This is a genomic window from Shewanella sp. GD04112 (genome assembly GCF_029835735.1).
Classification (GTDB): Bacteria; Pseudomonadota; Gammaproteobacteria; order Enterobacterales; family Shewanellaceae; genus Shewanella.
The window spans coordinates 978,234-1,093,576 of sequence record NZ_JAOEAL010000001.1 but is presented as its reverse complement, the minus strand read 5'-3'; the positions used below and the strand labels follow the sequence as shown (position 1 = coordinate 1,093,576).

Annotated in this window: 91 protein-coding genes, 1 pseudogene and 1 riboswitch (2 of these 93 cut by a window edge); of the genes and pseudogenes, 37 read left to right on the top strand and 55 right to left on the bottom strand. The window is 47.7% G+C overall.

Annotated elements, in window-relative coordinates; all coding sequences use genetic code 11:
* From N7386_RS04785 to N7386_RS04750, 8 genes are all read right to left on the bottom strand, one after another.
* Positions 1–527 carry the 5' portion of a Na(+)-translocating NADH-quinone reductase subunit C gene (locus N7386_RS04785; RefSeq protein WP_086904332.1) on the bottom strand. 262 nt of this gene lie to the left of the window's left edge, so the window shows 527 of its 789 coding nt (coding positions 1–527); its start codon is at positions 525–527; the stop codon falls past the left edge of the window.
* The gene (locus tag N7386_RS04780; RefSeq protein ID WP_011716068.1) at positions 520–1,719 is read right to left on the bottom strand and encodes an NADH:ubiquinone reductase (Na(+)-transporting) subunit B; all 1,200 of its coding nucleotides are present in this window, start codon (positions 1,717–1,719) and stop codon (positions 520–522) included. The genes N7386_RS04785 and N7386_RS04780 overlap by 8 nt, the downstream gene beginning before the upstream one ends.
* Positions 1,719–3,053, bottom strand: a complete 1,335-nt coding sequence (locus N7386_RS04775) for a Na(+)-translocating NADH-quinone reductase subunit A (RefSeq protein ID WP_055647166.1) — start codon at positions 3,051–3,053, stop codon at positions 1,719–1,721. The genes N7386_RS04780 and N7386_RS04775 overlap by 1 nt, the downstream gene beginning before the upstream one ends.
* 403 nt (positions 3,054–3,456) lie before the next feature.
* Complete coding sequence (locus tag N7386_RS04770; protein WP_279767207.1) at positions 3,457–5,508, bottom strand: TonB-dependent receptor; 2,052 nt, start codon at positions 5,506–5,508, stop codon at positions 3,457–3,459.
* 154 nt (positions 5,509–5,662) lie between these two features.
* Positions 5,663–6,172, bottom strand: a complete 510-nt coding sequence (luxS, locus tag N7386_RS04765) for an S-ribosylhomocysteine lyase (protein ID WP_220057469.1) — start codon at positions 6,170–6,172, stop codon at positions 5,663–5,665.
* A 155-nt stretch (positions 6,173–6,327) separates the two neighbouring features.
* Positions 6,328–7,440 carry a TRAP transporter substrate-binding protein gene (locus tag N7386_RS04760; RefSeq protein WP_279767206.1) on the bottom strand — a complete coding sequence of 371 codons (1,113 nt, stop codon included), beginning with the start codon at positions 7,438–7,440 and terminating at the stop codon, positions 6,328–6,330.
* Positions 7,441–7,700: 260 nt separating this feature from the next.
* Complete coding sequence (locus N7386_RS04755) at positions 7,701–8,021, bottom strand: BolA family protein (protein ID WP_248966515.1); 321 nt, start codon at positions 8,019–8,021, stop codon at positions 7,701–7,703.
* A gap of 134 nt (positions 8,022–8,155) precedes the next feature.
* On the bottom strand, positions 8,156–8,815 hold the full coding sequence (locus tag N7386_RS04750; RefSeq protein WP_279767204.1) for an alpha-ketoglutarate-dependent dioxygenase AlkB: 660 nt from the start codon (positions 8,813–8,815) through the stop codon (positions 8,156–8,158).
* A gap of 189 nt (positions 8,816–9,004) precedes the next feature.
* Here N7386_RS04750 and N7386_RS04745 point away from each other — a divergent pair, with 189 nt between their 5' ends.
* Positions 9,005–10,138: a methyltransferase gene (locus tag N7386_RS04745; protein WP_279767203.1), complete on the top strand. Its 1,134-nt coding sequence runs from the start codon at positions 9,005–9,007 to the stop codon at positions 10,136–10,138.
* A gap of 207 nt (positions 10,139–10,345) precedes the next feature.
* Positions 10,346–13,492 (top strand): DUF2339 domain-containing protein, encoded by a 3,147-nt coding sequence (locus tag N7386_RS04740; protein ID WP_279767202.1) that lies wholly within the window; start codon positions 10,346–10,348, stop codon positions 13,490–13,492.
* 72 nt (positions 13,493–13,564) lie between these two features.
* On the opposite strand, the gene N7386_RS04735 is transcribed toward N7386_RS04740, so the two are convergent.
* Both N7386_RS04735 and N7386_RS04730 read right to left on the bottom strand, forming a co-directional pair.
* The gene (locus tag N7386_RS04735) at positions 13,565–14,857 is read right to left on the bottom strand and encodes an aminotransferase class I/II-fold pyridoxal phosphate-dependent enzyme (protein WP_279767201.1); all 1,293 of its coding nucleotides are present in this window, start codon (positions 14,855–14,857) and stop codon (positions 13,565–13,567) included.
* Positions 14,858–15,075: 218 nt separating this feature from the next.
* Entirely contained in the window at positions 15,076–16,488 is a 1,413-nt protein-coding gene (locus N7386_RS04730; protein WP_279767200.1) for a PLP-dependent aminotransferase family protein, read from the bottom strand.
* 145 nt (positions 16,489–16,633) lie between these two features.
* On the opposite strand from N7386_RS04730, the gene N7386_RS04725 reads away from it, so the two are divergent.
* The 4 genes from N7386_RS04725 to N7386_RS04710 all read left to right on the top strand — a co-directional run bounded on the left by N7386_RS04725 (position 16,634) and on the right by N7386_RS04710 (position 20,081).
* Complete coding sequence (locus tag N7386_RS04725; protein ID WP_279767199.1) at positions 16,634–17,974, top strand: cytochrome ubiquinol oxidase subunit I; 1,341 nt, start codon at positions 16,634–16,636, stop codon at positions 17,972–17,974.
* 55 nt (positions 17,975–18,029) lie between these two features.
* Positions 18,030–19,037, top strand: a complete 1,008-nt coding sequence (gene cydB / locus N7386_RS04720) for a cytochrome d ubiquinol oxidase subunit II (RefSeq protein WP_208661864.1) — start codon at positions 18,030–18,032, stop codon at positions 19,035–19,037.
* Between the two features lie 61 nt (positions 19,038–19,098).
* Positions 19,099–19,233 (top strand): DUF2474 family protein, encoded by a 135-nt coding sequence (locus tag N7386_RS04715; protein WP_084294915.1) that lies wholly within the window; start codon positions 19,099–19,101, stop codon positions 19,231–19,233.
* A 461-nt stretch (positions 19,234–19,694) separates the two neighbouring features.
* A complete protein-coding gene (locus N7386_RS04710) occupies positions 19,695–20,081 on the top strand; it encodes a GreA/GreB family elongation factor (protein WP_279767198.1) in 387 nt (128 codons plus the stop codon).
* Positions 20,082–20,645: 564 nt separating this feature from the next.
* On the opposite strand, the gene N7386_RS04705 is transcribed toward N7386_RS04710, so the two are convergent.
* Positions 20,646–21,425, bottom strand: a complete 780-nt coding sequence (locus N7386_RS04705) for a helix-turn-helix transcriptional regulator (RefSeq protein WP_279767197.1) — start codon at positions 21,423–21,425, stop codon at positions 20,646–20,648.
* Between the two features lie 192 nt (positions 21,426–21,617).
* Here N7386_RS04705 and N7386_RS04700 point away from each other — a divergent pair, with 192 nt between their 5' ends.
* Both N7386_RS04700 and N7386_RS04695 read left to right on the top strand, forming a co-directional pair.
* Positions 21,618–22,508 carry a DMT family transporter gene (locus N7386_RS04700; protein ID WP_279767196.1) on the top strand — a complete coding sequence of 297 codons (891 nt, stop codon included), beginning with the start codon at positions 21,618–21,620 and terminating at the stop codon, positions 22,506–22,508.
* Between the two features lie 143 nt (positions 22,509–22,651).
* Positions 22,652–24,283 carry a methyl-accepting chemotaxis protein gene (locus N7386_RS04695; protein ID WP_279767195.1) on the top strand — a complete coding sequence of 544 codons (1,632 nt, stop codon included), beginning with the start codon at positions 22,652–22,654 and terminating at the stop codon, positions 24,281–24,283.
* Between the two features lie 82 nt (positions 24,284–24,365).
* On the opposite strand, the gene N7386_RS04690 is transcribed toward N7386_RS04695, so the two are convergent.
* From N7386_RS04690 to N7386_RS04675, 4 genes are all read right to left on the bottom strand, one after another.
* A complete protein-coding gene (locus N7386_RS04690) occupies positions 24,366–24,833 on the bottom strand; it encodes a hypothetical protein (RefSeq protein WP_086904340.1) in 468 nt (155 codons plus the stop codon).
* A 53-nt stretch (positions 24,834–24,886) separates the two neighbouring features.
* Positions 24,887–25,735, bottom strand: coding sequence for an FAD:protein FMN transferase (locus tag N7386_RS04685; RefSeq protein ID WP_086904341.1), 849 nt, complete (start codon positions 25,733–25,735; stop codon positions 24,887–24,889).
* Positions 25,735–26,286, bottom strand: coding sequence for an FMN-binding protein (locus N7386_RS04680; protein ID WP_126512544.1), 552 nt, complete (start codon positions 26,284–26,286; stop codon positions 25,735–25,737). Before N7386_RS04680 ends, N7386_RS04685 begins: the two co-directional genes overlap by 1 nt.
* A gap of 79 nt (positions 26,287–26,365) precedes the next feature.
* Positions 26,366–27,274, bottom strand: coding sequence for a DUF6662 family protein (locus N7386_RS04675; protein ID WP_011621714.1), 909 nt, complete (start codon positions 27,272–27,274; stop codon positions 26,366–26,368).
* Positions 27,275–27,823: 549 nt separating this feature from the next.
* Here N7386_RS04675 and N7386_RS04670 point away from each other — a divergent pair.
* From N7386_RS04670 to N7386_RS04660, 3 genes are all read left to right on the top strand, one after another.
* Positions 27,824–29,161, top strand: coding sequence for a Na+/H+ antiporter NhaC family protein (locus N7386_RS04670; RefSeq protein ID WP_011625394.1), 1,338 nt, complete (start codon positions 27,824–27,826; stop codon positions 29,159–29,161).
* A 185-nt stretch (positions 29,162–29,346) separates the two neighbouring features.
* On the top strand, positions 29,347–30,039 hold the full coding sequence (locus tag N7386_RS04665; RefSeq protein ID WP_086904342.1) for a hypothetical protein: 693 nt from the start codon (positions 29,347–29,349) through the stop codon (positions 30,037–30,039).
* An 11-nt stretch (positions 30,040–30,050) separates the two neighbouring features.
* On the top strand, positions 30,051–30,761 hold the full coding sequence (locus tag N7386_RS04660) for a 23S rRNA pseudouridine(2604) synthase RluF (RefSeq protein ID WP_086904343.1): 711 nt from the start codon (positions 30,051–30,053) through the stop codon (positions 30,759–30,761).
* 162 nt (positions 30,762–30,923) lie between these two features.
* Here N7386_RS04660 and N7386_RS04655 read toward each other — a convergent pair whose 3' ends face one another.
* Positions 30,924–32,381: an OmpA family protein gene (locus tag N7386_RS04655; protein WP_086904344.1), complete on the bottom strand. Its 1,458-nt coding sequence runs from the start codon at positions 32,379–32,381 to the stop codon at positions 30,924–30,926.
* A 915-nt stretch (positions 32,382–33,296) separates the two neighbouring features.
* On the opposite strand from N7386_RS04655, the gene N7386_RS04650 reads away from it, so the two are divergent.
* The gene (locus N7386_RS04650) at positions 33,297–34,130 is read left to right on the top strand and encodes a hypothetical protein (protein ID WP_086902125.1); all 834 of its coding nucleotides are present in this window, start codon (positions 33,297–33,299) and stop codon (positions 34,128–34,130) included.
* 436 nt (positions 34,131–34,566) lie between these two features.
* Here N7386_RS04650 and N7386_RS04645 read toward each other — a convergent pair whose 3' ends face one another.
* The 3 genes from N7386_RS04645 to gbpA form a co-directional block, all read right to left on the bottom strand.
* Positions 34,567–36,723 carry a S46 family peptidase gene (locus N7386_RS04645; RefSeq protein ID WP_011623769.1) on the bottom strand — a complete coding sequence of 719 codons (2,157 nt, stop codon included), beginning with the start codon at positions 36,721–36,723 and terminating at the stop codon, positions 34,567–34,569.
* Between the two features lie 238 nt (positions 36,724–36,961).
* Positions 36,962–38,137 (bottom strand): aromatic amino acid transport family protein, encoded by a 1,176-nt coding sequence (locus tag N7386_RS04640; protein WP_279770959.1) that lies wholly within the window; start codon positions 38,135–38,137, stop codon positions 36,962–36,964.
* Positions 38,138–38,694: 557 nt separating this feature from the next.
* Positions 38,695–40,170 carry an N-acetylglucosamine-binding protein GbpA gene (gbpA, locus tag N7386_RS04635; RefSeq protein WP_279767193.1) on the bottom strand — a complete coding sequence of 492 codons (1,476 nt, stop codon included), beginning with the start codon at positions 40,168–40,170 and terminating at the stop codon, positions 38,695–38,697.
* Positions 40,171–40,295: 125 nt separating this feature from the next.
* A riboswitch (cyclic di-GMP riboswitch) is annotated at positions 40,296–40,391 on the bottom strand.
* A 402-nt stretch (positions 40,392–40,793) separates the two neighbouring features.
* Between gbpA and N7386_RS04630 the strand changes: the two genes are divergently transcribed.
* On the top strand, positions 40,794–41,351 hold the full coding sequence (locus N7386_RS04630) for a TMEM165/GDT1 family protein (protein ID WP_041408851.1): 558 nt from the start codon (positions 40,794–40,796) through the stop codon (positions 41,349–41,351).
* 70 nt (positions 41,352–41,421) lie between these two features.
* On the opposite strand, the gene katB is transcribed toward N7386_RS04630, so the two are convergent.
* From katB to fkpA, 6 genes are all read right to left on the bottom strand, one after another.
* Positions 41,422–42,882, bottom strand: a complete 1,461-nt coding sequence (gene katB, locus N7386_RS04625) for a catalase KatB (protein WP_011623773.1) — start codon at positions 42,880–42,882, stop codon at positions 41,422–41,424.
* 346 nt (positions 42,883–43,228) lie between these two features.
* Positions 43,229–43,474 carry a YgjV family protein gene (locus tag N7386_RS04620; protein ID WP_086902120.1) on the bottom strand — a complete coding sequence of 82 codons (246 nt, stop codon included), beginning with the start codon at positions 43,472–43,474 and terminating at the stop codon, positions 43,229–43,231.
* Positions 43,475–43,527: 53 nt separating this feature from the next.
* Positions 43,528–43,965 (bottom strand): hotdog fold thioesterase, encoded by a 438-nt coding sequence (locus N7386_RS04615; protein WP_011716039.1) that lies wholly within the window; start codon positions 43,963–43,965, stop codon positions 43,528–43,530.
* A gap of 110 nt (positions 43,966–44,075) precedes the next feature.
* Entirely contained in the window at positions 44,076–44,531 is a 456-nt protein-coding gene (locus N7386_RS04610; protein WP_279767192.1) for a hypothetical protein, read from the bottom strand.
* Between the two features lie 128 nt (positions 44,532–44,659).
* Complete coding sequence (gene exeM / locus N7386_RS04605) at positions 44,660–47,272, bottom strand: extracellular exonuclease ExeM (protein ID WP_279767190.1); 2,613 nt, start codon at positions 47,270–47,272, stop codon at positions 44,660–44,662.
* 625 nt (positions 47,273–47,897) lie between these two features.
* Entirely contained in the window at positions 47,898–48,668 is a 771-nt protein-coding gene (fkpA, locus tag N7386_RS04600; protein ID WP_011716036.1) for an FKBP-type peptidyl-prolyl cis-trans isomerase, read from the bottom strand.
* Between the two features lie 154 nt (positions 48,669–48,822).
* Here fkpA and N7386_RS04595 point away from each other — a divergent pair, with 154 nt between their 5' ends.
* From N7386_RS04595 to pepN, 6 genes are all read left to right on the top strand, one after another.
* Positions 48,823–49,773 carry a hypothetical protein gene (locus tag N7386_RS04595; RefSeq protein WP_279767189.1) on the top strand — a complete coding sequence of 317 codons (951 nt, stop codon included), beginning with the start codon at positions 48,823–48,825 and terminating at the stop codon, positions 49,771–49,773.
* Positions 49,774–49,782: 9 nt separating this feature from the next.
* Entirely contained in the window at positions 49,783–49,995 is a 213-nt protein-coding gene (locus N7386_RS04590) for a SlyX family protein (RefSeq protein ID WP_011625380.1), read from the top strand.
* Between the two features lie 62 nt (positions 49,996–50,057).
* Entirely contained in the window at positions 50,058–50,603 is a 546-nt protein-coding gene (def, locus tag N7386_RS04585; protein WP_279767188.1) for a peptide deformylase, read from the top strand.
* Entirely contained in the window at positions 50,600–52,000 is a 1,401-nt protein-coding gene (locus tag N7386_RS04580; protein WP_279767187.1) for a hypothetical protein, read from the top strand. The genes def and N7386_RS04580 overlap by 4 nt, the downstream gene beginning before the upstream one ends.
* A gap of 67 nt (positions 52,001–52,067) precedes the next feature.
* Complete coding sequence (lpoB, locus tag N7386_RS04575) at positions 52,068–52,661, top strand: penicillin-binding protein activator LpoB (protein ID WP_007645693.1); 594 nt, start codon at positions 52,068–52,070, stop codon at positions 52,659–52,661.
* Between the two features lie 242 nt (positions 52,662–52,903).
* Positions 52,904–55,537, top strand: coding sequence for an aminopeptidase N (gene pepN, locus N7386_RS04570; protein ID WP_086902115.1), 2,634 nt, complete (start codon positions 52,904–52,906; stop codon positions 55,535–55,537).
* A gap of 46 nt (positions 55,538–55,583) precedes the next feature.
* Here the strand turns inward: pepN and N7386_RS04565 are convergent, their stop codons facing one another.
* On the bottom strand, positions 55,584–57,116 hold the full coding sequence (locus N7386_RS04565; RefSeq protein WP_256657218.1) for an EAL domain-containing protein: 1,533 nt from the start codon (positions 57,114–57,116) through the stop codon (positions 55,584–55,586).
* 287 nt (positions 57,117–57,403) lie between these two features.
* On the opposite strand from N7386_RS04565, the gene N7386_RS04560 reads away from it, so the two are divergent.
* Positions 57,404–59,296, top strand: coding sequence for a methyl-accepting chemotaxis protein (locus N7386_RS04560; protein ID WP_279767185.1), 1,893 nt, complete (start codon positions 57,404–57,406; stop codon positions 59,294–59,296).
* A 93-nt stretch (positions 59,297–59,389) separates the two neighbouring features.
* On the opposite strand, the gene N7386_RS04555 is transcribed toward N7386_RS04560, so the two are convergent.
* On the bottom strand, positions 59,390–60,850 hold the full coding sequence (locus N7386_RS04555) for a sensor domain-containing diguanylate cyclase (protein WP_086902112.1): 1,461 nt from the start codon (positions 60,848–60,850) through the stop codon (positions 59,390–59,392).
* A 345-nt stretch (positions 60,851–61,195) separates the two neighbouring features.
* Here N7386_RS04555 and N7386_RS04550 point away from each other — a divergent pair, with 345 nt between their 5' ends.
* Entirely contained in the window at positions 61,196–62,089 is an 894-nt protein-coding gene (locus N7386_RS04550) for a DUF72 domain-containing protein (RefSeq protein ID WP_086902111.1), read from the top strand.
* 12 nt (positions 62,090–62,101) lie between these two features.
* Here the strand turns inward: N7386_RS04550 and N7386_RS04545 are convergent, their stop codons facing one another.
* From N7386_RS04545 to N7386_RS04520, 6 genes are all read right to left on the bottom strand, one after another.
* Positions 62,102–63,571 carry an inorganic phosphate transporter gene (locus tag N7386_RS04545; protein ID WP_086902110.1) on the bottom strand — a complete coding sequence of 490 codons (1,470 nt, stop codon included), beginning with the start codon at positions 63,569–63,571 and terminating at the stop codon, positions 62,102–62,104.
* 194 nt (positions 63,572–63,765) lie between these two features.
* Positions 63,766–65,442, bottom strand: a complete 1,677-nt coding sequence (locus N7386_RS04540) for a glucan biosynthesis protein D (RefSeq protein ID WP_164717923.1) — start codon at positions 65,440–65,442, stop codon at positions 63,766–63,768.
* 256 nt (positions 65,443–65,698) lie between these two features.
* The gene (locus N7386_RS04535) at positions 65,699–67,174 is read right to left on the bottom strand and encodes a carbon starvation CstA family protein (protein WP_279767184.1); all 1,476 of its coding nucleotides are present in this window, start codon (positions 67,172–67,174) and stop codon (positions 65,699–65,701) included.
* Between the two features lie 224 nt (positions 67,175–67,398).
* A complete protein-coding gene (locus N7386_RS04530; protein ID WP_279767183.1) occupies positions 67,399–67,875 on the bottom strand; it encodes a GNAT family N-acetyltransferase in 477 nt (158 codons plus the stop codon).
* 185 nt (positions 67,876–68,060) lie between these two features.
* A complete protein-coding gene (locus N7386_RS04525) occupies positions 68,061–68,795 on the bottom strand; it encodes an LrgB family protein (protein WP_011716021.1) in 735 nt (244 codons plus the stop codon).
* On the bottom strand, positions 68,795–69,229 hold the full coding sequence (locus N7386_RS04520) for a CidA/LrgA family protein (RefSeq protein ID WP_023268403.1): 435 nt from the start codon (positions 69,227–69,229) through the stop codon (positions 68,795–68,797). Before N7386_RS04520 ends, N7386_RS04525 begins: the two co-directional genes overlap by 1 nt.
* Positions 69,230–69,349: 120 nt before the next feature.
* On the opposite strand from N7386_RS04520, the gene N7386_RS04515 reads away from it, so the two are divergent.
* Positions 69,350–70,240, top strand: a complete 891-nt coding sequence (locus N7386_RS04515) for a LysR family transcriptional regulator (RefSeq protein WP_220057434.1) — start codon at positions 69,350–69,352, stop codon at positions 70,238–70,240.
* 2 nt (positions 70,241–70,242) lie between these two features.
* On the opposite strand, the gene N7386_RS04510 is transcribed toward N7386_RS04515, so the two are convergent.
* The gene (locus tag N7386_RS04510) at positions 70,243–71,067 is read right to left on the bottom strand and encodes a hypothetical protein (protein WP_279767182.1); all 825 of its coding nucleotides are present in this window, start codon (positions 71,065–71,067) and stop codon (positions 70,243–70,245) included.
* Positions 71,068–71,441: 374 nt separating this feature from the next.
* Between N7386_RS04510 and N7386_RS04505 the strand changes: the two genes are divergently transcribed.
* The 3 genes from N7386_RS04505 to N7386_RS04495 are packed head-to-tail and all read left to right on the top strand — an operon-like array spanning position 71,442 to position 73,580.
* Positions 71,442–72,176 (top strand): basic amino acid ABC transporter substrate-binding protein, encoded by a 735-nt coding sequence (locus N7386_RS04505; protein ID WP_279767181.1) that lies wholly within the window; start codon positions 71,442–71,444, stop codon positions 72,174–72,176.
* Positions 72,177–72,181: 5 nt separating this feature from the next.
* The gene (locus N7386_RS04500; RefSeq protein ID WP_011625362.1) at positions 72,182–72,862 is read left to right on the top strand and encodes an amino acid ABC transporter permease; all 681 of its coding nucleotides are present in this window, start codon (positions 72,182–72,184) and stop codon (positions 72,860–72,862) included.
* Positions 72,855–73,580 (top strand): amino acid ABC transporter ATP-binding protein, encoded by a 726-nt coding sequence (locus tag N7386_RS04495; protein WP_011625361.1) that lies wholly within the window; start codon positions 72,855–72,857, stop codon positions 73,578–73,580. The genes N7386_RS04500 and N7386_RS04495 overlap by 8 nt, the downstream gene beginning before the upstream one ends.
* A 371-nt stretch (positions 73,581–73,951) precedes the next feature.
* On the opposite strand, the gene N7386_RS04490 is transcribed toward N7386_RS04495, so the two are convergent.
* The 4 genes from N7386_RS04490 to N7386_RS04475 all read right to left on the bottom strand — a co-directional run bounded on the left by N7386_RS04490 (position 73,952) and on the right by N7386_RS04475 (position 77,897).
* Positions 73,952–74,260, bottom strand: a complete 309-nt coding sequence (locus N7386_RS04490; protein WP_249554120.1) for a hypothetical protein — start codon at positions 74,258–74,260, stop codon at positions 73,952–73,954.
* A 332-nt stretch (positions 74,261–74,592) separates the two neighbouring features.
* The gene (locus tag N7386_RS04485; protein WP_220057429.1) at positions 74,593–75,168 is read right to left on the bottom strand and encodes a hypothetical protein; all 576 of its coding nucleotides are present in this window, start codon (positions 75,166–75,168) and stop codon (positions 74,593–74,595) included.
* A 508-nt stretch (positions 75,169–75,676) separates the two neighbouring features.
* Entirely contained in the window at positions 75,677–75,985 is a 309-nt protein-coding gene (locus N7386_RS04480; protein WP_279767180.1) for a hypothetical protein, read from the bottom strand.
* Positions 75,986–76,886: 901 nt separating this feature from the next.
* On the bottom strand, positions 76,887–77,897 hold the full coding sequence (locus N7386_RS04475; RefSeq protein WP_279767179.1) for a sugar-binding protein: 1,011 nt from the start codon (positions 77,895–77,897) through the stop codon (positions 76,887–76,889).
* A 355-nt stretch (positions 77,898–78,252) separates the two neighbouring features.
* On the opposite strand from N7386_RS04475, the pseudogene nfsB reads away from it, so the two are divergent.
* The 3 genes and pseudogenes from nfsB (at position 78,253) to N7386_RS04460 (ending at position 80,864) form a co-directional block, all read left to right on the top strand.
* Positions 78,253–78,905 (top strand): annotated as a pseudogene (gene nfsB, locus N7386_RS04470) (oxygen-insensitive NAD(P)H nitroreductase).
* A 308-nt stretch (positions 78,906–79,213) separates the two neighbouring features.
* Positions 79,214–79,858: a DNA-J related domain-containing protein gene (locus tag N7386_RS04465; RefSeq protein WP_011623806.1), complete on the top strand. Its 645-nt coding sequence runs from the start codon at positions 79,214–79,216 to the stop codon at positions 79,856–79,858.
* 253 nt (positions 79,859–80,111) lie between these two features.
* Positions 80,112–80,864, top strand: a complete 753-nt coding sequence (locus N7386_RS04460) for a thiol:disulfide interchange protein DsbA/DsbL (protein WP_279767177.1) — start codon at positions 80,112–80,114, stop codon at positions 80,862–80,864.
* A gap of 124 nt (positions 80,865–80,988) precedes the next feature.
* Here the strand turns inward: N7386_RS04460 and N7386_RS04455 are convergent, their stop codons facing one another.
* From N7386_RS04455 to hemG, 3 genes are all read right to left on the bottom strand, one after another.
* Positions 80,989–81,996, bottom strand: a complete 1,008-nt coding sequence (locus N7386_RS04455; protein ID WP_249554102.1) for a DUF4382 domain-containing protein — start codon at positions 81,994–81,996, stop codon at positions 80,989–80,991.
* Positions 81,997–82,258: 262 nt separating this feature from the next.
* Positions 82,259–82,786, bottom strand: coding sequence for a cytochrome b/b6 domain-containing protein (locus N7386_RS04450; RefSeq protein ID WP_279767176.1), 528 nt, complete (start codon positions 82,784–82,786; stop codon positions 82,259–82,261).
* A gap of 41 nt (positions 82,787–82,827) precedes the next feature.
* Positions 82,828–83,349, bottom strand: a complete 522-nt coding sequence (gene hemG, locus N7386_RS04445) for a menaquinone-dependent protoporphyrinogen IX dehydrogenase (protein ID WP_011716010.1) — start codon at positions 83,347–83,349, stop codon at positions 82,828–82,830.
* Between the two features lie 442 nt (positions 83,350–83,791).
* On the opposite strand from hemG, the gene N7386_RS04440 reads away from it, so the two are divergent.
* The 4 genes from N7386_RS04440 to N7386_RS04425 all read left to right on the top strand — a co-directional run bounded on the left by N7386_RS04440 (position 83,792) and on the right by N7386_RS04425 (position 90,233).
* Entirely contained in the window at positions 83,792–84,997 is a 1,206-nt protein-coding gene (locus N7386_RS04440; RefSeq protein WP_279767175.1) for an MFS transporter, read from the top strand.
* Between the two features lie 125 nt (positions 84,998–85,122).
* Positions 85,123–85,962: a TIGR03899 family protein gene (locus tag N7386_RS04435; RefSeq protein ID WP_220055552.1), complete on the top strand. Its 840-nt coding sequence runs from the start codon at positions 85,123–85,125 to the stop codon at positions 85,960–85,962.
* 141 nt (positions 85,963–86,103) lie between these two features.
* Positions 86,104–88,335 carry an EAL domain-containing protein gene (locus N7386_RS04430; RefSeq protein WP_279767174.1) on the top strand — a complete coding sequence of 744 codons (2,232 nt, stop codon included), beginning with the start codon at positions 86,104–86,106 and terminating at the stop codon, positions 88,333–88,335.
* A 17-nt stretch (positions 88,336–88,352) separates the two neighbouring features.
* Complete coding sequence (locus N7386_RS04425) at positions 88,353–90,233, top strand: ATP-binding protein (protein ID WP_256657221.1); 1,881 nt, start codon at positions 88,353–88,355, stop codon at positions 90,231–90,233.
* Here the strand turns inward: N7386_RS04425 and cysC are convergent.
* From cysC to cobA, 5 genes are all read right to left on the bottom strand, one after another.
* Positions 90,225–90,842, bottom strand: a complete 618-nt coding sequence (gene cysC, locus N7386_RS04420; RefSeq protein WP_086902094.1) for an adenylyl-sulfate kinase — start codon at positions 90,840–90,842, stop codon at positions 90,225–90,227. The two genes, N7386_RS04425 and cysC, sit on opposite strands and share 9 nt — an antisense overlap.
* A 48-nt stretch (positions 90,843–90,890) precedes the next feature.
* Entirely contained in the window at positions 90,891–92,615 is a 1,725-nt protein-coding gene (locus tag N7386_RS04415) for an SLC13 family permease (RefSeq protein ID WP_279767173.1), read from the bottom strand.
* A 3-nt stretch (positions 92,616–92,618) separates the two neighbouring features.
* Entirely contained in the window at positions 92,619–94,061 is a 1,443-nt protein-coding gene (cysN, locus tag N7386_RS04410; protein WP_086902092.1) for a sulfate adenylyltransferase subunit CysN, read from the bottom strand.
* Between the two features lie 130 nt (positions 94,062–94,191).
* Positions 94,192–95,100 (bottom strand): sulfate adenylyltransferase subunit CysD, encoded by a 909-nt coding sequence (gene cysD, locus N7386_RS04405; RefSeq protein ID WP_011623816.1) that lies wholly within the window; start codon positions 95,098–95,100, stop codon positions 94,192–94,194.
* 78 nt (positions 95,101–95,178) lie between these two features.
* Positions 95,179–96,009 carry a uroporphyrinogen-III C-methyltransferase gene (gene cobA / locus N7386_RS04400; protein WP_279767171.1) on the bottom strand — a complete coding sequence of 277 codons (831 nt, stop codon included), beginning with the start codon at positions 96,007–96,009 and terminating at the stop codon, positions 95,179–95,181.
* Positions 96,010–96,439: 430 nt separating this feature from the next.
* On the opposite strand from cobA, the gene N7386_RS04395 reads away from it, so the two are divergent.
* Together N7386_RS04395 and N7386_RS04390 are read left to right on the top strand one after the other, a co-directional pair.
* Positions 96,440–97,324, top strand: a complete 885-nt coding sequence (locus tag N7386_RS04395; protein WP_086902090.1) for a phospholipase A — start codon at positions 96,440–96,442, stop codon at positions 97,322–97,324.
* Between the two features lie 186 nt (positions 97,325–97,510).
* Positions 97,511–99,058 (top strand): S41 family peptidase, encoded by a 1,548-nt coding sequence (locus N7386_RS04390; RefSeq protein ID WP_279767170.1) that lies wholly within the window; start codon positions 97,511–97,513, stop codon positions 99,056–99,058.
* A gap of 30 nt (positions 99,059–99,088) precedes the next feature.
* On the opposite strand, the gene N7386_RS04385 is transcribed toward N7386_RS04390, so the two are convergent.
* The 6 genes from N7386_RS04385 to N7386_RS04360 form a co-directional block, all read right to left on the bottom strand.
* Positions 99,089–100,420, bottom strand: coding sequence for an IS4 family transposase (locus tag N7386_RS04385; protein ID WP_043015601.1), 1,332 nt, complete (start codon positions 100,418–100,420; stop codon positions 99,089–99,091).
* A gap of 134 nt (positions 100,421–100,554) precedes the next feature.
* Positions 100,555–102,306 (bottom strand): hypothetical protein, encoded by a 1,752-nt coding sequence (locus tag N7386_RS04380; RefSeq protein ID WP_279767168.1) that lies wholly within the window; start codon positions 102,304–102,306, stop codon positions 100,555–100,557.
* 368 nt (positions 102,307–102,674) lie between these two features.
* Complete coding sequence (mtgA, locus tag N7386_RS04375; RefSeq protein ID WP_279767167.1) at positions 102,675–103,460, bottom strand: monofunctional biosynthetic peptidoglycan transglycosylase; 786 nt, start codon at positions 103,458–103,460, stop codon at positions 102,675–102,677.
* 676 nt (positions 103,461–104,136) lie between these two features.
* Positions 104,137–104,934 carry a phosphoadenylyl-sulfate reductase gene (locus N7386_RS04370; protein WP_279767166.1) on the bottom strand — a complete coding sequence of 266 codons (798 nt, stop codon included), beginning with the start codon at positions 104,932–104,934 and terminating at the stop codon, positions 104,137–104,139.
* Entirely contained in the window at positions 104,927–106,624 is a 1,698-nt protein-coding gene (cysI, locus tag N7386_RS04365; RefSeq protein ID WP_011623823.1) for an assimilatory sulfite reductase (NADPH) hemoprotein subunit, read from the bottom strand. The genes N7386_RS04370 and cysI overlap by 8 nt, the downstream gene beginning before the upstream one ends.
* A gap of 72 nt (positions 106,625–106,696) precedes the next feature.
* Entirely contained in the window at positions 106,697–108,511 is a 1,815-nt protein-coding gene (locus N7386_RS04360; protein WP_279767165.1) for an assimilatory sulfite reductase (NADPH) flavoprotein subunit, read from the bottom strand.
* 417 nt (positions 108,512–108,928) lie between these two features.
* Here N7386_RS04360 and N7386_RS04355 point away from each other — a divergent pair, with 417 nt between their 5' ends.
* From N7386_RS04355 to N7386_RS04345, 3 genes are all read left to right on the top strand, one after another.
* Positions 108,929–110,455, top strand: a complete 1,527-nt coding sequence (locus N7386_RS04355; protein WP_011715995.1) for a Re/Si-specific NAD(P)(+) transhydrogenase subunit alpha — start codon at positions 108,929–108,931, stop codon at positions 110,453–110,455.
* An 11-nt stretch (positions 110,456–110,466) separates the two neighbouring features.
* The gene (gene pntB / locus N7386_RS04350) at positions 110,467–111,951 is read left to right on the top strand and encodes a Re/Si-specific NAD(P)(+) transhydrogenase subunit beta (protein WP_279767164.1); all 1,485 of its coding nucleotides are present in this window, start codon (positions 110,467–110,469) and stop codon (positions 111,949–111,951) included.
* Positions 111,952–112,105: 154 nt separating this feature from the next.
* Positions 112,106–112,495, top strand: a complete 390-nt coding sequence (locus tag N7386_RS04345) for a hypothetical protein (protein ID WP_279767163.1) — start codon at positions 112,106–112,108, stop codon at positions 112,493–112,495.
* A gap of 128 nt (positions 112,496–112,623) precedes the next feature.
* Here the strand turns inward: N7386_RS04345 and N7386_RS04340 are convergent, their stop codons facing one another.
* The 3 genes from N7386_RS04340 to hldE all read right to left on the bottom strand — a co-directional run.
* Positions 112,624–113,103 carry a TetR family transcriptional regulator gene (locus tag N7386_RS04340; RefSeq protein WP_011623828.1) on the bottom strand — a complete coding sequence of 160 codons (480 nt, stop codon included), beginning with the start codon at positions 113,101–113,103 and terminating at the stop codon, positions 112,624–112,626.
* A gap of 153 nt (positions 113,104–113,256) precedes the next feature.
* Positions 113,257–114,084 carry a hypothetical protein gene (locus N7386_RS04335; RefSeq protein WP_279767161.1) on the bottom strand — a complete coding sequence of 276 codons (828 nt, stop codon included), beginning with the start codon at positions 114,082–114,084 and terminating at the stop codon, positions 113,257–113,259.
* Positions 114,081–115,343 carry the 3' portion of a bifunctional D-glycero-beta-D-manno-heptose-7-phosphate kinase/D-glycero-beta-D-manno-heptose 1-phosphate adenylyltransferase HldE gene (gene hldE / locus N7386_RS04330; RefSeq protein WP_023268433.1) on the bottom strand. It continues 168 nt past the right edge of the window, so 1,263 of the gene's 1,431 nt are visible here — the last part of the coding sequence; its start codon lies beyond the right edge, outside the window — the gene reads right to left on this strand; the stop codon is at positions 114,081–114,083. The genes N7386_RS04335 and hldE overlap by 4 nt, the downstream gene beginning before the upstream one ends.

The following is a 115,343-nucleotide window of genomic DNA, read 5'->3' as shown; positions in this document are numbered from 1 at the left end:
CCTTGCTCGTAGTAAACTAAGCTTTGAATCGTGTTCAGATCAGCATCTAACGCGAGGAAAGCATACATAGTCGACCACAGGCCATAACCATGAACAGGCAGGATCACGCTGGTTAACTTACCTTGTTCGTCACGCACTAAATAAACCACTGCATCTTCAGCAACACGCTTAACAGAAGCGATGTCGTTTTGAGGTACAAATGAGGTTTTCACATCGCGAGACGCTTTGCGTTGATCGAATGTGTTGGCATCAACACCTTCAACCCAATCACCGGTTTTTAAGTTAACTAACTTAGCTTCGATGTGCTTGCTATAAGTATCCAAAATCTGAGCTTTGGTTACTTTGCCCGCTTTCGTGTCAATCAGACCCGCAGCTTCGAGGATGTACTTTTGCTTATCAAGCAGCTTGTTTTCTGCTTGAGTTGGGCGCAGTAATACTGCCGCAGTCGACACGAATATCGCACAAATTAGACATAAGCCAACGACGATAAATAACGTTCTGCCGAACGAATCTTTATTACTAGCCACGAGCAATCCTCCGCTTGATATTTGCCTGAACCACGAAGTGGTCGAACAATGGCGCGAACAAGTTAGCAAACAGAATCGCTAACATCATGCCTTCTGGGAATGCAGGGTTAATCACGCGGATAAACACAGCCATTGCACCAATCAAGATACCGTATGCCCATTTAGCTTGGTTAGTGAATGACGCAGACACTGGGTCAGTCGCCATAAACATCATGCCAAATGCAAAACCACCTAACACTAAGTGCCAGTACCAAGGCATTGCAAACATTGGGTTAGTGTCGCTACCGATCACATTTAACAGTGTAGAGATAGCAATCATACCGACCATCACGCCGCCAACGATGCGCCATGAAGCGATACGGGTATAGATGATAACCAGACCACCTAACAGAATCGCCAGAGTCGATACTTCACCCACTGAGCCTGGAATGAAACCGAAGAACGCATCCCACCAGTTTTGGTTGAATGTGTAATCTAAGGTACCCGCTGCCGCTTGGCTCAGAGCCGTTGCACCAGAGTAACCGTCAGCGACAACCCATGAAGTGTCACCAGACATGTTCAGTGGGTAAGCGAAGAACAGGAAGGCACGACCGGCTAATGCTGGGTTTAAGAAGTTACGACCAGTACCACCGAACACTTCTTTAGCCACAACCACACCGAAGGTGATACCTAAGGCCACCATCCACAATGGGATAGTTGCTGGCAGGGTTAACGCGAACAGGATAGATGTAACGAAGAAACCTTCGTTAACTTCGTGGCCACGGATAGCGGCAAACAGCACTTCCCAAATACCACCCACGGCGAAGGTCACCGCATAGATAGGTAGGAAGAAACAGGCGCCGTACCACATCAGTGCTGGCCAGCCAGAGTTGGCGGTCAGTTCGGTACCAAACATGCCGAACAGGCTCACTTGCCATACGTCAGGCGTTGCAAAACCCGCGATTAACGCAAGTTGTGCTTGCAGACCTACGTTGTACATACCCACGAACATCGCTGGGAAGGCACAGGCCCAAACCGTGATCATCATACGTTTCAGGTCGATGTTGTCGCGAACGTGGGTTTTACCCTTGTTCACTTTACCTGGCGTATAAAAAATGGTGTATGCCGCTTCGAAGAGGGCATAAAACTTTTCGTATTTACCGCCTTTTTCAAAGTCGGGTTCAATACGTTCGAAAAAATCTTTCAAGCTCATTAGCCTTCCCTCTCGATCGTATCTAAACAGTCACGCAGATATGAACCGTAGTCATATTTGCCTGGACATACGAACGTACACAGTGCGAGATCTTCTTCATCCAACTCTAACGCGCCTAAAGTGGCTGCACCGTCAAAGTCACCTGAGATCAGGTCACGCAGCAACATAGTAGGAAGAATATCCAATGGCATTACACGCTCGTAGTTGCCGATTGGCACCATAGCGCGGTCTGAACCACCAGTGCTCGTTGTCATGTTGAACAGACGAGAAGCGCTTAAGTGGCCAAGGAATGCACGGGTAATAGAGTATTTGTTTGAGCCTGGTAACACCCAACCAAAGAATTCTTTTTCAGTGCCTTCTTCTAACAGACTCACCTGCGCGTGGTAACGACCTAAATATCCTTGAGGACCTACAGCAGTACGGCCATTCAGCACAGAACCTGAAACAACACGTACGTTACCATCTAAGGTTTCGCCCGCGGTCAGTTCAGTCATGCTTGCACCTAAAACAGTGCGAACCAAACGTGGCTTAGCCGCTTTAGGACCGGCAATCGCGACCACGCGTTCGGTATTCAGTTGACCGGTAGTAAATAGCTGACCAATGGCTATTACATCTTGGTAACCGACATGCCAAACAGTACGTTTTGCAGAAGCTGGAAGTAGGAAATGGATATGAGTACCAACAAGACCCGCTGGGTGAACACCGGCAAATTCTTCAACTTGGGCATTAGCGGCAGGAATATCGGCGCCAGGCGCTTTACAAAGGTAAACTTTACCTTCGGTAAGTCTTGCTAAGACCTTAAGACCATTAGCAAAATCTTCTTTATGCTCACGGATCACTACGACAGGATCGGCGGCATGGGGTTGCGTATCAATCGCGGTTACAAAAATACCAGCGGCAGAAGAATCTACGGCAGGCACTTTGCTGAAAGGACGTGTACGCAATGCAGTCCATAAGCCTGATTCGATCAGGTTGTCACGGACCAGTTGCGAGTCTAGCGTATCGAGAGCAGTGGCGTCATACTTAGCAAAGGCAACGCTTTCGTTCCCTTCTACTTGAATAACAACAGACTGCAGCACACGCTGGGCGCCCCGGTTAATGTCTAATATAGTACCACTGGCTAAAGCCGTATATTTTACGCCAGGATTTTTCTTATCTTCGAAAATCACCTGACCTTTTTGTACTTTATCGCCCACTTTGATCTTCATCGTTGGACGTAAGCCAATATACTCTTCACCCAAAGTAGCTACATGTTTAATGGCTGGGCCATTATGGATAACTTGCTCTGGTCCGCCTGCTATAGGCAGTTCCAATCCTTTCTTAATTGTAATCATATCCACAAGCACTACGTTTTGAAGGAAAGACAATGCGCCGCGTTCCTGCTAAATACTGAGGTTTTAAACAAAACCTACTGCATTGAGCTAGCGCAGATTTATCACAGAAATGCGATCGCAATCACGCTGGTCGCGCGCATTTTACCCCAATTGCCGTGGCATCGCCACGAAAATTATAGGTGATTTCAAACCTCAAATAAGGATTTAAAAGAATCATGCGCTACAGCGTTCACCTTCCGACCGAGTGAGGGCTCAGAAAGAGAAAATATTACGGTCGTCAAATACTATAACATTAATTTTAAAAGAAATAATTTAGCGAAAGGTCGATACCTCTTTATGGCGAGGCTTAACACGACCATTTCGCTTTCTCGTTGAATAATCTTAAAACAAGATTTAATTCAGTTTAAAAACGCCATTGATAACCCAAATAGCTGATCCGTCCATTTTCAGACCGAACTCCGCTATTTGATGCTGTGGTGACTAAGGACTCATCGAGTAGGTTTTCGACGCGAATATACAACCTATGGTGTTTATCAAAATCATAGTTTGCCGCTAAATCGACCCGCCATTGGCCCGAAACCTGTTGCAACTCACTGCCAAATTGGCTGAAATTCCGCTCCGATTGATAGGCCGCCTCAAGATTTAGTTGATATTCGCCATAGTTAACCCCCGCACTCAATTGCAATTGATGCTCGGGTAACCAAGCCAATCTCTCTCCCTCTAAAACACAGCCTTGGACATCGGTGCAGGTGCTGGTTTGATACTCGGCGCTAAGATATTGATAATTTAGCCCTAAGGGTAGCTCTACCCCACCCAGCCCCCAGCGATAGCCAAGGCCAAGTTCTACACCATAGGTGAGCACATCGGGAATATTCTCTTGGGTTAACAAGCGTTCATCGGCGCACATCGAATAGCTATCGCAATCCACATGCAAATTGTCGAACTCTTGCACATAAGCCCGTAAATCCGCTTTTATCCCTTCACGCGCATATTGGGCACTCACTTGATAATGGAGCGACACCTGAGCCTCTTGGGTGGTATTCCCCGCGCTTGCCGCAGTCCAAGCACGACGGATATCGGTACTAAAACGCCAATCGCCCGCATCATAGAGAACACCTAATTGCGGCATCCAATCACTATCGGAGAAATCCGCTTCATCCAGCCCCGCGAACGCTTGCTTCACTTCACGATTAACACTCACATGCTCGTAAGTAAGCCCTAACTTGATTTGCATACCTTGCCAGCGGAATAACGAATCGATGGCCGACGTCAGTGCAGTAGCATCATCGGTATAAGCGAACAGGGCGTTTGACTCATCAGCCATCAGACTTCTATCCGCTTGCCATAACGCCGTTTGCTCGCCAAAGTGCATTTCGGCCTTATCCGTATGATAACGAGCGCTGTAAATAATTTGATGTTCGCCATATTGGTTTATGGCTTGGGTCTGGGCGCCAAAGGCGCTGTAATCGTTGTCTTGGACGAGCAGGTTTAAATCGGCGCCATTTGCACTCGGAGCTCGATCAAAGGCGGCGATATCGGCAAGCGTTGCTACGTCAATCTCTTGCCCATTAAACAAACCAAGTTGATTCAACTGTTGTGAATAGGATTGATAGTAAAAGTCACTGATCACTTTACTGCCACCTAAATCCACTTGGTGTGAAAGCTGATACTTGTGCTGCCGCCCTTTATGCTTATCCTGCGCCGTTGCCGAGTACAAGAGTAAGGGATCCTGCTGCCAGTCCGCCGCGGTGACGCCAAGCTGCGAGCGATAACTGTTATCATCGATAAATTGGTAGGTAAATTCCGTCTGCTGCGGACTGCGTGCGCCAAGCAAACTTGCCGCATTCACCTTGAACAACATATCCGTTTGGGTTCTATCGGCATCGCTGCCATTGAAAAAATTCGCATCACCTTGTTCTTTCTGGTAATTCGCTGCGAATAATGCACCATATTCTTTTTGCTTAACGCCCCAACTCATGCCGGCATTCAAATCCGACTCTGTCGAACCTTCAACGAGAAAACTGCCTGACTGAGGTTGGTTAGCTATTTCAAGGCTCTGATAATTCACCACACCGAAAGCGCCCTGCCCGCCTACCGTCATATCCGCCAGTGGTGTGCTAGTGACATTTTGCTGTAGTAAAAGGTTAGGCAATAACTGCAATTGCGGCGCCGAATAAGGCGCGGGTGCAAAATACACCCTGTCTTGCATTACGGCCACACCTTGGCTGGCGGAGCGCATACTGATATTCGCGGTATTTCCACTGTGGTCGGCCCGCAATAAGGTTAAGCTATTTAAGTAACTCAGCTGCATCCCATCATCATTGGAGTGATATTGGTCATTGAGCTCAATCAGATCGAGTGTTTGAGAATAGAGTGGGTTTGCATTGAGGGGATGAGTGTAGACACAGGAAACCGCAAGCGCGGTCAGCGACATCACAAAGTAGCGACTAGACATACCAAGCTCCCAAAAGTGTTTGTTAGCGTACGGCGTTTTTGTTGTTATTTTGTAAAATAGCTGAATTTGCTCGAAAAAAAAAGCGACGAATGTCGCTTTCTTGACGCTTAAGCCTTAAGTCTAGGCACCACGCCTTGTGGTGCCTTAGCAAAGCTTAGAGTTGACCTAAGATCTCATCGCTGAGTTTTAAGTCATCATTACGGTTAACACTCACGCCTGCGGCGATAATGTTACGGGCGATATCTTGGGCTTGTTCTAACGAGTGCATCTCGTAAGTGCCACATTGATACTCGTTAAGCTCAGGGATTTCAGATTGCTCAACCACTTTGAGCACATCTTCCATTGAGGCAAGCCATGCATCGGCCACTTGGCGCTCGGTCGGCTCACCAATCAGGCTCATGTAGAAACCGGTACGGCATCCCATTGGTGAAATATCAATAATTTCAACATCGCTGCCGTTTAGATGATCACGCATAAAACCCGCAAACAGATGTTCTAGGGTATGGATACCACGCTCGCTGAGGATATCTTTATTTGGTGCACAAAAACGTAGATCGAATACGGTAATCGCATCGCCTTTTGGGGTACTCATATGTTTGGCAACACGCACGGCTGGCGCATTCATCCGAGTATGGTCAACGGTAAAGCTATCAAGTAATGGCATAGGAAACTCCAAATTCTTAGGGCGATACAACCGCTATCGGTTTATGGGCGCAAGCATAACACCAAATGGATTAGGTCGATAACAAGATAATGTAAGATGAAATCATCTCACATTAATCAGACGCTAATATGAACATTTTGTTCAAATTAGCGGCATTAGTGCTGGCGCTGCTGGCTGTAAGCATCCTCTGAAATCTTATGATACTCACGCACTCCCTGCTCATAGGTATGGTAAGCGCGATACACTTTGCGCATCATAGGATCCTGCTCGGCCTGCTCTTCAATGACCTGCTGTGAAATACGTTCAAGCTCGGTGAGCACCTGGGGGGGGAAAGCCTTAAGCACCACACCTTCATCTTTGACTAAGGTGTCAAGGGCCGTCACATTACGTGTGGTGTATTCGTCTAGCATATCTTGATTGATGGCGCGTGCAGCCGTTTTGACTATGGCTTGTAAATCTTGGGAAAGACTCTCGAACGCGCCCTTATTAATCAAAAACTCCATATTGGAGCCAGGCTCGTGCCAACCGGGGTAATAGTAATATTTGGCGACTTTATGTAAACCAAAGGCGAGGTCATTGACAGGCCCAACCCACTCAGCCGCATCAATAGATCCCGTTTGCAAAGCGCCATAAAGCTCCCTGCCCGCCATATTGACGGGTACGGCACCGACACGCTTGAGCACTTCGCCACCCAAGCCCGGCATACGGATCTTCAAGCCTTTAAAATCGGCAATGCTATTAATAGGTTTATTAAACCAGCCGCCCATCTGCATCCCCGTATTGCCACCCGCTAATGGAATGATGCCAAAGGGGCGATAAACTTCCTCCCACAATGCCATACCGCCACCATAATGCAGCCAGCCGTTCATCTCTTGGGCCGTCATACCAAAGGGGATCGAAGAAAAAAACTGTGAGGCGGGCGCTTTCCCCTTCCAATAATAGGAGGCGGCGTGGGCCATTTGGATTTTACCTTGGCTCACCCCGTCGAACACCGCAAAGGCGGGCATTAATTCTCCCGCACCGTACACATGAATTTGTAAGCGGCCGTGGGACATCTCGTTCACCAGCTTGGCAAAACGCTCAGGTGCCATACCTAAACCTGCGAAGTTTTTCGGCCAAGACGTGGCTAAACGCCACTCGATAACATCTTTAACGGGAGTCGCATCGGCATGAGGTGCTGCAGTCTGCTCGATATGCTGGGGTGCTGGATTACACCCACCGAGACCAATAAGCAATACCGCAAAGATTAGGCACCCCAAATGACGCATCGAACACTCTCCCTGAATGCGAAGTTAGTTAACAGTATGAAAATTAGCGCTCTTAAGTATCGGCTGATGTAAAGCACTCTTGTTTAGATGCTTACGACTTACATTCCATTCACTATAAACAGTGAGCACTAATTCAGTACAAAATAGAACATATTGTTAACACAGAAAATTCAACAGGGAAACCGCATATTATCGTCTATTTGACCTAAAACAAAAAAGCCACGTTGATAACGTGGCTTTTATAAAGTTCGGTGGCCGAATTAACCGCGGCAATTTGGCGTTTTAGGCACTTCAACATCCTTAGCCCATTCACTCTGGGTGAAGGTATGGATAGAAAGTGCATGCACACCATTAGCTAATTCATCAGCTAAACAATTATTTACCAAACGATGGCGGGCAAGTAAGCGAAGGCCTTCAAATTCATCACTAACGACAACCACTTTAAAGTGAGTCTCTGAATTAGGCGGAACATGGTGACGGTGACTTTCGTTAAGGACTTCTAAATGAGTTGGCGAGAAGCTTTCAGTCAGCTTCTGATCAATGGTCTGTGCCACTGTGCCCTGCGCATGGGTATTGGACATATTCAAATCTCAACATGGGAAAATCCAGTGGCCGCAGAGTACTGCTTCAAGTACAAAAGATCAAATTTCAACGTCAGCTTTGCGGCTTTAAACTGAGCCAATTTAGTAACAGTATGAAATGATTTGGCTTTCAATCAGCCATGATAATTAACAATCAATTGCCTAAAGGTGTAGTTCCAACGGGGTTCCTTAACCTTTAAGCGCTTAGGCACACTGTGCAACCAATCTTGCTGCATTGGCCAGTGCATAATGAGTAAGTCACCACTGTGTAAACTAATAGTGTATTTCACCTTGCTGTGTTTATGTTTAATTACAAAATCCCGCGAGGCGCCAAGGCTGATAGAGGCAATATCACTGCCGCTCGCAATCTCTGGCTCATCATCGCTGTGGGCGCCCATGCAATCTTGGCCATCTGCATAGCGATTCACTAACACGCCATTGCTGCCAAGGCCAAAATCCCGCTGCAGTTTGTCACGCAATTTTTGCAAATACTTAGGCCAAGGCAGAGCACGAATAAATAGCCCCGAATATAAATAGTCGCATCCCGCATCGCCATACCAAACCTGCAGCCTTGGAATGGCATGATATTCACCAAACACTTGAATTTGTGGGCGACTCAATGGGTAAAATTCAGCCTCCTTAAGCAGGGCATTCTGCTGCGCCACATTCAAATAATCCCTAACTAAGGTGATAGGCGGCTCGACTTGTGCCGCATCTTGATGATGGGCGCAAAAGCTCCCGCTATCAACTTCAAGATTGGCCTCTGGTTCGAGTCCTAACTCGACTTGTTTCATACAGCACCTTATACCACTGACGACTGTGATTGCCCCATCCAATCACTCATGAATGCACGAGCGGATATACAACCTCAGGCAAGCATCGCACGATAAGGGGAAATCTGCGATAATCTGCGCCTTATTTAATTGGCGCTGTTTTAATGGCAGTGTTTTTATTCGCACCGTTTTTATTGGCTTAGCACAAAGATGACGACACAATTTTCAGTGGCAGGGATTGAGCTTGAACTCTTTCGCTACCCCGCTTCGCAGGAATCCAATCTCCAAGCTTGGGATGCGGCAGACGAGCATTTGATTAACACCCTAGTCGAAGGCGGACAAACCGCGGTGCCAACGGCCATTATCAACGACAGCTTTGGCGCCTTAAGCTGCGCCCTATCGCGGCTTAATCCCGACTGGCCACTGAATGTCGAAACCGATGCCAGAACCAGTTTTTTAGGTGCAGAGCAAAATCATCATCGCAATCAGTTGCCTATGGATAACCTAACCTGGTTTACCAGTCGTGATGCCTTACCAGGCGATCTCGCCCTCGTATTGATGAAGCTGCCTAAAAACCTTACTTACTTTGCCCACCAGCTGATGCGCTTATCGCAAGTGTTGCCCGCGGGCTGCAAAGTGTTGGTTGGCGCAAAAGCCAAGTCTATCAACGCGAGCTTATTGGAAGTATTCGCGAAACACTTAGGGCCAGCAAGCGCCAGCCTCGCTTGGAAGAAAACCCGCGTCATCACCTGTATTAGCGATGGCAAGCCACGCGCCTTACCGAAGGAAGTCACTTGGGATATTCCCGAATTCAACCTCCACATCAGTAATTTAAGCAATGTGTTTGCCGCCAATAAACTCGATATCGGCGCGCGCATTATGTTGGATAATCTCCCTCAGGGCGACTTTAAAACGATTGTCGACCTAGGTTGCGGCAATGGTGTGCTCGGTCTGCGCGCGGCCCAGTTATACCCTAATGCCGATATCCATTTTATTGATGATTCCGAAATGGCGGTGGCCTCGGCAAAAGCCAACTGGGCAAACAACCAACTCCCCGCAGATAAAGGCCATTTCCATTGGGATGATTGCATGACCCATTTACCCGATGGAGTAGAACCCGATTTAGTACTCTGCAATCCGCCCTTCCATCAGGGCGAGGCGATTACCGACCACATTGCTTGGCAGATGTTTTTAGACGCGCGGCGCCGACTCAAAAATGGCGGCATTTTACATATAGTGGGGAATCGACACTTGGCTTACCACGTCAAATTGCAGCGTTTATTTAAAAACTGCACCACAGTCGCCTCCAACGGCAAATTTGTCATCCTACAAGCACAGAAATAACCACTTTCATACGGCAAAGATAGGGCGAAATCATTGCGCTATCTTTGCCTCATCTCCTCCACGTTCACATTCGCACATACTGAGTAACGGCTTTTTACTAGCCGTTATGCCTAGTTGCCAGTACAATCTTTCACAGTAAAAGCATAAAAGTGAGTCACTTAGACTTTTATGCCCCATGGATATGGAAAGCATATTTAGGATATTGAGATGCCGTTAAAGGATGACGTTGACCAACTCAAGGCAGAATTGGCGCAGTTAAAACTGCAGCATCTGTCGCAGCAATCTTCACTCAGCCGCCAACTGGCAGAATTCTCAGCCAAGCTCGACAGCATCAGTCTTCAGCTTGAGCAGCAAGACAACGCCACTCTCACCACCACATCCACCAGCACGGACGATATCACAACGCCATTCGACACGACGATTGAGCCAAGGGATGAGCGCGCCTCGCTGCAATCTGAAGAAATGGCTCCCGATATCCAGCCACAAATGCCCGAGGCAAATCCTTGGCAAAACGATCCTTGGCAGCGCCACGCTAAGGTTTCCTCCAAAGCCGTGCATTCATCGGTGGATTCGCAGCTGGATGATTTGCAGCAAGATAAGGCCTTTTCTCTGCAAGCCGGACTTGAAGTGGGCGTGCAGGCTGCAAGCCAATTCGAGACCTTATTATCCCAAGGCGTTGCCGCCATCATGGCGCCATTTGCAGCCATCACTGAACAGGTCAAAGGTTTCTATCAACATTATCAAGCCAAGGGCTTAGGCCCGGTATTTTTGATGACGGTTGCGGGCATCATCACACTCACCCTAGGTTTTGGCTATCTACTGCAATATTCCATTAACCATTGGTTTTCCGAACTCGGTAAAGCCCTGCTGGGTTTTGGCTGCGCCAATGCGATTATTGCGGGCGGGATTTTTATCCGCCAAAAAAGGGCCGGCATGGCCGACTTTGGCTCTGGGATAGTCGGATTAGGCCTTATCCTAAACTATCTCTGCGCCTATTTTATAGGCCCCTACTTTGAGATTATCCCGAGCAGTGCCAGCTTTATCCTGCTGCTATTAATTACTTTAGCGGGCTATGGTCTGTCAATGCGACTCGATGCCAAGGTTATTACCGTGATTGCTTTAGTCGGCGGCTCGATGGCACCTATGATGCTGTTATCCCAAAGCTATGCGCCGCTACTGTATATCCCCTATCTGCTACTGATTGGTGCGGGCGCCCTCGCCCAAAGCCGTAAATTACACTGGCCATTACTGCTGGAAATCACCGCCTTCCTGCATATCGCCTGCATCGAAGCCTTCAGCTATTTTGTCGATTTGCCGCTCACTCAATGGGGCGGCGCAGCGGTGCTAGCCCTAGTGAGCATTAACGCACTATTTTATCTCTATGGTCTATTTGGGTTTATCGTTAATTCCTCCACGACCTCTCTCAGCCACAGAGCCTTGGTTCTGCCGATTGCCCTACTGGCCTTTGCTATCTACGAACTCACCCAATTTACGCCATTTGCAGGGGAGATTTTTATCGCCAACGCTCTGGTATGCGCAGGTTTATACGTTAAGCTCAAGTCTCGACTAGCCCCGTCCCAGTGCAGTCTCTTATTAGTTTTCGGTGGCAGTTTTGCCGCCTTTGCCGCTCTTTATCTCTTAAGCCATGATTTCTTGGGATTAGTGCTTATCCTCGAAGCATTGCTCCTGCTGTGGATTGGCCTTAAGGAGAAACTGATTTCGGTGCGCGCCGAAGCCTATGTGTTATTGCTAACAGGGCTGGTGCTCAATGTATATGCGGTGCTGACAGGTTTTTCCCTGCTCGGACTTGGCGAGCAAACGCCCATGGCGGCGCTTGGGTTCCCGCTGCTCGCGTTAGCTTTAAGCGCGGCGGCCCTGCTCTTTGTTATCCGCCAAATCCACAGTGACGAGTCACCACTGTCGCGGCTCGAGCGGCAATTGAGTTATTTATTCAAAGAGTTCCTCAGCGGCTTTTATGTGGCAACCCTTTTGCTGGCGGCTTACCTTGTCAGCAGCGATTATTACCTCGCAATCATCCCGCTTGTGAGTCTGTTGCTGTTGTATTTAAGTGGTAAAGACAAGTTGATGGTCAGCGAGTTTGCCGCTTGGCTCTTGCTGCTGCCACTCCTATTTACCGTGGTCGAAGGCGTGACCCTCACTGGCAGCTTGAGCTTTAGTGCGCAACCACTGATGGCAAAGCTGGCACGCATTGAATTATTCGCCGCCCTGCTGCTGGCCCACTATTGGTATCGTAAACACTATCCAAGCTCGCTGTTCGCCCAGGCCGCCAAGCAGATACAACTCGGCTGTTATCTGCTACTGCCACTAATCTTATTGCCTAAGGTGATGCGCAGTTATTGGGAGTTTACCGCGGCTGCACTCTGGCTCAGCAGCTTGTTCAGCCTCGCCCTTGCCTATGTTATCAAGCATAAAGCCCTTGAGATTGAAACCAAGATTTTGACTTGGCTGGCGATACTCACCACCGCCAGCTTGTGCCTATTTGAAGTTTGGCAAGGACTTATCGCGCTGCTCATTGGTGCTCTAGTCATGGGCTTTGTACTGCTGCGTTATCGCAAGTTTGCCAAGCCTTGGACATCACTGCTAACCCTGCAATGGCAACTTAGCCCTTATTATTTCGCGCTGGTGCTGGCCGTATTGGTCTATGTATTTAATCGCGTCGATGTAGTGGCATGGTCGATGACGGCATTAGCATTGAGCGGCTACTTTGCCCTATTGATCCAAAGACGCATCAAACATGGCTCAGTGCAAACGGGATTAATGGCGCACTTAGCCATCGAAATCCAAGCCGCGGTGCGCTCAAGCTACAGCTTGGCCTACGGACTTTGTCTTGGGCTAGCGCTGCTGCCGATAATGCTGCATTTTGAGTTGTCGCTAAGACTCGATCTTAATAACGTGTTATTGATCCTCTGTGAATTGATGGCATTAGCACTGCTCGCGCTACTTATCTTACGCCGAGGCGTCGCTATTCGTTTGCATCAGCGTTTCTTACCGCTGCAATGGCTCAAATGGGGCTGGCATGGATTGCTCGCGCTGAGTTATCTCACCTGGAGTTATGCGTTCGATAATATGATTGCCGCGCCGCTCAGCGCCATTTTGCTTGTCGTGCATGGCAGCGTGTTGATGTTTATCAGCCTAAAACCCCTGCATGGGGATATGATCCGCCTCGCCGCCGGACTCTTTACCTTAGCCACACTCAAAGTGTTATTGCTGGATATGGCGTCCTTCGAGCTAGTGCAAAAGGTTATCGCCTTTATGTTGATTGGGGTGATCTTACTGACCGTCTCTTACTTCTATCAAAAGGCCCGTAATCGCCTACAAGAAGCAAACCAATAAGTCGCCAGTTATGCAAAGTAAAAGGCCGCTAATATTAGCGGCCTTTTTCATTCGAATAATCAATCTACTAATTTAAGCTAATGCTTTTTCCAGCGCCTGCGCCACATCGGCAATAATATCGTCGATATGTTCAATGCCAACGGAGATTCGAATTAAGTCCTCAGACACCCCGGCTCTGGCAAGCTCGTTTGCATCTAGTTGTCTGTGGGTGGTGCTGGCGGGGTGGCAAGCCAGCGATTTGGCATCCCCAATGTTCACTAAGCGCAAAATCATCTGCAGCGCGTCGATAAACTTACCGCCGGCGATTTTCCCTTCCTCGGGAGTGGCCGCTTTAATACCGAAGCTGATAATCCCAGAGGCTTTACCACCGGTGATCTTTTGGCAATTCTCACGGTAAGGGCTGCTCGGCAAGGCACCGTAATTCACCCAACTGACTGCAGGGTGCAGTATCAAGTATTCGGCCAAGGCCAAGGCATTCGAGCAGTGGCGTTCCATACGCAGACTCAAGGTTTCCAGCCCTTGTAGCAGTAAAAATGCACTGTGAGGTGAGAGCGCCGCCCCAGTATTACGCAGCGGCACCACGCGGCAACGCCCAATAAAGGCCGCGGCACCAAAAGCCTCGGTATACACCACACCATGGTAGGAAGGATCGGCTTGATTCAGCAGGGCAAAGCGTTCTTTGTTCGCCACCCAATCAAACTTGCCCGAGTCAATAATCACGCCGCCAATCGTCGTTCCATGGCCGCCAATGTATTTGGTCAACGAATGGATAACGATATCGGCGCCATGTTCAAACGGGCGACATAAAACAGGGGTGGCGACAGTGTTATCGACAATTAAAGGCACGCCGTGTTTATGGGCTATTTCGGCTAAACGTTTAAGATCGACAATATTGCCAGCAGGGTTACCGATGGACTCACAGAATAACGCCTTGGTCTTAGCATCGATTAAGGCATCGAGCTCTTCAAAGTCATCGAAGGCCGCCATCCGTACCTCTACCCCTTGGCGCGGCAGCGTATGGGCAAACAGATTATAAGTACCGCCATAGAGTTGACTGGTACTGACAATATTGTCCCCCACTTGAGTAAGGGCTTGAATCGCATAGGTAATGGCCGCCATTCCCGAGGCAAGTGCCAGCGCGCCTATGCCACCTTCAATGGCAGCAAGCCGCTGCTCGAGCACGCTGGTCGTCGGGTTCATAATCCGCGTATAGATATTGCCTGCGACTTTTAAGTCAAATAAATCAGCACCATGTTGGGTATCATCGAAGGTGTAGGAAGTGGTTTGGTAAATAGGTACCGCAGCGGCTTTCGTGGTCGCCTCTGATTCATATCCGTGGTGTAACGCCAGTGATTCAAGTTTCATCTTTGTGTCCTTCCCCAATAAATTCCCCGAAAAATTCCCAAAACAGTTCCCCAAGCATAGCCACTCCCCAAGACAAATTGAGGGAGAGCGTTACGCAAATCGATGTTCTAATCGCACAAGATTTGTGCACTGTATCCAAGCTAACAGATGGACATCTAGAAGTCTAAAACTTTTTAAGTCGCCATCGAATTTACCGTAACGGCTCACACTTTGGCGTATCAATTCGCGGAGTGTTCTAGGAGCTGCGCGAGCGCTTTTACCGCACGCACTATCTCGGGTGAGCAATCGTAGGAGGCATTAATGCGCATAAAATGGCGAAACTCAGCTTGATTACTAAAGAGATTGCCTGGCGCGATACTGATCCCTCGCTCAAGTGCACTATGGTATATCTGCGTCGCATCCATATGGGCAGGCAACGCCAGCCAAAGGAAATAACCGCCCGGCTCAAAGTTCACACTTACGGACTCCGGCAAGTGAGCCCGCAGCAACTGATACATGGCAAATTTGCGATCCGCTAAGGTGTGGCGTAAGCGCTTTAAATGACGCTCATATTGGGGCGACTGAATAAAATCGGCGATGGCCAGTTGCATAGGCGCACTGGTTGAGAGGGTCGACATTAATTGCAAGCGTTGCAATTGCGGGGCATGGCGCCCAGCGGCAACCCAACCGACTCGATATCCCGCAATCAAAGATTTCGAAAAGGAACCACAATGCAAAACGCAGCCTTGGGTGTCTAAGGCTTTAATCGGCCTAGGCGCACTCGAACCGACATAAAGCTCCTGATACACATCATCTTCAATCAGACTGACGTTATGCTCACAAAGCAGTTGATAAATAGCCTGTTTTTTCTGTTCCGATAAACTACAGCCTAAGGGGTTTTGATGCAGACTCATCAACCAACAGGCTTTGACGGGATAGGTCTTAAGCACTTCAGCCAAAGCATTAAGATCAATCCCTTCGCGGGGATCCGTCGCGACCGCAATCGCCCTTAGCTTGAGGCGCTCAATGGCTTGCATCGCACCATAAAAGGCCGGCGATTCAATCACGACCCAATCCCCCGCCTGAGCCAAGGCCGCTAAGCTCAAGTTCAGCGCCTCCATCGCCCCCGAGGTAATTAAAATTTCATCGGGCGCCACGCTCATGCCTAACTTGGCATAACGTTGGGAAATCGCCTTGCGTAACCCAGCATTACCGGGGGGAAGATTATCGGCCGCAAACGACGGTGACATCTGCCGAGTGACCTTGACCAACGAGCGCGCTAAGGCTTGCTGTGGAAATAAACTGGGGTCGGGAAATGCCGAGCCAAAGGGCACAATCCCAGCCTGTTTCGATGCCTGCAATACGTTAAACACAAACTCGTTAATATCGACCTTATCGGAGAAATAGATCTGCCGTTGAGTCTCTGGATAACGAAAGGCTTCGGGCTGAGGCGCCACTATGTAACCGGATTTTGCCTGCGCCAATATCACGCCTTGGCTTTCGAGCAACTGATAGGCGTTCAGCACCGTCATTAAACTCAGCCCCGAATCCGCCACAGTTTGCCGCAATGAGGGCAATTTATCCCCCGCCTGCCAGACACCTTGAGTAATTCGGTTTTTGAGATCCTGCGCTAACTGTTGGTACTTAGACATCTGCTATAGCTAACTTAGCCAATTCTGTATCTGTTATAGCCAGATTACCCCATGGTCTAATAGTACACAAGCCATCAGCGGCGCGAATCCGAGGCGCTGAGCGACTTGTTTTTACACATCCCTTTGCTGCACGCCTGAGGACACTATGTTTGATTTTGATGCCACCGTACTCGCGAGGATCCAATTCGCTTTTACCGTTTCTTTTCACATTATCTTTCCCGCAATCACTATTGGGTTAGCCACCTATTTAGCCGTGTTAGAAGGACTCTGGTTGAAGACAAACAATCAGATTTATCAGCAGCTTTATCAATTCTGGGTCAAAATTTTTGCCATTAACTTCGGCATGGGCGTGGTCTCAGGCATAGTGATGGCCTACCAATTTGGCACCCACTGGAGTGGTTTTTCGGCCTTTGCGGGCAGCGTAACCGGCCCTCTGCTCACCTATGAAGTACTGACAGCATTTTTCCTCGAGGCAGGATTTCTTGGGGTGATGCTGTTTGGGCAAAATAAGGTTGGCAAAAAGCTGCACTTTTTTGCCACTTGCATGGTGGCCACGGGCACTGTGATTTCAACCTTTTGGATCCTCGCCTCCAATAGTTGGATGCACACACCTCAGGGTTTTGAAATCATTGATAACCGAGTCGTCCCCACCGACTGGTGGCAAATCGTGTTTAATCCTTCATTTCCCTACCGTTTAACCCATATGACGGTTGCCGCCTTTCTATCATCGGCCTTCTTTGTTGGCGCCTCCGCCGCATGGCATTTACTCAAAGGAAACGATACTCCCGCGATTCGTAAAATGCTTTCCATGGCCATGTGGATGGCATTGATTGTTGCACCGCTGCAAGCAGTGATTGGTGACTTTCACGGGCTAAATACCCTTGAGTATCAACCGGTAAAAATCGCGGCGATGGAAGGCCACTGGCGTAATGAAAAGGATGAGCCTACACCGCTCATCTTATTCGCGATACCCGATATGGATAAGCAAACCAATCACTTCAGTTTGGAAATTCCAGGATTAGCCAGTCTGATTTTAAAACACGATATAACCAAGCAAGTGCCAGCACTCACTGAGTTTCCTGCCGAGGATTGGCCCAATGTGCCCTTAGTGTTTTGGAGTTTTAGGGTGATGGTGGGCTTAGGCGTGCTGATGATTTTGGCGGGCGTGTGGAGCCTCTACCTTAGACGCAAGCAAACACTATACAGCAATCGCCTGTTCCTGCGCTTGGTACTCTTGTTAGGTCCCGCGGGATTAATCGCGACCCTCGCGGGCTGGTTTACCACTGAACTTGGCCGCCAACCTTGGGTTATCCAAGGGTTAATGCGCACTCAAGATGCGGTTTCGTCCCACAGTGTGACCCATTTAAGCCTCAGCCTGATGATGTTTGTTATCTGTTACTTCGGCATTTTTGGCGTGGGATATCGCTACATGATGCGGCTCATCAGTAAAGGGCCGATAGCTCAAGGGATTGAGTACCATGGATAACAAATCCCGTTTTTTAGCATATCAACCGATTAATCAACCCATTTAAAGGCACAACATGGAATTCGACTTACCCCTGATTTGGTTTGGGATCATCATCTTTGCCACACTCATGTACATAGTGATGGATGGCTTCGATCTTGGCATCGGCATCTTATTTCCCTTCATCCATGATGAAGACGATAGGGATGTAATGGTCAACACCGTCGCGCCAGTATGGGATGGTAACGAGACTTGGCTAGTACTAGGTGGTGCTAGCCTGCTCGGCGCCTTTCCCCTCGCCTACGCCATAGTGCTCGAAGCCCTAACCATTCCCTTACTGATCATGCTGCTCGCGTTGATTTTTCGCGGCGTCGCCTTTGAATTTAGGTTTAAATCCAGCGCAGAGACCAAACCCTTTTGGGATAAAGCCTTTATGTTCGGCTCGATTATTGCCACCTTTGCCCAAGGCGTAGTGCTCGGCGCATTTATCTCGGGCATTTCGGTCGATGGGCAAAGGTTCAGCGGTAGCAGCTTCGATTGGTTATCGCCCTTCTCACTCTTCTGTGGTTTTGGGCTGATGCTGGCCTACGCGCTGCTTGGTGCAACTTGGTTAGTAAAGAAATGCACAGGCACACTCAAGACGACCATGCAGCAGCTTGCTAAAGTCCTCGCGATTTGCCTGTTGATGACCATAGGAATCGTCAGTTTATGGACGCCCTTCGTACAACCCAATATTGCCCTGCGCTGGTTTAGTCTGCCGAATTTATTCTATTTTGCGCCTGTACCTCTGCTGGTATTACTCTGCACTAAGGCACTTATCCGCGCTTTAAATACTGAGGATGACTATCGCCCCTTCTTACTGACACTCGCGTTAATCTTCTTAGGCTTTAGTGGCTTGGGCATCAGCATCTGGCCACATATTATTCCGCCAACGATCAGCCTATGGCAGGCGGCTGCACCTGAGAGCAGCTTAGGTTTTATGCTCATCGGCGCACTGATGATTATCCCCTTGATCTTGGCCTACACCTTTTGGAGCTATTACGTGTTTCGCGGCAAAGTCACCAAGGATGCGGGTTATCACTAAAAACGACTTCATGCAGCCGATATCGACTCGGCTGCCAGCAATACAAACTTAGGAGATTGCTATGACGACTCAAACTTCATCGCTCCCCAAACGGCTCGGCTGGTTACTACTGATTTGGTGCACCAGCGTCAGTTGCCTACTGCTGGTTTCCCTCTGCCTTAAAATTATCCTGCAAGGTGCAGGGCTAACGACTTAGCGGCTTAACATTCAGCCACGTTAATCAATTTATGCGCTAATAATTGCCTAAAAATATCGCCGGTTATTAAGAAAATATTTTTATTTAATAGGAAAACGTCATTCCAGAAATAAAGAGCCTAGAGTTAAAACATGGGTTGCTTTATTTTTTCAGTTGGCCTATGGTATGGACAGTTTATTAGTCATTAATCATCAACCCAATTGGATGATTAATTTAGCCTTAATTTGATATGGAGATGTAGCAACATGTTAAACAATGCATTTTCATCTATCACATTTGAATCATCGCCTTTTACGCTAAATAAGCCTCATTATTTAGCCCGCTTTGTACGCCTTTCACTTAAATTTCCAGTTTAAGCCGAGTGCCACTCGCACTCGGCATCTAATACCCACATTTAATTTTATCGCTTCCATGTTTATTTTGGGGCATGGATTTTATCTAGCTCATATTTTGGGGTAGTTATGTTTTATTCTTTTTTTAGCAATCTATTTCAGTCTTTTATGTTGAAAACTGAAACCTATTACCTGCAAAACAGTTTTAATGCCTCACTGCGCCCGACTTCATTAGCCGCAGTGATTGCAAAACTGGATCAACTCAAAAGTGAAGAAACCCTAGATAAAGTGACGGTTGGACGAGAAATTTTACTGGTTAATCAACAGGACCAGCAGGAATACCGCATCGAGCTGGTGTATCCTCCAAGACACAAACCCAGAGTAGGACGCTACTCTGTGATCTCCGATCTCGGTGTCAGCCTACTCGGACGCACCAAGGGCGAATATGCCGAAGTCAATATTCTAGGTAAACCCGTACTGTTTATGGTGAAGGATATCGCCCTCGGCAAGAAATAAATCAGAGGGAAAAATAGCATTTCCAGAATAAAGCATGTTCAAATTTCAGTGGCAGCATGCTTTTAAATCGCTATTTGCGGCGGCATTTAGCATAGGCATAATATAAAAGCAGGAGAGCATTATTTTGAAGTTATTAACAGGCCGCGTAATGAATTAAAGCCGACGGCCCTATATCAGAGCCTCTTGACTATTTACCGAGTATGGCAGCGCTTATGTAAAAATCATCAAGGGGTGAAAGTAAATTATGGGTCATCGACTTTTTTCCATTCAACTTTATCGACGGATAGAGTTGAATAAACTATCGATGAGAATGCGGCGCTACACTCGATAGTCTCATTTAATTAAGTTTCACTTTACTGAGTATCACTTTGCTGAGTTTAAGTTCAGTTAGGAGTATTTGTCATGAGTAAAGAAAAAGCGAAAAAACCGCCGATGAAAACCTTAAAAGAGAAACGTCAGGATAAACGGAATCGACAGAAAAACTCCGATTAATCCCTGTGTAAAAAATCCCTTAAATCCTCTCTTTATTTGTAAGAGGGCGTGGTGACTACCGCGCCCTCTTTTTTATCCCAGTTGACGGCGGTATTGCTCAGGCGAATATTGGGCATATTTTTTAAACATCACTATATAAGGTGAGGTTTGGTTATAGCCCAAGGTCAGCGCCACTTCCTTGATTGCCAATCCTTCACGTAATAGCTGTAACGAATAAATAAACTTATGCCGCTGTCGCAGCTCGGTAAAACTCATCCCAAGGCTGTCTTGGCAACGCCGAGCCAAAGTACGCTCTGTGGTATGCAGCTCGCTTGCCCAACTCTTAAGGCTCTTTTGGCTGGCGGGATCGAGTTCGAGTTGCTGCAAAATGGGCTGTAATAATTTATCGCCACTCGAGGGTAAAAATTGCGGCTGTGCCTGACCTAAAATCAACTGATCGATTAACACTTCAACTAGACGTTTATCCGCATCGCTCTCGGCCACTCTTATTTGCCGCTCCCTCAGGTCGTTCACTATCGCCAGAGCGATGGGCGTGATCGCCAGCAGGCAGGTTTCATTCGGAAAAGCCCCCGCACGACTAGCCACGATATTCATCGAGCAATAATGGATACTGCGACGAGTAAAGCTCTCATGTTCAATCCCAGCCGGCACCCAAATCGCATATTGGGAAGGCGATAAAAACCTCTGCCCTGCGGCATGCAGCTCCATAATACCACCGCTGATCAGCTGCAACTGCCCCCAAGTGTGACTGTGTTTTGGGGTGATGGTATTAGGGAGAAACGCTTCATAGTTGAAGAAAATATCGGCAATAGGCGCTTGTTCTGCCTTGAGCGGATGATAAACGGGACGCATCAGACCTCCGAAAATAGGCTGGCAAATTCGAGGCGAATACTGAGACTTAAAAAGGATTGTCCGCCGACGAACTGACATTGTCTTTTAAGCGATATTTATATCATAAAAGACCAGAGATAATAGTAGCAGCCTAAAACATCGGGTTTAAGCCCCTTCGCCTAACCCCGTCTCCACACCAATTAAGACTGACCTATGCTGTATTTATTTCCGCTTCTCGCCGTCGTGATTTGGGCGGGCAACGCCATTGTTAACAAACTCTCCTGTGGGATCATCGCCCCCGAAGCGATAGCCTTTTATCGCTGGTTTTTTGCGATGCTAGTATTAACACCTTTTATGCTAAAACCCGTCTGGCGTAAGCGTAAAACGATTGCACCATTACTGCCCAAACTCGCCACCTTGGCCGCCTTAGGCATGGTATTAAACCAAAGCCTAGCTTATTTTGCGGCGGCAACCACAACTGCGACCAATATGGCCCTAATCAACTCGCTGGTGCCTATGGTGAGCTTGTTCTTGGCCGTACCACTACTCAAACAAAAGCTGACGCCTTTGGTCTTTGGTGGCACTGTGATTTCGCTCTTGGGCTTAGTGTTCATGTTAAGCCACGGCGATATGGCCAATCTTGCCATCGGCGTGACCCAAGGGGATTTACTGTTACTCATCAGCGCCTTTGTGTACGCACTTTATGGGGTATTGCTTAAACGCTGGCAATTGCCGATATCGACGTGGGAGTCAGTGTATATTCAAGGGATTATCGCGGTCTTGATGTTAATCCCGCTGCTGTTTAGCGCACCAAGTACCGCTATTAGCAGCCAAGCCGCACCGTTAATACTCTATGCCGCTCTGGGGGCCTCACTCATTGCACCTTGGGCCTGGATTAATGGCATCAGCAAGTTAGGGGCCGAGCGCACCAGTATTTTCTTCAACTTGCTGCCGATCCTCGCGGCAATCTTAGCGGCGATTATTCTGAATGAAACCTTAGCCGTTTATCACTATATAGGTGGTGCTATGGTCATCTTTGGGGTGATGTTAGTACAGGTAAAACCTAAACCGAAAACACAAGCGCCTATCGCCTGCACCGAATAAATCGCTTAACTCAACGCCCCAAAACCTTGGGGCGTTTTTTTATCATCGCTTCTAATACAGACTTTTCGCAGGCTGCTGCAAACAACCAAATAGCGACTAAGCTATTTAATAAGTCGTTTTGTCAGAGAGTTATGGAGAGTCCTATGTTTAATAGCATTAGAGTAAAGTTTTCGCTGATGTTTGCCATTATGGCGACAGCCTTAATTATGATGGCCGTGACGGATGCGATGCAAAACCGCACCACCCTTAAGCAAATGCAGGAATTTAGCCAACGATTTAATCCGGCGATTTCGGCTATTCTCAACGCCGACCGCGATCTCTATCAGGCCCAACTGAGTGAAGAAGTACTGCTTCGGCCCGAGCTCAGCAGCGAGAACCGCAAGAGTGAGATAGACAACTGGCAGGAAAACGTCGACCAAGCGCGCGATCGCATGGGAGAATTTAAAAATTATCTGCAAGACCATTTAGAAGTTATCAAATCCACCAGCGGTTTTGAGGCGCAATTTTCACTCTGGTATCAAGCCTCATCGGAAGTGATCAATGCGGTGAAAAACAATGACTTTGAACTGGCAAGACAACTCCATGAAAATAAATCTAAAAAAGAGTTTAAGGCCCTGAGGAGTATCTACAACGCCGCCGGTGAAGCTGCTGATAACCGCGTTAAAGAACTGGATTTACAGGCCTCAGAGCAAGCCACCACGCAAACCCAAATTTCGGTCACCATAGCCACCTTAGTCGCGATAGTCGCCCTCGTGATTGCCTACTTTGGCCCCAAAATCATCGTCAATGCGATCCGCGATATTACCGACAGGATCAACGATATTGTCGATGGCGACGGAAACTTAACCCAACGAATCCCCATCACCCGTCAAGATGAAATTGGCGAGCTAGCCAATGCCTTTAACTTGTTCGTAGCTCAATTGCAGCAAATGGTTATCGCGATTATCAGCCAAACCAAGGATGTCAGCCAAACCGTTGAAAACCTCGCGACAAAATCAACCACCACCATAGGCATCAGTTACGAGCAGGAACAGTTTGTCGATACCATAGTCACGGCGGTGAATGAGATGAGCGCCGCGGTGCGAGAAGTGGCCAGCAACGCCCTGCATACCGCCACCGAAATCACTAAAGTCAACGACCAAACCATCGAAGGTAAAAATATCCTTACCCAGTCGGTTAACCATATTCAGCAACTGTCGGAGTCGGTGAAACAAGCCGTGGCGGTTATCGAAAAACTCTCAGTGAATTCCGCCAATATCGCCTCGGTATTGGATGTTATCCGCTCGATTGCAGAGCAAACCAACCTACTCGCCCTCAACGCCGCCATTGAGGCGGCCCGTGCGGGTGAGCAAGGGCGCGGCTTTGCGGTAGTTGCCGATGAAGTTCGCACACTGGCGAGCCGCACCGAAACCTCGACTCAAGATATTCAGCGAATGATTGAAGAGTTACAACGGGGCGTGAATGATGCGGTTAAGAGCATTGAATCGGGCGCCAGCCTCACAAACTCGACCGTGACCCTCGCCAGCCAGACACAGGATGCCTTAGATGAGATCCTGAACTCCACCTCTAAGGTCAGCGAGATGTCGACCCAAACCGCCACGGCCACCGAAGAGCAAACCCATGTGACCGAAGAAATCAATCGTAACTTGACCGAGCTGTCTGACAAAACCCGCTACTGCAATACTGTTATCCAAGAGACTCAGCAAATCGTCGTCAACACCCAAACCATTTGCAGCAATCTGCAAAAAGAAGTGTCACGCTTTAAAGTCGCTTAAGGAGAGTAACGCGCCCAGATGTACCAGACTTAGCGTTACTCAAAGACCAATAAAAAGAGTGCCTAGGCACTCTTTTTATTGATTAGAGGATACGTTGGCGCGTTAAAGATTGCTGCCGAATTTGCCGGCCGTGCCAATAATGCCAACCAAAGCCGCCACAGAGTAACAGCCCTAAAAAGGTGTGTAATAAACTCGCGGCCAACTGCGCCGATTCAGAGCTTAAGTAATACAAGCCAACACCCGTTAACGCTAATGCCAATAGACTGAGTGACATCACTAATCCACTCTTATGATTAAGCTTTTTACGCCAACCAGCACGAATATGGCTATGCCACAGTGCGCCGAGCAACATGAGCATCAACCAGCCTAGCAGCACATGCATCACAACTGCGGGTAAGCGCAGATCCCCGCTCAGGCCAAAATCTACATCCCACTGCAGCTTAAACTCCATCACCCAAGGCAACATAAATAAGCCCGTAAGGCCTGTTACTGTGATGGCAAGGATGATCAACCAGAAAAACCAATTGGGATAACCACTTAATTTTTTCATTTTTATATATCGTCAAAAATACTAAAGAGTGATGAAAGCGTTATCGACAAATCTTAGGGCGCGAAGTTGACTAAATCGCCACCCAACTGCTGAATTTTTGCGGCGGCGGTGGCATCGTCAAGGTAGCCCGCTACCTTGGTTAATGCGTCGGCGCGCCAGGCAAACGGTGCGCGCACACTCACAACCTTTTCTTTGTCGCTGGCACACTGCTGCTCGTCTAAATTGCCCGTCGGTAACAATAACGCGGGGTAATCATGGCTTAAATGCTGGGAAACCCGCGAACTGGCAAGGGCGGTATTACTGACGTTGATCTTTTGACTCAATCCGTTCGGACCACGGCACAGCACATTTAATGAAGCGCTACCAAACACTTTTAAATCACCACCCGCATTCACCCAGCCGCCGCACACGCCGGCCCGTCGCAATTCAGTGACCGCCATATCGACCGCATAACCTTTAGCTATGCCATCTAAGGTCAAAATTAGTGGGCGAGCTAACCTTGCTTTATCCGCCTGGATTTCAATATCTCGCCAATCCCCCTGCAACAGCAGCGGCATTCCGAGATAAGCAGGCAAGGCGCCGCGGGACATCATCTCGCCGCCCACAGTGCAGTTGAAGAGGTTGTCACTAGCCCTGCCAAACCACTTGGCGAGCTTCAACACCCTCAGGCTATCAGGACTTAAGGATATCCACTGCCCCGGCTGGCGATTCAGTAAATTCAGCTCACTATCCTGCTGGTGAAAACTGAGTAAGCGGCCAATATGGGCCACACGCGAAAAAGCCGCTGTTATAGCGGCTTGAAGGGCAGACTCATCCAGTGAAGGATGAGCGTTGTGCTCGGCAACGGACTCAGCGGCAATTTCGACTAAGGTGCCGAGTAAGGGTTTGGCTCTACGTATCACTATGCGACTGACTGCGACAAAAAGAGTTGATGGATAACAAGTAACCGTTTTACGCCATCGAGTAAATTACGGCAACTTAATGTGGCACCGCTAATATTGCTGACATCCTCATCGAGTTTAAAGGGATCTTTGAGGGTTTTACCGTGGAACTGATCGCGCCAACTCGCTTCACGCACTTGGCCGCCGTGGGTTTCACGGTAACTGAGCACCTCTAACCCGAGCACTTCGCCCTGCGGACTAATGCCGATGGCGTAGGTAATATACTCATGTTTACCGACAACATCATCCACCACAAACCAACCGAGAAACTGACCGTCCTTTTCAACTTTCCAGATAGGTTGCTGATCTTGGCGTTGGCGAACGCCCGATAAATCTTTGATCTGATCTTTCGCATCGGAGCTCAGTAAGGTTGGACGCTCACTAAATACCGCTGCCTTATCAAAAATCAACGCCTGCGCTTGGGCCACTGTTAAATAATCCGCAGAAAATGCAGGGGCGGCAACTATGACTATTGGCATAAACCACAAGCTATTCAGATATGTATGCGCCATTTCAATACCTAGTGTTAAAGCAAAAGCTTGATTCATCGCAGGCAGAGCCACTCTGCCCTGCCTATGAGTAAAATACAAATTAGAAGTTAAATGCCACTTTTAATCTGACTTCTTGTTCTGTTTTTTCAATCAGATGCAGACTGGTGTCCTTTTGACCTTCGTACTGCTCACCGCCACCACTTAACTGAGGTAACCAAGTGAGGGTCGCCCACCAATCGGCGCTACCATAGTGCAATGAAGGGCCGGCGAAGAATGACCAACGCTCTTGACCAATCTCAGTCTCAAATTCGGTTTCGAATAACACTTCGGCACTGATAAACCAGTTAGGGGCGAAACGGTAGCTCAGGCCAGTGCCCATTTTCAGCTCCAGTTCCATCTCAGGATCGGTTGACCAGTCAAAGTCTTCAGGCAAATTGGCAATTGGTGCGCGGTCGGCATAGGTCGATTCCATGCCAAGGTTGCCAACCCAAATTAACTCGCCTTCGAGCATGTACTTTTGAGTCTGTAAGCCTAAATCGAGCGACAGGGTGTCTTTGTCTTGACCAGAGTGCACATCAATCCAGTCATAGTCTAACGAGGCGGTCATAGACAGACCAATATCATCCTTGGCAGGGCTTAAAAACATGTAGCTTAAGCCGACTTCAGCGCCAGAGGTGGCAAAACCAATGTTTTTCTCTTTCGGCAGATAACCATCGATGATTAAGCCGCTGGTATCTAGAGACATAAACTTAGCCGAACCCGATACCGCAAACTTGTCGGTCACACCGTATTCCAGCTCAGTTTCGTAATTAATACCACGGTAAGTACCTTGGCCTTTGTCGTTACGCAACGTCACTTTTTGATAGAGTTCAATGGCTTCTTTAGGCATAGCCTCAGCGCCTTTGACATAACCAAATAAATCTTCACCCGCAGTGGCTGTGTGGCAGATACCGAGTGTTAGCACAGAGGCAGCGACGACACTCAGGCGATGACGAGAAGATGTGCGCATTTAAACAAAGTTCCAAAGAGTTATTAACATAATTTGGAGGCGATTCTAGTAGAGCAACAAAAACAACGCAAATCATTATCATTAGTGTTTTATCAGATAAAGTACCAAATAATAAGGATATTTCATTTAAAACATGATGTTACAAATTAATATTCAATTAATATTTTTTTGCTATGCAGATTCAATCTGCTCAGGTCATCGCGCATTTCTGCTCAATGACTATACTCACCACAGCCTTGAATCGGCTCACGGCCACCCTACTCACACAAATACAGGGTTCATTCTTTGCGTGGTGACAACAAAATAGCGGTAATTAACCAACTGATAAATAAGGTCTAAACTGAGTAAAAACCACGATTTAAACCTCTTTTTAACGAACAGATCACAACGGAAGTAAAAACATCTAGACGTCTAGATTGACAGTAAAATGGCAATCCAATATGCTTGGCACCAAGTTGCTAGGATATGATGCCAAAGCGGCATAGATTTTAAGCGAGTTAGACTGCCAAGGATCACGCGGACAACCCGCCGAGTAAAAGAGAAATTACATTGAGTCAATCAGCCCAAACCACTGCACCGAGTAGCCCGGCATCCTTTATTGCCCTGTTACCCTTATTCGTTTTTCTAAGTCTGTTTATTGGCGCAGGCGTCTATTTCCAAAGCCAAGGTGTGGACTTTGCCTTCTATCAATTACCGAGTGTGATTGCCATTCTGCCAGCCATTATTCTGGCCTTGGTATTATCAAAACAAAAACTCAATCAAGCGATTGATACCTTTATCGGCGGTATTGGCCATAGCAATATTATTGCTATGTGTTTGATTTACTTGCTGGCTGGCGGTTTTGCTGCGGTCGCGAAAGCCACCGGCGGTGTCGATGCGACTGTCGCCTTAGGTTTATCACTTATTCCTTCAAACCTGTTACTGCCCGGCTTTTTTGTGATTGCCGCCTTTATTGCCACCGCAATGGGTACCTCAATGGGCACTATTGCCGCCGTGGCACCTATCGCCTTAGGCGTTGCCGATCAGGCACAAATAGATTATGCCCTGATGGCGGGCGCCGTGATGTCTGGCGCACTGTTTGGCGATAACCTCTCGATTATTTCGGATACCACTATTGCGGCCACTCGAACTCAAGGCTGTGATATGAAAGATAAATTCCGCGAGAACCTGATTTTTGCTATCCCGGCTTCACTGTTGACCTTTATCGCTTTTGTGATTGCAGGCCAAGGCCAAGCCGATCTAGCCGCTCAAGAAATTGACTTTATTAAGGTGATTCCTTACCTGACAATTCTGGTATTAGCGGTCGCAGGGTTAAACGTGTTCGTCGTCTTGACCTTAGGCATTCTGCTGGCGGGCGCAGCGGGATTCCTGACCATGGACTATGGCGTTATCCAATTTGGTAAGGATATCTACGCAGGCTTTAGCAATATGCAGGAAATCTTCATCCTGTCGATGTTAGTCGGTGGTTTAGCCGCACTGATGCAGCAACAAGGTGGTCTAGCCTTTGTAAGCAAGCAGATTGAAAAGCTCATCACCCGTTTCTCAAAAGCTCAAGGCGAAGCCTCATGCCGCGCGGCTGAATTAGGCATGGCAGGGATTGTAGCCGTCACCAACAGCTGCGTTGCCAACAACACAGTATCTATCGTTGTGACGGGGGATATTGCTAAAGATCTGGCTGAAAAACACGGTGTTAGCCCTAAACGCGCGGCCAGTGTACTCGATATTTTTGCCTGTATTATCCAAGGGTTAATTCCCTATGGCGCCCAAGCACTGCTGATTGCTTCAACCTTTAGCATCACACCGCTGGCGGCCGTATCCCACGCTTGGTACTGCATGATCCTAGCGGCTGTCGCGATTGCGATTGTGATTTTCCGTAAGCGCCACTAATCTTATTCGACTGTCGATAACACAAAGGGAGCCATTCGCTCCCTTTGTTTTTATCTGCCTAAGGTTCAAATTAGCTCAAGACTTGCCATCAGTTTAGGATTAAGGCAAGTTACAGCGGGTTATTTGCGCGGTATTAACCTTAATTTACGCCATACTCATTCACCCCAAAATGCATCCATCACAATATGAATCCGCAGCATGAACCCAGCTTTTACGACTTACATCGCCTGATCACTTGGTTGATTGTGGGCGCGGCGCTGCTAAGTGCCACAGGGGTTATCATCGCGCTCTACGCCGAATATCAAGTCGTCGGCACATCTGCCCTGTTTATGCGTGCCGATTTTCTTGGTGACTATATCAACTCGCCCCTCGCCTATGTGTTTAACCTCGGATTATTAGCCGCAGGGATTTGTATGTTGATCTCTATGGCTGGGCTCTACTTACTTAAACTCGACAGCTTTAGTCAATATATTGCGCTCACCGGCGCCTGGGTTGGCACCTCAGTGATTTTGATGGGGATTTTTCCGATTAACTTTTTAACCATGCACAGACTGGTTTCCACTAGCTATCTGTTAAGCACGCTAACCCTGCATGCCTTGGTGATTATTGCGGGAATCATGCCTAAACTGATCTGCCCAAGACCTTTGTTTTACTTAAGCTTATTAAGCTTTATCAGTGCCGTTTGTCTGAGCTTACAACTGGACTGGAGCCAGCTAGATTTCCCGCCCTGCGAGACAAACATTCACTTCTGTTTTGTCGCCGCCAATATGTGGCTGCAAACAAACCTAAATATTATTTGGTGCATCAGCCTTGCATTTGCCATGCGCCGTTTATCCAAAATCCTGTATTATCGCGCCCAAGTCCATCACCCGTTTTAGCTTAGTCATTTATGCGTCTCGCCAAATACCTTGCCCAATGCGGCATTAGTTCACGCCGCGAAGCCTGCCGCTTAATTGAGGCCGGACGTATCAGCCTCAATGGCAAAATTGCTCAGCATACCGATGCCGTGTATTTCGATGCTGACGGCCTATGCCTTGATAGCCTCAGCTTAGACGATAAGCCCATTTCGGGCACCGAAGCACTCAGCTATTGGCTCTTCAATAAAGCCGTGGGCACAGATTGCCGGTTGTTAGACGCCGATAAGGACAGTTTGCTGCATTTACTGCCAACCACGCCAAGACTCTACCCTGTTGGCAGATTAGATAAGGATTCCCGTGGCTTATTGCTGCTCACCAATGATGGCGAACTCACCCATAAACTGATGCACCCTAGTTTTGCCCACAGTAAAACCTATCATGTGCAACTCGATAGACCCTTCAACGATGCCTTTATCGAACAAATGGCCTGCGGCGTGCAATATAAAGAGGTGCGCACACTCCCCTGCCAAGTCACGCGGTTAAGTGATGTGAGTTTTGAAATTGTGCTTACCCAAGGGTTAAATCGCCAAATTCGGCGCATGTCCAACGCCTTAGGTTATAAGGTGATTGACTTACAACGCGTCGAGTTAATGACATTAACGCTAGGCTCCTTAGCCGAAGGCGAAATGCGACCACTCAGCCCTGAGGAAGTTACAGCGCTTAAAGCCGCTGTGGCAATTTAGTGGAAGACAAATGGCGAATGCCCCAAGCAGCTAACCACAATTTGAGGCAAATGCCTGCGCGAACAATATCTTCCAATAAACACCAATGAAGATAAAAACGCCTGAGTCATCTCAGGCGTTTTAGATGGAACGAAGATAGCCTTTCAAGCTGATGACCTTGAGCTACTTTTTATCGGAACGAAGCACTAACTCCACTCTGCGATTCAACTTTTGTCCGGCGTCATTAGTGTTACTGGCCACAGGGCTGTATTCCCCGTTACCGTGGGCGGTTAATTGGACCGACGGAATTTTAAACTCGTCACTCAACTGCTTAATCACTGCTGCGGCGCGGCGCTCCGACAGGCTTTGATTGTAACTCCGCTCGCCCTTGTCATCGGTATGTCCAACTACATAAAAACTCAGCGTCGGATTCTGCTTAAGATAACTCGCGAGGACCTCGAGCACTGGCTTGGACTCAGGTAACAAACGCTCACTATCATAATCAAACAACAATCCCTCTAATGTTGCCTTGCCTGTTTGGCTAATCGCATCGGTCAGGGCATCGAGATTAATCGCCACACGATCATCCTTCAGAGTAGAGAGCTCCATTACCCTAAGCGTAGTATCGGCTGGTGTGCCATCAAAATATCCTTGGGAATAGATATCGAAGTAAACATCGCCCTTGGCGTGGCTCAGCTTAAACAGCTGATACTCCTGCCATTCGTCTTCTCTATCGTCCTTGATTAATTTGATGGCATTGATCAGGTTATCATCGTCGCCGCAGGCCGTGCCTTTACAATGGAATACCCGCTCAGCCTGCAGTTTTTGTGCAGCTGCGGCATAATTGCTGTTGATTTCAAACAACGAATAGCTTTCAGGCATCTGATAACTTATTTGGGTAAGCTTGGCATCCAGCGATTTGGTTTGATAATCGGCGCCAGAGATCCCCACTAATACAGGCACTTGGGTAAAGTTAGTTTGTTTGTAACTGGTAATATAACTGCCGGGCATGCGCCCCAATAAAGGATGGTCGGTCGCGCCTTGAGCATCGTCACTACGCCTATCTTTAATCTCAATTTGCTTCGGCGCCTGCTGTAAAAAGTCACCATTGGCTTGGATCAAATCTAGCGGCTCAGGAATAGAATCAAGGATATCGACTTGCAGATAGGTATATCTATCCTCGCGATTGACGACATAGATACTGGCGTAAACCTCACCGCGAGAACCTTTCAGTTTTGCCGCCACGTAAGCACTGTGATAGTCAGCATTCACGCTCTTAAGCGGCTTTAGCTGAGTTTGCATCGCTTGACCATCACCGCAGCTGGCGGCCTGACAGCTAAATAGCACTTCAGCATTCAGTTTTTTTAGCTGTGCCAAATAGTTATTGATCACATGTTCAGGACTATACCCCTCGGGCAACTCAACGCTTTGTCGAGTCAATTTGCCCGATACAGGCAACAGAGTGAACTTGCCGCCATCCATTGCGGTGATAAGTTCAAAGGGCGTAAAGTGGATGCGCTTTTCTTCAGGCGATTTGGCGTCAGGAAAGGGAGTAAACAGCGATTCAGCATTCACCGCAAAAGAGGCGACACCGCAGGTCGAAGTCAAAAGTACAGCACTCAATAACGTCTTATGTCCCATAAAAAATCCTTTTCTGTGGGGGAATCTAGCTCTCGCGAAGCAATTAAATAGATAAAAATAGTGACGGGATAATACGATAAAATTTTTTACCTAGGTATTAAACGGCATAAAAGTAATACTTTTTATTGAAAAGGAAATACGGGAAATACTGCGAAGAAATAAAGAAAAATATAGAAGCCCCATCTTTAAATAGCACACAGAAGTAGAGATACCATGTTCATATGAATGTGAAAGAGCAGCCATGCGACCAACGGTCACTATTGCAACAATGGCAATTTTAACGACCATTGAACTGTTCATCTGGCTAAAAGCTTTTTGCCCCCAAACAAGACAGTCGAATCGGATATTGCGTTATATGCATTGCCACTGTTTCCCCAGTGACACGCCGTGAATATATCCCTATAGGCTCGACGGCGGCATCCATGCCGCCAACGGTCACTGTTGTAACAGTGGCAATCTTAACGACCATTGAACTGTTCATCTGGCTAAAAGCTTTTTGCCCCATTCCGTGTTTCGGCTCGTTAGCTCAATCGAAAATTCCCATACCTGCTGCCATATATATTCTTATCTATTTGCCTATGTTTGGCCTTACCAGAAATCGGCTAACAATGTATGGGTATACAGTCGTATTTAAATTTAGGTGTTTTGGTATGATTTTGAGACAAAATCAGTGCGCACTAATTCCATCCGCAATAAATAAAACTCTATAAAATCAGGTGAATATAGTAACTGAATTTTAGTTAATAGGTTTGGAAAACGCGCATGCGCGTTTTTCCAGATGGTGTATTTGGCAGAAAGCTGATAAGTTCTTTACATACAGATAGTTAACCGTGCGCGTTTTCACTGGTCTAACAAGGTAAACGCGCATGCGCACTAATCAAATGTTATGCAATTCACCGACTAATGGAGTAGCCAATGGCTAAAAAAGAAGAAAAAGATTGCTTTGTGATCATGCCAATTGCAGATCAGGAAGGCTATCCAAAAGGACATTTTGGCCATGTTTATGAAAATATAATTCGGCCATCTTGTGAAATGGCCGGTTACAACCCTGTTCGAGCGGACGAGGTTAAAGAAACAAACCTAATTCACCTCGATATCTTAAAGAAATTAATTGAAGCTCCTATTGCAATTTGCGATCTGTCAAGCCGAAATCCAAATGTTCTTTTTGAGCTTGGAATAAGGCAGGCTTTCGACAAGCCTGTTGTTTTGATACAGGAAAAAGATACTCCCAAAATATTTGATATCGCTCCACTTCGTTATCTTGAATACTCTCAAGAAATGAAATATCACGAAGTCCTTGCAATACAGCAAAAGCTAAAATCATCTATTGAGGCAACAGCATTAGCTGAAGGTGACTCTTCTAACGTTAACTCTATAGTTAAACTTTTAGCACTTAATTCACCTGCTAAAATTCCAGATTTGGAAAATGGCAAAGAGGGTCTCGCATTGGAGGTAATGCAAGCTGAACTACGCAATATGCGACAAATGATGGAAATGTCTATTTTTGAAAGCCAAAAAAGCCCTAAAGGTGAATCGATTGCTGCTATTGAATATCAACGGTTATCTGCGAATCTTGACAAGCTTGTTAGCTCCAAGAGACTACCGATAGAAGAAAGAATGGATCGATATCACCTCTTAATGCGTGAAGTTGACGAACTAATGCATACCTGTAGAAGTGAGAGCGAGCACATGCATTTCAGACGACTAATGGAAAGAGTGCATCGTGCCGAACGTGAAATCCTTGCATAACAAAGCATTGCAGCGGACAAGCCGCTGAATGCGGCGTTAACCCATAGAAATTTTTTCCGAAACAGACGCGTTAGAGTTAAAGCTTTAACTCGAAAATGTCCCAAAGCATGCTGTGTGTTTCTTTAAAACCTGCAAGCTACACCGATGCTAAAAAGGTGAGCCATGGTGATTAGCGAGACGACCGTCCGCCTCAAGGACGAGGCGGTCGAGCATCCACGGATGGACTTGCTGCGTGTCGGTGAGCGAATACCATGGTTCGCCTAGCAATACTGTTTTCAACAATTATCCGCAAGTCATTACATACAAAAAAGCGATAAACCACATTGGTTTATCGCTTTTGTATTATCTTGCGATTACTGCCTATTTATCACGTAAATCATGCGACATAAGCGGCTTTGCGATCATATTCGCCGCACCTGTGCGATGCGGCGGTGGATTACTTAACGATTTCCATCTCGGCTAACAGGTTGTCGGCATTATCTAAATACTTCATTACCCACAGCATATAACGGCTATCGACTTGGATTGAGCGGTTGATATTGTCGTCGTACGCCCAGTCACCGATGATGCTTTCATACACGCCATCGAACAGCAAACCCACTAACTCGGCGCGGCCGTTTAGGGTTGGAGAGCCTGAGTTACCGCCAGTTGTGTCTAAGGTCGACAGGAAGTTTACCGGCACAGAATCGATGGCTTTTACATAGAAATCACCGTATTGCTTCTGCTTGATAAGCTCTAACTGCTTTTTCGGCGCATCGAATGGGTCAACGCCAGTGTCTTTTTGCACTATGCCTTCGAGGCGAGTAAAGGGCTTAGCCACTAAACCATCTTTAGGTTCATAACCTTTAACATGGCCAACGGTCACGCGCAGGCTAGAGTTCGCATCGGCGTACACTGGCTTACCTTGCTCACGGTTATAGGCAATGATGGCATCCATATATTGCGGACGCACTTTCATCAGCTCGCCATCTAACTCCTTCTCTTTCTTCTCTTCGCTCATGTTAGTGTCATACATGGCCACGGCGAATTGAATAAAAGGATCCTTAGAGGCTTTGAAGTCATCAACGGATTTTTCCATCCATGCTAAACGCACATCTTTGTTGCCCAGCTCGGTTTTGGCGTACATTTTATCTAAGGTTTTCGCCAGTTTAGCTTCGTTAACCTTTTTATCGATACCAAAGGCTTTATCCATAGCAGGTAAGCGCTGCGCCTCGGGTAACGCGGCATAACGTTTGAGCATATCCAAGAGCACGGCCTTATCTACACTTGGCGCATAACGGCGATCGATACGTTCCATGCTCGCCTTGAAACGCGTCATATCACGGTCTTGGAAGCCAGGTTCACGTTGCATATCAGGCAATTGCTTCTCATGGGCTAAACGGTACAGATTGGTCGCCGTTGGCACCATAGTAGTGTTGCCAATGTAGCTTAAGATCATATCCCGTTCTTGATGGGCTTTGCTTTTGGCGATCAGCGCGTCTAACTCGCTTAAGGTTTTACCGTATTTGGCTTCGCGGCTGCTGTCTTTGGCAATCCATGCGGCGAGCTCGGCTTCACGGGCCTTACGGTCGGCTAACATGGTGGATTTGCCATAAAACTCGATCATTGAGGTGAAGTTTTTAGCGTAGTTCGCTAAGCCAGCGATTTGGCTCTCGTACTTAATGCGCTCGTCGCTGCCTTCTGGTGCCGTTTCTTTGATGATTTCAATAAAACGTTCGCGCAGCATCTTGCCTTCTGGGTAAGCCCATTCGAACTGATTTTGCACTTCGTTCGCGGTGCGGTATCTGTTAGTGCGGCCGGGGTAACCCGCCACCATCACAAAATCCCCTTCGCTCACACCTTTGGCCGAGACTTTTAAGAAACTCTTTGGCTCGTACGGCACGTTGTCGGCGCTAAATTCGGCAGGTTTACCGGTTTTAGACACATAGGCGCGGTAGAAGGAAAAGTCGCCCGTGTGGCGCGGCCACATCCAGTTATCGACATCGCCGCCGTATTTACCGACGCTGCCCGCTGGGTTATAGACTAAACGTACGTCGCGGATTTCTAACTGTTTTACCAGATAGTATTCTAAACCGCCGTGGAAGCTATACACTTGGCAGCGGTAGCCTTCATCCTTTTCACACTCGGCAACAAGTGCTTTTTCTTGGTTCTCAACGCCTTGATAAAACTCACGGCCCGCTTTGTTTTCAAGCCCCGCGTTGACGCGCTCAGTCACATTGGTCACCTCTTCGGTAACATAAACGCGAGAACCTGGCGCAGCGGGTAATTCATCGGCAAAGGTTTTAGCTAAAAAACCGTCCTGCAACAGGTTTTTCTCTGCAGTCGAGTTATATTGAATCGAACCATAGGCGCAGTGATGGTTTGTCACCACTAAGCCTTTTGGCGAAACAAAAGATGCCGTACAGCCACCTAGGCTGATCACAGCATTCATGGGGAATTCGGTCAGTTTGGAAATCGATTTCGCATCAATCTCTAAGCCTTTCGCTTTGAGTTCATCGGCCATTGCGGGCAATTGGTGTGGCTGCCACATACCTTCATCGGCATGGGAGGCAAAACTCGCCGCCACGGCAACTGAGAGTAACCATTTTTTCATTATCTTAAGTCCGTTTTAGGTGAAGAAAGCCGAGCACTTGCGAGGCCATTTCTTATATTTATTGGGATTACATGCCGCTTTGGTTAACGCTAAAAAGCAAAAAGTCAGGCACTGGGCCTGACTTTAGCATATCGCACGCACTCTATAACAGAGTTAGAAAAATTCGCTTACAAAGCAAATACATTCATCATATTTATCGGTTTAACTCTGCCACTGGAGTACGTTCAGCGGCTTTAACTTACAGCGCGACAAACAACTGAGCGCCGATAATCACCGCGCCGAGCAAACCCGCAATCCCGAGGGCAAATGTGCCGCCAGACACTTGGTATCCCTGCGGCGTGGCTTGGCGCTGACGCAGTGCCATCACGATCGGCAGGAAGATAATCATCACTACCAGCGGCACGGCGGCAAAGCCTAATACCGCAACAAAACCTTCGGGTACATAGAGCGCGCACAACAGAGGCGGCACAAAGGTTAACAGCCAGGTTTGGGCGCGACCGAGGAAGGTCTTCTTCGCGCGGGTCAGTTCGGCCACAAAATCATACAGACTTAAGGTTACCCCGAGGAAAGAGGTGATTAAGGCTAAATCCGCAAACAGCGAAATACATTTGCTGATCCAAGGCGTGTGGGCAATCTCTTGTAATGCACTGATCAGCGCAGGTAAAGAGCCATTAAAGCTGCTGATTTCGGTGCCACCCACTGTGCCTAAGGTCACCAATAACCAGAAGATATAACACGCGAGTGGAATAGTTGAACCGATTAATAATACCTTGCGCAGCGAAACGGCATCGCCATCCAAATAACGTACTAAGGTGGCGATACACACATGGAAACCGAAGGAGGTAAACACCACGGGAATCGCCGCCATCCAACTGCTGGTCATGGACTCGGCCACTGCACTGGTTGCCATACTCGAGATACTGACTTCGGGTAATAAAAACAGCACGACCACAATCAGTAATAAAATCATCAGCGAAAACAAGAAGCGCGAGGCTTTATCGACCCAAGCCACCCCTAAGGCCGCAAATCCACCCAGCACTAAGGTAAACAGCACGACCGCCAGTTGGTTGTCTAACACTAGGTCGAACATATTTTTGGCTTTAAGCACTAACAGCGATGAGCCGCCCGTCAAATACGCCGCCGTTAAGGCAAAGAGTAAGCTGAGAAAAGAAGCGCCTTGCACCATTTGGCCTTTCTTGCCGAGGAGTTTGCCCGTGATGGCGTGGAAGTTATCACCGACGCCTGAGCGCAGGTTAATCTCAAGCATTAACAATGAGGTATAGGCTGACAAGCCCCAAATCACCACCATTAACAAAATGGCTGGCACCATGCCTAAGGCGGCCGTGGCTAAGGGTAAGGCTAACATTCCTGCGCCAATGGCGGTCCCTGCGACAATGGCTATCGAGCCTAACATTTTTGAATTCACACAATTATCCTGTTCAAGTATTAATTATTATTTTTTAAGGTTTTTTGAGTAGATTTGAAGGATAAAGCCTTGCGCACTCTGTGATTAAGCCAACAGCAATCTCAAACGAAAAGCGTCACTAAACTTAAAGCATCCAATCCGATCTCAAAGAGCAGATCAATTGGCCCCAATAGCTTTTGAATATTTCAACCCAGTCGCCATTGAGGCTAACTAAATCGTTTGCAGAAAAGTGACATTAATTTCAACCGTGATTGCCTTAGCAAAGCAGCGACATCGCGCGTAAAAGAAGATAGCTCTGGACATTAACAGAGCCAACCCCAGCGGGCAAGCCAGTTATAGACAAAGATGACGCCGCTTTGGCTATCCGAAGGGGAAATGTGAGTAAAAGATAAAAAATCGAGGCGGATCTGTTATCAAAACAATAACCCCTGCAACACCTGTAGCGTTGCAGGGGTTATCAATGAGTTTAGCGATTCGACGGGGGACGGGATTGCGCTAAAGCGGATTAACGCGACTCACAATCCGCTTATTCCCCAGTTAACCGATTACAGCTCAGTCCAAGCCATATTCCAAGAGCCGCCGACACCCGGTTCAAACCCGGTTGCAGTTGGCGACCATTGCATGCAATAACCACTGTAAGGCCAAGGTTTACATTGATAGACCTTGCCAGTTTTAGGTTGCAGCACTTTAGTACCCGCCACATAGTTTTTAATGCCCTCGGGGAAGACAAAATCGGCATCCGGCGCTATGGCTTGATCTTTTAAGAACAGATCGAAGTTTTGCTGGATAACCTCACCTTGCTTAGGCTCGCCCTTCACTTGTAAATGATAATGGCCTGCCTTTGGCGCGACGACATCAAGCACTAGACTCGCGTTGGTGTTATTGACCGCTTGCGTGACATAACCAGCTGCCGTGCCATCGTGGCTAAATAGGTAAGCCGAGACCTGCATATCCGCATTAGTGCTGACATCGAAACTGACCTTTGCGGCACCATCGACAATAGTGTAATCATCGGCCAGTGATGTGACATCGAGCTGATTACCCGGCGCAGGCGCAATATCAAAGCTCACTTCCACTCGCTCTAGGCCCGAATTAGGCGCGGCATAAATCTCATTTTTACCGTAAACGGGCGAGATCACCCCAGAGGCATTCTTCTGCCCCGCCTTAAGTTGTGGCTGCTGGGCATTAATGGCACTGGCTAACAGGAATGGCCAATTTTGCTTGGCGCCTTGAGTGGTGTCGGTAATGGTTATCTGAGTTTGCTTGGCAGTTTGCTCGCCATTAGCATCAAACACCCGCGTCATCACCTTATCACCCGCCTTAAGATCGAGTGACGGATTGATATCGCCAATATCGGTCCACTCGCCCGGCACCACAACACCAGAGCTAAAGTTCACATCGATGGCATTATAGAAACTGTTAGTGGTATCACCGACTTCCCACACGGCCAAAATCACGTGATAACCGCTTCTGTCTTCAGGCACATAACAGTTATGTGTCACTAACTTAGGTGGCTGAACCATGCCACCGTCGACCACACAGAAGGGGGCTAAGTCAAAGCTTGCACGGCTCAAGGCTTGGTTTTGATCCCAACCTTGACGAGTTAAATAGTAACGCCAATTGCGGGTCACATGGTTAGCGGTGAACTGCCAGCTAAAGTCATTCCAACCCGACTTAATGTCATGCTTAGACCAACGACTTGGGCTCTGTTCATCCAAGGGAGAAAACGCTGCGTTGGCTGCGCTGGCAATTTTGCCGTCGGCAGGGCCTGACTCAGGAAAACCTGATGGGCCTTCAACACTTTGCGGTTCCCATTGAACGGCGCCGCAGTTTAAATTGCTGCCAGTTTTACAGGCGTATGAGCGTGATTCTGGTGAAACCACATAACCGTGGGCCGACGCCGTTTGGCTAACTAGCGCACTCGTAGCGCTTAAGGCCAAGGCAATTAGGCTTAAACGAGCCAGTAGTGGGTGTTTACGGTTAGCATTTGTGATTGATGTAAAAGTAGTTAGATGTGCCACTTTATTGTACTCCGTAGGGTGCCTTTCTCGACGAGATTGGCATAGGTATAAAAGTGGTATTTAGGCAAAACAGCATTAAGCAAAGCCGTTTATTTTTCAAAGAATTGAAAGCATCAGCTCAATTCTGAGGCAACCCCGCTATCTTAGTTTCAACATCCCTTTACAACCTTAGACCGGAGGCTTTGCGTCCTAATTTTTCAATTAGTTTGCCAAATACGGTGGATCTCTATTGAAGTTAACAGTATGTAACTTAAACATTGAGACCCGGCTAACCTAACAACAAAAGACAGCGTTGTCAAAATTTAAATTATTATAATTCAATATGTTACAAAACGCCAAGCGGTATTTTATTGGCACCTGTCAGATTATTTGCCCTCTGACTCGATGAGTTTAATCTTGAAACCCTGTTGCACTTGGGTATAATGCCCACCTCGCTTCGGGGGAGTAGCTAACTGGATTTCGAGCCATCGATATTCAGGGTGAACATCAACATACTTGGCCGCATGCCATGGTGTTCACAGCAAATCATCGATTTGTCCTGCAAGACCTGAGCACAGTAACCGCACCTTGGGGTGGACGGTCTATTGTGCTTATGTCAAAAACCACCCCTAAAAGGATCACACTTGGAAGCGTTACTCGCCTCAACCTTTACGGTTGCCATCGCCGAGATTGGCGATAAAACTCAACTGCTTGCCCTATTACTCGCTGCAAGATTTAAAAATAAAACCGCGATTATCTTGGGGATTTTACTCTCAACCCTGTTTAACCATTTTGCCGCCGCCTGGCTTGGCCAATGGGCGATTAACTGGGTGAGCCCAGATGTAGCACGCTACTTGGTTGCCGCCTCCTTCTTTGCGATTGCACTCTGGGTACTGATCCCCGATAAAGTGGACGCCGAAGAGAGCCGTTTCTATAAGATGGGACCCTTTGTTGCGACCTTTATTCTGTTCTTTATCGCCGAAATGGGCGACAAAACCCAAATCGCAACTGTCGTTTTAGCCGCTAAATACGATGCCTTAGCCATGGTGGTTGCAGGTACTACTTTGGGTATGTTGCTAGCGAACGTCCCAGTGGTTATTGCGGGACATTTTAGTGCCGAAAAATTACCAATGAAGTGGATCCACAGAGGCTGCGCAATTTTGTTTGCCCTGCTCGGCGTAGCAACCTTAATGGTTAACTGATTGATAAAATCAAGATAAACAAAAAGGCCAGTGATAACACTGGCCTTTTTTATAGGGCTAAGGAATTAACTTATAACCCGAGAGCAGTTTGGATACGTTGACCGTAATCGGCATCGGCTTTGTGGAAGTGCGCCAGCATACGTTGCTGTACCTCTACACTTGCCTGACGCAGTGAGCCAGAAATCGTTTCCACTAAGCGTGCTTTCTCGGCTTCGCTGAAGATGCGATACAAGTTACCCGCCTGAGTGTAATCATCCTGATTGTAACGGCTGTAACGCGCTGCTTCGCCATCTAAACGCAGTGGTGGCTCGGCAAAGTTTGCCGGTTCAACTAAAGCACCCGCTGTGCTGTTTGGGCCATAGTTAGCCGCGGCATCGCCACCGGTTTGACTACCGTGGTACGGGCATTGTGTTCCCGCCATGGCTCCCGCACGTTGGTGATGGTTAGCTTTAGTCGCATGTGGGCAGTTTACGGGTAACTGGTTGTAGTTCGCCCCAATTCGGTAACGCTGCGCATCGGCATAGGCGAATAAACGCGCCTGCAACATCTTGTCGGGCGATGCGCCCACACCTGGTACTAAGTTGCTCGGTGCTAATGCCACTTGCTCGACTTCGGCAAAGTAGTTTTGCGGTAAACGATTCAGCTCTAACACACCAATTTCAATTAACGGGTAATCGCCATGTGGCCACACCTTAGTTAAATCGAATGGGTTGATATGGTAAGTGTTGGCATCGGCCTCAGGCATAATCTGTACGTTCACCGTCCAACGAGGGAAGTTACCGTCGGTCACTGCTACTACCATATCGCGCTGGGATGAGTCAGGGTCGATACCCTTTAACTTATCGGCTTGCTCATTGGTTAAGTTCACCACACCTTGCTGCGATTTGAAGTGGAACTTCACCCAGAAACGCTCACCTTTAGCATTCCAGAACGAGAAAGTATGCGAACCATAACCATGCATTTGGCGGTAGTTTGCCGGAATACCACGGTCAGACATCAGAATCGTCACTTGATGCATGGCTTCAGGGTTTAATGACCAGAAGTCCCACATAGCTTGTGGATCTTTCAAATTCGTCAATGGGTTACGCTTTTGGGTATGGATAAAGTCTGGGAACTTAATACCATCACGCAGGAAGAAAGTCGGCGTGTTGTTACCCACGATATCGTGATTACCACGGGCGGTATAGAAGCGCAGACCAAAACCACGGGGATCGCGCTCGGCATCGGCAGAACCCATTTCACCGCCCACAGTAGAGAAGCGTACGAAGGTCTCAGTTTGCTTACCCACACCGTTAAAGTGGTCGGCGATGGTGTATTCGCTTAAGTCTTTAGTCAGGGTGAAAGTACCGTATACACCTGTGCCTTTCGCATGCACAACACGCTCAGGAATACGCTCACGGTTAAAGTGGGCAAGCTTTTCAATTAAATGCCAATCTTGCAGTAGTAAGGGACCACGCTCACCCGCTGACAATGAGTTTTGATCGTCAGCAATTGGAGAACCGCTTTGGCTTGTTAAATACTGTTGACTCATATCTTGCTCCTCATTCTTGATTGGTGTTAACCCAAGATTCAATTAAATCGTAAATGGTGGCCATGGCTTCTCTCCTTGGCAGGGCGACGTGTTGTCGATGGAGTTAGAATAGGCAAAAATATTAATTCAATAAAACGATTAATATAGATTTAAATAATCTACATTTCAGATTAACGAAGAGTGCTTAGATCATTCAGAGAGTAAAGTTCACTCCCCGTATGTGATGAAATAGCCAGCAACAGAATAAAGAGTATGCCAGCCGTAACGCAAACCGACTGGGCAAAAATGAGAACTCGAGCTTAAGACAAACTTAAAAAATACTTCAATTGATTCAAAGTGCTACATATTACTCATTGACAGAGCTCGCCTGCTCGCGATAGATAACGACCAAGTAATAGGCATCGATTAACACGATAAAAAAGTTAACCGCCGCCACCGGATAAGCTTGTATCGCAACCCCATAGGCAACGAACAATGCCGACCCCAACAAGTTCCACCAGCGTAACTTTTTGATGTTAGACATCATCAAAGAGATGGCCACCACCACAGACGCCAAATAACCAACCCATTCCCACATCATTGCACTATCCATATCACGTCCTTATTTATCGATTGATACAACTAAAACAGGTTGGTTGAGCCTTCTTAGCGTTTTACTACCGCCGCCGTCATCCGTGAAATACAGGTCAACTCCCCTGCACTATTATGGATTAAGATTTCCCACACCGAACTGCGTTTCCCCAAATGAACCGGTTTAGCCGTCGCGGTCAGCACGCCATTACGCGAAGCGCGTAAATGGTTGGCGTTAATCTCTTGTCCAACACAATAATATTGCTCGAAATCCACCGCAAAGTTTGCAGCATAGCTGGCCACAGTTTCGGCCAGTGCGACGTTCGCGCCGCCATGGACAATGCCTAAGGGATTATGTACGGCGGGCGTGGCAGGCATAGTCGCCTTCATATAGTCATCGCCAATCTCGCTGATCTCGATCCCTAGGGTCTGCATCAGGGTGCCTTTGCCCCCCATACCAGCATCTAATCGGGCACAATCCTCTAAGGTGACAGGTCTAAACCAAATACTCATTTCAACATCCTAGTAAAGAAAACCAGCTAGCAGTTTACTAAGAAGTGACTGAAGTTCAACACATAAGCATTGGCTAATAACAGCCAGATAATGGCAAGGAGCCGCTACGCCTAAGTTAACCAATGCTTTGTGACAGCAAAACGACTAAACCAGACTAAGAATATTCCCCATAGGATCACCACGCTCGGCATCATAAGGGCATCGCTCCCCAATACCGCAGCCGCCTGCTGAATAGCAAATACATAGCCCATTTGCACCAATACGGCGACAAGAGACGCGAGCAACACTTTATAAGAAAAGGCTTTTTTAATGAGTAACAACAGACAACCTATAACGCCTGAAACCACCGCAAACCCAAACACACAGTCGAGCCAGGCGGGTGTCGATTCATAGAGCTTTATTTGATCTGGGCTCATCTGCGCCATGGTCTCAGGCGTCATGGTCATTTGGATAACAAATGCCAATAAGCCCATGATGTTCCATAACAAACTGATGAATGCGACAAAATAAAACCACAGAGGCGCTTTTGCCACGCCGATTGCATGGTCGGAGCCAGTCGCTGCCATGTCCGCTCTCCTTGTCATCAAGGTACATAAAGTCCCACAACAACAGTGCCATAAAAAAGGGATGGTAAAACCATCCCTTAGCTCTGAGTTTAGCTCACAAACTCAGTTGTGAGCGTGCAATCACTCGATTAACGGCGACGGCGTTGTAAGCCGAATAGAGATAGCAAGGCTAGACCCAAGTATCCTAACGCACCACCATCATCCTTTGGTTTTGGCTCAGGTTTTGGTGGCTCAACAGGTGCTGGGTAGCTAAGTGCGACAATAACGGGATCGTGGTCAGATGCTGAGAAAGCATTCTCAGATTTGGCCAGTTCACCAGAGAATTTTTTGCCGTATTCGAACAGGTTAGATTCCACCGAGTTGATATGCCAATCTTCGATATCCACTAAACGCTTGGCAAGACTGGTGTTTGCTAAGGCATGGTCTAGGTTACCTAACTCACCGTTGTAGCTGTATGAGTAAGTTCCAGCGCCGTGGGCCTGAGTATTGAGGTTGATGAGGCCATAGCCCTTCTCAATCTTGCTACCTTGGCGCTCAAACACTTTGCCATCTAAGGTGGTCCATGAGGCGGTCATGATATCGCGCTCAGACGTGCTCGCATCGTAATCGGTCAATACGCGGATAGGATCTTCCATGCCGTAGGCATTCATGTCGCCAATCACCAGCAGATCGCCTTTAACGTCTTTTAAGGCTTCGCCGAGCACTTTAGCAGCCGATACGCGGAAGGCATTACACTTACCCTGTTGATCGGCCGGATCGACTGACTCTTCGAAGTTGACCCAATCTTCTAAACAGCCTGAACCTTTTGATTTCAGATGGTTAACAACAACTGTTAAGTTCTGATCATGGATCTTAAAGGTTTGCGCTAGGCTGTGACGTTGGTAAGCATCGTTACCTGGGTTAGTTTCAGTCTTGCCATCTTTCACACGAGTCACACTGCCAGCAGTCGCGTGTTGCTCTGGGGTATCAATCGCACGAGCCGCACCCGCAAGGCTCACTTTACCCGCGCGGTAAAGCATACCTACAGTAATGGCATCGCTACCGAAGTACTTACCGTCGTATTTATCTTCGTCGGTGATTTCAACGAAGCTGTAAGCATTTTCAGCGATTTGCTTCTCGTTTAAGGCATCGACTAAGTTCTTAATCGCGCTCTTTTCACCAAAACCGTTGTTAGCGATTTCCATTAAACCGACGATATCGGCGTTCATGGCGGTAATGGCGCTAACGATTTTCGCGCGTTGCAGCAGCATTTCTTCTTCGGTCAAGGCGCCACGGTTACTGCCCGATGGGTTAGTATCACCACCAACAACATCGTTAAAGAAGTTCAGCACGTTAAAGCTGGCGACACGGATATCGCCCTTAGTGGCGACACTTGGCGCGTCGGTTCTGCCATCACCGCGGATAAAGTCACCAGCGGTAATCGTGTTGGTCGCCACTAAACGGTAGGCACCGTAACTGTAACCAATCACACCTTCGAGATTGGTCAGCTGATCACCCACACGGATATAACCGGTTTCGACGTTAAAGTCAGGGAAGTAAGGAATAACGCCATCGGCTGGCTTGTAGTCAGATTCGATAAACAGCTGATTTTCAAGGTTAGATTTAACTAAAGCAGTCGCTTCTGCTGACAATGCTGGATAAAGCTGAGTTGGCTTCATCAATGGCGCCTTATAAGACACCAACATGTTATTGCGACGGCCAGCATAATCGTAGCTGAAGGTGCGGCTGATCTTCAGATCGCTACCAGCATCCAGTTTCACGTTCATGCCTTCGTAGCGCTCTAAAGCCTGCGCTAAAGTTTCGCCATCGGCCACATAGAATGGCGCCGCAGCTGGGACTTCGCCCTTAGCACCGACTTCAAATTTCTTGTCGGTTTTGATATCGATTTGGGTTAGGCCGAAGTATTCCTTCACCTTACCCTGAACACAAACTTCAACCCCGGGTTGAATCGCTTCTGGTGGATTCTCACCTAAAAACACGAACACGCCGTCGGAAGTGTATGGCGAGTTATCGCCCTTCACTTCTTGGAGATAGAAACCTTTGAATAAGCTCTCGCCACGGGCAGTCACCACACCGCGAACCGTCACTTCGCTTTCAGACTCGAATGCACCTTCAGGCACATAAGGGCTAGATTCACCCGCGCCTTGGATTTGATAAATCGGAACGATTTTCGCGCCGCTGCAGCTAAAGACTGGCGTTTCAGGTTCAGTTGGCGTATCTAACGAACCTAAACCTGTGAAAGTGTCCTTAGGTAATTGTTCCCACTGGGCAGGATTAAAGACAGTGTTGGCGACTAATGCATCGAGTTTACGCTTAAGGGTAACATCGAGCCCCCAACCAGTCGGCGTTGGTACGTCACCGATAATATCGACCACAGCGCCATCTTTAACTAAGGCAACCGCATCGCCACCGTTAAAACTTAAAGAACCCGAAAAACTGTCGACACCTTGAGGAAGGGTAATGACTGCGCTTGAGTTTAAAATGACTTTTGTCGATTTTGGCGCAATACTTTGTCCATCTAATACCTGCATATCCGAGGCATCAGTGGCGCCATCTTTATAACGAACGAGTTTATAACCCGCCAAATCAATTGCCGTATCACCGCTGTTATATAACTCGATAGCTTTGTTGTTTGAGCTACCTTCAACATATTCAGTGATCATCACATCAGCGCTTGCCATCATTGGCAAAGCTGCGGCTACAGCTAAAGATATAGCCGTTAACTTATTAACATTATCCATATTATCAACCCCATTATTATAATATCGCCGCTAATTTTTATTAACGTGCGGGCGGATTATTCCAGAGTTGAATTGCTAAAAAAAGAGGGGAAGATCTCACTATGCATGCATAAGATATTGATGAAAATGAAATTTTACAAACCCAACTGTCTTGTATTCAGAACAGTGATATAACACAAAAGTATTAAGCAGTAAGAAAACAATAAGTAAGATAAAGACATCACAGTGATATATCAGAGTGAAATCGAACAAATAACAATCAAAAAATAAATGTGATATTTTGATGATATTTTTAAGTACACCATTCTGAATAATATAAGCGTTTTCGATAATTTAAATCATCGCAATTTATTTAAAACTTAATTATTCGATCATTATTTTGAAATATTATTCATTGAAAAACGAATACTCCTTATCCGTCTTTTAAACGCTCGCTCGATTCAAAAAGTCTAACTGTGGGTCGTTTGCGAGATGGTGTAAAACGGGTAAACAAACTCCTCCATGATTTTATTTGTATCGATTGCAGCACTGCTTAGTCATTTCGAGTGCAAAAAAATACCGCCCTGTGTGGGCGGTATTTTATGAGTGAACGAGTTAACCCGAGTTAAGCCGTTATCACGGTAAATTACTTTTTAGCAGGCTCAGCAGCAGGAGCCGCTTGTGCTTTCTCAATTGATTTCAGTTCAACTTCAAAAATCAGGGTTGAGTTTGGTGGAATAGTACCAGTATCGCGGTCGCCATAAGCTAAGTTTGCAGGGATAACAAACTTGTACTTAGCACCGACAGGCATTAACTGTACGCCTTCGGTCCAACCGGGAATAACGCGGTTTAATGGGAACTTAGCCGTTTGACCACGCTTGTATGAGCTATCAAACTCAGTACCGTCAAGCAGTGTACCTACGTAATCCACTTCTACAGTGTCTTCAGCCGCTGGCTTGTCACCAGAACCTGGTGTTAACACTTCGTATTGAAGACCCGATTCAGTGGTCACTACGCCAGGCTTAGCTTTGTTTTCCTCGAGGAACTTTTTACCATCCTCGATGTTTTTCGCAGCAATGGCTTTAGCTTGTTCTGTACGTTTGTCGTTTAACTTTTTGTCTAAACCTTGAAGAATGGTTTGCATTTCTTCTTCAGTTAATTTCAGTTGATCATTCAGACCGTTAGTAAAACCAGTTACGATCAGCGCACGGTCAACTGGCAGGCCTAATTCTTCTTGCTCTTTGATATGGCCAGACATATAACGACCGATTGAAGCGCCAACACTGTAGGCTTCTTTTTGTGCTTCAGTCGTTAATTCAACATTTGTGCTTGCGTTTGTTGCTTTTTCTTCTTGATTACAAGCAGATAGGCCAATAACAGCCAATGCAACTAACGATAATTTATAAATCGATTTCATTAAAGCTTCCTCAGCATCCTCAAGCGGTTACAATAACCTAAGCGCGACAACTGTATACTAGTTATCTGGGTTATACCAACTAGATTCTGTTATGTGTTAACTGTGATTAATCTCACTCTACCGGACTAGAGACACCAACTTTAGGAGCAAGTTCATGAAGAAAACCCTACTGCTGGTATTTTGCACACTTTTTTTAGCGGCATGTCAGCCCAAAGCCGATGATATTCGAGTCATTTCACAGGAACCCTCATACAGCGCGAGCCTCTCTAGCGACGGCAATATCGCCATTGTCGCCACCCAAAGCCAAGGGGTGCAATGTTGGGACTTAACCACCCACAGCCTCAAGTACCAATGGGTGCATGGCGACCTGAATACCGGCGTCACGGCCACCGCCATTTCCCCTAACGGTGAGTTCGCCGCATCGTTAAGCCGCGATTCAGTTGCCCTATGGACAATAGCCGACGGCAAATCCCGAGGATGGTGGTCGCTGCCCGCCTCGGGTGAGAGTGTCGCCGTGGCGAATAATGGCGCCCTGCTCATAGGCTTAAACGATGGCAGTGTGATGTCGCTCAATGCGGCCAAAACGGCATTGATTAAATTTTTAGGCCATAAGGAAAGGGTCAATACCGTTGCGCTTTCCGCCGATGGGCGCATTGCCCTCTCAGGCTCTAACGATATGCAGGCTATCCTGTGGCAAGCGCAAACGGGACAGCCGATCCACACTTGGGATATAGGGAGTCGAGTGACTAAGGTGGCACTCAACGACAGTGGCACATTAAGCTTTACCAATGGCAGTACCAATGAGGCGAAGATTTGGGATAACACCAATGGTAAGCTGTTAAATCAATTAGAGATTAAACGCAGGCAAATGACCTTCTCGGCGGTGCGTTTCGCCCAGCAAGACAGCCAGCTGCTCACAGGCACGCCCGCGCGCGAAGTCATACTCTGGCAACGCCAAACGGGTAAACCTATTGCTAAGTGGCAAATTGCGCTGACTAAAAACAGCCAAAACCGAGGAGCCGTTGTATACTCTGTGGCAATTCGAGATACCAATAAAGTGGTTAGTATCAGTAGCCAAGGCTTAGTCGAGACTTGGCAGGAGTAGAGGTTAGTCATGCAAGGCGTACAAGAACAGATTGAAGAGCTGCAAATGAAAATGGCTTTTCAAGAGCTCACGGTTGAAGAGTTAAACCAAGAGGTCATTAAGCTGAACCAGCTCATCGCCCATCAGCAACATCAAATTCAGTTATTGATTGGTAAATTAAAAGCGATGGAACCCAGCAATATTGCGACCCAAGCCGAAGAAACGCCGCCACCCCATTACTAATGTGATAGCGGATAACCCCATCCGTTAACGACACAATGGCCCATAAATATCCAAGGAATGCGATGTTTAAAGATGCGATATCACCCACACCCAGTCAGCCACTGCCTATTGCCGTGGTGGGTGAAGCCATTTTAAAAGAGCAAGCCATTGAAGTTCGCGACTTCGATACGGCCTTGAGTCAATTAGCAGAGCAGATGGCAGTGAGCATGGCGGCCGCGAAAGGCGTTGGCATTGCCGCACCGCAAGTACACAGCCCGCTGGCACTGTTTATCATGGCATCACGGCCGAACGAGCGTTATCCCGATGCGCCGCTGATGGACCCCGTTGTGGTGGTCAACCCAGAGATCTTGTCAGCCTCTGCGGATTTAGTTTGCGGTGAAGAAGGTTGTTTATCGGTTCCCGGACAAAGGTTTACAATTTGGCGCCACCAGCAGATAGTGGTGCGCTATCAAAACCTCGCAGGACAATGGCAACGCTCTGAGTTAACAGGTTTTATTGCACGTATTTTTCAACATGAGTTTGATCATCTTCAGGGGATCACTTTGCTTGAGCGTTCACAAATGCCAGAACAAAAACACATGGCGCGAGAAGGTAAACCACAGGCATGAATAGCACCTTCATTCACTCTTTAATCAAACCCACACTCAGCACGCTGATGCTCGCCGCGATCTTAGGCTCGAGCGGTTGTGCCTATAACAGTATTTTTATCAATTATCCGGCACAAATTGCACCGATAAAACAAGAACTCAATACCGCAACGCCCATGGCGGATATCGAGAAATTAGCCAGCAATATCCAAGGTAACGATGGCCTACTCTACGCCCAAGAAGCGGGACGTGTGGCGCAGGTTGCCGGAGACTTTGCCAGCAGCCGTAAGTACTACCAGCAAGCGGTCGAGGCCTATACAGCCTTCGATGATAAAGCCAAGATTAGCGCCAGCGACATAGGCGCAACCGCCACAAGCTTAGTATTAAACGATAATGCCATCCCCTACCGTGGCCCAGGCTACGAGCGCATTATGCTGCACCAATATCAAGCCCTGAATTACCTGTTCAGCGGTGATTATCAAGGCGCCTTAGTGGAAGTTCGCCGCAGTAACGAGCTGCAAGGTTCTGAGCAGGAGCGTTATCAGAAGTCACAAAAATCCGTGCAGGCCATGGCCAATGGCACCATAGATGCCGAAGTGAATAAGCTCGGCCAAGCCGCAGGTACGGTAACCAGCTCCTTCCTCAATGCCTACAGCTACTACACTACAGGGTTGCTTCACGAGGTATTGGGCGAGCCAAACGATGCCTTTATCGACTATCGTAAAGCGGCACAAATCAGCCCTGATAACACTTATCTGCAACAGGATTTAGTGCGTCTTGCCAAGCAACTCGGCATGCCGCAGTACGATGAGTTTAAAAGGCGCTGGGGCGATGCCAAGCTTCCCAAGGCGGGTGAAGGCCAAGTGATTCTCATGGTCGAAAAGGGCTTTGTACCTGAAAAACAAGCGCTCACAGTGCCCTTCACTATCCATGGCAATTGGCAAACCGTCTCTTTGGCAACCTATGGACCGAACAATAGTTTTGTTGCCGAGGCTCAAGTGCAAGGCTTAGGCTCAGTGCTGAAAACCGAGCCCATCGCCAATATCGATGCCTTAGCGATTAACGCGCTCAAGGAAGATTTACCCGGCACCTTAGTTCGCCAAGTCGCGCGGGTGTATGCCAAATCGGAAATGGCCTATCAGGTCGAAAAAAGCGGTAAGCCCGGCAACAATGCCGCCGATATTGGCAGTATCGCCATGCAGATTTTTAACGTGGTCAGCGAACAGGCGGATCGCCGCAGTTGGTTGACCCTGCCAAAGCAGGCGCAAATTGGCAGACGTTACCTCAATCCTGGGGAATACACGCTGCAGTTGGACAAGGCACCACCGGCCAAAATTGAAGTTGCCGCAGGCAAGACCACCTTGGTCTGGGCAATTGATACTGGTAATTACACCCGAATTTATTCAATAATCATTTAACCTAGCGGTGAATGTTTGAATAAAACGAGTGTCATTAAGTTTTTACAATCACAAAATGGAACTGACTATGAAACAATTTAAACTGATTTTTGTGCTGGCTGCCGTAATGGGTCTGGCTGCATGTCAATCGAAAGTCGAGTATGGCGATGCCACAGAAGTGGAAACCGTTAACGAAAACTTTGGCTCAACGGATCTGCAAGCCATCGCCGCTAAGATGGTCGATAGCATGATGACTTTCCCACCTATCGTGGCTATGACGGCGAACAACCGCCCAATTTTGTTTGTCGATAGCATCAAAAACAAAACCTCTGAGCATATCGATACAGAGTCTGTGACCGACTCTATCAGCAACAAGTTACTGCGCTCAGGCAAGTTCCGTTTTATCGACATGACAAAGGTAGACTCAGTTCGTAAGCAACTGGATTACCAAAATAATACCGGTATGGTTGATCCATCAACCGCCATCAAGTTTGGCCGTCAAATTGGCGCCCAATACATGCTGTATGGCAACCTGTCTAGCATCGTTAAGCAAGATGGCAGCACCAAAGACGTTTACTACAAGATGACTATGCGTCTGATGGACTTAGAAACAGGCCTTATCGAATGGTCTGACGAAAAAGAAATCCGTAAGACTAAGTCTAAGTCTTTCTTAGGCATGTAATCCCGCTTAGCCCCATGGGGCTAAAGCCGAAATACTTAAAAAAAGCCAGCATTTTCGCTGGCTTTTTTTTACATTTTTAACATTGGTTATCCCTGCTAAATAAGGTAGTGTACTCGGCCAAAATACCCAGCATGGGTGCCGCTTTCAAATGGGGATAAGTTTGCTAGGCCACAGAGCCTAAACTTGCCAGCCTGCGCCGCATCCAAGCCATAAATAAAGTAAATCGTTGAAGGATTGAAGTCGTGAATTTGTTCAAAGCCAGCCTAGTTGCCATCACCTGCTCGGCACTCATGTCGTGCGCCGTCCAAAGTCCGTTAAATACGGGCCCAAGGGATGCAAGCCCCTATATCAGCCAATATCAGGCGAGCTTACGTTCACAGGTGATTTCGAATGTGCATTATGAGCTGGATTTTCAACTGACTGGCGACACTGACTTTAGCGCAACGACTAAGGTCAACTTCAATCTCAGCGAAGTGCCCAAGCAATTGAGCCTCGATTTGAACAAGGCACAAATTAAGCGCTTTTTGATCAATGGCACTGCGGTTTACCCCAACTACAACGGCGCCTATATCAGTCTGAATACTCGTTTGCTGTCCTCGGGTGACAACACCATTGAAGTGCAATTTACTCGCCCCCACAGCACCAATGGTGAAGGCTTGCACCGTTTCCAAGATCCCGTCGATGGCAAGGTCTACCTGTATTCGCATTTTGAGCCTGCTGCGGCGCAGCAAATGTTTGCAGTGTTCGACCAACCCGATTTAAAAGCCAACTATAAAATCAGCGTAACCGCGCCGAAAGACTGGCAAGTGATCAGCACCATGCGCGAGTCCTCAGTCACACCAGCTGGGGCCATGAATCGTTGGGAGTTTCCTGAAACGCCTAAGTTAAGCCCTTATAACTTCTCGATGCATGCTGGTCCGTACCATATGTGGCAGGACAACTCTGGCCGCTATCCGATGCGCCTCTTCGCGCGCCAATCGGTGGCTAACCAAGTCACGCCTGAGGATTGGTTTACCTATACCAAACAAGGCTTAACCTTCTTTGATGCCTATTTCGGTATTCCTTATCCCTTTAAGAAGTACGACCAACTCTTAGTGCCTGATTTCCTCTACGGCGCAATGGAAAACGCTGGCGCCATCACTTTCGCCGAAGATCGTTTCCTCCACAAAGCCGCTATGACCGCCGAGCAAAAACAAAGCTTAGCCGGCGTTATCATGCATGAGATGGCACACCAATGGTTTGGCGATCTGGTCACCATGAAGTGGTGGAATGGTTTGTGGCTAAACGAGAGTTTTGCCTCCTTTATGGGCACGCTCGCGACCCAAGAGGCCACCGAGTTCACCAATGCCTGGCGCAGCTTTTACGCCCAAGGCAAACAACGCGCCTATGAGCAAGACAGCCTAGTGACCACGCATCCCATCGAAGTGCCCGTGGCGACCACGCAAAACGCCTTCGATAATATCGATGCTATCACCTATCAAAAAGGCGCCTCGACCCTCAAGCAGTTGCGCCATTTACTCGGCGATCTAGTGTTCCAGCGCGGCGTGAGTAACTACTTAAAGCAATACAGCTATCAAAATGCCGAGCTAGATGACTTTATCAATAGCCTAGCTAAATCGGCGGGCCGTGACTTAGGTGCCTGGACGAAAGACTGGCTCTACAGCGCAGGGGTTAACACCATTAAGGCCGAATACCGCTGTGACGGTAACCGCATCAGCGATTTTAGTCTGTTGCAGTATCCTGCGAGCAGCGAGTTGCCGACACTCAGGGAGCAGAAAGTCCAAATCGCCCTGTTCACTAAGGGACGTTTCGATTTAAGACATGAGACCACGGTCGCCGTCACCTACAAGGGTGAGCGTACCGAGGTGAAGCAATTAGTTGGCGAGCGTTGTCCGGATTTGGTTTACCCCAACTACGATGACTGGGGCTTTGTGAAGGTGCAACTCGATGACAAATCCTTCGACACAGCCAAACAACAGTTAAGCCGTGTCACAGATCCATTGCTGCGCTCTATGCTGTGGCAAAGCCTGTGGGACAGCGTGCGTGAAGGCAACCTGAGCCTAGATCAATACTTAAGCACAGTGTTCGTCAACGCCCCTGCAGAGAATGACTACACTGTAGTCGGCCAGATTATTTCGACTCTGCTCCGCAGCAAAGAATACCTCGCGCAAATCGCGCCGATTCAACAAAACTATGCTGAGAATGCGGTCAAAGGCTTAGCGCAAATGAGCCTTCGCAAAACCATGGAGAGCCGAGGCGATAATGACTTCCAGCGCCGCTGGTTCAATGCCTATATTCAGTTAGCGGGCGATCGCGACAGTCTGCGCCACTTAGCGCAATTACTGGATGGCACAACCAAAATCAAAGGCTTAACCCTAGACCAAGATCTCCGCTGGGCCATCATCACTCAGCTGAATCGCTATGACTTCCCGAATGCGCAGCAACGTATTACCCAGGAAGCCGCCCGCGATAACTCGGATTCGGGTGAAAAGGCCGCATTGGCCGCACAGGTTATCCGCCCAGAAGCCGCTGCCAAACGCCGCTGGTTGAGCAAAGTGCACGCCGACGCCCTGCCGTTTGCCAAACAGCGGATCATCATGGAAAACCTCTATCCTGCGGAACAGAAACTGCTAAGCGCGGCCACCGCGGAAGAGCGCCTCGCTAACTTGGCGGACATGGATAAGAAAGGCCCAGTGTTTATGCGTAGCTACAGCCGCAACCTTATCCCAACCGACTGTAATTACACCAGTATTGCCGCCTTGGATAAGGTATTAGATACCCAAACAGGATTATCTAACCTAACGCGCCGCACGCTGTTAGAAACCCGACAAACCGAGCAACGTTGCGTACTGATCAAAAATAAAATGACCCATTGATAATGGCTCATAAAAAGAGGCTCAATTGAGCCTCTTTTTGATCGGGTTACTCGATACGCCGAGAAGGCAATTCTTGGTAGAACTGCAGCAACTCTTCGAGCGCCAAAGGTTTAGCGTAAAAATATCCCTGATGTTGATAAACCCCTTTCGCGGCTAAGTACTCCACCTGTGCCTGAGTTTCAACGCCTTCGGCCACCATATCCATATGCGACTCACGGCCAAAGGCGATAATGGCATCGAGTACCGCGCCTTTTAAATCCTGCGTGCCTATGGTATCGGTAAACATCTTGTCGATTTTGATGCTGTTAATCCCTAGCCGCTGCAAATAACTAAAACCACCAAAGCCAGTGCCAAAATCATCCAATTTAAAGTCATGGCACAGGGGTAATACCGCCTTCATTTCGGCGAGGGCCAGCTCAAATTGGGTGATGGGCTTACGCTCTGTCAGCTCAAAGGCGATACGTTTAACCTTGGGATCGCTATGGCTGGAGAACCATTTGCTCAATAACCCCGACTCGAGGTGCTGGGCGACGATATTAACGCTGACCCAGCCTTTGAGCTGAGGCAAGTCCTGATATACCTGCTCGAGGATAAGATCGGTGATCGGCAAAATTAAGCCCGAATCTTCGGCGTAGGGAATAAACTGGTTCGGTTGAACGAGCACGCCATCGAATCGGCGCCAGCGGACTAACATCTCTTGGCCGACGACCTCTCCGGTGCGGCAATCGATAATCGGTTGATAATAAGGAATAAACTCTTTTCGGCTGATGCCTTTTTGGATGAGCATCCCCAGCGACACCCGCGCCGATTGCCAATTCCAATAAAAAATCACCGCAAGGAAAGATACTATCAAGGCAACCACAAATAGCACAACGGCTACGTGTGAGGCTTCTCGCCAGTAAAGTGTATCCCCCGCCCTTAAGGTCAAGGTCACATCTAACACGTTGATATAACGAGAGTCCTCAATAAATACGTTCTCTGTTTCTAGCCGCTCAACGCCCCGCTCGAGGGAAGAAAGGCCTTGATAACCAACCAATAGTTGATAACAACCTAGGCACAGATTTGACAGGGTTTCGTTATAGACAGAGCTATTGGTGAGCACCACTAACTTTTGCTCGCCCAAATGGAACACATAACCAATGCTGCGAGCCCTATCGTTAGCCGCGACTGTCGTGGCAATATCCACTCGATGTGAATCAAAATATAAACTTCGAGAACGGTCGAACTGATAATTAACCGGAGGCCCTATATTGGAGCATTGCTTGCCGTCTACCAATTCTAACTGAATAAAACGAACGATCGCGGGGCTTAAGGATGGGCTATTTAGCAGCGCGATATCGTCGGTATCGCAGGTAAAAGATAATTCACTGAAGGCCTGCGCGACATTTGTCGCTTCAAATCCATCGAGTCCATTGGCAAACGAAGTCGCAATAATATCTAAATCATCGCTGAATCTTTTTTCCATACTGTAACGGGTCAACCAAGGTTGCATCGCACATGCCAGCAGTATGGGCAAAATAAAGATAAGGCAGGTATGTAACCAGGGATTAAGGCTCCAGCGAGGAAAATTCCATTTCATATTATTCCGCTCATTTGCATTCATCAGCACTGATTTGTACTAACTTACTGTTATATCAGAGTATGCCTGATATCCGCTGAAAGCTGTGCAACAAATCAAATTAGTCATCTTACAGGAGTAAACTCCTATTTGGGCAATATCGCCAATTTACCAAGATGACAGCCAATCCGAGGCGTAATCAATTTAAACACATAAAAAATTGGTGACTTATCAATTCATGCTTTCACATTTTCAGCCGCTATACTCTATTGACGTTAGACAGCTAACGGAATTTAAAGGAATTACATATGAGATCAACACTCAAAACCCGCCTACTCTTTAGTAGTCTTTTCGCCGTTCTCATTACTGTTGCAGTGCTGGTAAGCATTTCAAGCTATTTCATCCGCAATAACGCCTTAGAAAATACCCAACATGAAATTGATCAACTGGCGAACACCTTTGCCGAAGGGATAGGCCTGTGGATGCAAGATCGCAAAATGGCGATTACCAGTCTTAAAAAGACCATTGAAGCCGATCCCAATGTGCAGATCACGCCCTATTTATTACAAGCCCATAATGGCATGGGATTCGCGCTAACCTATTTTGGCGATGAACAAGGCAACATGTACCGCCAAGATCCCGCGCTAAACACGGCTAACTATGATCCCAGAGTCCGTCCTTGGTATATGGACGCCAAAGCCGCAAATGCTATGGTGATGACGGCGCCCTATGTGAGCGCCACCTTGAAAAAACAAGTGGTGACCATTGCCGAGCCAGTCATGGTTTCGGGTAGCCTATTCGGGGTGGCCGCAGCAAACCTCACCATAGACCAGCTCACCGATGCGGTTCAGCGCCTTCAAGTCCCAGGTAAAGGCTACACCTTAATGGTAGACAAGACAGGGCTTATCATCAGCCATCCCAATAGCCAGCTCAACAATCAACAGTTGAACACCATAGATAAAGACTTTACCCCCAGCTGGTTATCCCAACGGGCAAATGCCAATACCTTAGAAGAGCGTGAACTCGGCGGCGAAACTCAACTCATTTATGTGGCGGCAATCCCGTCCACCGATTGGGAGTTGATTTTCGTGATGAACAAAGAGGAGATCATGTCGCAGGCCACCACACTCGCTTGGTGGATGTCCGCCGTCGGCGCCGCGTTACTGGTCCTCTTCGGCTTGGTCCTCGTGGCCATCTTCAAAATTCAATTTAAAGACTTAGAACGCGTAGCCTTGGCACTCAATGATATTGCCGAAGGGGATGGCGACCTGACAGTGAGAATTCACACCGCCAACAGCCACGACGAGATTGGCATCTTGGCCTCGGGCTTTAACCGCTTTGTGGAGCGCCTGCACGGCATGATCTCACGAATGCACAACATCGCAGGCCAGCTTGAATATCAAGCCAAGGGTAGCAGCGCTTCGGCGACGGAAAATAGCCAACGTATCGCAGTGCAACAAGATGAAGTCACTATGGTTGCCACCGCTGTGACTGAAATGGCCAGTGCCACCGAAGAGATTGCCAGCAACGCCGAGCATACCGCGCAAACGGCACAAGACGCGGTTGGTCTGTCGAACCACGGCCAAAAACAAGTGATGCAGAGTCAGCAATCGATCCGCAACTTGGCCAATGAGGTCGAAACTGCGGGCCGTATTATCAGCGAGTTGAACGAACACTCGCAAAAAATTAATAGCATATTGCTCACAATCAGTGGCATTGCCGAACAAACCAACTTGTTGGCGTTAAACGCCGCCATTGAAGCCGCCCGTGCCGGTGAACAAGGTCGCGGCTTTGCCGTGGTGGCCGACGAGGTGCGCGTGTTGTCGCAGCGCACTCACTCCTCGACCCAAGAAATTCAGGCGATGATCGAAACCTTACAGCAAACTGCGGGTAAGGCGGTTAAATCTATGACTCAAAGTCATGATATGGCTGAAACCAGTGTCGCCGACGCCAACTCGGCCAGTGAGAGCCTGCTACAGATCAGCAAAGCCATTAATGAGATCTCGGATATGGCGAGCCAGATTGCCACCGCCGCAGAGGAACAAACCTCGGTCACCAGCGAAATTAACCGTAATACCGAGTCGATTCGCGAAGTTTCTGAAAACCTCTCCATCGAGGCGCAAAGCTCTATGGTACAAGCGCAGGAATTGGCTCATTTAGCCGCCTCGCTGCAACAGGAAGTCGGCCGCTTTAAGCTATAAATGCGCCAACGCCCTATGCCCTAACGCATCGCCACGCTATAAAAAATCCCCGATAATCTTGAGCTTATCGGGGATTTTTTTATAAAGATCACACTAGCGCTTCAAGGCCTCTCGATGGGGTTGGATTAAGGGTTCGAAATAGCTGGTCTTTAAGCCTTGATAACCCATTTCAATCCGATTGCCACCATTACGCTTCGCCTTGTACATCGCCGTATCGGCGCAGGACAACAGTTGTTTTTCATCCCTACCATGCTCGGGATAGAGGGCAATTCCAATGCTCGGCAAAATATGGACCTGTTGATTAACCAGCTCAAAGGGCTGGTTAAGCACTTCTAAGATCTTTTGGGCGACGAGCAAGGTATTCTGCGCCGAATCGACACGCTCAAGCAGGATCACAAACTCATCGCCACCAAAACGGGCAACCGTATCCGAGTTTCTCACGCATCCCAAGATCCGCTGGGCGGTGATTTGTAGCAGGAGATCGCCCACGCCATGGCCATAGGTATCATTCACCCATTTAAACTTGTCTAAGTCCAAATAGAGTAAGGAGAAATAGCTCGACTCACGATTCGCGCGTGATAGCGCCTTTTGGAATCTGTCATAAAACAACTCACGATTAGGCAAATGGGTGAGTTGGTCATAAAGTGCAATATGCTCTAACCGCGCCAACATCTGCCGCCGCTCAATCGCAAAAGCGACTTGGGTCGACACAAACTCCAGTAACTCACAATCCTGCTGAGTGTAAGCCCTAGAATCAGGGGTACTGTGCATAATCAAGGCGCCGATAATGCCCTTCTGCAATGTTAGCGGCACGCCAAGCCAACTTATGGCTTGCGGGTTATCTTGCTGATTATCTTGCTGATTTTTTTGCGAATCGACTTGCGAATAGCAAAGCTCACTTTCAACCGCAGAAACAGGCCGAGCCATGGGGCAAAGCAGCATAGACTGTGCGCTTTGGATCACTTGCTCGGTAAAATGATCGAAACTGGCGGATTGCGCCGGATTTTGCTCCCCCGCCAGCACGCGATAGGGAAAATCTAACTCATTAAGATCGGCATCATACAGCGCGATAGCAAAATTATCCGTCGGTAACAGTTTGGCCAGGATCTGGTGAATGCGTCGATACAGCGCAAGGAGATCTTCGGTAACATGCACCGCCTCAGAAATCTCATACAGCGCAGCCTGGCGCCGCTCGGCGGCTTTGCTTTTAGTGATATCGCGGGCGACGGCAATCCGCTGCTGGCGATCCTCAGACCAGCGGGCAGACCAGAGAATATCGACCAGTGAGCCATCTTTACGAACATAACGATTTTCAAAATCGAGCTTATAACTGCCCGCCATAATGTCATTGGCGGCGGCCAGTGTGCGTTCCCTATCTTCTGGATACACAAGATCTAACATCTGCATCCCCAGCATTTCATCTGGGGTATAACCAAAAATACGCTCGGCGCCCGCACTGACAAACTCGAAGCGCCCGGTTTTATCGACGACGCAGATAGCATCTAATAACAAATCAACAAATTGGCTTAGGGAAGTATAACCATCGTTTTTCACACAACTCTCCAACTATGCCGAGGGTTTATTTACGTCATGAGGCCCATTAACAAACCGGGGAAATCCCCGCCGTTAAAGTCCAAAACACAGAATAACATACTATTAGAGTAGGTTAATTACCATGACAGTTCCAAGCTAAATCCAGCGCAATCTCGCCCGCAAAATGATAAAAACCAGCGGTAGATTTGACGGACACAAACCGATTTAAGCACAATACCCCAAGAGCGATGGCATGAGTCGCCAACTTAAACCTCATTCCAGTGTTTAGCCAGTTAAGTAGGAGTATGTTTGACGTCGTTCCAATCCCCTCCCCATAGCGCGCGACATTTACGTCTCGGGCTTGCCATGTGGTCGCATAACCATTGGCAAGAAAGTGTTTATGGTTCAAGTACTAAACAGGCTGAAAGACTTGCCCGCTATGCCAGTATCTTCAACACAGTGGAAGGCAACACCAGCTTTTACGCGACGCCAAATGCGCAAACTGTGATGAATTGGCACAGCGCCACTCCCGATGATTTTCGCTTTACCTTCAAACTGCCACAAGCCATCACCCATCAAAAGCAGTTGCAGGATTGTCAGCAGGAGTTATTGGCCTTCTTCCAAGTGATGTCACCCTTGGTTGAAAAAACCGGTTTGTGGAAAATTCAGCTTCCCGCTTCCTTCGGCCCCGAACAGCTACCAGTGTTAGCAGTTTTTTTTGATCTGTTACCGCAAGGTTTAAGCTATGGCGTAGAGGTTCGCCATTTAGGCTTTTTTGCCAAGGGAGACGCAGAGCGAGCGCTAAATCGCCTGTTGATGGATAGACAAATCAATCGCATCATCATGGACAGTCGGCCACTGTTTGCCTTGCCGCCCGCCAACGAAGCGATCATCGATGCCCATAAGAAAAAGCCACAGGTGCCCGTTCACGCTATCGCGACCGCCCATACGCCCGTGGTGCGTTTTATTGGCCAAACGGATGGAACGATTGAAGCCTTAGCGGCGAGTAACGATAAATTGCTGGTAAAGAATAACGATAGTTTTTTTAACAACTGGCTAAGGCAACTCGCACTCTGGATAAAAGAGGGGCGCGAGCCTTATCTGTTTATCCATACGCCCGATAACCAGACCGCGCCCGAATTAGCGATACGTTTATACCAGCAGTTGCAGCAACAACTGGCCAATGAAATCAGCTTGCCCACTATTCAGTTGCATAAAGCGTTGGCAGAGTCTGCCGCGCAGATGCAACTTACGTGGTAAAAGGAATTTAGCTTAACCCCAGAGCGCGTTAGCCAAGATAAACACCAATGCAGATAAGAGCATGGTAATCGGCAGTGTCAGTACCCAAGCTAATAAAATCTGCTTAATGGTTTGGCTTTGTAAGCCTGAGCGATTGGCCACCATAGTGCCTGCCACCGCCGAAGACAGAATATGGGTGGTTGAAACCGGCATTCCCGTCACGCTAGCAATCCCAATCGATGCCGCCGCCGTCACCTGAGCCGCAATCCCTTGGCTGTAGGTCATCCCCGAGGAGCCTATCTTCTCACCGACGGTATAAACAATGCGACGCCAACCCACTAAGGTGCCACAGCCCAAGGCCGTCGCAATGGCCACTATCACCCACAAAGGCGCGTATTCGGTTGACTTAGTTAGGTCCTTACGCCATTTATTGAGTGATGTTAACTCTTTGGCGGGTAAGTCTAATTTTGCCACTTTGCGCGCAGTATCATCGATACATAGCAGCAAGCGACGCACTTCACGACGTTCTTCGACACTCATCTCTTGAAAACTGCTGGCCTTATCTAAACGGCGATCGAGCAGCGACATGGCCGGTAACACGGTTTGTGCCGAGCAGTGGCTCAGTAAAGTGTCAGTCACATTCACTTGTGCTTTAACATCCACCAGATCGCTAATCACAGCTTGATTGCGACTGTAGATAGCCATAATACGGCGGTTAGCATCCTGTGTTCTCGCCAAATCATAGGATTGGCTACTCATGTCGAGGGCAAAATACGCTGGTGCCATACAGATCAGCACCAGCATCACTAAACCAATGCCTTTTTGGCCATCGTTAGAACCGTGGGCGAAGCTCACCCCCATGGCCGAGGCTATCAAACTGACGCGCGCCCAGAACGGCGGATGGCGTTTGCCATTAATCTGAAATTGTTCATCGGGGGTGCGGTGTATCTTGTGCTTTTGCCACACGTACTTCATTAGCAATAACAGTATCCCCGCCAGCACAAATCCCAGCGTGGGCGAAATGATCAACGACAGCATAATCTGCGTGGCTTTGGTGAGATTAATGCCGTGCAGTACAGGTTCATTGTGTATCCAGGCGAATGCGCCGCCAACCCCCATAATCGAGCCAATCAGGGTATGGGAACTGGAGGCAGGAATACCAAAATACCAAGTCCCTAAGTTCCAAATAATGGCCGAAAAGAGTAGTGAGAACACCATCAACAGCCCTTGGGTTGAATCCATTCCCAGTAAAGAATCGACGGGCAAGAGATGCACTATGGCATAGGCCACGCCAAGCCCGCCGAGCAGCACTCCGGCAAAGTTGAACAGGGCTGAAGAAATCACCGCGAGGTTGGCAGGCATGGCCTTGGTGTAGATGACTGTGGCAACAGCATTGGCGGTATCGTGGAAGCCATTGATAAATTCGTAGGCCAGCACAAATAGCACCGCCAGCACTAAAGCTACCGACCAACCCAGGCCGATAGAAGTCAATATCTCAAACATGAATCGCTAACCTATAACGAGGACGCCACAGATTACGCCTAAGGTTGACCTCTTTGACAGTGAAAAATTATTTAGATTTGCAAAAAGTGAATCAGTCCTCAATAACTCCGTGTCAGGCTTGCATTTAACAAATCCGCTAATGCAAAAACGCCAGCACAGGGCTGGCGTTTTAAGATTTAACACTGAGTCACGGCTTACTGCAAATGACCGGCGTTATGCAGCTCACGCTCGTTCACTGGTGGTGGTGTCCACTGGTACATCCAAGTCTCAGTTAACGGCTGACCGTCGACCTCTAAGTAAACTCTGAGGTTAATCGGCTCAACGCTGTCTTCTGGTGGCACTAGGTCAAACATAGCGCGGTAACCGTTGATCGCATGTTGTGGGCGAGCAGATTCAATTTCGACACGACCCTGAGAGGTCGAAATCACCGCCTTCACTTGGGTATCTTTACCTAGCATAGGTAAGGAACCACCAGCAAAATCAATCACAAAGCGCTTGCTATAGTACTTACGCTTTTGACCAACCACACCACCAATACCGGTAAAGGTATCGACTACGCGGGCACGGGGTGATTGCACGGGTGGAATACCGCCCCAGTACATGTTGTAGCTGTAGAGTAGTTCTTGACCAGGCTGAATAGGCTCAGCTGGGTTCCAAAACGCCACGATATTGTCGAAGGTTTCATCCAGTGTTGGGATTTCAACTAACTGCACCGAACCTTTACCCCAATTACCCGTTGGCTCGATCCACAGGCTTGGGCGCTTCTCGTAGAACACACCATCATCTTGATAATGGTCGAAATTACGGTCGCGCTGCATTAAACCAAAGCCCTTTGGATTCTCATCGCTGTAGGCATTGAAACGCAGGTTGCTTGGGTTGCCCAGCGGACGCCAAATCCATTCACCGTTACCCGTGTGCATGGCAAGACCGTCTGAATCGTGGATCTCTTGGCGCCAGTCGTAACCGGTGCGGCGATCGTTTTCACCCACCATGTACATACTGGTCAGTGGCGCAACGCCTAAACGTTCGATGGCCTTACGCGGGTAAATCGCCGCATCGACCTTCATTTTTAAACGCTCACCCGGCTCGATATCGAAACGGTAAGCCCCTGTTACACTTGGTGAATCTAACAGAGCGTACACAGTCGCAATATTAGAACCCGGTTGTGGCTTCTCTAACCAGAAACGGGTAAACATAGGGAATTCTTCAGGCTTAGGCAGCGCAGTGTCTACCGCTAAACCACGGGCAGATAAACCATATTGCATTTCTTGACCTACGGCGCGGAAATAGCTGGCACCTAAGAAGGCGACCACGTCACGCTGCCAGTCGGTATTAAACTGCATTCTAAACCCTGCAAAGCCTAAGTCTTTCGGTAGTTGGCTACCCTTCACCTTGGATTTACCGTAATCGAACATGGAAGACGAATATTCGATAAGCTTTGCCTTGCCATTTTCCAATTGGTAAATATGCACAGGCGTATCGAAGTACAGGCCTAAGTGGAATAACTCGGCGCGAAACTCCGAATCATCCTCACGCCACAGGGCGGCTTTTTTCTTGAAATGGAACTGCTGGTAATCATCCCAGCTCATGCCCTGTAAGCTTTTTGGCAACTCGCCCTTATGGCTTACATAGGACTCAGTCGCCAGCGTATGGGCATAGCCTTTCAACCAAGCGTAGCTAAACTCTTCTTCCTGCGGTGCGCTCGCCTTACCCGCTGCACAAGCAGATAAGCTTAACAACACGCTGCAAGTGAGTAGCACACTACCCACCATACGTTGTAAACGGCTACGGGTAGACTGAGCTTCCACCGACGGCATCACCATCGGCTCACGATTTAAATGTCTTTGTTCGGGAAATAAATTGGGTTGCATAAGCAGACTCTGATTTGGTGTAACTTCCTGACACTTCTCTGCAAAAGTAAGCAATATTGCAGTGACTGCCCTGTGGAGAACTGTTGATGACAGTGATAACCATACCTCTATCTCCATCAGTTCGCCAGAATCTAACATAATTTCGACGCAATGGAATATGTCACAGTGACAATATTCAATACTGACGCCAGTTTATGAAAATAGTATTAAAAAGGGCTGCAAAATGCAGCCCTTAGCAGTCCTAAAACCGATGAGGTTAAGAGTTTGTATTCAGTACTGTTTTGCGTTTGTTATGGGCAATAATCAAGGCCACTAAACACACCACGCCGACCGCAATCCCCACGGGTTGGCTCAGAGATTGAGGCAAGCCTAAACCAATGCCCGCTGTCATGATGTAAGAGATGGTCACACAGGTTCCGGCAATCGCTGGCAAGCTCACAATCCAATGGAAGCTGCCTCTATCGAACAGGTACTTAGTCGCCAACCACAGCACGCTTGTCGATAACAGCATGTTTGAGAAGGCAAAATAACGCCAGATCAAGGAGAAGTCGATCTTAGTCATAAAGTAAGCGATAGTCAGGATAGGCGCCGCCACCAATAAACGGTTACGCATACTCTGTGGGATGTTAAAGGCGTCGATAATAGTGAGACGCAGCGATCTAAATGCAGTATCACCCGAGGTAATAGGAAATACTGCCACCGCAATAATCGCCATCACACCGCCTAATACGCCAAGATAGCTAGTCGCCACTTGGTTAACCACTAGGCCTGGACCACCTTGGTCGAGTAAGCTCTTAAGCTCAACATAACCACCTGGGAAGGCCGCAATACCCGCCGTCGCCCATACGCAAGCCACAACACCTTCAGCCACCATAGCGCCATAGTAAACGGGGCGAACGTATTTCTCGTTAGTCAGGCAGCGCGCCATGATAGGTGCTTGAGTCGAGTGGAAACCACTGATTGCACCACAGGTAATAGTCACAAACAGCAATGGCCAAATCGGTAAACCGTCTGGGTTTGGCTCGAGCAACTCATTGTTGTAATGGCTGTGGTTGAAGTAAGCGAACACATCGCCCATCTCGGGTAACTGTGGCGCGCTGATAAGCAGAGCAACCGCAATCGAGGTGGTCATAACGATCATCAACAGACCAAAAGCAGGGTAAAGCTTAGTGATGATCTTATCGATTGGCAGCATAGTGGCTAAGAAGTAATAAGCCAAAATCACTAATACCCAGAAGGTGTTATTGCCAAAAATGGTATCTTTAAAATAGTCGAGGTTACTTAACAGACCCGCAGGGCTCATGATAAACACCACGCCCACAAAGAACAGTAACATCGCAGTAAACAACAGCATCACGCCTTTAAAGTAGACGTTAAAGTAGTGGCCGGCGATTTCTGGCAGGCTCTTACCGTCTTCTTTAATGCTTAACACGCCAGAGAAATAGTCGTGTACCGCGCCGCCAATAATGTTACCTAACACAATCCAGAGTAAGGCCACTGGGCCATATAAAGCCCCTAGGATAGGACCAAAGATCGGCCCAACCCCGGCAACGTTTAAGAATTGGATCAAAAACGCTTTGGCTGGGTGAACGGGCACATAGTCCACGCCATCTTCGAATCTTGCTTGGGGAGTTTGCGCTTTAGGATCAATCCCCGCTTGGCGCTCAACAAATGGGCTATAAAACTTGTATGCCAGCACTAAGAGCGCAAGGCATAAGAAGAAAATAAACATTATTTAATTATCCATACTTTAGTAGGAGGTGATTAAATGGAGAGTTTCATTGAGTTAGCCAATGAGGTCAAGCCATCAGGTACTAGACTAAAGTCGGGTTGATAAATCTAAATTTACGATAAAACACGTATATCTAAATAGATTTCTTAAATAATGTTCTCCTAAAAATAAGCCAAAGCCGCAGAAAAGCGTTTTAAACTATTGGCTAGCGTGACTGTTTAGCATCAGGCCAGCACAAACTCAAACAAGGGCGCCGTATCATTCTCTTCTTGAATTAGCCTGTCCATCTTTACAAATCCATGGCGCAGCAACACCCGTTGGGACGCCACATTATGCTGAGCCACATGGGCAAAGAGCGGCCTTGAATTCACTAAAGGCAAAAACGCGCTTAAGGTCAGCGTTGCTACCCCACGTCCCCAAAATGCACGGTCAATCCAGTAGCCAATCATCGCCTGACCATCCATATGCCAATGGCCGATATTGCCAACGAGCAAGCCATCGACTTCTATCCCCCGTGCCAGCACCGATGCCTGCCCGAGGATATTTTGCTGCCAATGAAGGTAAAACGCCTCACGTTCCCGCGAGGGAAACTGTGCCAGTTGGGATGCTATTGGATCCTGCTGATGGGTGAAGATCAACTCCAGATCGTCTTGTCCTATGGGTCTCAATGTCACATTCGATACCCGTGTTTGCTTGTCCATCCTATATCCCTATTCGATTTAATTGAGTGTCACTAGATTTCGATATACACCGCCAGCTAAAAAAATGGGCGCATAACCCAAGCAGAGGTTAGCGCCCTAAGAGGCAAAACAACATCATTAAAACTGACAAAATCACACTTAAGGTGGAAAGGATTAACGCAAACTCAGCACATCACTCTCGAACACTAACTGAAAATCACCGCAAATACGGGCGCGCCCAGCACCATGGCAATCCCGATAAAAATCATGGTTAAACTGGCAATAACCCCCTCTTGCTGACCTAACTCACTGGCTTTTGCGGCGCCCGCACCGTGGGCCGAGGCGCCCAATGCCACGCCTTTACCTAAAGACGTACGAATGTGCATCAGCTTGAACAGCGGCTCGCACACTAACATGCCGATAATGCCAGTGATGAGCACCATCATGGCGGTCAGTTCTGGCACCCCGCCAAAGGCGCTTGTGGCCTCCATCGCAAAGGGCGTGGATACAGAACGCACCAATAAACTCTTAGATAGCTCCACCGGCAGCGGCACAAATTTCACTAACAGCCAGCTGGAGATCATGCCCAGCAACAGTCCCGCTATCACCCCAAGGGCAATGGTCAACGGATATTGGCGAATAAGTTTACGCTCCCGATAAATCGGTAAAGCAAATGCGATCGTCGCCGGCGCTAACATCGCCATTAACCAATGGGTGTATTCAAAATAAGTGGGCAGTGGAATATCGAGATTAAACACCAAGAGCGTGATCACCACAGGCGCGAGCACAATCGGCGCCAACCACCACACACGGTGGAGCCTGTATAAACGCTTAGCCGCAAAGTAACAGAATAGCGTTAATAACAAGCTGATAAGCGCCAATCCCGTCTGCGAAAACAGTAACTCAGAAATAGCCGCTGGGCTTAAGTTAAGGCTCGACATTAGGCGGCCTTAGCATGACGGCGTGCATGCTTTTTGATATTGAGTTGACGCTCAAAACGAAATACTCGGTCAACCACAAATCCCGTGCCCACCATCACGCATACACTGCCCATCACTAAGGTGAAGAGAATATTCACCCCATATTGCTCGAACAGGCCTTCGTACTTGATCACAGAGATCACTGGCGGAATAAAAAACAGCAGCAACTCACCAATCAGCCAAGCGGCACCAAGCTGCACGGCGTTTTCAGGGATTAACTTAGTCGCAAGTAAAATCAGTAAGATACCTAGACCCAGCACACTACCAGGCACAGGTGAATGCGCCCAAGTCGCAAACCAATGACAGGCGAAAGACAATAAACAAAAGAGGCCAATTTGAGTTAACAATAAAGCCCCATGACGGCATCGACGTATTGCGGCTTGTAGGAAAGACATGCGGTTTCTCGATTTACACTAAAGTTGCTATGGGATTATTTTAGGCTTGCCTATTTGATAAAAAAAATGAATATTAAGAATGTAATCCATGAATTTTAAGAATGTATTATAGGAAAGATAATGGATCTTAAAGTGCTGCGTTATTTTATCGAGATCATCGATGCTGGCGGTTTTGGCAAGGCCAGCGAAAAAGTTCACCTCACCCAACCCGCCCTTTCCAAGGCGCTGCGCCAACTAGAGGAAGAACTCGATCTCGTGCTACTCGAGCGCGGCAAACGTGGCACGCAGGTCAAACTCACCCAAGCAGGAGAAGTGGTCTATCGCCATGGCAAAGAGTTACTCGCTGGCCGACAACGCATGCTGGCCGAACTCAGTGCCCAGCGCAGTTTAACCGCAGGCGAATTAAAACTCGGTCTCGCGCCGCTTGGCAGTGCCGAGATTTTTGCTCCAATCATTGCCAAGTATCGCCAGCAATATCCGCAAATTGATATGCACCTGCTGGTGCGCGGCGGCGTCGAGCAAACCTTAGCGATTCAAAAGGGGGAAATCGAACTGGCAACCGGGATTATCAACCTCGACGATGGTTACCACGGCATTCGGGTCTTTAACGATCCCATGGTGGTGGTGCTGCCCAAGGAGAATCCCCTCACCTCGCGGCCAATGCTGTCGATCCACGACTTAGTCGATGAACCGCAAGTAATGTTTGAGACCGAGTATACCTTATATCAACTGGTGTTAACCGCTTGCCAACACGCCGGATTTACCCCTAAAAACATCACTCGAGTCAGCCAAGCCGACTTCGGGATCGCTCTGGTGGCGGCGGGCACGGGCGTGATGATACTGCCGCGCTCTATCGCGCGGCGTTACAGTGTGTCTGGGGTGGTGAATATTCCATTGGCGAGCGATGAACTGCGCTGGGAGTTATCGCTGTTCTGGCGCAAAGAACAGGTATTGTCCTTTGCGGCAAAGGCGATGATTGCGTTAGTGGAGAAACACTTAACCCAAAAGTAATACTACCAAGGCACGACTAAGCTAAAGCGCACTAAGGTATCGTTATCCCAAGGCAGAATGGGCAAGTAGTTAGGTGAGTGCACACTCTCCTTGGCATAGTGATCTAGGTTGTATTCGGTATGTTCCACATACAGTAACCACTGGCTGCCCTTCTCCCAATAATCCGTGTCGTAACTCATGCTGAAACGATATTGATTTTCAAGCCATTTATCGCCGTCATTCCAGTTTTGCGCGGCAAAATTCATCTTTAACTTAGGCGTGATATCAAAACCAAAGCTGCCCATAAAGGTGTAAGCAAACGTGCCATTGCCAAAGTCACCCCGATCGTAACCACGGGTACGAGGCACATCATCATCGATTTCTAAATAGTAATAGCCCGCACCCGCCTTTAACTGCGCCTGCGATTCTTGGCCTTGATAATTGGCGGTTAATCCAGGGAATAACTTGGCTTGCTTTTCGATAGAACTCACAGTGTTACGTTTGCCCTGCAAGTCGACCTGCCAACCGAAGAAGAAGCGAGGATCGATATGGTAGAACTCACCCGAGGCCACATAGTCCGATTTAAACCACACGGGGATATGGTCGGGGTCGAGATCGTCGGTATCGATGTCGATAAACATATCCAGCATGGCGGACAGGTAAATATCCGATGCCGTGGTATGTTCAATCATGATATTGCCGTTAAAGCCAAAGGTGTGTGAACTTTCCTGTTCCACAATAAAATCGTGTATCCCCATGGTGTAATGCCACTGGGTCGATTCTTCTGCACTGACCGAAGTTGCTAGACCCAAAAGGAGTGCCGCTGGTGCCAGAGTTAGGTATCTCACATTTCGCTCCATAAATTGCTATTTGATCCTGCATTAAGATTAGATTAACTGGGCATAATTTAATGAAGTTTTTACAATTTTTGTTAGAAATCGTTCATCGCTAACTATTTTAGCCGTAAAAATGAATAAAAAATGATATATCCCGCACAAGTGAAAGCCGAAAATTGCTATTCACGGTCATCCTAAACAATTCACTAACGCTTTAAAAACGTATCTATATCAAACACAGCCAGCGTTGTAATCACAAGTGTTTAGGCATACAACAACTGCGACCTCAAGTGCATTTTTAATCATTTTTATAGCATAATTATTGACACTTATGCTGCATATCCCTATAGTCGCCACATTGCGAGTCATTCAAAAGAGAGTCTTAAATGAAAAAATCCATGTTATTAGGCGGCCTAGCGCTGACTGCCACCTTGTTGTTAGCTGGATGTGGGAAAAGCAACGATGTTTTAGTCGTCGGAACCAATGCGGCCTTCCCGCCCTTTGAATACGTAGGCGGACAAAGTGGCGACGAAATCAAAGGCTTCGACATTGAGCTTGCCAAGCAAATCGCTAAAGATGCCGGCAAGACGCTCAAAGTCGAAAATATGAAATTTGATTCACTGATCGTTGCGCTAAACTCAGGCAAGATTGATTTTATCGCCTCGGGCATGACCATCACCCCTGAGCGGCAGGCCAGCGTTAACTTTTCGGAGCCCTACTACGAGGCGACTCAAGTAATGCTCGTGAATAAAGATAACGACACTATTCATACCCTTGATGACATTAAAGACAAACACTTTGCGGTGCAGCTCGGCTCAACCGCCGATATGATGTCTAAAAAATACACCCAAAATGTCACGGCTTTTAATACAGGCTTTGAAGCCATCATGGAACTGAAGAATGGCAAAGTCGACTTAGTGCTATTCGATAGCGAGCCTGCGGCGAACTATCTGGCGAAAAACCCCGATCTCAAGTTGATCAAGCTAGATTTCCCCCCTGAGTTTTATGGTTTTGCGGTGTCGAAGCAGCAACCAGAACTCCTCACCAGCATTAACAACACGCTGAAAAACTTGAAAGCAAGCGGCCAATATCAGGCACTCGTTTCAGCCCATATCAAGTGATCCCTATGTTAGAAGCAATCAATACTTCGTTGTTTAGCCCGATTGGCGACGACGGCATGATAGGCATACTGCTGATTTTAAATGGCTTAAAAGTCACCTTGATTGTGACCTTCTTCGCCATGTTATTAGGCGCAGTATTAGGCGTGGGCACCACACTGATGAAGATGTCATCTAAGTGGTATATCCGCTTTCCCGCTGAACTCTATGTTGGCGTTATCCGCGGCACGCCTGTGGTGGTGCAGTTAGTGATCCTTTACTTCATCGTGCTGGCAGCGCTCGATGTCGATAAAATTACCGCCGCCATTATCGCCTTTGGTTTAAATAGCGGCGCGTATATCTCTGAGATTATTCGCGCAGGGATCCAAGCCGTCGATAAGGGTCAAACCGAAGCGGCTCGCTCGCTCGGCCTGTCGCAGGCGATGACCATGAAGCTGATTATTCTGCCGCAGGCGATTAAGAATATTCTGCCCGCGTTAGGCAATGAGTTTATCGTGCTACTCAAAGAAACCGCCGTAATTGGCTTTATTGGCGGCGTAGATTTAATGCGGGCGGGCGAGATTATCCGTAGCCGTACCTTTGAAGACAGTATCCCACTCTTTACCTGTGCACTGATTTACCTGTTCCTGACCTACAGCTTCACATTTATGCTGTCGAAATTCGAAAAGAGGTTGAAGCAAAGTGATTAACATAACCAACCTACACAAAAGTTACGGCGATAATGCTGTTCTTAAGGGCATCAACGAACATATTCGCCAAGGCGAAGTGGTGAGTGTGATCGGCCCCAGCGGCAGCGGTAAAAGCACCTTTTTACGTTGCATCAACCTGTTAGAAAAACCTACCCAAGGGGATATTGAAATCGAAGGGCAATCCATTACCGCTAAGGATGCCTGTGTCGATAAATTGCGGCAAAAAGTAGGTATGGTGTTTCAAAATTTCAACCTATTCCCCCATAAAACCGTATTGCAAAACATTACCTTAGCGCCAGTGAGCCTAAAGTTAATGACCCAAGCCGAAGCCGATAACAAGGCGCTGGCGCTGCTCACTCAAGTGGGTTTGCAGGATAAAGCTAATGCCTATCCTTCGAGTCTCTCGGGTGGACAAAAACAAAGGGTTGCCATTGCCCGCGCGCTGGCGATGGAGCCAGATCTGATGTTATTCGATGAGCCCACCTCGGCACTCGATCCCGAAATGGTCGGCGATGTACTGGATGTAATGAAGGACTTAGCGCAAAAAGGCATGACCATGGTGATTGTCACCCATGAAATGGGCTTTGCACGCGATGTTTCCGACAGAGTCATCTTTATGGATGGCGGCTATGTGGTGGAGTCCAATATCCCCGAGGAATTATTTACCCGCCCCAAAGAAGCCAGAACCCAAAGCTTTTTAAGTAAGGTGCTGAGGTAATAAAGACTTATAAAACATTGAAAGTTGAACAATGGTATTTGCTCGATGACACGCAGCATGCTTTGAGACAGAAGCGATTAATCTTTTTATCTATTTATGGAGTTTATTGTCATTGTTTCCCCAGTGACTCGCCGTGAATATATCCCTATAGGCTCGACGGCGACATCCATGTCGCCAACGGTCACTGGTGCCCCAATGCCAATTTTAACTACCCATTTGCGATATATACGTAAAAAGCAAAGGGACAAAAGAGAGTTAGATTCCTGACTATTATTTCCTAATTTCGGATTAAAACTTCTATTGAGATAACGCACACCTAAACGGGGAGCAACTTGTTGCGAGTCCAGCGGCCGCAATGTTTAAGGCGCTTGTTAGGGCTGCTTTGGCGCATAAATAAAAACGTAACTATGAATACCATTGCGTACAGTTTTGTTTCTTGGCGCTGGATAGATTTTAAAATCTTGGACTTTTAGCTCTGGCGTACCGGTGCTATTAACAGCACGTTGAGCTAACGGAATTGTTGTGGCCAATCCCTTTAAATTTATAGTATCCAGAGCTTCGATAAGCTTTTCATTCTGCGCGACTTCAATAACAAAATCTCGCCCGTTGTCCGAAATATAATATTTCGCTGTACTATCACTTAACCCAGCATCAAGCAGAATTTGACATTCTAGACTCATGTTTAACTCCTTAACCTTAGCGCGAGCAAAAGGCGCGTTTTTGATGGCGCTTGTTAGCCACCATTAAAAGTTAATTTATAGCGAGGTAAGCTAAACGATATACCAAGCAACAGCCATTATGGCCACACCAAACGCAAATCCATAAATAAAAGGCTTAAAACGAAAATCTGGTGAAGATTGCTTGTTTTCCATTTTAATGCTCCTTGAGAAAAACAGTTCTTAATTCAAAACTAGGGCTAACGCCCGCATAAGGCGCCCATTACTCGCCTGCTATTCTTTGAGGCCTTGTGCCGACCCAGCAAGCGTGTAATGGGTCGGCTTTAATGCGATTGTTAAGTTTGTGGAAAGTAATCTGGAATGTCATTGATATAAAGGCGCAGGATGTCGCCTCTCTTAATGTCTTTTTGCTTGTGCCCAAGATCTTTCCTTAATGCAATTAGTAGATCTTCAACTATGGATAATACATAAGCGGGATCGTTATTGCTTTCAAGTTCTGCAAGGCCGACTTTGAAATCACCAAATGCTGAAACCATATCCTGAGACCCCCAAATAACTAAATCTCTGGTGGTGTCAGCAAAAAACTTAACCATTTCCTTTTCGCTAGGTTGCTTCTTTCCAAGCTTTTCAGCGAAAGTTATCTGAAATATAAACTCAATGATTTTTTCATAAACTGGGATTTTTTTGGATCGGATTTGATTTTCAATATCTACTTTATGCTCTTGCCTTTTGGAAAACATAACAGTAAACACTGATACAAGAACAGTTGCTGAGGCAGCAATTATCCCTGCGCTTAACTGAGGATCAATAGACTTAAAAATAGACCAAACTTCTTTGATTAAGAAGTAAGCAGCGAAGACTATTCCACAGATGACCAGTAGGCCTAAGGTGGTCTGTACGTACTTGTTCATTGTGTCGGTATGTCCCTATTTAATTTAAACTTAACGCCCGATTAAGCAGTGAGCAACGCCTAAACCAACTTAACGCATAACAACGTAACCACTCATCTCCAAGCATACTGGCAATGCCTTGCGTTGCGAATCTGTCTTGAATCGATTGTTAGGTCACGACCAAATTAGCATTGGGTCTCTCATTAATCATTGATTATCAAACGGAATTGAAGAAAAAGACAAAAAATCGAAGCCGAAGTATTCGTCATAGCTCTACCTTGAGGTCTTGCGGGCGTCACTCTTCAATCGCGCCCCGATTAAGGTGCGCACGAAAGCGCCTCAAGGGTATCATGGAAATGACTAATATTCGTCCTTTTTGCCTTCTTTCCTCTATACCCTATTTGCTCTTCCATGCTCACTCGACACCACCATACATTGCTCATGTGATCCCGTCGTGACCTAACGCCCGCCACACAGGCGAGCAACTTGTTGCGAGTCCAGCGCCGCAGGCGCGGTGTGCTGGCGTTTGTTAGGCATTTTTGCCAATTTTTGTTTTAGTTAAAGAGACAGAAAATATAAATACGGCACTAAGCAAGGAATAAAATATAACGGGATCACCCCATATGGATTGAGTTAAAAATCCATAACAATGATGGGAAACATAGGCAGCAACCCAAAATGCTGTTTCTCGCCCAAAGATAAAATCGACAATATAAAGAAGTCCACCATCTTTAGGGTGAAAAAATTCTATAGCTCCCCGGAGAATCAATAGGTATGAACCGACAATTATTGGAATAAAAATCAATTGCCTAAGACGCGTTCTAAAACTCTTCACCATATTTAACGGCCTAACATTTTATTCGTGCGCATGCGCGTTTACCTCGTTGGACCAGTAAAAACGCGCATAGTTAACTATCTGTATGTAAAGAAGTTATCAGCTTTCTATAAAATACACCATCTGGAAAAACGCGCATGCGCGTTTTCCAAACCTATTAACTAAAAGTCTGCTTCTATAGTCACCTGATTTTATAGAGTTTTATTCTTTGCAGATGGAGTTAATGCTCACTGATATTGTCTGAACTTCATACCAAAACACCTAAATTTAAATACGACTGTATACCCATACATTGTTAGTCGCTTTACGTTAGGTCCAAACATTAGGTAAATGGATGAGATTTTGTATGGCAACAAGAGTAGGAGTTTTCTATTGAGCCAACGAACCAAAACAAGGAATGGGGCAAAAACTTTTAGCCAGATGAACAGTTCAATGGTCGTTAAGATTGCCACTGTTACAACAGTGACCGTTGGCGGCATGGCCGCTCTTTCACATCCATGTGAACGCGGCATTTATACTTCCATGTATAGCAGATGTCGCCGTCGAGCCTATAGGGATACTTCTTGTGAAATAAAAGGGCGGCGTGTCACAGGGGAAACAATGACAATTCATCCTACACACCTGACGACAAACTCATCTAGATTTGGGGCAAAAGCGCGTTCGCCAGAAACCAATTCAAAATAGTAAGGGTCGCAGTTAACCTGACTAGGCAAATCTGATCCACTGTCACGTTTGAATATTGATAAGGTAACTCCAAATTAATACCGCAACAGATTACCAATGATCTTTTATCACCAACTTATGGATATAAAAGATGGGTATAAAAGACTGTGCAAACATATGTTTGTGACTTCTTTGGGGCTACACACTCTAAAACGGTTTCTAGAACATAGGCTAGAGGGCATTACATTCCTGCAGGTTTCTCGCAGGTCTCATAGTTCTGTTGAGTACAAAAGGTCACTGGCGTGTAGATAATGTCGTCGTATTTTTGTTTCGTGACAATTTTATATAAGGTCAAAATGGCCTGCCTTCCCATTTCATAGGGACTTTGACCAATGTTGATATGGGCAAGGCGGTCTTTCAACATGTCTAATTGTTCTGGAGAGGTGTCGGTAATAATAATGACAATGTCCTTGTTATCGATTTTATCTTGATAGGGAGCCATCATTTCACGATAGAGGGCAGCATCATTTTGCGCCCAACCGCCTACGGCAACGAAGGAGTCGGCCTTCACTGGCTTGCCTTTCATCACGGACTCCATTTGCTTAACCGCTTGACTAAGTTGGTCAAAATTAAACAAAGGCTCGCGCACTTCTGTCCAGCCCAAATCGTTATTGAGCAATTCACCTGGAGGGGTATTGTAAGTTTTGCCTGATAACGCAGAGCGAACGCCCATTAGTCTTAAATTCAGATTTGGAGAATCGGGTCGCCCCGATTGCATGATAAGGGTTCCCCCATTGGGTCGTAACTTTTTAAGCTCCTCCCCTAACGACTGACCTAGTGCAAAATTATCAGTGCCGATATAGGCCAAACGTAAACTCTTAGGATCTTCATCGATAGAAGCATCAAAGTCTGAGTCATAGGTAACAACGGGGATGCCGGCTTCCTTTGCCCTCTTTAGGCTATTTTCGGCAAGATATTTAGATTGCGTAACCGCGACGGCAATTCCATCCACACCTTCATCAATCAGCTGGTTTATCACTTGATCTTGCAATCTCACACTACTTGATTCGGGCCCGCGATAGATGCATTCAACCCCTTTAATGTGTGCGGCGGCGTCAACACAACCCGTTTTGCTTTGATCAAAGAAAACACTATAGAATTTAGGCACAACTGCAAATTTAAACTCCTTCCCGTAGCCACAAGACAACGGTAATAGGCTAGAAGCAATCAGCAGCATCAATAATCTCGCCATACATTCCCCTAAACAGTAAGCTCGACTTAATAAGCAAAGGAATAGATTAAACCACACAAGTGGCAACTGTATTATGGAAGACTTTTGATCTCACTCAGTATTTTTGAGTTAGCTCATCTCTCTGCCCACAACAAAACAGTACTCAACAATTTGTTAGACGAGTCATAACGCCAATAGATGATTCTTGCTATTCACTGCAATTCACCAAAGCCTATAAGCATTCATTGCGTAAAACGGCTATTAATTTCAAAAATATTTTGAAACTGATAGCCGTTTTGATCACATTGTTTTTTGCCCAAACCTGCTTAAAATGCTGAGGTTGAATTTGTATTCCTAGATGATTTGGAGCCGTTACATGAGTGATTTAAGTTTTCTCGCTAAAAAGCGTTACACCACTAAGGCCTTTGATCCAACCAAGACGATTCCTGCCGACAAGATTGCCGAAATCAAGACCTTACTGCAATTCAGCCCATCATCGACCAACTCCAGCCTTGGCACTTTGTATTGGCTGGCACGGCGGAAGGCAAAGCCTTGATCGCACAAGCGACCGAAAACTACGCCTTCAATACTCAAAAAATTCTCAACGCTTCCCATGTAGTCGTGCTGTGTACGCGCACTCAACTCGATGAAGCCCATCTACTGCAAGTGCTAGAGCAAGAAGCCAAAGATGGCCGCTTTGCCAGTGAAGAAGCCAAGCAAGGTCAACATAATGGCCGCTCTTTCTTCGCCAATATGCACAAATATGAGCTAAAAGACGCCCAGCATTGGATGGAGAAACAAGTGTATTTAGCACTGGGTACCCTGATGTTGGGCGCAAGTGTGCTCGATATCGATGCCTGTCCTATCGAAGGTTTCGATGCGACTAAACTCAATCAAGTCTTAGGCCTGCGCGAAAAAGGCCTGTGCGCCTCTGTGGTGGTCGCTTTAGGTTACCGCTCTGAAGAAGATTTCAACGCTAAGTTACCTAAGTCGCGTTTAGCGCAAGAAGTTATCTTTACCGAGATCTAAACCTCGCCCCTTGAGCGAATTTGTATATGCCCTTGTTTGTATCGCAAACAAGGGCATTTTTATCGCCAGCTCTCCAGCATCAGCCAGCTACCATAACCGCAGTTAAAACCAACCAAAGGCGGAGTGATCTTGGGGTAAATTGCTCTAGAATCCTTCTTTGCCTACACTTTTCCTCTATGGCATAGTGTATTCCAAGCTCAGTAACGACTCGCATCAATATAAGATAAAAACATTTAAAATCTTACAGATAGCGCAAAGTTACTTTTAATCACACTCGCTTGATAACAACTTAGGATGGGACAGTCAGTATGCTACTCGCTAAACCTTCACTCAGTGCAGAAGCTCAATCGGCAACGCTCTCGACCACTAAGGGCGATAACCCGTTAATCTGGCCCGTGTTATCCGTGTTACAAGCCTCTAATCAAAGTTGGAAAATCCATCATCTCGCCACCGAACTGCAAAATCGCGGGCTAATCCATCCGTTAGATGAAAACCCTGGTAATGATTTGTTTAAACGCAATTTTTTACTGATGAATGCCCTGTTTGAACTGCAAGAGATCCTGATGCCAAAGCAATGGCTGCAAGTCAAAGCCATGGAGATTCAAATTTTCCGCCTCGTCCCTTCCAACGTTAACCTATTGATAATGGAAGATACTTCCCTGCGGGAATACTATCTTGACTGGAATAACTACGACACCAGTGAAAACGTGGTGCGCGAATTATTAGAAGCCTTCTGGAGCAGTTATAAGAGCTATATTGGCTTGAATGTGAATTTGATGCATAAGGGCCATGCGTTGAGGGTATTCGAGTTGGATGAGAGCGCAACCCCAAGGGATATCCGTAAACAGTGGCGCCGTTTAGCGCTGAAATGGCATCCCGATAGACCTGAAGGCGACGCCGCGCGTTTCCGTGAGGTCTGTGAGGCTTGGCAATCCCTGCGGGATATTGCTTAAGTTTTCCCTTTTATAACTGTGATCCCCTTTGCAGTCCTGCAATTCTCACGGTGAAACTCCCGCGGGATCACAGATTTAGTCCGATATCCGCCCCCTAATTCAGCGATAATTAAGCCTTGCCATCTAACCTAAAACCATATTCACGCGGGTATAAGCCCTGCGTATTTTTCAGTTTGAAATCATCTCGCCAATTGAGTTAATTGCGCATCTCAATCGATACGATGAATTCACGCTAACCGACTTTGAGGGAACTATGATCAAACCATTAGCCTTGGCTGTCGCCTTAATCGTTGCACCATTTAGCACCTTTGCCGCGAATTATGTTGAAGGTACTCATTACACTCAAATCTCCGACAAAGCGCCGAGCAGCGAACCCAAACTGACTGAGTTTTTCTCCTTCTATTGCCATAACTGCTTCAATATGGAAACCAACTATCTGCCCGATATCAAAGCGAACCTAAACAAAGGCATTGCATTTGATACTAAGCATGTCGACTTTATGAATAGCGACATTGGCACCGAAGTGATGCGCTCGCTGGCAGTGAGCCAAGAGTTAGACAATAAAGATGCATTAACCCATGCGATGTTCGCCGCGATTCAAGGCGAAGCAGGCGCAAATGGCCACGACCACAGTGCGCCAGGCCATAAGCACGAGCCACAAATCAATAGCCGTGACGACATTAAACAAGTCTTCGCTAAGTTTGGTATCGATGCGGCCAAGTACGACAAACTGGCCGACAGCAAGAGTACAGATGAGAAGCTCGCCCTATGGCGTGCCCAGCAGAACCAATTCCGCGTTGAAAGCGTGCCTGCTTTTATCGTGAATGATAAATATGCGGTTAACTTAAGTAGCATCAGAACCTTAGATGAATTAATTGGCCTGATTAACTACCTAGCAGTCGAGAAAGATGCTCAGGCACCTAAGAGTTCTGGCGGTAGCCTAAACTGGTTATTCTTAGCCTTTGCCGCAGCGATTGCTCTTGGCCGTCAAAAGCGTTTGAGCTAACACTCGACTGACGAGTTACCAATAAAAAAACCAGCATCTCTGCTGGTTTTTATTGTGTTTTATTCGCGAACTAACTCTACGGGGCATGACTCCTACGGGAAGTTACACCTATGGGACATTAGGCCTACGGAAAGTTACGCTCAGCAACGCCATTAGCTGTAACTGTCACCCCAGTTTCTGCGGCATGGATAAAGAAAGGCGCTGCCACATCATCGGGATTGTTACTCACATCCGGATCATCATTTTGCGCTAAGCAGGTATAACCTAAGCTGTAATCACCCGCGACCACAAAACCAAATTCATAATCGTGGCCGACGACTTGGCCGTTTGTATCTGTGACATCATTCACCCGAGCGGCGGCGATAGGCGCGATTTCAGTCGCCGTGTCGGCTTCGGTTCTAAAATCCTTCATCTGCTCAAGCGTGGTATTGGCGGGATACAAATAAACCGCTGGCGAGAACTCAGAACCACCTGCGGCGACTTCACAGCCTTCCATCACCGTCGCGCCCACTGTGCCTTTAATCGCCCCCACTTCGGACTGATTAAATAATTGCACTGAAGTCGGTTTCAGCGTCCAGTAATCTTTGTTGCCATGGGGATCTTGCAGACCTTTGCTTAAATCAAACTCGGCGACAAAGCTGTTTACACCAGCCGCAATGGTGAATTTTTTATTAAAAAACAATCGGCCAGTGTCACTCTCATCAGCGCCCACACCACCGCATGAGCCATTGCTGTTGGTCGTTAGCCCATAGAGAGTGTCATCGAAGGTTTGTACGTGTGAGCTTTCGCTATTGGCCACTGTGCTGTTTTTCATATACAGGCACATTTGGTACTCACCGACTGGGATAGATTGACCACTCACCAGCGTTTCTACCGCACTGCCTTGAAACTCTAATAAATCGACAAATTTGAGCTCGCCATTTGGAGTGACATTAAATGAGTAGCTACCCGTGTCGTTCTTCAGCACGACCTGCCTAAATGCGATAGTGACCGATTTTGCATCGGCGGGGTTGTCTGAAACCCCTAGGCTAAAGGTCGCCATTTGAGTGGCGGGCTCATTCGAATCAGAGCCGCCGCAACCAAACAGTAAACCCGTCAACGCTATCGCTAGAGCACTTTTTTGAATATTCATAGGATACCTTCATTTGTTCCAAAAAATTCTCAGCATCGCCTACCTCAATCTTTGAGCACAATTCAGTAAAGCCAAAGCATGAGAACATCGGCTCAAACGGCTGAGTAGGCATGTAGAGATAAGTCTAGGGCTGAGTGTGCAGCTTGTCGATGAACGTACGCTGAACGGTGAAAACCCGCTCAACCGAGAATGAGGTAAACCTATAGTGAGAGAAGGCGCAAAAGCGGGCCAAACTCTTGAGCTAACCTGACAGAGTAAAATGCTATTGGCGAATAAATTCAATAATATGTGTTGCTGCAAGCACCAAGTGAACGACTAAAAACCCAATAAAAAAATCGGCACAGATTTGATGATAACCACGCCAAGTCATCGCGAGCGGAGTGCCTTGATAAATAAACCATATCGCGCCCGTCACGCCAGTGGCCACCAGCAGCAACATGCCAATGCCTTCAACCGTACTGAACAAGCCCTTACCACCCGCGACCGGTAGTTTGCCCTTAAACAGTCCTTTAATGTCCTGCGCTAGTTGCCCCCAGTCTCCCACCAACCAGGCAAAATACTGATGCCATTTCCCTTGAAGAGTATTGCGCAGTAAAAATAAGATCCCGAGTACGGCACAGATTAATCCAAGATAAACATGCAGATAATCCCAAACGCTAGCATTAGCGCGCAGGCTTCTGCCGATAAAGATCCACGGGCTAGTACAGACGAGTAAAGTAGAAGACAGCACAATCCAAACGTGCAAACGAGCCAACAAAAAACCGAGTGCCTGCGTTAATTTTTCTGACATAGTTGGGTTACCTTTGCGGCAGACTTATCCCATTCGCCCATTTAGGCTTGATGGATCTGTTGGCCAAAATCATTCACTTTTTGCCAGTCAGTGTATTCAACATTAGTGACAGGATCCGTAGGCCCCTTAGTTAACCACATGATAAAGCGGATGATATTTCTATCTAACGCGTTATAGCCTTGGTAATTTAAGTTACCGCCAAATACCTGTAACAGCTTAGGGCGCCATGTCGTTTTACTTAAAAACGCCTGCATATAGGGATTGGTTTCTGGGGTGTTTTTCTCTGGCTTACGCGCGACTAAACTGACGGAGAAAAAGCCACTCACCTTTTGCGTGAGGATCTGTTGATGCTTCTGAATAAACTCATACAGCGCGGGGTTATGTTTCCCGTGACGAATGCTGGCGCCAATAATGATCTTATCGAAGGATTCCATCGCAGGGACGGCCTTAATATCCGCAATCACCACTGAGTTGCCTAACTCTTTGAGTTGCTGCGCCAATTGATTGGTGATTTTACGAGTTTGACCATGAACACTAGAGAAGATGATCAGAATTTTTTTCACTTAAGCCTCGATTATCTCAACAAAAATAAGAAAAAGCGGCCAGAAAAAGACAAAGACGGCGGCTTTATGTTGACCTAAACAAACGAATACATTCAGCCTCGATGACCCAATCAACCACTGCGCTTATTAAGCACCAGAGGGGCGCTTTTATGGTTCACCAGTCAAATATGAAGCCGTTTAGGTTTATCACGCAAAAAGCAAACTGCCTATTACGATATTGCATACTAGGTGATTTAGTCATCAATTTACATGAAATAGATCACGGGCTTAGCGCCAAATATGCCCTAGATATACGGTAATTCTAGCTTGCTCACAAAAACAAATATCCACTACCTTGGGATCAAAATGTTACAAAATCAGGAATGAGTACTATAGCTCTCGGGTGGCTAATAACAGGTAAAAGCATTAGCATTTGTTCACTTATCGCCTGAGTACCCCATCCATGAACGCAACTCAAACCCCAAATCCAAAGGCATTACTGCTGTGGATGACCTTTGTTATGTCGCTGGTCTTCGCCGTCTGGCAAGCCCTGCTTAATAACTTCGTGATTGAAAAAGCGCAATTTACCGGCGCCGAAATCGGTATGCTGCAAAGCCTGCGGGAAATTCCCGGCTTCTTAGCCTTTACCGCTATTTTTGTATTGCTGTTAGTGCGCGAACAAGCCTTTGCTCTGATCTCATTAGCCTTGCTCTGTATTGGTGTGGCGATTACTGGCTTTTTTCCGCAGGTGTTGGGGTTATATCTGACCACAATTCTGATGTCAGTTGGGTTCCATTATTTTGAAACCATTAACCAATCCCTCACTCTGCAATGGGTCGATAAACAAGACACTGCGGCGTTTATGGGTAAAGCCCTCGCATGGCGCTCCGCGGCGGCCTTAGTCGGTTATGGCAGTATTTGGCTAGTCATGACTTGGCTGAAGCTAGACTACTGGCATATGTACTTGATTATTGGTGTATTAGGTTTACTGATGGTCATCAGCATGAGCCTGTATTACCCCCAGTTCGACACCCATGAAGTGCAACATAAAAAAGTCATCCTACGTAAACGCTACTGGTTGTATTACTTGCTAACCTTCTTCTCCGGCGCCCGTCGGCAGATTTTTATGGTGTTTGCAGGCTTTATGATGGTCGAGAAATTCGGCTACAGCGTTAGCGAAATCACCGCCCTGTTCCTTATCAATTATGTGGTTAACCTGCTTTTTGCCCCAGCAATTGGCCGCTTTATCGGCCGTATTGGTGAACGTAATGCCCTCACATTGGAATACATTGGGCTGTTTTTTGTGTTTGTCAGCTATGCCCTTGTCGAACAACCCCATATGGCCGCCGCGCTCTATGTGATTGACCATTTACTGTTTGCGATGGCGATAGCCATGAAAACCTATTTCCAAAAGATTGCCGACAGCAAAGATATTGCCGCCACTATGTCGGTCAGCTTTACCATTAACCATATCGCCGCAGTCGTTATCCCCGTACTCTTAGGCCTACTCTGGCTAAGCGATCCTGCCCTCGTCTTCTATATAGGTGCAGGCTTTGCGGTGTGCTCATTAGTATTGGCTCTCAATGTGCCGCGCCACCCATCCCCCGGAAATGAAACCTACTGGGCATGGCCAGCTAAAAGCATTGATAAACCGAGTCTCGACAGTTAAAACGGTAGGCTGCGCAATAAAAGCAATCCAGCGCAGAGACTTAAGGATTGCAATCGACTAAGCTGGTCACGCGGGATAAGCTAGTATCCCGCGTATCAACAGCGATTAAGCCACAGGATAAAGGCATGAAGGATTCAGATATTTTAATGCTTGCGGATGAAGCAGCTCCCGCAGCCGAGGTCTCGGCCCGTAAAAAAGCCCTGCTCCTTGGGCGCCAACTCGGGCTCGCCAGCGAGCAGGAATATCGCCCCGCCAATGCCTCTATTGCCGAACGTGCACAGCATAGGGAGCGCAAACTCGCCAGCCAATATCAGGCCAATGTCGAAACCATTTTCGCCCTCGCCTTGAGCTACACACCATCGGATGTTACGGGGGTCGATCTCGACCCCGACTGGAGTCATCAATTCTTCCTGATGGCGGAGCAAATCCACAACCGTAAAATGCAGGATCTGTGGGCCCGTATTCTCTCGAGTGAAATCGTCAACCCGGGTAACTTTAGCCTGCGCACCCTAGCACTACTCAAACAACTTACCCACAGAGAAGCGCAAATCCTCGAAAAGGCCCTCGGCATGGCGGCCAAGGTCAATAATGAGCAGCGCTTAAAACTGATCAGCGGCTATCGACTCACTGGTGGACTCGGGCAGTATTTTCGCAAAAATAGCACTGTCACTCTTGGCTTATCCCAATTCGGTCTGCCCTACTCCAGCATTCTCACCTTGGTCGATGCTGGGATACTCCACAGCAGTGAGTTTGAAACCGGGTTACTCAACAGCAAAACTCCCATCCAACTGAGCATGCCCGGCATCCAAATGAAGCTCACCCCCAAGAGCGGAAACCTGCTGTTTAGCTACTATCGATTGACGCCGATTGGCGATGAACTGGCGCAGCTCGTATTGCCCAAACAGGATCAAGAATACCTTAAGGCGTTACAGGCGCTGTTTTCTAAGGATTTCAAAATCGAGTAATGGCTTAAAAAGACTTATATATCTGACCACAAAAATATTTTCTTGAATAAAGCCTAGCTGTCGCAAATACTTTGAGTATAAAAATTGCTCACTTCTAGGCTGAGTTAATAAGGATGCTTAGGCATCTCAAGGAAAGAGAATATGGTTAGTCAATCGCAAGAAATTGTTTTTTTAGATGAGCCCATAGCAAGCACAGCGGTAAAGGCTGCTAAAGCAGTCAAAATTCTCACAGTTGATGATGATATTAACTTCCAACGCTCTACCGCATTTGCCCTGTCTACCCTGACCATTCTTGGCTCAAAAATAGAATTAACCCAAGCATTTAGCTACGCAGAAGCCTGCCAAATCGTCGCCAATGAAGACGATTTTGCCATTGCCTTAGTCGACGTGGTGATGGAGACCGAAGACGCAGGGCTGAGATTAGTTCGCGGCATTCGAGAAGTCCTCGGCAACGAAAAAATTTGCATTATTCTGCTCACCGGACAACCCGGCATGGCACCGGTTTTTAACGTGATGCGCGACTATGATATCAACGATTATTGGACTAAGTCGGAACTCTCCGCCGACCGCCTACAAACCATACTGACCACCAACCTGCGCTCCTATCAACAGATCAGTAATATCGCCAACGCAAAACGCGGACTGCAATTAATCGCCGAGTCTAGCGGCGCCCTCTATACCTCGCGCAATATCAAAGAACTCTCGAGCAAGATGCTACAGCAACTGGCCATACTGCTGAATTTGCCTTCGGGCGGAATTGTCTGTGTCAAAGCCATTAATGACCTCAGCGAGTTTGGTCATATACATCAGATCATTGGCGCCTCGGGGGAATTTGAGTCTTACTACGGCAAAGCCTTGCAACAGCTCGAGCAGCAACATATTCGCATCCAACTCGAATTATCGCTCAGCAGTAAACAATCACGCATCGAGCCACAATACACTTGTCTGTTTTTCCCCGGCGAGCTGGCTGGCAATGACTATGCGGTTTACCTCGCCACTGGGCGACTCTTAGATGCGACCGAAACCGAGCTAATTCGCGTCTTTAGCATGAACATCTGCGGCGGCTTGCACAGCGTCTCCTTGATGAGTCAGTTGGATAAAATCGCCTTCGAAGATCCTTTACTCAAGATCCCAAATCGCAATGTACTCATTCGCACACTCGATGGCATTTTAAAGGAAGATGTTCGCGATAAATTTAATCTATTACTCATTGATATTGATAAGTTTTCAGACTTTAACCATGTGTTTGGCTCTGAGCATGGCAATAATATGCTCAAACATGTTGCCAATAGCCTGAGGGAGCAGTTCGATGCGAGTGTGCTCGTCAGCCGCTTAAAGGATGATAAGTTTGCCATTTTAGGCCCTAAGCATTTAGTCACCGCCGCTCTGATTGAGCAGCTGTTTGTCGCCCCCTATCAACAGGGTACCTCCTGCATTACCGTCAATATCAGCACTGTGACTCTCCCCCTTGAGCTCGCCGAAGGGGATGCGGTCGCCGCCATCACTCAGCTGAATATGGCGCTCAAAAAGGCCAAGAGTCTGGGCATTCGTCAGCATGTGACCTATCAACCCAACAACGATGATGTGACGTCACATTTTGAATTACTACAGGCACTGCAGTTAGGCATTACCCAAGGGGATATTCATATTGCTCTGCAGCCACAGGTGTCGTTACAAACGGGAGAAGTCGTTGGGGTCGAAGCGCTGGCGCGCTGGACTTTACCCAATGGTGATAAGGTGCCGCCCCTACGTTTTATCCCCATCGCCGAAGCGACGGGGCTGATCACTCAGTTGGGGGAACAACTGTTTGTGCAATCATGCCAAGCCATGCATGCTCTCGCCGAGGCGGGTTATCAAAACTTACGTATTGGCGTTAACCTCTCCGCAATGCAATTTGAGCAGGAAAAAATCGTCAATCAATTGCATAGCCATATAGAAGCGGCGCAGATTGCCAGCAAACATATCGAAATTGAAGTCACAGAATCTATTGCCATGCAGAATTTTGAGGTGATCAATAAACAACTCAAAGCACTGCGCAATATGAATATCAAGGTCGCGATCGATGACTTTGGCACTGGGTTTTCTTCCCTTGCCTACCTTAGCAAGCTGACCTTTGACAGGATTAAGATTGATAAATCCTTTATCGATAATATCACCACCGACGATGGCGCCGCGGCGATTGTCGACAGCATTATCCTGCTGGGTGAACGCTTCAAGATGAATGTGATTGCCGAAGGCGTTGAAACCCGCGAGCAAGCCCGCTGGCTTAAAGACCGCGGCTGCCATGATGCCCAAGGCTATTTTTACGCTAAACCTATGCCGCTCCAAGAGTTATTAGTGTGGCTCGCCAATTATCAAAAAAGCATTCTGTGATGATATTGAAACGCGTTATGACCTCCCAACAGTTATTTTGGCGATATTGGCTTAAGCTGATGTTACCTTGGCTGTTATTGGTGCCGCTGCTCAGCTTGGTACTCTACCAAAAGCGCCACGAAGATGCGATGACCCCCTTATATCGACAGGCCGATGCCGTGCTTGCCGATGCCAATCAAACCATAGCTTACTATCTCGGTAGCCTGAAACGAGACGCGCTATTTCTCGCTAAATATCAACTTCTTCTCGATACCGCGTCGGGCAAAAATGCCGATCTGACAGCTGTTGAGAACTTCTTTAAAGCCTTTAGCGACGCCTCGTTACAGTACGATCAAGTGCGCTGGCTCGATAACGACGCCATGGAAAAGGTGCGCATTAATCTTATCAACCATGAAGCACAAATTGTCCCGCAAGCAGAATTGCAATCTAAACAAGGACGCTACTACATAGCGCCGAGTTTAGCGCTCGAACCCGATACGTTTTACTTTTCCCCTTTAGATTTAAATGTCGAAAATAAAGTCATTGAGACCCCTATCAAACCTATGCTGCGCATCACCACCCCAGTGTTTTTAGCCTCTGGGGAGAGAAAAGGGTTTATTGCGCTGAATTTTCTCGCGCAAACCATGCTGGATGCCATCGCCAATACGGCTAAAGAGGGCGTCGAGCTGTCGATGTTAAACTCAGACGGCTACTGGCTTTTAGCACCACAGCCACAAATGGCATGGGGATTTATGTATGGACGGGAAGAGGTAAACTTTAGCAAATTCAATCCCTCCGCTTGGCAAGAAATCCGCAAAAATACCGAGGTAGCCTTTACCACCCCAGATGGACTCTGGGACTACGAAAATGTGCATGACATAGGTAATGCGGCCCTTCCTGAATGGCGGCTCGTGACTCATATTTCCCACAGCGTATTGGCGAGTATCACCAAACAATGCATTGTCGAAGCATTGAGTATTGGTCTGTTGCTATTGTTATTGGGCAGCGCCGTTTGCTGGCGTACGGCAAAATCAATGTGCGAGCGGGATAAGCTCCATGATGACTTAACCGAGCAGCAGCGACGGCTAGCAAATAGTAATAAAGCGCTGGCGCAGTCACTGCAACACCTGCACGATACTCAGCAGCAACTGATTGAAACCGGTAAATTATCTTCTCTTGGGATGATGGTGGCGGGTGTCGCCCATGAGCTCAATACCCCTGTGGGCGCCTCTTTAATGACCCTATCGAGCATGAAGAATGAGTGCAGCAAATTGCAATCTGCCTTCGAAACGGGCCTTAAACGCTCCGATGTCGATACGTATTTTGAGCACTTTTATGAAGGCGCCGAGATAGTCCAAGCAAACCTAGAACGCGCAGCCGCCTTAGTGAAAAGCTTCAAACGGTTAGCGGTCGACCGCACCGGTGAAGAACGTCGTGCCTTTAAACTCACTAGCCTAGTGCAAGATATGCTGCACACCTCATGGTTAAGAATGAAGAAGCAATTTCATGAACTGAATATCGACATCTCACCCGAGATAGAACTCAATAGTTATCCAGGCGCCCTTGGGCAAGTACTCGAGAATTTAGTCTCAAATGCGCTCACCCATGCGTTCGAAGATGTCGGTAATGGGCAAATCAACATTACGGCCTACAGCCTCGAAGATGCCTTTGTCGCCATTACCGTCACAGACAATGGCGGCGGCATGGACGATGCAACCTTAAAGCAGATCTTCGATCCCTTCTTTACCACTCGAAGAGGTAAAGGCGGCACAGGTTTAGGATTACATTTAGCACATCAACTGGTGACCCAGTTACTAGGCGGGTATATCAAAGTGACGAGTGAACTGGGCAAAGGCACTTGTTTTACATTAACCATTCCAACAAATGCCCCTGAGTCCCATAAAATCAGCTTAGGCTAATGCTTTCGCCTTATCGGGATTGATGACCCCAATCGCGGTTAAATAATCGATTAAAGCACGCACTTGCGAGGCTAAATCCCCTTTACTGGTATCAATCGTTAACTCCGCCGAGAGCGGCGCCTCGTAGGGTGATGAAATACCGGTAAAGTTGCTGATCTCACCGCGGCGAGCCTTAACATACAAGCCCTTAGGATCGCGCTGCTCACATATGCTAAGCGGCGTCGACACATGCACTTCGATAAATTGACCTTCTGGAAAACGTGCACGTATGCTATCGCGCTCCCCGCGAGTCGGCGAGATAAAGGCCGATAGTACGACTAAGCCCGCATCCACCATAAGTTTTGCCACTTCGCCAACGCGGCGTAAGTTTTCATCCCTATCGGCGACGCTAAAACCCAGATCCTTACATAAACCATGGCGCACATTATCGCCATCGAGCAAATAAGTGTGAAAGCCCGCCTCAAACAGTGCGCGCTCAAGCGCCCCTGCTAAAGTCGACTTACCCGCACCAGACAACCCAGTAAACCAGAGTAACACTGGATTTTGGCCCTTAAGCTTAGCTCTGGCCGCTTGGTCGACACTATGTTGGTGCCACACAATATTGCTCATAAACACTCCTCAAACCTTAGACCGCAAAAAGCCCAAGGCAAAAAATCATTAAAACGGAAAGATAACTGGCACCATAAAAATCACTATCAGGGAATAAAGCACAGATAGCGGTAGCCCTAAGCGCAAAAAGTCACTGAAACGATAGTTGCCCGCGTTAAACACCATTAAGTTGGTTTGATAACCGTAGGGCGAAATAAAACTGGCACTGGCCCCAAACACTACCGCCATAATAAATGGTCTTGGATCGACGCCATAATTCAGCGCCACCGCATAGGCAATCGGAAAGGCCAAGGCAGCCGCGGCATTATTGGTAACGAGTTCAGTTAACAACAAGGTGACTAAATAGACACCCACAAAGGCGCCAAACACCCCATAACCATTGATGGTACCGAGCAAGCCTTGCGCTAACCCATCGGCAAGACCAGTGCTCATCATCAGATTCGCCAACCCTAAGGCACTGCCGACTATCACTACTAATTCCAGTGGGAAGCGACGCTTAAGCTCCGACAAGGTCACAGCGCCAATGGCAAAGTAGCTCAGCAGTAATAGCACTAAGCCCTTGGCCAGCGGTAATACGCCGGTCAGACTAAGCACAATGGTGAGCACAAAACTGCTTAATACAAAACGGCTGCGGCGGCTGTCTAAGCGCACATTCAAATCGAGTCCGCTGACGGCGGCAAATTCAGTACTCAGCTTAGCATTGGTGCTAAAACCATCCCCCGGTGTCAGCAGCAACACATCGCCTGGTTGTAATACGATATCGCCCAAACCACCTTTTAGCGGATGATGACCACGGCGAATCGCCATTACCGCCGCATCAAACTGTTCGCGAAAGCGAGACTCCTTTAAGGTGCTGCCCACTAGACTCGATGAGGGTGCTAACACGGCTTCGACTAGGTTTTGCCCTTTTGCTTGATGTTTACCAAACCAATCCAGACCATCGAATTGATGCAACAGCTCCACCGACTCCACCGCGCCACTGAAACGCAGCACATCGTCCGCCTGTAACACTAACTGTGGCGGAACCGGACAAATACAGATGCCGCTGCGCTCAAGCTCGACTAAATAGAGCTTTTTCAGGGCTCTTAATTTGTTGTCCACCACGCTACGACCGACTAAAGACGAGCCTTTGGCCACATGGGCTTCCAGCAGATAGGGCAGTGTCTCTTCGGTCGAATCCTCTCGCCTGTCGGGTAAGGTATTGGCCAATACAATCAGCAGCACTATGCCTAACAGCACAATCAGCGTGGCCACTGGCGTGAACTCAAAGAACCCCAGCGCAGGCAAGCCCGCATTTTCGACAAAAGAGTTGACGATAAGGTTAGTGGAAGTACCAATTAAGGTCAGCGTACCGCCCAGAATCGCCGCATAGTTAAGTGGCAACAACAACTTAGCTGGAGCATGAGCCTGATTGCGGCGCACCACTCCAATCAAAGATGCAACGACGGCGGTGTTATTGGTAAAAGAGGACAGCAGCGCCGTCGAAAACCCCAATTTTGCCATAGTCACCGCAAGCGAATTATTGCCAATCACTTGGCTTAACTTGCCCAGCAACGAGGTTTTTTCCAGCGCCGTCGCCGCCAGCACCAATAACACCAATGTGACTAAACCTGTGTTGGTAAAGCTAGTGAGCGCCGTGTCGAGTGATACCATTCCTAGGAGGTAACAGAGTAAAAAAGCAAATAAAAACAACACAGCAGGATTAATGCGGCCGGCGATTAAGCCAGCCACTAATCCAAACAACACTATAGCTAATAGCCACAAGTCACTCACGTATTAGGCTCCAAGCTTTGAAATATCAATCGCTTGCCAATGCGGGAAGTGCTTACGCACCAGCGCATTAAACTCGATTTCAAAGGCGCTAAATTGTGAGGACGCTTGCTTGTTCACATGCTGTCCCGATACCACCATCACAGCCGCCACAGTAGCATTGGATAAACGGTCAATCAGGATCATGCCGCCAGTATCACGCACCAGAGAATAGGCATCGAAGACGATATCTTCGGTCAGTTCTAAGGTCACGCGGGCGATGGCATTGAGCCCTAAAGTGTCGGCGCTGCTGCGCGCAAGTGTGTTCACATCAACCACATAGTCGATGGCCGTCACAGAGGCTTGGGTCTTCTTACCCGCAACTTTAATGTCGTATAACTGGCCGAGTTGTAATGGTTTTTCATCCATCCACACTAGGTCAGCCACGATTTGATTGGCAACCTGTGGCGCACTCTCTGGCAGTGCCAGTAAGTCACCACGGGAAATATCGATTTCATCTTCTAAGGTGATAGTAACGGCTTGCCCAGCAGTCGCTTCGGCGAGATCGCCATCGAAGGTCACAATGCGTTCAACCTTGCTACGCTTACCCGAAGGCAGCGCAACCACCTCGTCACCCACCTTGATGACACCAGAGGCTAAAGTACCGGCAAAACCACGAAAATCGAGATTTGGACGCGACACATATTGCACTGGGAAACGTACAGGCAAGGCGCTGAGTTCACGTTGAGTATCAATGGTTTCGAGCAGTTCCAGCAGTGTGCCGCCCTGATACCAAGGCGTATGCAGACTCGGCTCAACCACGTTATCGCCATTGAGTGCAGATAAGGGTACAAAGTGGATATCTAAGTCGCCAAAATCTTTTACGAACTCACTGAAATCATTACGGATACGATTGAACACTTGCTCATCGAACCCGAGTAAATCCATCTTATTAACCGCGACCACAAAGTGACGAATACCCAGCAAAGAGGCAATAAAGGCATGACGCTTGGTTTGAGTCTGCACGCCATAACGCGCATCCACTAAGATCACTGCTAAATCACAGGTTGAGGCGCCAGTCGCCATATTACGGGTGTACTGCTCATGACCTGGGGTGTCGGCGATAATAAACTTACGCTTGTCGCTTGAAAAATAACGATAAGCCACATCGATAGTAATGCCCTGCTCGCGCTCGGCTTGCAGACCATCCACCAACAAAGCCAAGTCTATGGCTTCACCCGTTGTGCCCATCTTAGCGCTATCATTTTTTAAGCTGGCGAGTTGGTCTTCATAAATCTGCGCGCTGTCATGCAGTAAACGGCCAATCAGAGTGCTCTTGCCATCGTCTACGCTGCCGCAGGTTAAAAAGCGCAACAAACCTTTATGTTGTTGCTGGGCTAGATATTCTTTTACCCCGTGCTGGCTGATTTCTGCCGCCATACGATTGGTTTTATTGACCGCTTTATCCATCTTTATCTCACTCTTATCTTGCTCAACTGTTCGTGAAGTCACTGGTACTTGATTGCTCTAAAAGCCTTCATCGGGACATTCACGAAATCGGTTTAATCTGTCTCTCAACCTGTGCACGAAATGCCTTGGTTTAGAAATAACCTTGGCGTTTCTTCTGCTCCATCGATGCACTCTGATCCGAGTCAATCAATCGCCCTTGGCGTTCGCTCGAGCGAGTTAACAGCATTTCTTCGATGATTTTTTCGAGATTATCCGCCTGCGAATGCATCGCCGCCGTCAATGGATAACAACCTAAGGTTCTAAAACGCACCACCTCATGCTTGATGGTTTCGCCTTCCTCGAGCTTCATACGCTCATCGTCGGCCATAATCAGCTGACCACCACGCTCAACCACAGGGCGCTCAGCTGCAAAATACAGTGGCACTAACTCAATGTTTTCTTGATAGATATATTGCCAAATATCGAGTTCGGTCCAGTTAGATAACGGGAAGACACGAATACTTTCGCCCTTATTTACCGCGCCGTTATAGGTGCGCCACAGCTCGGGACGCTGATTCTTGGGATCCCATCTGTGGTGACGATCGCGGAACGAATACACCCGCTCCTTCGCGCGGGACTTTTCCTCATCGCGGCGCGCACCACCGAATGCGGCATCGAAACCATATTGGTTTAAGGCTTGTTTTAAGCCTTGGGTTTTCATGATGTCAGTGTGCTTGGCACTGCCATGGTCGAAGGGGTTAATCCCTTGGGCAACGCCTTCTGGGTTGGTGTGGGTTAATAATTCAAAGCCAAACTTTTTCGCCTGCGCATCACGAAAGGCGATCATCTCTTTGAATTTCCAGCCCGTATCCACGTGCAACAAGGGGAATGGGATCTTGCCGGGATAAAAAGCTTTACGCGCAAGGTGTAACATCACCGAAGAATCTTTTCCGATGGAATACAACATTACTGGATTGTCGAATTCGGCAGCGACTTCACGAATGATCTGAATGCTTTCGGCTTCCAGTTGTTGTAAGTGGCTTAATTCACGCCCGGCCATACTCTTCTCCGTTTACCTAAAATGGGCTGCAAAAGGCAGCTGAATTTAACTTAACTATTTCTAAAAAATCTGATTTAACTAAATTTTTGCCACAATCTTGGCGGCATCCGCGGTATCGAGTGCTGACTCGCCCTCACCCTTAGGCTGGAACCAATTTAAGCTGTCAGCTAACGCAACCACTTCGCCAATAATCATCAGGGCGGGCATTTGCAATTGCGGATCGGCCGCGAGCTGTTCGAGCGAATCTAATTGGCCAATAAAACGCTGCTGCGACTGAGTGGTCGCCTTCGACACTATCGCCACTGGTGTTTGTGGGCTACGGCCAGCATCGATTAATCCTCGACGAATAATACCCGCATTTAAAATCCCCATATACACAACCAAGGTATTGTTTGGATTAGCATAACCCTGCCAGTCCATTGGACGGCTTTCGAGCTGACAATGGCCAGTGATAAAGGTCACCCCCTGGGCATAATCCCTGTGGGTTAATGGAATGCCCGCATAGGCCGAAGTACCACTGGCGGCGGTAATGCCGGGAACCACTTCAAATTCGACGCCCGCTTCAACTAAGGTTTGTAACTCTTCACCACCGCGGCCAAAAATAAAGGGATCGCCGCCCTTGAGGCGTACCACGTTTTTACGGGTATAAGCTTTCGTCACCAGTAACTGATTAATTTCATCCTGCGCAGCACTATGTTTACCAGCACGTTTGCCAACGGCAATCTTCTCTGCATCTTTGGGGAGCAAATCGAGGATATCTTGGCTGACGAGCGCATCGTATAGCACAGCGTCGGCTGACTTGAGAATACGCCAAGCCTTGAGGGTTAATAGCTCCACGTCTCCGGGGCCCGCGCCAACTAGCCAGACTTTGCCCTTCGCCCCTTGGCCCGGTAAAGATAAAATTTCCATCACATTCCCCGATATGAGATCAATGTGTTGCAATATAGCCCTAGTTATATTCCTTAATAAATATAAAATCATTAATTGTTATACCAAAAAGAAATAACAGCAGGACTTCGAATCAAGCCAATTCACTATACTTGAGGGAGGCAAAAGTGCCACAGGCCTAAAAATAATTTAAACAATTGAAGTACAAAGATAAATAATGCTTTCATGGCTAATTTATCGGCAATCAAAACTTGCATAAAGTCACATAACCGCACTATGTTATTGCTAAAAATTCTAGTTAGTTGCTTCTTTAGATCACGAAAATGGATTCAATATCGCCATAACCAAGTAGGGCAAATGGCAGGGTTTCTCACAATAGATCCACAAACTAATGTTAAGCTGGGCAAACAACGAGAAAGCGTAAGGCAAACAGACACATCAAGGAGGGCCGATGTCCCTATTTTATAAAGGTATCGCATTAATTGGGCTGTTAACTTGTACTGGACTACAAGCGGAAGAATCTCTCATTAAAGGACGGGTACAGGACGAGCTAGCAACCTCAGAACGTCCCTTTGTGATCACACCGCATAAAGTGAATTACATTTTACCCGCCACCTACAACCCCGATCCCAATATGGCCCCCTTTGCTCAAGATGCAGCGGAGAATAACTACACACTCGACGAGATGGAAGCTAAGTTCCAGATAAGCTTTAAGTTTCCTATTTGGTACAATGTTTTTGGCGATAATGGTCACTTATTCTTTGCCTACACTAACCAATCCTACTGGCAGGTTTATAACAAGGATATTTCTTCCCCGTTCCGTGAGACTAACCACGAACCCGAAATCTTTATGCTGTTTAACAATGACTGGAAAATTGGCAGCGTGACCAACTCCTTCTGGGGCTTTGGTGCGGTACATCAATCTAATGGCAGGTCAGGGTTACTATCCCGAAGTTGGAATCGTATTTATGGCACTATGATTTTTGATGCAGGCCCATTGGCCTTCTCAACCAAGGTGTGGTGGCGTATTCCTGAAGACGAAAAAACCGATATCCATCAACCCCGTGGCGACGATAACCCTGACATCGATGAATACATAGGTAAAGCCGAGTTTGTGGGAGTGTATGGCATCGATGACCATAGGTTCACCCTCACCCTAAAAACCAACTTTAAAGATATTGATCGAGGCTCGGCAGAATTTACGTGGAGCTACCCAATCATCGGCAATTTACGCCTTTATACTCAATACTTTAATGGATATGGTGAGAGCCTTATCGACTATAACCATCATAATCAACGTATTGGTATTGGCGTTTCCCTAAACGATATTCTCTAGTCTCTTAACCGTGACAAGGCACAAAAAATAGCCATAATTCTATGCTGACTGATGAGAACTGCTGTTAAATTGCTCAAATGGACAGGAGCAAAAGGTGCGCTCTGGTGATTTATATTGCCAAAATAGACATTTACATCGATAGTCGCACACCTTTTTAGCAGTAAAAGTAAGTTGTCATGGAGGAATATGAATTTTAGCTATCGCACTGTCGTTAGTTTGCTGGGCGTGATTATTTGCGCGAGCCTTATCAGGCTCGCGTTTTTCGCTATTCCTGAAAAAGCACAACCCACGCTAACGACCAAAGATATTCGCCAAGATCTCTATATTCTGTTCGACCAAATTGAGCAACACTCGGCATTTTACGCACTGGACCCACAGACCAATGAGCAGCAGCTCAAACGACTGGCAGGGTTAATCACAGCACAATATCAAGATGTTGTACCTAAAGAGCGCTTCGCCGCCGAGCTCACAAAACTGCTCAATACCTTAAAAGACCCAGGGACACAGGTTGCGAAAGTCGAAAATAGCAGCGGCGAACTGCCCTTAACACTCAGGCCCGTCAACGAGCAATGGCTCGCCTTGGACAGCAAAAATAATCCCATCAGCGCCGATTTTCCCTTTATTACCCATATCGATGGCATTCCCTTAAGCAAATGGATTTCGGCCAGCCAAGCCTATTTATCTGAGCCTGCAAAAAATAGCCAAGAGATGCAGCTGATTTGGCTCAAGCGACTCAATTTGCTGCGGGAGGACTTAGGCTTAAGCATCAAGCCCCATGTGCTGATAAGCTTAATTAATGATGATTTGCAGACCACGCAAGTGACTATCGCCCTGCCGCAACCATCGAAAACCATAGTTAAACCGATTGAGGATGAGGCTGAACTGAGTTTTGAAAGCCTGATCACCCAACTCGATAATTTAGCCCCGACGGCGCCAATCAGGCCTGATTATTCATTGGAGCAGATCAATCAGGCGACAGCACGGCTCAAGATTGATGATCTCTATGCCTTTGAACTCGATAAGCGGCAACAAGACGCCCTACGCCAAGGCATGGAACAACCCTTGTTGATAGTCGATTTAAGGCAAGCAAGGGGCTTTAGCCCTAAATTACTGACCATGTTATCGCGTTATCAAGATGCCCCTCAAAATGCGACGCCCTATACCTCAGCCATGACACAAATAATGGGCTTTGCCCATTATCGCCGCTCACCAGAACTGAGGAATGATTATTTAAGGCCCCTAAACTTTAGGCCGCTCGAGGCACTGGAACTCAGCTCGCCTCGACTTAAGGTACTAACGAGGCGTCTGCCAAGCATAGATGAAAGCCGATTTAGCCCTTGGTTTGTCCGCACGAAACCCGAAGTTTCAGCCGAAGGCAATAATCGCCTTGCACTGCTAGTAAGCCCTTTATGTAAACAAGAATGCGAGTGGATAGCCTACCGCACAAAAGCTTGGTCGAGAGTGAATCTGATTGGGGAGAAAACCTCGGGTGATTTTGCCAGACAATACCAACTCACATTACCTAACAGTGATTTAGATGTTCGGTTTAGCAGCTCACTCACCTATGACGCCGCAGGTGAATTGCTTTCAGGAAAAGGCACAGAGCCGGATATTTGGCTGCCACAGAACAGCGATATTGAATGGCAAGGACTGGTCAGTTTAGTGCGCGCCGCGAAACCGAAATCCATAGACTCGCCCCTAGGTTCTCAACCTAAGTTAGCGCAAGCCAATTAACAAAAAAGCCAGCAATCAGCTTAACACCTATCACTTAAGGTGTTTAGAGCGAACAGGGTAGCGAGTTTTATTGATACGAACGGTCCTTGCTTTGGGCCGTTTTCTTTTTTGGGGCAGTATGTAGCGTTTAACTCTCTCCCGCATGGCCCTTAGCTTTCTCGGGATGGAGCCGGGGGAGGCTATCGCACACCACATCAGCTCATCCTGAATATCTCTCAATGCCATCATAAAACTTATACGCAATGGCGATACCTGCGCCTCTCTCGCAATACGACTGATTTCCAGGCGAACCAAATTGTAAGCTATCAATATTCCCCAGATTTCTTGTATTACCCCCTCCACAGACTGACTTCGTAGCAGCACTTCATCTTCGAGCATATTGTGCTTTATCTCTCCGTAGCTGTTCTCTATTTCCCATCGTTCAAAATACACATCCAGTAATGACTGCGTACCATATTCCAGACTCGTTAAGGAGGTGAGAACACCTATGACGTGATTAGGTTGTTCTGGCTTAGGGTACAGGACAAGGCGGGCTTGCCATTTCTCCGGCAAGCTTGGGTCTTGTTTCCGAGCATGGGCTGACACTTTCATTTCCACTAAAAGGTCTCGCCCTTCCTTATCCAGTTGCTCAACCACTTCATATTGCGTGTTGGATTTTATCGGCGTCATCCAGTGACTCGTCGTATGTTGCCGTTGCCAATTAATCATCAACTCGGCACTGAGGTAACAGCGGTCAAAAATCGTCAGGGAGTGAGCGGGGGCTGAAGCGGCCAGCTGTTTGGCATAAGAGACCTCTCCTGTCGAGCTGGGCCCAAAGACAACATCATGTAATAAACGACTTCGCAGCGATGTGAGGGCACATAATCGAACAATCGGGTATTCAGTATGGTGGTTTTCATTGTACTTGATGTATTGGAAGTGCTCTGCAAGACAGGCGGTATCATGGGTGCGGAACTGAGTGCCGTCGACAGAAAGTAAACTCAGTCCAAACCATTTGTCATCGCTATCTTCCTGCTGGGTCCAATGGGCTGCTGTCAGTTTAAAAAGCGCTTCCAAAGGTTGGGCGGTGAGGCGCTTTCTCGCTTGAGGAATAGCACTTGGTGCAACAGAATCCCCTAAGTGGTTGGAAAGCTTGAGGTCTAGTTTATCTAAAACTTCCGTGATGGGTTTATCCCGATACAAGCCAATACCGACAATTAGCCAAACGACAAGTTCGGCGGGTAACTTACGCCGTCTCATGCTGGCTTTATTGGTAGAATCAAGGGCTTGCTCTATCCATTCGAGCGGGAGTTCTTTTTGGAAGAGAGCCAGTGATTCTGGTGCAGCAAACGTATCGACATCAATCAGCCAGTGAGCCAACATAAAAAATACCCTCAGCAATTAGTGTACTGAGGGTATTGTTAACCATCCGTAGGATCGTTCAACTGATCAATGCCTTAACTGATCGGTGTTAAGCAATCAGCTGGCTTTTCGATTAACACTCTAAGGTATCAAGCTTACTTTTTCTCGCTCGCTTTTGAGTTCATCACAGAACCAAACACTATGCCCTGTTTGTTCACATCGAAGCTCATTTGCACGCGCATATTGTAATCTTTCAGCATTTGCAGCTCTTCAGGAATCGGCTCGCCAGTCAGTTCTAACAGGGTCAGTACTGGGGTAAACATCTTACCGTAATCAGCCGACATGCTGTAAAGCCCATTGGCCGATGGCTTTTCGCCAGCCAGTTTATTGGCTAACGCTAAGCCTTTATCGCCAGAGTAAACCACTAAGTGTTGTCCCTTAATCGCCAGCATCGGCTTGATGTTCATCTCAGGCGGCAACATTAACAGTGGTGATAAGTCGGTAGGTTCGCCATTATCCGCAACTTGCAGTTCAGCTAGCATTGGAGCAAAAGGTTTCACCATATTGAACAGCATTGAAGGATTATCAGCCGTTAAGCTCACTAAGGCATCTAAGCTTTCAAGCTTTGGCTCTTGGTCTTGTGTGCTCATCTTATAATCGAGCAATGACAGGCTCACACCTTTAACGCCGTTAGCCATGCCAGTAAACATACCTAACATCGCAGGGCTCTGTTGGCTTAACTCTGCTTGCAACTCGGCAAGCGGCGCGCAGGTTAACTGCGGCTTTTGCAGGTCATCCCAAATTGCCGTCAGTGAAGGCGCAACTTCGTTAACGTCAATCCCCAGCCCCATAGAGAAGATAGTGCTGTTAATATCAGCTAAGTGGGTTGGAATATAGCCGCGCATTTTTTGCAACGCAGTTAAGATTGCCTGGTTTTTGCTTTCAACCACAAAAGAGGCCGCCATATGGCTTTCTTTTTCGGTCGAGCTAAATGCGGTTAACCCCGCCACTGTACGTGGCCAGTTAGCGGCAATGGCGGTTAGCTCAGCTTTACATTCAGGAGTGCGAATCTCAGCAAAAGGATCTTCACCTTGGCTTTCTTCTGCCATGAACTGAGTGAGCTGCTTACCTAGCATATTGCCATCGGGAGAGGTAATCGCTTTCACAATCTCAACATGGTTGATAAAGCTGATGCTATCTTCCATAAAACCATGGGTTTTGATGATGTCTTTCAGCATGCCTGAAGCGGCTAAGGATTGAGTCGGTTTCTTTATCCCGAAGGCCATTTCTAAAACTTCTGGCTCAATCGTTGTGCCAGACAAGGTCACAGTTAAGATGCCATCTTTATGAGCAAATAACAGGTCAACCTTCTCAGTAGAACCTTCTTCGGCCAGTGAATAAGCGCGATAATCAACGCCCGCTAAAGTGCGCTTTTCATGGGTGAAGCCGCTGTCTTTCTCGGCTTTATCCAAGACAGCCCAGAATGCATCGATTTGATCCACATTGGTTTTAAGAACAGGGACCACACCTAAGGTGTAGAAAAAAGGCTCGACTTCATTTGGTAAACCAAAGGTCTTAAGCAATTGGGTTGGATTTTTTATCCCATCCATATATTGCGTATAGATACTGACAAAAAACTTGGCCATAGGGCTATCTAATGCTCCTAATTCTGCCAGAGAATCTGTTGAATATTGCTGGTAATTGCCAGAAATGGATTGCAGGTAGTTTTTCAGTGGGAAAGGTTTTAACTGACCTGAAAATACTGGGGTGTCGGCAGGGATATAATCAAGCAAAGGATTGGCCGAAGCACTCGAGCTAGTTCCATGCTGAGTGTACCAATAAGCACCTGCTCCCGCTGCAATAATTGCCGCAGCAATAATTGCCGCAGCAATAACAATCTTCTTCATCTAAAACTCCATTTAATAACCGTCAAAGTGACAAAAATAATACCGAAAGCACTCACCTCCGGTATTTAAATACTGACCTGTTGTCATTCCTTTTTACACGCATCATGGCAAACCAATATCCGACACAAGCTAAAAATTAGCGAGGGGAATAGCCAAAGGACTGAGTGTATTTGAAGGGGAAATTCGTGCACTAATTTACCATTAATTAACCTAGGATGCGAATCAAGCTGCGCGATTAAGGTAAATTCGTTTAGCAAACTAAATGAAATTTACATTCAGAGCCTAATTCATCTTGAGGATAAAGTTCATATTAACGATAAAGCGCATGACATATTAATTAAGACTAAGGTTATCGCCTTATTTACCCGTTAATCGGCCTGATGAACACGATTAAGCGTCACTTCCCCTAACTGGCGCATTTGCTTACGGATCCAAGCGGAGCGCTGCTCAACATAAGGTGAAGGCGGTGAGACTTTATAACGCCAAGGATTAGGCAATACCGCTGCTAATAATGACGCCTCATACCGAGTTAATTTAGCGGCACTCTTACCAAAATAATGTTTCGATGCGGCTTCGGCGCCATATATTCCGGGGCCAAATTCGACGATGTTCAGATACACTTCGAGTATGCGCGACTTATCCCAAATCAATTCCATTAACAGAGTAAACCAGGCCTCTATTCCCTTGCGGATAAAACTGCGGCTCGACCACATAAACAGGTTTTTCGCCGCTTGCTGACTTAAGGTACTCGCACCGCGAACCTTGTTGCCCTTTTGATTGTATTCAATGGCCGAACTTATCGCGGCTAAATCAAACCCCGTGTGGCTGGCAAACTTTTGATCCTCTGCGGCAATCACGGCTAATTGTAATTCAGGGGAAATTTGCTCGAGTGAGCGCCATTGATGTCGCACCTCTGTCACTGGTGCGGGCGGGAATATTGCCCGTTCAATCCGCCAAGTCCACATCGGCGGGTCAATAAAACGCAGTAGCACCACGCTTAAAATCGAGGCGAGTAATAAGCCTAAGATAAGTTTAACGAGCCAAGCGACTATTCGCTTAAGGCCGCGTGCTTTGGGCTTTTGTGCAGGGCGATTGGATTTATTCCCTTGAGGACGATTGACATGATCGCGCATGGCATACATAGGGGCGGTCATCCAGTAATCCTCATCAATAATTCCATCAAAGGGGCCGTTTGCGGCAGCATTAGCCACTCAGCATAAAATAACACAGTGTAAGTTTATGATAATATTGTCATAAACAGCGCCAAAAACCGAGCTGAATTGATGAATTAGCGAAATAAACGATGTTAACTATGTTGGCTCAACCTCGGCAGCTTTGACCACAGCTGACCGAGGTGAAATGGGCAGATTAACTAGGGCTAGCAAGTCAATCAAACTGCTTGATACTCGCGGCGGCGAGCAAGGTCTTTTGGAAGTGCGACTGTTTTCCGTCTCGTTATATCGTTACACAGCAAACTAAGCCCATAAATAACGATATTCAACAACTTAACTTGGCAAAATACCGACTAGGGCATATCTGCGCAGTAAACTCCCTCAAAACCATCTACGGGAACTTTGTAATATAGCTCAGAACATTCTAATGTGCATAACTCTGTGAGTAAAAATGTACAAAAATTTTATTTCTGGTGAACAAGCCTTAACTAACTCTATGAAAATAAACTTTATCTGACTTTAATGACGCCAGAATGACACTTAAAATACTTTAACGGTCAAACCGCTGTAAAATTAAGCAAAGCATTCTTTGGGCGGCATAAAATAAAAAATGCCACAGGGAATACTGTGGCATTTTTCTATTAAATCAGATAGATGGTTATATTTCGTAATGCAAACCGCATTCGCGTTTTAAGCCATTAAAGCGGGTTTCTTCTTCAGTCATCCCTAATTCTAAGGGTTTACTCGAATGGGTATCCCCAACAGAAACATAACCTTGCTCCCATAGAGGATGGTAAGGCAAGTCAAATTGCGTCAGATACAAATGCACATCTTTGTTCGACCACTCGATAATCGGCAGCAGCTTAAAGCGAGTGCCATGAATAGCCAATATCGGTAACTCTTCGCGAGTGCTTGACTGGCTGCGGCGTAGTCCCGCGAACCAAGTGCCGACTTCAAGTTCCGTCAAAGCACGTTGCATCGGCTCTACTTTATTCAGTCGATTGTAACGCTCGAGCCCATCTAAGCCCTGCTCCCACAACTTGCCAAAACGCGCTTCCTGCCATGCCGAGGTCATTGGCGCTTGGTAAACCTTGAGGTTTAAGGATAAACGCTCGGTAAGCTGGTCAATAAACTGATATGTCTCAGGAAAGAGGTAGCCAGTATCCGTTAAGATCACCGGAATATCCGATTGCACCTGACTCACCATATGCAGCATCACCGCCGCCTGGATCCCAAAACTGGATGACAGCGCATGATTACCCGGCAAATAAGCTAAGCCCCAGAGCACTCGCTCTTGAGCCGTCAAGCCGGCCAAAAAGCGATTAATGCGCTCCAGTTCCGCTTGCTGCACATCCTTAGGCGCCGTCAGCAGCGCTTTAAGTTCGCTGCTACTTACCACGCTCTGCAACGCGTTCGGCAAGCCGGAACCCGTTACCCCAGAATCAAGATCAGCCATGGAAATCCTTAGCGGCATCGATTACCGCCTTCACTACGCCCGTGCGGACGGTGAAGTTACCAAAGGTTTCGCCTGCATTTCGCTCAATTGCGTAGCGGGCAAATAATGCATCCAATTCAGCAAGGATCTCAGCCTCTTGGATATTCTCTCTGTACATCTTATTCAGACGAGTGCCTTCGAAGTTCGCACCGAGATACAGGTTATAGCGACCCGGCGCCTTACCCACTAAGCCGATTTCGGCGGCAAATGGGCGGGCGCAACCGTTTGGACAGCCGGTCATACGCACCACGATTGCTTGATCGCTAATGCCATTTTTAGCCTGCAGCGCATCGATATGGTCGATAAACTCAGGGAAATAACGCTCAGCTTCCGCCATCGCCAATGGACAGGTTGGCAAGGCCACACAGGCAATCGAATGACCGCGGGTTTGGGTCAGCACTTGGCCAAGTAAACCGTGTTTACGGGCAAGGCCTTCGATGGTCGCTTTATCCTCTGGGGCTACACCAGCAATAATCATATTCTGGTTAGACGTCATGCGGAAATCGCCCTTGTGGATCTTCGCGATTTCACGCATGCCGGTTTGTAAACTCTTTCCGGGCACGTCTTTAATGCGGCCGCTTTCGATAAATAGGGTTAAATGCCACTTACCATCGACACCTTCGACCCAGCCGTAACGATCGCCGCGATCGCCAATCACCACATCGCGCTTGGGCTCAAACTTGACGCCAGCACGGGCTTCCACTTCGGCCTTAAACTTCTCATAACCATGGTCGACGATAGTGTACTTAAGGCGCGAACGCTTACGATTGGTACGATTACCCCAGTCACGCTGCACTGTCATCACAGCTTCGGCAAACTTCATCACATCTTCAGTCTTGATAAAACCAAAGTCATCGGCCAAGCGCGGGAAGGTTTCGACTTCACCGTGGGTCGAGCCCATGCCGCCACCAGCGGTCAGGTTAAAACCGACTAATTCGCCATTTTCGGCCACCGCAATAAAGCCTAGGTCGTTAGTGTAGACATCAACATCGTTATCCGGCGGTACGGCAACGGCCATCTTAAACTTACGTGGCAAGTAGGTTTTGCCATACACAGGTTCAACGGTTTCGTCTTCTGTGGTCAGTAACTTCTCTTCATCTAACCAAATCTCGGCGTAGGCACGAGTGTGGGGCAACAGGTGATCAGACAGCTTCTTCGCGACTTCATAGGCCTGCGCATGCAGCTTAGATTCCACCGGATTCGGGTTACACATCACGTTGCGGTTAACATCACCACAGGCGGCGATAGAATCGAGCGCCTCACGGTCCAAGCCTTGAATAATGGTCTTGAGGTTACGCTTTGGAATGCCGTGGTATTGGAACGTCTGACGCGTCGTTAAACGAATGCTGTTAGAGCTGGTGAGCGTCGAGGCAATTTCATCCACGCCTAACCATTGCTTAGGTGTACACACACCGCCTGGCACGCGGGCACGTAACATAAAGCTATATAGAGGCTCGAGTTTTTGCTCTTTTCGCTCGTTACGTAAATCGCGGTCATCCTGCTGATAGAAGCCGTGGAATTTGATCAATTGCTGATCACCGTCGCTAAAACTGCCCGTCACCGAGGAATCTAATCCCTCTTTAATGGTGCCACGCAGATAATCACTGTCGGTCTTTAGGTATTCGTTTAATGCTAACTTTTGCTCACTCATGGCAACTGCCTCTTAAAATTCGTTCGGCGGCAGTATCTCAGTGGATACTGCTCTATCTTTGGGATCGATTAATTAGTACACGTCTTTTTGGTAACGTTTATGACTGCGCAGGGTCTCGAAATATTCTTCCGCCGCCTCGCTCGACAGTCCGCCAAACTCCACCGCAACCCCTAATAGGGCTTGGTGTACGTCTTTAGCCATACGTTCAGCATCACCACAAATATAGAGATGCGCGCCATTTTGCAGCCACTGCCACAGGGTTTGTCCATGCTCTTTAATGCGGTGCTGCACGTAAATCTTATGGGCCTGATCCCGCGAAAATGCCACATCGATACGGGTCAAATCGCCGTTTTTCAGATACTGTTGCCACTCGGTTTGATACAGGAAGTCCTGCTCAAAGTGAGGATTACCGAAGAATAACCAGCTATCGCCCTCAGCGCCTTGTGCCACGCGTTCCTGCATAAAGGCGCGAAACGGCGCAACCCCTGTGCCAGGGCCAATCATGATGACTGGCGTTTGTGGATCTTCAGGTAAACGGAAATGCTTGTTCGGTTCAACATACACTTTTACTTCGGCGCCTTCCTCTGCCGAGGCTAAGAAATGCGATGCACCGCCAAAACGGGCTTGTCCTTGGTGATCATCTTCCACCAAAGCCACGGTGAGATGCACTTCGGTATCGACCTCACTCTGGCTCGAGGCGATGGAGTAGAGTCTTGGCGTTAATGGGCGTAATAATTCCACTAACTTGTTTGCATCGAGATTAGCATCGGCCTTGAGCTGATAGTTCGCCACTAAGTCTGCAAATTGATGATGTAAGATAAACTGGCGAACCTGTTCTTTATCTTCGCTCAGGGCAAGCAGCTCTGGGCTTGCGGACAACTCGGCCCAGGCTTTGACTAAACCAGGATATAACTGTGTCAGCTCTTTCTTCTCGATTAAGGCTTGTTTGAGGCTGATGGATTCATTAGCGACAGTCACCTTAGTATCGGCGGCTAACCCTAAGCCCGCTAAAATCTCATCGACTAAAGTTTCATTGTTGCTAAACCATACTCCAAGGGCATCACCGACTTCATAGCGTAAGCCTGACTCGCCTAAATCGATTTCAACGTGGCGCACGTCTCGGTCTGAACCACGTCCAGTGATCTTCTGGCTCACCAACACTTCGGCACTGTAAGGGTTTTGCTTAGTAAATTCGCTCTCGCTGGCAGCGAGTGCCGAGCTGGTATCATTGAGCGCCACCACGTTAGCCGTGGTTTGAATGAGTGGCTTCACGGCGGAGAGTACATCGGCGTGCCACTGTCCGGCCGCAGCCTCATAGTCCACATCACACTCAACCAGAGGCAGCAGCGCTTTGGCGCCTAATGCCGAAAGACGGGCATCGAAGTCTTTACCTGTCTGGCAGAAAAACTCATAGCTTGAATCGCCCAGCGCCAACACAGAGTAATGTAAGTTGTTTAATTGAGGTGCGCGTTTCGATGCTAAAAACTTATGTAATTCAATCGCATCATCCGGCGCTTCACCCTCACCATGGGTACTGACCACCAGCAATAACAAGGTTTCTTGCTTAAGCTGACGCACATTGTATTCACCCATAGAAGCTAGATTCACACTATAGCCCTGCGCTTTTGCCTTCTCGGCCAAGGCTTTGGCAATACCACGGCCATTGCCGGTTTGGCTGCCATAGAGAATGGTCACTGTCTGCGCCGCCTGAGCGTCGGACACGGGTGCAAGCTGGGCCAGATTACCCGACGCATTGGCCGTTGCGGCTAAATAACCGCTCACCCAAGCAAGTTGCACCGCGTTTAATTCAGCGGTGAGTTGTTTCAGCTTTTCGACCTGCGGTTGCGACAGGGGTGAAGCCAGTGATGAAAGTTCTTTTAACAACATGAGACGGCCCTATGACAGTGTAATGTCCAGCAGATTAGCGTGGTTTTAGAAAAGCAAAAAAGAATAATATTTGATTTTTAATTCCATTTTGGAATATACAAAGTGCAAAATTTAAGCTACAAAAGTGTGCACTGGTTAAAAGTTTTTGATACGACCAGTTCAGAAACGACCAGCTTGAGCAATATGCGCTTGTGTCAAACCAAAGTATTGCCACAATGGTGACGAGCCTGCTGTACAGTACCTTCTGTTGCTCGCAAAGAAGTTTGTTTTCAAGCACAAATTTCATACCAAGATTGAATGCGCTAACTGCCACAACTGAATAAACGAGTTCATTCTTATCGCGGCCTAGCCCTACCTAGGTTTAGCTCAGGGGAAGCACTCAGGCGGAACGATTATATAAACCACCAGGGAGTAATCATGCAGATTGGAATACCGAGAGAGAGTCTCGCCGGTGAGACTCGGGTCGCCGCGACCCCTGCCACCGTCGAACAACTTAAAAAGCTCGGCTTTGAAGTTGTTGTTGAGGCCAATGCTGGCTTACTGTCTAGCTTTGACGATGCCGCTTTTGAAGCCGCTGGGGCGAAGATCACGGCAGAGGTTTGGCAAGCGGATCTGATTTTTAAAGTCAATGCACCGACCGATGCTGAAATTGCGCAAATTAAAGAAGGCGCGACCTTAATCAGCTTTATCTGGCCCGCTCAAAATGCTGAGTTGGTCGAGAAACTGTCTAAACGCAACATCAATGTGATGGCGATGGACATGGTGCCACGTATTTCCCGTGCCCAATCCCTCGATGCTCTCTCTTCTATGGCCAATATCGGCGGTTATCGCGCCGTTGTTGAAGCCGCGCACCACTTTGGCCGTTTCTTTACCGGACAAATTACCGCCGCGGGTAAAGTTCCGCCAGCCAAAGTGCTGGTGATTGGTGCCGGCGTGGCGGGTCTTGCGGCCATTGGTACCGCGGGCTCGCTAGGGGCAATCGTTCGCGCCTTCGACACACGCTTAGAAGTGGCCGAACAAATCGAATCCATGGGTGGCCAGTTCCTCAAACTGGATTTTACCAATGAAGATGGCAGCTCATCGGACGGTTACGCTAAAACCATGTCGGACGAGTTTATCGCCGCCGAAATGGCATTGTTTGCCGAGCAAGCCAAAGAAGTCGATATCATCATTACCACAGCGCTGATCCCAGGCCGTCCCGCACCTAAACTCATCACTAAGGCGATGGTCGACAGCATGAAACCCGGCTCAGTGATTGTCGATATGGCCGCGCAAGCGGGTGGCAACTGTGAATACACTCAGCCTAGCGAGCTATTCGTGACCGAGAATGGCGTCAAAGTCATCGGCTTTACCGATCTTCCCGGCCGCCTGCCCGCGCAGTCTTCACAGCTTTACGGCACTAACTTAGTCAACCTGATGAAGTTAATGTGTAAAGAGAAAAATGGCGTCGCCAGCATCAACTTCGATGATGTGGTGATGCGCAATATGACAGTGGTCAAAGCAGGCGAAGTGACCTTCCCGCCACCGGCGATTTCGGTGTCGGCGGCGCCCGCCAAACCTGCGGCTAAGGTTGAAGCCAAAGCGGCTGAGGCCAAAAAGCCATCCAAGCTTAAGTATATTCTCGCCGCCCTTGGTGCTGCGGGTTTTGCTGCGGTTGCCTCGGTTGCTCCAGCCGAGTTCTTATCCCACTTTACGGTTTTTGTCCTGTCCTGCGTGGTGGGCTATTACGTGGTGTGGAACGTATCCCACTCACTACATACGCCTTTAATGTCAGTGACTAACGCGATTTCGGGCATTATCGTGGTCGGCGCCTTGCTGCAAATTGGTCAAGGTTCAACCTTGGTCACTGTGCTGGCGTTTATCGCCGTGCTGATCGCCAGTATTAACATCTTCGGCGGTTTCACCGTCACTCAGCGCATGCTGAAGATGTTCCGTAAAGATTAAGGGGGTATAACGTGTCTCAAGGACTGGTAACAGCAGCTTACATTATTGCCGCCGTGCTCTTTATCTTCAGTCTCGCAGGATTGTCGAAGCAAGAAACGGCCAAACACGGCAATTTATTTGGTATCACAGGTATGGCCATCGCCCTACTGGCGACCATTTTTAATCCTGACACCAGTGGTGTCGCTTGGATTATTGTCGCCATGGTGATTGGTGGTGCCATCGGCGTGCGTTTAGCACTTAAAGTCGAAATGACGGAAATGCCCGAACTGGTCGCAGTACTTCACAGCTTTGTGGGTATGGCGGCGGTATTAGTGGGCTTTAACAGCTTTATCGACCTACACCCAGAGCAAGTATCGCAAGTGGTTGTGGCCGTTGGCGGAGATATCAACTCCACCTTAGCCGCAGTGCAGGATGCGCTAAGCGAAGCGGCTAAAGCCGCCGAGAAAGCCCATTTAACTGGCGCTATGCTCAACATTCACTTAGTGGAAGTATTCCTCGGGATCTTTATCGGTGCGGTGACCTTCACGGGTTCTATCGTGGCCTTCGGTAAGTTACGTGGATTAATTTCCTCAAAACCTTTGATGTTGCCACATCGCCATAAACTGAACCTCGCAGCGGTATTGGTATCATTGGCGCTATTGGTTTACTTCGTACAAACGGGTGGCACTATGCCCGCCCTACTGTTGATGACACTTATCGCCTTCGCCTTTGGCTGGCATTTAGTGGCTTCAATCGGCGGTGCGGACATGCCAGTTGTGGTCTCTATGCTGAACTCCTACTCAGGTTGGGCAGCAGCAGCGGCGGGCTTTATGCTGTCAAACGATCTGCTGATCGTGACAGGTGCGCTCGTGGGCTCATCGGGTGCGATTCTGTCTTACATCATGTGTAAGGCGATGAACCGCTCGTTTATCTCGGTTATCGCAGGTGGATTTGGCACCGATGGTGTGACCTCATCTAGCGATGAAGAGATGGGCGAATACCGCGAAACCAACGCTGAAGATGTGGCTGACATGCTGAAAAACGCAACTTCTGTCATCATCACCCCAGGCTATGGTATGGCAGTGGCTCAGGCACAATATCCTGTGGCTGAAATCACTCAAAAACTGCGTGATCGCGGCGTGAAGGTACGCTTTGGTATTCATCCAGTGGCGGGTCGCTTACCTGGCCATATGAACGTACTCTTGGCCGAAGCCAAAGTGCCCTACGATATCGTGCTCGAAATGGACGAAATCAACGAGGACTTTAGCGATACCGACGTAGTACTCGTCATTGGTGCCAACGATACGGTGAACCCTGCGGCGATGGAAGATCCGGGCAGCCCAATTGCAGGCATGCCAGTGCTCGAAGTGTGGAAAGCACAAAACGTGATTGGCTTTAAACGCTCAATGAACACAGGTTATGCGGGTGTACAAAACCCACTGTTCTTTAAAGATAATACTCAAATGCTGTTCGGCGACGCTAAGGCCAGCGTTGAGGCGATTTTAAAAGCGCTGTAATGCTTAAGTTTGCCTATTAACCATAAAGGGAGCCACTTGGCTCCCTTTATCTTTTCCCCTGCTTAGGGATGTGTTTTCACACGTTTTTAAGCCAGCTCAGCTAGTCTCTGCGCAACTTACTTGTAGTCGCCCCATTCATTGAAAGGATAGCTTGATGCTGCTTGGATTATTTATGCTGTCGGCAATTTTGATTAAAACCTCATTGCTGGGGCTCGGCTGGATATCGATTGGCATTGGCATCGGCGGTTATCTATTTTGCCGCTATTACCGCTTTAATCTCGCCGCTCGTTTGGTGCAAAAGTTTAAGCGCCTCTTTATTACAGGGGCGATACTACACTTGCTCTTGTACCTTGGGCTTATCGTTAAACTCTTCCTTATCGATAGTATTGAGGATATTCCAGCCTTCTTTATCAGCCATTTGGTGTTCCATCATGCGCTTTGCGCCCTGATCGCCGCGGCGCTGACCTTTATGGCTGTCGGCGTTTATCTTACCCAACAAAAGTTAAAACAAGCGCAGCTGTCTCCCCCATTGCAGCTTAACTAACTGCAGCTTAAATAACTAAGGGATGCGTAAAATCTCTGACGCCACGGCGGATAAAACCAACTGCTATTCGCCAAACCATAGAAACAAAAAAGGAGCCTAAGGCTCCTTTTTTGTGGTGATGCTTAAGATTATGCCGCTTTGGCAACATCAAAATTCGACAGCAGCATGACCGCAGTACGGCCTAATAGGTGATTGATAGTACGATCGCCGACCAATCCTAATTCAGCAATGGCTTGCTGACGTGCTGTACTGACCGCTCTGAAGAGGGTGATTTCGTTATTCGCGCCACCACATAGGCTGAAGAATAATCTTAACACTGCGCGGTAATGCTCTTCTTGCATCGCTTTCATCCAAGAGGCTTCTAAGGCTTCTTGGCTAGAAAAGTCGAGCGCTGCAACAAATAAATTGCCAATACGACTATCTAAACGGATTAAGAAGTCGTTTTTACGCGGAAAGTGATGACTAATACCGGTGCGGCTAATCCCCGTTGCTTCAGATAACGTGGTATAAGACATAGTCTCAAAGCCAATAGTCAAAATTTGTCTTAACGCTTCATCCATAATCTGATTTATGGTCTGCTCAGTCTGTACTCGCGAGCGCTTAGCCATAGTAAAGTCTCCCGTTGTTCTTTTTCTGGGGTAGAGCTTACCAAAGCCTTTCAGGGATTACTGCTGTTTGGAAACGCCAAACAAGTGTATTTCGCTTTTGTTCAGCTAGGGTTCAGTTTGAAACAGGGAGATTTATCGATTCCGTTTACATATTCACAACATTGAATTTTGTACTAACCAGTCGTGTGCTTTTGCCTCCCCCATCAGCAATGTCAGTGTCGGGGTAAGGTAACGCCCAAGATCCGGCTTGCGCCAAGATAGGTATGCTGGCAGGGGTTGCAGTACAGTCTCACCAAAAGTCCGCTGCATTAAACTCGAATATTCACGTAATATCTGTGGCTCAATTTGTATTATTTTAGGATAAAAATCGGCGACAAAATCGCGATATTGGCTGTAATGGACAATCTGATCCACTTGATACTTTTTTAACACTTGTATCATCATCGGACTGGTCCAGTGAGACATATACTGCGAACTTGTTAACGCCGCAAGGTTGCGTCTGTGATATTGCTGCCAGGCTAAATCAAGATTGCCCTTGGCCTTAGCGACACGCCAAACAAGATAGAGATCCGCCAACCACTCATGCTGATAAGCTGTTAATTCTTTAGGTAATAAACTGCCCTGCAAGGCCAGATTTTCAAGGTGTCCTAGCTCATGCCATAGGGTCAATAATGTCTGTTCTTTGAGGTCATATTGATAGGTTGTGCCATCAATATTGAGCAATTGAAACTCTGGTGTTTCTCGCTCATTTATCAGGATTAAACCGGAGAAATGACTATTTTCGACGGGTAACACCATGGCACTGCGAAGCCCAAGTTCAGTTTGGAATTGGGCTTCACTGCGGGGGAGTTGTTCACGAACCTGAGTTGGAAAGCTTGCCAGACACTGAGTCAATTGCGCTAACGGGCAAATTAACGCCTGCTTGTCGCCAATAGGCACCCAAGTCAGGCTAGAGATCAGTGTCAGGGCAATGAGACTCACTGTTTTGCCATGATATTTTGGATAATGGCCGTGGTTGATATCCCGTCTTCAAACCCTAACACTTGGACTTGGCCACCCGCGGCGATCACCTCGGCACCCCCAGCGATATCCTCAACCTTATAATCTCCTCCTTTGACAAGGAGATCGGGGAGCAATCTGGCGATAATCCGCTGTGGCGTGTCTTCAGTAAAAGGCACAACCCAATCGACAGCGGCTAATCCCGCTAACACCGCCATACGTCTATCCACTTGATTGACTGGGCGGCCTTCGCCTTTTAAGCGTTTGACCGAGGCGTCGTCATTCACGGCCACAATCAATCTGTCGCCTAAGGCTTTGGCTTGCTTGAGGTAACTGACGTGCCCCGCGTGCAGAATATCGAAGCAACCGTTGGTCATCACCACTCGCTCGCCGCGCAATTTGGCTTGCTCTAGGGCATAGGCAAGTTGATCTTCACTCACCACTCCAAAACCCGACTCACCGTGGTGCAGTGCTAAGGCTTCAATCAGCTCGATACGAGACACGGTTGAAGTGCCTAATTTACCCACCACAACCCCTGCGGCGGTATTGGCAATGGCGCACGCCTGCGGCAGTTCTGCGCCCGCGGCGAGTGAGGTTGCCAGAGCAGAAATCACAGTATCACCAGCGCCTGTTACGTCATACACCTCACGGGCCACCGTAGGAATGTGTAACTCTGGGGCATTGGCCGTCACTAAGGTCATGCCCTTTTCGGAGCGAGTAACTAAGATAGCGTCGAACTGATGCTTATTGAGTAAGCCACGGGCCTTTTCGAGCAGATCCGCCTCAGAGGTTACCGCGCCAACTACGGCTTCAAATTCACTCATATTGGGTGTGATGAGTGAAGCGCCATGGTAACGGCTAAAATCGGAACCCTTTGGATCGACAAGCACTTTCACGCCTTTAGCGCGAGCCAGCGCAATAAAATCCTGCGGCTTATCAATAGCACCCTTCGCATAATCCGACAGCACCACTACATCGACCGAATCGAGCAAGGCTTCGGATTGTTTAAGCAAACGCGCACTATCCTGCTTATCGAAGGACTCTTCAAAATCGAGGCGAATGAGTTGCTGGTTACGCGACAATACTCGCAGCTTGGTAATGGTCGGTTTGTCGGCAATATTCAACCACTGTGGCTCAACGCCCAACGCTTGCACGCCAAGGGTTAACGCCTTAGCGGTATCATCTTCGCCGACTAACCCCGCCAATTGCACTTGGCCGCCTAGGGTCGCGATATTTAGCGC

What these genes read in the sequence shown, in the direction of transcription:
- N7386_RS04780 (WP_011716068.1), bottom strand. Translation starts at nt 1,719, where the DNA reads ATGAGCTTGAAAGATTTTTTCGAACGTATTGAACCCGACTTTGAAAAA.
- N7386_RS04775 (WP_055647166.1), bottom strand. Translation starts at nt 3,053, where the DNA reads ATGATTACAATTAAGAAAGGATTGGAACTGCCTATAGCAGGCGGACCA.
- N7386_RS04770 (WP_279767207.1), bottom strand. Translation starts at nt 5,508, where the DNA reads ATGTCTAGTCGCTACTTTGTGATGTCGCTGACCGCGCTTGCGGTTTCC.
- luxS (WP_220057469.1), bottom strand. Translation starts at nt 6,172, where the DNA reads ATGCCATTACTTGATAGCTTTACCGTTGACCATACTCGGATGAATGCG.
- N7386_RS04760 (WP_279767206.1), bottom strand. Translation starts at nt 7,440, where the DNA reads ATGCGTCATTTGGGGTGCCTAATCTTTGCGGTATTGCTTATTGGTCTC.
- N7386_RS04755 (WP_248966515.1), bottom strand. Translation starts at nt 8,021, where the DNA reads ATGTCCAATACCCATGCGCAGGGCACAGTGGCACAGACCATTGATCAG.
- N7386_RS04750 (WP_279767204.1), bottom strand. Translation starts at nt 8,815, where the DNA reads ATGAAACAAGTCGAGTTAGGACTCGAACCAGAGGCCAATCTTGAAGTT.
- N7386_RS04745 (WP_279767203.1), top strand. Translation starts at nt 9,005, where the DNA reads ATGACGACACAATTTTCAGTGGCAGGGATTGAGCTTGAACTCTTTCGC.
- N7386_RS04740 (WP_279767202.1), top strand. Translation starts at nt 10,346, where the DNA reads ATGCCGTTAAAGGATGACGTTGACCAACTCAAGGCAGAATTGGCGCAG.
- N7386_RS04735 (WP_279767201.1), bottom strand. Translation starts at nt 14,857, where the DNA reads ATGAAACTTGAATCACTGGCGTTACACCACGGATATGAATCAGAGGCG.
- N7386_RS04730 (WP_279767200.1), bottom strand. Translation starts at nt 16,488, where the DNA reads ATGTCTAAGTACCAACAGTTAGCGCAGGATCTCAAAAACCGAATTACT.
- N7386_RS04725 (WP_279767199.1), top strand. Translation starts at nt 16,634, where the DNA reads ATGTTTGATTTTGATGCCACCGTACTCGCGAGGATCCAATTCGCTTTT.
- cydB (WP_208661864.1), top strand. Translation starts at nt 18,030, where the DNA reads ATGGAATTCGACTTACCCCTGATTTGGTTTGGGATCATCATCTTTGCC.
- N7386_RS04715 (WP_084294915.1), top strand. Translation starts at nt 19,099, where the DNA reads ATGACGACTCAAACTTCATCGCTCCCCAAACGGCTCGGCTGGTTACTA.
- N7386_RS04710 (WP_279767198.1), top strand. Translation starts at nt 19,695, where the DNA reads ATGTTTTATTCTTTTTTTAGCAATCTATTTCAGTCTTTTATGTTGAAA.
- N7386_RS04705 (WP_279767197.1), bottom strand. Translation starts at nt 21,425, where the DNA reads ATGCGTCCCGTTTATCATCCGCTCAAGGCAGAACAAGCGCCTATTGCC.
- N7386_RS04700 (WP_279767196.1), top strand. Translation starts at nt 21,618, where the DNA reads ATGCTGTATTTATTTCCGCTTCTCGCCGTCGTGATTTGGGCGGGCAAC.
- N7386_RS04695 (WP_279767195.1), top strand. Translation starts at nt 22,652, where the DNA reads ATGTTTAATAGCATTAGAGTAAAGTTTTCGCTGATGTTTGCCATTATG.
- N7386_RS04690 (WP_086904340.1), bottom strand. Translation starts at nt 24,833, where the DNA reads ATGAAAAAATTAAGTGGTTATCCCAATTGGTTTTTCTGGTTGATCATC.
- N7386_RS04680 (WP_126512544.1), bottom strand. Translation starts at nt 26,286, where the DNA reads ATGGCGCATACATATCTGAATAGCTTGTGGTTTATGCCAATAGTCATA.
- N7386_RS04675 (WP_011621714.1), bottom strand. Translation starts at nt 27,274, where the DNA reads ATGCGCACATCTTCTCGTCATCGCCTGAGTGTCGTCGCTGCCTCTGTG.
- N7386_RS04665 (WP_086904342.1), top strand. Translation starts at nt 29,347, where the DNA reads ATGAATCCGCAGCATGAACCCAGCTTTTACGACTTACATCGCCTGATC.
- N7386_RS04660 (WP_086904343.1), top strand. Translation starts at nt 30,051, where the DNA reads ATGCGTCTCGCCAAATACCTTGCCCAATGCGGCATTAGTTCACGCCGC.
- N7386_RS04655 (WP_086904344.1), bottom strand. Translation starts at nt 32,381, where the DNA reads ATGGGACATAAGACGTTATTGAGTGCTGTACTTTTGACTTCGACCTGC.
- N7386_RS04650 (WP_086902125.1), top strand. Translation starts at nt 33,297, where the DNA reads ATGGCTAAAAAAGAAGAAAAAGATTGCTTTGTGATCATGCCAATTGCA.
- N7386_RS04645 (WP_011623769.1), bottom strand. Translation starts at nt 36,723, where the DNA reads ATGAAAAAATGGTTACTCTCAGTTGCCGTGGCGGCGAGTTTTGCCTCC.
- N7386_RS04640 (WP_279770959.1), bottom strand. Translation starts at nt 38,137, where the DNA reads ATGTTAGGCTCGATAGCCATTGTCGCAGGGACCGCCATTGGCGCAGGA.
- katB (WP_011623773.1), bottom strand. Translation starts at nt 42,882, where the DNA reads ATGAGTCAACAGTATTTAACAAGCCAAAGCGGTTCTCCAATTGCTGAC.
- N7386_RS04620 (WP_086902120.1), bottom strand. Translation starts at nt 43,474, where the DNA reads ATGGATAGTGCAATGATGTGGGAATGGGTTGGTTATTTGGCGTCTGTG.
- N7386_RS04615 (WP_011716039.1), bottom strand. Translation starts at nt 43,965, where the DNA reads ATGAGTATTTGGTTTAGACCTGTCACCTTAGAGGATTGTGCCCGATTA.
- N7386_RS04610 (WP_279767192.1), bottom strand. Translation starts at nt 44,531, where the DNA reads ATGGCAGCGACTGGCTCCGACCATGCAATCGGCGTGGCAAAAGCGCCT.
- exeM (WP_279767190.1), bottom strand. Translation starts at nt 47,272, where the DNA reads ATGGATAATGTTAATAAGTTAACGGCTATATCTTTAGCTGTAGCCGCA.
- fkpA (WP_011716036.1), bottom strand. Translation starts at nt 48,668, where the DNA reads ATGAAATCGATTTATAAATTATCGTTAGTTGCATTGGCTGTTATTGGC.
- N7386_RS04595 (WP_279767189.1), top strand. Translation starts at nt 48,823, where the DNA reads ATGAAGAAAACCCTACTGCTGGTATTTTGCACACTTTTTTTAGCGGCA.
- N7386_RS04590 (WP_011625380.1), top strand. Translation starts at nt 49,783, where the DNA reads ATGCAAGGCGTACAAGAACAGATTGAAGAGCTGCAAATGAAAATGGCT.
- def (WP_279767188.1), top strand. Translation starts at nt 50,058, where the DNA reads ATGTTTAAAGATGCGATATCACCCACACCCAGTCAGCCACTGCCTATT.
- N7386_RS04580 (WP_279767187.1), top strand. Translation starts at nt 50,600, where the DNA reads ATGAATAGCACCTTCATTCACTCTTTAATCAAACCCACACTCAGCACG.
- lpoB (WP_007645693.1), top strand. Translation starts at nt 52,068, where the DNA reads ATGAAACAATTTAAACTGATTTTTGTGCTGGCTGCCGTAATGGGTCTG.
- N7386_RS04565 (WP_256657218.1), bottom strand. Translation starts at nt 57,116, where the DNA reads ATGAAATGGAATTTTCCTCGCTGGAGCCTTAATCCCTGGTTACATACC.
- N7386_RS04560 (WP_279767185.1), top strand. Translation starts at nt 57,404, where the DNA reads ATGAGATCAACACTCAAAACCCGCCTACTCTTTAGTAGTCTTTTCGCC.
- N7386_RS04550 (WP_086902111.1), top strand. Translation starts at nt 61,196, where the DNA reads ATGTGGTCGCATAACCATTGGCAAGAAAGTGTTTATGGTTCAAGTACT.
- N7386_RS04545 (WP_086902110.1), bottom strand. Translation starts at nt 63,571, where the DNA reads ATGTTTGAGATATTGACTTCTATCGGCCTGGGTTGGTCGGTAGCTTTA.
- N7386_RS04540 (WP_164717923.1), bottom strand. Translation starts at nt 65,442, where the DNA reads ATGCAACCCAATTTATTTCCCGAACAAAGACATTTAAATCGTGAGCCG.
- N7386_RS04535 (WP_279767184.1), bottom strand. Translation starts at nt 67,174, where the DNA reads ATGTTTATTTTCTTCTTATGCCTTGCGCTCTTAGTGCTGGCATACAAG.
- N7386_RS04530 (WP_279767183.1), bottom strand. Translation starts at nt 67,875, where the DNA reads ATGGACAAGCAAACACGGGTATCGAATGTGACATTGAGACCCATAGGA.
- N7386_RS04525 (WP_011716021.1), bottom strand. Translation starts at nt 68,795, where the DNA reads ATGTCGAGCCTTAACTTAAGCCCAGCGGCTATTTCTGAGTTACTGTTT.
- N7386_RS04520 (WP_023268403.1), bottom strand. Translation starts at nt 69,229, where the DNA reads ATGTCTTTCCTACAAGCCGCAATACGTCGATGCCGTCATGGGGCTTTA.
- N7386_RS04515 (WP_220057434.1), top strand. Translation starts at nt 69,350, where the DNA reads ATGGATCTTAAAGTGCTGCGTTATTTTATCGAGATCATCGATGCTGGC.
- N7386_RS04505 (WP_279767181.1), top strand. Translation starts at nt 71,442, where the DNA reads ATGAAAAAATCCATGTTATTAGGCGGCCTAGCGCTGACTGCCACCTTG.
- N7386_RS04500 (WP_011625362.1), top strand. Translation starts at nt 72,182, where the DNA reads ATGTTAGAAGCAATCAATACTTCGTTGTTTAGCCCGATTGGCGACGAC.
- N7386_RS04490 (WP_249554120.1), bottom strand. Translation starts at nt 74,260, where the DNA reads ATGAGTCTAGAATGTCAAATTCTGCTTGATGCTGGGTTAAGTGATAGT.
- N7386_RS04485 (WP_220057429.1), bottom strand. Translation starts at nt 75,168, where the DNA reads ATGAACAAGTACGTACAGACCACCTTAGGCCTACTGGTCATCTGTGGA.
- N7386_RS04480 (WP_279767180.1), bottom strand. Translation starts at nt 75,985, where the DNA reads ATGGTGAAGAGTTTTAGAACGCGTCTTAGGCAATTGATTTTTATTCCA.
- N7386_RS04475 (WP_279767179.1), bottom strand. Translation starts at nt 77,897, where the DNA reads ATGGCGAGATTATTGATGCTGCTGATTGCTTCTAGCCTATTACCGTTG.
- N7386_RS04465 (WP_011623806.1), top strand. Translation starts at nt 79,214, where the DNA reads ATGCTACTCGCTAAACCTTCACTCAGTGCAGAAGCTCAATCGGCAACG.
- N7386_RS04460 (WP_279767177.1), top strand. Translation starts at nt 80,112, where the DNA reads ATGATCAAACCATTAGCCTTGGCTGTCGCCTTAATCGTTGCACCATTT.
- N7386_RS04455 (WP_249554102.1), bottom strand. Translation starts at nt 81,996, where the DNA reads ATGAATATTCAAAAAAGTGCTCTAGCGATAGCGTTGACGGGTTTACTG.
- N7386_RS04450 (WP_279767176.1), bottom strand. Translation starts at nt 82,786, where the DNA reads ATGTCAGAAAAATTAACGCAGGCACTCGGTTTTTTGTTGGCTCGTTTG.
- N7386_RS04440 (WP_279767175.1), top strand. Translation starts at nt 83,792, where the DNA reads ATGAACGCAACTCAAACCCCAAATCCAAAGGCATTACTGCTGTGGATG.
- N7386_RS04435 (WP_220055552.1), top strand. Translation starts at nt 85,123, where the DNA reads ATGAAGGATTCAGATATTTTAATGCTTGCGGATGAAGCAGCTCCCGCA.
- N7386_RS04430 (WP_279767174.1), top strand. Translation starts at nt 86,104, where the DNA reads ATGGTTAGTCAATCGCAAGAAATTGTTTTTTTAGATGAGCCCATAGCA.
- N7386_RS04425 (WP_256657221.1), top strand. Translation starts at nt 88,353, where the DNA reads ATGACCTCCCAACAGTTATTTTGGCGATATTGGCTTAAGCTGATGTTA.
- cysC (WP_086902094.1), bottom strand. Translation starts at nt 90,842, where the DNA reads ATGAGCAATATTGTGTGGCACCAACATAGTGTCGACCAAGCGGCCAGA.
- cysN (WP_086902092.1), bottom strand. Translation starts at nt 94,061, where the DNA reads ATGGATAAAGCGGTCAATAAAACCAATCGTATGGCGGCAGAAATCAGC.
- cysD (WP_011623816.1), bottom strand. Translation starts at nt 95,100, where the DNA reads ATGGCCGGGCGTGAATTAAGCCACTTACAACAACTGGAAGCCGAAAGC.
- cobA (WP_279767171.1), bottom strand. Translation starts at nt 96,009, where the DNA reads ATGGAAATTTTATCTTTACCGGGCCAAGGGGCGAAGGGCAAAGTCTGG.
- N7386_RS04395 (WP_086902090.1), top strand. Translation starts at nt 96,440, where the DNA reads ATGTCCCTATTTTATAAAGGTATCGCATTAATTGGGCTGTTAACTTGT.
- N7386_RS04390 (WP_279767170.1), top strand. Translation starts at nt 97,511, where the DNA reads ATGAATTTTAGCTATCGCACTGTCGTTAGTTTGCTGGGCGTGATTATT.
- N7386_RS04385 (WP_043015601.1), bottom strand. Translation starts at nt 100,420, where the DNA reads ATGTTGGCTCACTGGCTGATTGATGTCGATACGTTTGCTGCACCAGAA.
- N7386_RS04380 (WP_279767168.1), bottom strand. Translation starts at nt 102,306, where the DNA reads ATGAAGAAGATTGTTATTGCTGCGGCAATTATTGCTGCGGCAATTATT.
- mtgA (WP_279767167.1), bottom strand. Translation starts at nt 103,460, where the DNA reads ATGACCGCCCCTATGTATGCCATGCGCGATCATGTCAATCGTCCTCAA.
- N7386_RS04370 (WP_279767166.1), bottom strand. Translation starts at nt 104,934, where the DNA reads ATGGCTGATCTTGATTCTGGGGTAACGGGTTCCGGCTTGCCGAACGCG.
- cysI (WP_011623823.1), bottom strand. Translation starts at nt 106,624, where the DNA reads ATGAGTGAGCAAAAGTTAGCATTAAACGAATACCTAAAGACCGACAGT.
- N7386_RS04360 (WP_279767165.1), bottom strand. Translation starts at nt 108,511, where the DNA reads ATGTTGTTAAAAGAACTTTCATCACTGGCTTCACCCCTGTCGCAACCG.
- N7386_RS04355 (WP_011715995.1), top strand. Translation starts at nt 108,929, where the DNA reads ATGCAGATTGGAATACCGAGAGAGAGTCTCGCCGGTGAGACTCGGGTC.
- N7386_RS04345 (WP_279767163.1), top strand. Translation starts at nt 112,106, where the DNA reads ATGCTGCTTGGATTATTTATGCTGTCGGCAATTTTGATTAAAACCTCA.
- N7386_RS04340 (WP_011623828.1), bottom strand. Translation starts at nt 113,103, where the DNA reads ATGGCTAAGCGCTCGCGAGTACAGACTGAGCAGACCATAAATCAGATT.